A 96,107-nucleotide genomic window follows, 5' to 3' on the forward strand; every position below is an offset into this window, starting at 1 on the left:
ACCGCCCGCATTCCGCACTTGGCGGCAAACCACCCGCTGTGATCTATTGGCAGCGAATGGCAGAACCCAAACCCGATCAGCAGGTGCAAAGAGTAGCTTAATCTACGCCAGATACTGTCCAACAATTGGGGAGTAGCTCAGATCGCTTCGTCTTTCATCATGTCGGTGATGTCCGGGCGGCCCTCGTAGACTTTGTTCACGGTCTGGCAGGGGATGTCGTGCCAGACAGTTGCAAAAGAGCCGATCTGTCTGATGGGAACAAGCTATTCGCCTGGTTTTAATCGCAGCTCAGGGGAATAGAATAGGTTCCGCATTGCACTTATCGCGCAACAGGCCAAGGTCTTCCTTATACATTTTGCCTACTAGATCGCGCAATGCGTTATCATACATCCCGCTATAGCTCGGTGCTTTGCCTTCCAGCATCAAAGTATGAAGATCGCGCAACGGGGCATCGACGTATTGCCCGTCCACTGTGGTCTTGTGTCCTAGATGATGTCGCATCAGGTGACGGGTATCTTCGAAATGGACACCAGTTTCTGCAGCAATCTGATCAGTGGACTGTGACAGCTTTGATAAGCCAATCCAATGGGTGTAGTTTTCATATACCAGAAAATCGATTTGGGGCCGCCAATGAATATCGGAGCGTAAAAGCCCTGGCTGCTCTGACAACCCTTTCACAAATTTCCGAAATGTAAGGTCCGGTAGGTCAATCACGTCGCCCATAGAGCGCCGAAAATCCCACGCGTTGCGATCATAATTGACGAATTTATCCAGAAATGCACTGGCCAATCGCTTAAAGGGGCAACGTAGGATTACTACGGTTACATCCGCACGCACGAGCTCTGACAGGTTAGCCGAGAAAGTCGAGTTATTCTCGTGAATCCAAACGAACTCCTCTGGTCCCCTTATAACGCCATTAGCCCGTGCGAGAGAGTATCTTAGGGTCGTGCAACCATTTTTGGGAATAAAGGTGAATACGGCACCAGTTCGGTATGCAACTAACGCATGCTTGGTCGAAAAATTGTGTTTTGGATTCTGACCCAGGCCTTTGCTGCTGGCACTCGCGTATCGTAGTAAATTCTTCATGTTTAGCCTCAAGACCGATATTCGTTGTTTTCAACGTATAGTTGATAGTGGCTATGATACACAAATCTATTAGACAGGAATAAAGCCAGCCCGCGCCGCAGAGGTCTCTCACCCCTGCAGCGGTTTCACCCCGATATCATCCTCTGCCTGCGCTTTGATCGCCAGTGCGGCGGCGTGGGCGCCTGCGGCGGTCGTATAGTAGGGGATTTTATCGTAGAGCGCGATGGAGCGGATGGATTTGCTGTCCTCGACGGCTTGGGCGCCTTCGGTTGTATTCATCACCAGATGGATCGCTTCGTCTTTCATCATGTCGGTGATGTCCGGGCGGCCCTCGTAGACTTTGTTCACGGTCTGGCAGGGGATGTCGTGTTCGGCCAGCCATGAGGCCGTGCCGCGGGTGGCGACGATGGTGAAGGATTGCTCGATCAGGATGCGCGCGGCGTCGATGACATCGGCGGTTTTATCGGCGTCTTTGATCGACAGGAACGCGTTGCCTGTGCGCGGCAGGATGGTGCCTGCGCCCATTTGCGCCTTGAGGAAGGCGCGCGGGAAATCGCGGTCCCAGCCCATGACTTCGCCGGTGGAGCGCATTTCAGGCCCTAGGATCGTATCCACGCCGGGGAAGCGGGCGAAGGGCAGCACGGCCTCTTTCACCGAGAACCAGGGCATGTTGGGATCGGCCAGTGTCATCGGATCGCCCAGCGGCAGGGTGTCGTTGTATTTCGCGTCTGCGTCATAGGCAGGGCGTTTGGGGAAGTTGCTGAGCGGTTCACCGGCCATGACGCGCGCGGCGATAGAGGCGATGGCGCTATCGGTGGCTTTGGCCACAAAGGGCACGGTGCGCGAGGCGCGCGGGTTGACTTCGATCAGGTAGATTTCGCCGTCTTTGATGGCGAACTGGATGTTCATCAGGCCGACCACATTGAGGGCCTTGGCCAGTGCTTTGGTTTGCACTTCGACCTGTTCGATGATGTCACGGCTAAGCGAGTAGGGCGGCAGCGAGCAGGCGCTATCGCCCGAGTGCACACCGGCCTCTTCAATATGTTGCATGATGCCCGAGACATGCACATCTGTGCCGTCGCTTAGGGCGTCGACGTCGAGCTCGACCGCGCCGGACAGATAGCTGTCGAGCAGCACGGGGCTGTCGCCCGAGACAACCACGGCCTCGGAGATGTAGCGCTCAAGCTGGCTCTGGTCGCGCACGATTTCCATGGCGCGGCCGCCCAGCACGTAGGAGGGGCGGATCACCAGCGGGAAGCCGATGTCGGCGGCGATGGTCAGCGCCTCGGCGTCAGAGTGGGCGATGCCGTTGTTGGGCTGTTTCAGGCCGAGGTTTTGCACCAGATCGGCGAAACGTTCGCGGTCTTCGGCAAGGTCGATCATGTCGGGCGTGGTGCCGAGGATCGGGATGCCTTCGTCGTTCAGGGCTTGGGCGATTTTCAGCGGTGTTTGGCCGCCGAACTGCACGATCACGCCGTGCAGCGTGCCGTTTTCTTGCTCAACCCGCAGGATTTCCATGACGTGCTCAAAGGTCAGCGGCTCGAAATACAGCCGGTCCGAGGTGTCATAGTCGGTCGAGACGGTTTCAGGGTTACAGTTGACCATGATTGTCTCATAGCCCGCGTCGGTTAGCGCGTAACAGGCGTGGCAGCAGCAGTAGTCGAATTCGATCCCTTGGCCGATGCGGTTCGGACCGCCGCCCAAGATGACGACCTTTTTGCGGTCAGACGGGCGTGCTTCGCATTCTGCCTCGCCCATCATGGGGGATTCGTAGGTGGAGTACATATAGGGGGTTTGCGCCTCGAACTCAGCGGCGCAGGTGTCGATGCGTTTGAACACGGCTTTGACGCCGAGGTTCAGGCGCGCGCGGCGCACGTTGTCTTCGTCGCGGCCCGTCAGCTTGCCAAGGCGGGCATCGGTGAAGCCCATCATTTTGATCGCGCGCAGGGCGTCTTCGGTCACGGGCAGGCCGTTTGTGCGGATGTCTTCCTCGGCGTCGATGATTTCGCGGATACGGTCAAGGAACCACGGGTCGAACATGGTGGTGGCGTGGATGTCATCGTTCGACATGCCGTGGCGCATGGCCTGCGCGATGGTGCGCATGCGGTCAGGGGTGGTTTGGCTGATGGCTTTGGTCAGGGCCGCAGGATCGGGGGCACCGGGGATTTCGATCTCGTCAAAGCCGGTGAGGCCCGATTCCATCGAGGCGAGCGCCTTTTGCAAGCTCTCGTGGATGGTGCGGCCGATAGCCATGGTTTCACCCACGGATTTCATCGCGGTGGTCAGGTAGGGTTCAGAGCCGGGGAATTTCTCGAAGGCGAATTTCGGGATTTTGGTGACGACATAGTCGATTGTCGGCTCAAAGGAGGCGGGCGTGACGCCGGTGATGTCATTGTCCAGCTCGTCCAGCGTGAAGCCTACGGCCAGTTTCGCGGCGATCTTGGCGATGGGGAAACCGGTGGCTTTGGAGGCCAGCGCAGAGGAGCGCGAAACGCGGGGGTTCATTTCAATGACGACCATGCGGCCGTCGGCAGGGTTGATGGCCCATTGCACGTTGGAGCCGCCCGTTTCGACGCCGATTTCACGCAGCACCGCGATGGAGTGGTTGCGCATGATCTGGTATTCTTTGTCCGTCAGCGTCAGCGCAGGGGCCACGGTGATGGAATCGCCTGTGTGCACGCCCATCGGGTCGATGTTTTCGATCGAGCAGACGATGATGGCGTTGTCGGCCGTGTCGCGCACGACTTCCATCTCGAATTCTTTCCAGCCCAGCAGAGATTCGTCGATCAGGATCTGGCCCATCGGCGAGGCATCCATACCCGAGCGGCAGTAGAATTCGTAATCTTCGCGGTTATAGGCAACGCCGCCGCCGGTGCCGCCCATGGTAAAGGCAGGGCGGATGATGGCTGGTAGGCCGATTTCCTCAAGCGATTCGAGCGCCAGCGCCACACCTGCGGCGAGGTCTTTTTTGCCGTTTGCGTCTTTGGGTGCGGTGCAGATGGTTGCCTTGGGGTTTTCGATGCCGAGGCGGTCCATGGCTTCGCGGAAGAGTTTGCGGTCTTCGGCCATCTCGATGGCTTCGCGTTTGGCGCCGATCATCTCAACGTTGTATTTGTCCAAGATGCCCATTTCCTCAAGCGCGAGCGAGGTGTTGAGGCCGGTTTGACCGCCCATGGTGGGCAGGAGCGCGTCGGGGCGCTCTTTTTCGATGATCTTGGCGACCATTTCGGGGGTGATTGGCTCGATGTAGGTGGCATCGGCGAGGCCGGGATCGGTCATGATCGTGGCGGGGTTGGAGTTCACGAGGATGACGCGGTAGCCTTCCTCTTTGAGCGCCTTACAGGCCTGTGCGCCTGAATAGTCGAATTCGCAGGCCTGTCCGATGACAATAGGTCCTGCACCAATGATCATGATCGACTTGATGTCGGTTCTCTTTGGCATGGCTTCGGCCCCCTATGATTTCGCAAACTTTTGCGGTTATAGGCCGATGGGCGTGGGGTGCAAGGTGGAATCGGGGTGAATCTTGACTGTCCGGTGCAGGCAAAATCCCGGGGGGATTTCAGGTGCAGGGTTTGAGGTCTGTTCTGTTGCTGCTGCTGCCCGTGCTAACTGTCGAGATACGCGCGTACCGTCGCCTCAAAGGCGCGGGGCCGTTGGGCGTGCAGCCAATGGCCTGCTTGCGGGATTTTCGCAAAGCGCGCGGCGGGGAATAGCTCTTTGATACGGGGGCGATAGGCGGGCAGGACATAGTCGCTGTCTGCGCCAGAGAGAAACAGGGAAGGGCCTTCAAAGGAGCCTGTCACCTCGGGGAAGCCGATGATTTTGTCCATCTCGGCGGCCAACACATCAAGATTGAGCAGCCAGCGTTTGTTTGCCACATCCAGAGATTGTGTGAAAAAGCTCTGCAGGGCGGGGTCCACTCCAAGCGCGTCGAGCTGCTCGACCGCGTCCGAGCGGCGGGTGACGGTGCCGAGGTCCACAGCCTTCATGGCGTCGATGTGTTGGCTTTGGTCGTGGTGGTAGGTCACGGGGGCGATGTCCGCGACGATCAGGCGCTGCACGAGGTCGGGGTGCTCAAGCGCCATAACCATTGCGGCTTTGCCCCCCATGGAGTGGCCGCACAGGTCAACCGGACCGCCGATGTGTTGGATGAGCTCGGCTAGATCGGCCGCCATATCCTCATAGCTGTGACTGCTTGCGCGCGGGCTTTGCCCGTGGTTGCGCAGGTCGGGTGTGATGACGCGGCGGGTATCGGAGAGGCGTTTGGCAATCACGCCCCAATTGCGGCCAGAGCCATAAAGCCCGTGCACGATGAGCAGGGGTGCGGTGGTGTCGGAGGCGGTGCCATATTCGGAATAACTCAGCATGGTTAAGGCCTAGCGCCATTGCGGCGGCAAGGCCAGCAGATTAGGAAGGGCTATGATCACCGATAAGGATATGGCGGAGAAATCGCGCAAGCTGCGCGGTTTGATGCAGGAAAAGCTGGATGTGCGCGGGCGTGATCTGCGCCAGTCCTTGCGCCGTGCAGGTCGCCGTTTGCCGCGCCGTGTTCGCAAGAGCGGTGCGGCGCTCAGGCGCGCGGAGTTGATGGCCCATAACCCCAAAACTGCGCGGCAGGTGGATGCGGTGCAGGTTGATCGGGATTACGCCGTGCTGCGCGATCACCTGTTGCAAATCAACGTAGGAGAACGCCGCAAGGCGCGGTTGCTTGGTCTTGCGGGGGCGGTTGTGGCCAATCTGATTTTGGTGGCGGTGCTGTTTGTTATCTGGCTGTGGTGGCGCGGCTTTGTCTAGGCAGGCGGGGCCGCTGGCGTTGCAGTGGTTTGTTAAATTGCCTAGGCTTTGACCATATCCAAGTTCCTTTGTTGAAAGGTCGGCCCGATGACATCCACCCCGAAAATCACCCTTGAGGAAGCCAAAGAGCGTGCGTCGCACGGCAGGCAGCAGGATGTGGGGGTGCTTGTCATCCGGACGATTGCCATGCCTGCGGATACCAACCCGGCGGGCGATATATTTGGCGGCTGGTTGATGTCACAGATGGATCTGGCAGCGGGCAATATGGCGGGGCGGGTGTCGCAGGGGCGAAGTGCCACGGTCGCGGTTGAGGGCATGCATTTTCTGCGGCCTGTGAAGGTTGGTGATGAGGTGACGCTTTATGCCGAGTTGACCCATGTGGGGCGCACCTCGATGCGGGTGCATGTCGATGTCTGGGCGCGGTCGCGCTATGCCAAAACGGGGGCCAAGGTGACGCAGGCCGAATTTGTGTTCGTCGCATTGGATGATGCAGGCGCACCGCGTCAGATTATTCCTGATTAAGCTTCCGCGATCTGCGGTAGTAATACAAAGGCCCCGAACAGCGTGCTGTCGGGGCCTTTGATCGTTCATATGGGTCGCGTGATCAGAGGTTGGGGTAGATCGGGAAGCGGGCGCAGAGCGCTTCGACTTCGGCTTTTACCTTGGCCTCGACCGCGGCGTTGCCGTCTTCGCCATTGGCGGCGATGCCGTCGACGATCTCGATGATCCAATCGGCGATCTGGCGGAATTCAGCCTCACCAAAGCCGCGTGTCGTGCCCGCAGGCGAGCCGAGGCGGATGCCGGAGGTCACGGTCGGCTTTTCGGGGTCAAAAGGCACACCGTTTTTGTTGCAGGTGATGTGGGCGCGGCCCAGGGCCTTGTCCACGATGTTGCCTGTCACGCCTTTGGGGCGCAGGTCGACCAGTACGACGTGGGTGTCGGTGCCGTGTGTCACTGTGTCCAAACCGCCTTTGATCAGCTGATCAGACAGGGCTTGGGCGTTGGTGATGACCTGTTTGATGTAGGTTTTGAATTCTGGCTGCAGCGCTTCGCCAAAGGCCACGGCCTTGCCGGCGATGACATGCATCAGCGGGCCACCTTGGATGCCGGGGAAGATGGCGGAGTTGAATTTCTTGGCCAGCGCCTCGTCATTGGTGAGGATCATGCCGCCGCGCGGGCCGCGCAGGGTTTTATGGGTGGTGGTGGTTGCCACATGCGCATGCGGGAAGGGGGAGGGGTGTTCACCCGCGGCCACCAGACCGGCAAAGTGGGCCATGTCCACGTGCAGATAGGCGCCAACGCTGTCGGCGATTTCGCGCATACGGGCAAAATCGATCTGGCGCGGAATGGCGGAGCCGCCTGCGATGATCATTTTTGGCTGGTGTTCGGTGGCCAGCGCCTGAACCTGATCATAGTCGAGCAGGTTGTCCTGCTTACGCACGCCGTATTGGATGGCGTTGAACCATTTGCCCGATTGGTTTGGCTTAGCACCGTGGGTCAGGTGGCCGCCTGCGTCCAGCGACATGCCGAGGATGGTGTCACCGGGCTGGAGCAGCGCCTGAAACACACCTTGGTTGGCTTGGGAGCCGGAGTTGGGTTGCACATTGGCAAAGCCGCAGCCGAAGAGTTCGCAGGCACGGTCGATGGCCAGCTGTTCTGCCACGTCAACGTGCTGGCAACCACCATAGTAGCGGCGGCCCGGATAGCCTTCGGCGTATTTATTGGTCATCACGCCGCCTTGCGCTTCCATCACGGCGGCCGAGACGATGTTCTCGGAGGCGATCAGCTCGATCTCGGTGCGCTGGCGGTGCAGCTCTTTGTTGGTGGCTTCGGCGATTGCCGGATCAGTTTCGGCCAATGAGCGGGTGAAGAATGTTTGGGTCGACATGATGTGGCTCCTTGAGCATTTGGTCCCGATGGGGCGTTTCGTATCGGAAACTGCGCCCGAGGTGAAGATCGGAAACGACTGCCCTTCTCATAGGGGCGACATGGGTCAAATGCAGCAGTGAATTTGGCAATCGCGACGATTTGCGCGGGGGTGCTGGCAGTCGGTTGCGTATTGTGGTTGTCTGAGTGGACAGTGGCGCAGATCGGAAACACCATGCCTGAGAATATCGCCTTTTTGGCCAGCCGTGCCCATGTGGCACAGACCGCGCGTGCCGCGTTGATTGGGCGCTATGGCAATGTGCCGGTTGAGGACGCCGAAGTCATTGTTGCGCTGGGCGGGGACGGGTTCATGCTGCAAACGCTGCATGAGACACAGGATTTGGCGGCTCCGGTATACGGGATGAACCGGGGCACCATCGGCTTTTTGATGAACTCCTACACCGAGAGCGGCCTGCCCGAACGGTTGAAGGCGGCTGAACAGGCGGTGATCAATCCGCTGTCCATGCGTGCGACCCATGTGGACGGGCGCGTGTCTGAGGATCTTGCGCTCAATGAGGTGGCGTTGTTGCGGCAGGGGCCGCAGGCGGCGAAATTACGAATTACGGTGGACGGCCGGTTGCGGATGGAAGAGCTGGTTTGTGACGGGGCTCTGCTGGCCACGCCTGCCGGTTCGACCGCCTATAATTATTCTGCCCACGGGCCGATTCTGCCGATCGAGGCCGAGGTGCTGGCGCTCACGGCGGTTGCGGCGTTCCGGCCACGGCGCTGGCGCGGCGCATTGTTGCCCAAGAATGCAAGCGTGCGGTTTGACGTGATGGAGCCGGAGAAGCGGCCCGTGATGGCGGATGCAGATGGCAACAGCCACCGCGATGTGGTCAGCGTCGAAATCCGGTCGGAACCGAGCATTTCGCATAAGATTCTGTTTGATCCCGGTCACGGGCTGGAAGAGCGGCTGATCTCAGAACAGTTCACCTGAAGACCGCAGGCTGCGGGAATTTCTTGCGCGGTGCCGGAACTTTCCGGTCGGGGGCGTGTTGGTTCAGTGAAGATGCTGGAGGCGGGCGCGTACCGCTTCACTCACAGCACAATCCGCGTGAACCGAAAAGGAGACCCGCCATGAATTGGGACACCGTTGAAGGAAACTGGAAGCAATACAAAGGTAAGGCGCAACAGAAATGGGGCGAGCTGACCGACGATGATCTGGACGTTGCCGAAGGCAACCGCGATGAGCTTGAGGGCCGTATTCAAGCAAAATACGGCAAGACCAAAGAGCAAGCGAAAAAAGAGGTGGACGAGTTTATGGCCAGCCTCTGAAGGCTGCCCATAAGGTAACGAGTGTCGGCGATCCCCTTGACGGGGATCGCTTTTTTTTATGCGGTTAGCCGTAATTGTCGACAGGGGTGCCGGCGATGGCTGCCATGTTCAACAGGCCCCGTGCGGTGATCGAGGGCGATACCACATGCGCACGGTTGCCCATGCCCATCAGAATGGGGCCAACCTCAAGACCGCCGCCTTTCATCTTGAGAATGTTGCGCACGCCGGATGCCGCATCCGCATGGGCAAAGACCAGCACATTCGCGGCCCCTTCCATCCGGTTTTCGGGGAACAGGCGCGCGCGCAATTCAGGGTCAAGTGCTGTGTCGATGTTCATTTCGCCTTCATAGGTGAAATCATGGTTGCCCTCATCCAGAATACGGATTGCGCGGCGCAGTCTGGAGCCTGAGCCTTCGCCCTGATTGCCGAATTGCGATTGCGAACACATGGCGACCTTGGGTGTGATGCCAAAGCGGCGCACGTGGCGCGCGGCCCCGATGGCGATTTCGGCCAGTTGTTCGGGGGTGGGGTGTTGGTGGACTTGGGTATCGGCGATGAACAGCGGCCCGTCCTCAAGGATCATCATCGACAGTGCCCCATGCGCGCGTTTGCCATCGCGGCCCAACACCTGTTCAATATAGTTGAGATGCCAGCGGGTTTCGCCAAAGGTGCCGCAGATCAGGCTGTCGGCCTCACCGCGGTGGACCATGACGGCCCCGATCGCGGTGGTGTTGGTGCGCATGATCGCGCGGGCAATATCAGGCGAGACACCGCGACGGGCCAGCAGCTCGTGATAGGTGCCCCAATAATCGCGGTAGCGTGGATCGTTTTCGGGGTTCACAACATCAACGTCTTCACCCAGCTTCAGCGTCAGTCCCGCTTTTTCCATGCGTTTGGCGATGACCTCGGGGCGGCCAATGAGAATGGGGCGTTCGGTGGTTTCCTCCAGCATGGCTTGGGCGCAGCGCAGCACGCGCTCGTCCTCGCCCTCGGCAAAGACAATGCGGCGCGACATGGCGCGCGCGGCATGGAACACAGGGCGCATGAGCAGCGCGGATTTGAAAACCGAGCTGTCGAGATTGGCCTTATAGGCGTCCAGGTCTTCGATGGGGCGTGTGGCCACACCTGTCTCCATCGCGGCCTTGGCCACGGCGGATGAGACAATGCCCACAAGGCGCGGATCAAAGGGTTTGGGGATCAGGTAGTCGGCCCCGAATGTCAGCTGCTCGCCCTGATAGGCGGCGGCGGCTTCGGCGCTGGTGGTTTCGCGGGCAAGTGCTGCAATGCCTTCGATGCAGGCGATCTTCATCTCGTCGTTGATGGTGGTCGCGCCTACATCCAGCGCGCCGCGGAAGATGAAGGGAAAGCACAGCACGTTGTTGACCTGGTTCGGGAAGTCCGAGCGGCCGGTGGCGATGATCGCATCGGGGGTTACTTCGCGCGCGAGGTCCGGCATGATTTCCGGCGTTGGGTTGGCCAGTGCAAAGATGATCGGGCGGTCGGCCATTTTAGCGACCATTTCAGGGCTAAGCACGCCGGGGCCGGAGAGGCCAAGAAACAGATCGGCACCCTCGATCACATCATCCAATGTGCGCAGGTCGGATTTTTGCGCATATTCGGATTTGATCGGGTTCATGTCTTTCTCGCGGCCCTCATAGACGAGGCCTTCGATGTCGCAGAGCCAGACGTTTTCGCGTTTTACACCCAGCTTCAGCAGCATGTTCAGGCAGGCAATGCCCGCCGCCCCGCCACCGGTGCTGACGATTTTGATGTCTTCGAATTTCTTGCCTGCCACATGCAGTGCGTTGGTGGCAGCGGCACCCACAACGATGGCGGTGCCGTGTTGGTCGTCGTGGAAGACGGGGATGTTCATGCGCTCGTTGCAGATGCGCTCAACCGTAAAGCAATCGGGGGCTTTGATGTCTTCGAGGTTGATCGCGCCAAAGGAGGGCTCCATCGCGCAGACGATTTCGGCCAGTTTTTCAGGGTCGGATTGGTCCAGCTCGATGTCAAAACAGTCGATATTGGCGAATTTCTTGAACAGGACGGCCTTGCCTTCCATCACCGGTTTGGAGGCCAGCGCGCCGATATTGCCAAGGCCCAGAACGGCGGTGCCATTGGTGACCACAGCAACCAGATTGGCGCGCGATGTATAAAGCGCGGCGGTGGCGGGGTCTTCCTTGATCTCAAGGCAGGCTTCGGCGACGCCGGGACTATAGGCGCGGGCCAGATCGCGGCCGTTTGCCAGCGGTTTGGTGGCACGGATCTCAAGCTTTCCGGGCTTGGGGAATGCGTGGTAATCAAGGGCAGCTTGGCGGTTTGTGGTGTTTTCTGACATCTGGAGGGTCCCTGATTTGCGATTTAGTTTATCGTTAAACTAGTTTTTGCGCCATTAACACAGGCTTGTGCGCGGCGGGAGCAATCACGCCTGTTGAAGGGTTTTCCTGTCGCGACGTGAGGGGGAATTTGCTGCGGTTTATTCATGGATATTCCGATAGTTGACTGCTAGCTTTGCGGGAATCTCGACGTGAGGAGCAGGCGATGAAGACAGATTTACGGGCAGCAGCATTGGCGGTGCGTGAGAATGCACATGCGCCCTATTCCGGCTTTAAGGTGGGCGCTGCGCTGCGCGCGGCATCAGGGGTGGTTTATACCGGATGTAATGTCGAAAATATCGCCTATCCCGAGGGCACCTGTGCCGAAGCAGGGGCGATTGCGGCCATGGTTGCCGCAGGCGAGACGGTGATCGCGCAGGCCTATGTGGTGGCGGGATCGCCTTTGCCGGTGACACCCTGCGGCGGCTGCCGCCAGAAGCTGGCGGAATTCGGTGCAGGCGATGTACAGGTCACGATGGCCACCGTTGAAGGGGCCGAACAGACCATGAGCGTTGCCGATCTGTTGCCGGGTGCGTTTGACCCTTCATTTTTGGGGCGCTGATATGGATGCGCGCGATATTCTGTCCAAGCTGCGCCATGATGTGGCGCTCACTGCGGATGAGGTGACATGGGTCGCGGGGGCTTTGGCTGATCAAAGCCTGAGCGATGCGCAGGCCGGTGCCTTTGCCATGGGGGTGTGCCGCAACGGGCTGAGCGCGCAGGCGCGGGTTGCGCTGACGCGGGGCATGTGTGCCTCTGGCGATGTATTAAGCTGGGACTTGGATAAACCGGTTCTGGACAAACATTCGACCGGCGGTGTCGGTGATTGTGTGAGCCTTGTTCTTGCGCCTGCTTTGGCGGCATGCGGGGCCTATGTGCCGATGATTTCGGGCCGTGGTCTTGGACATACGGGCGGCACGCTGGACAAGCTTGAAGCGATCCCCGGTGTCGGCGTTATGCTGGATGAAGCGCGGTTGCGCGCCGTTGTCGGGCAGGTGGGCTGTGCGATTGTGGGGGCCACGGGGGCCATCGCACCGGCGGACAAGCGGCTTTATGCGGTGCGGGATGTGACCGCAACGGTCGACAGTCTGGACCTGATCACCGCCTCGATCCTGAGCAAAAAGCTGGCTGCGGGGCTGGACGGTTTGGTGCTGGATGTGAAGGTCGGTTCGGGGGCGTTTATGAAAGATGTAAGCGCCGCGCGGGATTTGGCGCAAGCGCTGGTCGAGACAGCAAATGCGGCCGGATGCCCGACGCGGGCCGTCATCAGCGACATGAGCCAGCCGTTGGTGCCCAGCCTTGGCAATGCGTTGGAAGTGGCTGAGGTCATGCGTGTGCTACGCGGCGATGTTCAGGGTCCTTTGGTCGAGCTGTCGGCCACATTGGGCGGCGTCTTGTTGGCGGGGGCGGGGCTTGCTGCGGACGCGGAGGCGGGTGCCGAGCGGATCAAGAGGGCGATTGCCGATGGCCGCGCGGCCGAGCGGTTTGGCGCGATGATCGCGGCGCTGGGCGGGCCGGTGCGTTTTGTCGAGGATTGGCAGCGGTTTTTGCCAGAGGCGACTGTGGTGCGCGAAGTGACGGCGCAGGAGAGTGGCGTGGTGACCGCGATCAACGGTGAGGCGCTGGGCCTTGCGGTGGTTGGCCTCGGCGGCGGCCGTATGGTGGAGAGTGACAAGATCGACATGGGCGTTGGTCTGTCGGATGTGGTGCGTCTGGGCACCCGCATAAGCAAAGGTCAACCGCTGGCTGTGGTCCATGCGGCGCGGCCAGCGCAAGCGGATCGTGCGGCGGCGGCGGTGCGTGCAGCGATCACGCTGGGTGAGAGCGCGGTGGCAGCACCGTCCCTGATTGTCGAGTATCTGGGCTGATGGCGCGCGCGTTCCTTGTAGTTATGGATTCGGTCGGTATTGGCGGCGCGCCGGATGCGGATACGTTTTTCAACGGCGATATAGCGGACACGGGGGCCAATACGATTGGCCATATCGCACAGGCCTGCGCGGCGGGGCAGGCCGAGGAAGGCCGAACGGGGCCGATACAGCTGCCGGTGATGGCGGGGCTGGGATTAGGCGCGGCCCTTAAGGCGGCCAGCGGTCTGGAGGTCGCGGCCTTTGATGTCCCCGTGCAGGGCACATGGGCGGCAGCGACGGAGGTTTCGCGCGGTAAGGATACGCCTTCGGGGCATTGGGAACTGGCAGGGTTACCCGTGCCGTGGGAATGGTCCTATTTCGAGCGGACCGAAGGTTCGTTTGACGCCGAATTGATCGCCGAAGTGTGCCGGCTTGCGGGCGTGGAGGGCATTTTAGGCGATTGCCACGCGCCCGGCACCGCGATCATCGAGCGGTTTGGCGCAGAGCATATGCGCACGGGCCAGCCCATTTGTTATACATCTGCCGATAGTGTGTTCCAGATCGCAGCCCATGAAGAGACATTCGGGCGCGAACGTCTGATCCGGTTGTGCGCGGATCTTGCGCCTTTCCTTCATGCGCGCCGCGTGGGACGTGTCATTGCGCGTCCGTTTGTCGGCGATGTCGAGGCAGGGTTCAGCCGCACGGCAAACCGGCGCGATTTTGCAATCACGCCGCCGGAGCCGGTGTTGAGCAATTGGGTGCAGGATGCAGGCCACGCGGTTTTTGCGGTCGGAAAGATTGGCGATATCTTTTCTATGCAAGGCTTTGACGAGGTGCGCAAAGGCACTGATGCGGAATTGATGGTCCATCTGGGCGATTTGGTGGGGGATGCGCCGCAGGGCAGTTTGACCTTTGCCAATTTTGTCGAGTTTGACAGCCTGTATGGCCACCGCCGCGATGTATCGGGCTATGCCCGCGCGCTGGAATGGTTCGACCGCGAGATTGGCCGTTTGATCGCGCAGATGCAGCCTGAGGATATCATGGTGCTGACGGCGGATCACGGAAATGACCCTTCATGGATCGGCACGGACCACACCCGCGAGAGAGTGCCTGTTTTAGTTGCAGGTCAGGGGGCTGGAACATTGGGGCAGATCGCTTTCAAGGATGTGGCGGCTTTTGTCGCCCGACATCTCGGGGTAGAGGTGCCACAGATACATAAAGGAGCTTCCAGATGAGCAAACCCCATTTGACCGTCGTGGACCACCCGTTGGTGCAGCACAAGCTGACCATCATGCGCGACCGCGACACGCCGACAGCGGTGTTTCGCCAGTTGCTACGCGAGATCAGCCAGCTGCTGGCCTATGAGGTCACGCGGAGCCTGCCGTTGACAACCAAGCGGATCGATACGCCGGTGCAGCCGATGGATGCACCAACGCTGGACGGCAAAAAGCTGGCCTTGATTTCGATCCTGCGGGCCGGAAACGGGTTGCTGGACGGTGTGCTTGAGCTGATCCCGTCCGCGCGGGTGGGGTTTGTAGGCCTTTACCGTGACGAGGAAACGCTGAAGCCGGTGCAGTATTACTTTAAAGTTCCCGAAGCGATGGAGGACCGTTTGGTTATTGCGGTCGATCCGATGCTGGCCACGGGGAATTCTTCGGTGGCGGCGATTGATCTATTGAAGGAATCGGGGGCCACCAACATCCAGTTTTTGTGCCTGCTTGCCTCGCCTGAAGGGATCGCGCGGATGAAAGAGGCGCATCCGGACGTTCCGATTGTTACCGCCGCTGTGGACGAAAAGCTTAACGAACAGGGCTATATCGTGCCAGGTTTGGGGGACGCAGGGGACCGGATGTTCGGCACCAAGTAGTGATTCGGTCGCGCGATTCGCGAATCAATTCGCTATGATTCGCGAATCGCGCGGCAACTGATCTGATAACTGCCGGAAATTGGCGCCTAATTGCTCAAAATATGGCGAAAACAGCGCGATTGTTCACACGACTGCTTTACGTGCGTTGGTAGCTTTGACATGCTGGACACAATATACTGTGGGGGCGTCAATGAAACTTAACAAGATAGCGACGATTGTATTCATCTTGGGGACGGTCAGTGCCGGTGCATTATCCGCACAGACGCGCCCCGGAAGCCAGCCTGCGGAGTTCCCGCCGGCCTCTTACCAGGGCAAGCAATATGTTGACAGCGCGGGCTGTGTTTTCATCCGCGCCGGCATTGATGGCAATGTCTCATGGGTGCCGCGTGTATCGCGGTCGCGCACAGGGGTCTGCGGTTTTCGCCCGACCTTTGCTAATCAGGTGACCGAGCCGGAGCCGGTTGCTCCTGTCAAGACTGCCGAAGTGATTGAGATCGCGCCCGAGGCTGTTGCCGCTCCGGTGGCGGTGGCGACACCAAAACCCAAGCCAGCGCCCGCCCGTGTTGTGAAAAAGGCCGCGCCAAAACCCGCACCCAAAGTTGTGCGCCAGCAGCCTGCGCCGCCCAAGATTGTTGAAAAAGAAGTGCAGCCTGCCCAGCCCGTAGTCCGTAGGGCAAAGGCACCTGCACCGGCCGAGGCTGCTGCTTGTCGCGGGGCTTCGCCGCTCAGCAGCCAGTATCTGCGCTCGGATAAATTCCCTGTGCGGTGTGGCCCACAAGATGAGGCTATTGTTGGTGCGCGCATTTCAACCGCACCCGCGCCTCGCGCTGCGGCTCCTGTTAAAACCGCAGCTGCCAAAGCGGCACCCCAGCAACAGCCGATCCGCGTGTCGCCCAACCGCCGGATTGTGCCGCGCCATGTGGCAGTCAACCGTGTGAATACGACGAATGTTCAGGTGCCTGCCGGTTATACAACTGTCTGGACGGATGGCCGTTTGAACCCAAAACGGGCGGAGCAAACATTGGCGGGCCACCGCGCGATGAGCTTGATCTGGACCTCGACTGTGCCGCGCCGTTTGATCAATCAAGCGGACGGACATGATGTGACGGCCTCTGTTCCGTTGGTGTATCCTTATACGGATTACGCACGGCAACAGCGCGAGCTGGGTCAGGTGACCATCGTGAAACGCAATGGTCAGACGCTCAAGCGGATCGTGCGCGGCGCAAGCAATGTGGTCCACCCCGAGCCCGGTCAGGCGCGGGTCGATACGGTTGCGCGCCAGCCAGTCTTCTCAAGCCGGTCTGCCGCACCCAAGGCAACGCCCAAGGTTGCACCCAAACGCGCAGCCCAGCCAAAAGGCGAAGTAGCGGCGCGCGGATTTGTGCAAGTTGGCAAATTCAACGACAAAGCCTCGGCCCAGCGGCTGGCCAAGAAAGTGCAGCGCATGGGGCTTCCGGTGCGTGTGGGTGTCCACACCCGCGATGGACAAACCAGCCGTCTTGTCATTGCAGGCCCCTTTGGTGGCGAGCGTGAAGTGAGCAGCGCGATCAAGAAGTTGCGCAGTGCTGGATATAAGGCGTTTGCACGCTAATACTGACGCTGATTTTGAATTGAGGCCCGCCAGAGAATATCTGGCGGGCCTTTTCTTTTGGCGTTGGAAGTGTGACGGGGTGCGGCGTTTTTTGTGCCCTTGCTCAAGCGGGCAAAATTATCCGCCGCAAATGCTTTGCAGGCGCAGCCATGCGCTGTCAGGGAGCAGGGGCTCTGTCTGTTTGTTTTTCATCGGGTCGCCCTCGATCAGGGCAAGAACGCTTTCGCCGGTAATATCGCGGGCACGGGCATAGGGGGTAGCGCGCACATCTGAGGCCTCGAACAAGGCAAGCAGATTTTCTGTGTCCGGCGTTTGGGGGGGGGCGGTCATCAGGTGTTCTGCGTAGGCGTCAAGCGCGGCGCTGGAGACTTCGCCCGTGGTCAGCAAACGGAAATTCTCCCATGGCCCCACCGTATCGAGCAACTCTCCAAGCGGATCATGGTTTAACTGCTGGGCAACCTCGCCCAGAATATAGCCTGCGGCGACATCGGGTTCTTCCCAATCCTCAAACACGCGGCGGTCCAGCACGATCACCCCACCGGGCAGGTGAAGGGCTGCGCGACCAAGGGCCGGCACCACGGCAAGTTTGGTCGTGTCCAAACGGGTGCCAAGGCGGCGCAGCGCGCGCAGGCCCGCGGCATCTGAACACATCAGGCCGGTAACCCGCTGCATCCGCTCCATCAGGGCCACGCCGAGGGCTTCGCGTTTGACCTGTGGAACCACGCGTAGGGTATTGTCGCGCATGGCACCGGGCAGCCAGAAGATGAGTAGAGCTGCGACAGCGCTTAGCGATAGGCCGACACCCAGCCAGCGCAGCCTCCCGGGGCGGGGGCGGCCTTTGGCGATGGTGCTGCACAGGGTCTCGATGGCGTTGATCATTTCTTTTTCGCTGGCAGGCAGTTCCAACGTTTCGCCCGTGTCCCCGTCGGGATGGTAGAGCGCGGGAATAGATTGTGGATTAGCCCTTTCCACGGCGGCCAGTGACCAATGGGTGATGGCCTGATCATTCATATCAGAGATAACAAGCGTGGCGTGCCCGATCGAGACAATGACTTCGCGCCGCTGGCCCTCGGCATCGGGCCGCCACAGACCGATGGCCTCTAGGCGATCATATTTTGAAAGGGCGGTCATGAATATCTGCTCGGGTTTTGTTTCGCGCTACATTACCATTTGGACGGGGTAGGGCAATGGGAAGCAGCATCTATGCTGATCGGCGGGGCAGCCGCTGTGTGGCGGTGGTGGTGGCGCGGATGCTTGCATGACGCGGAGGTGTTGTGCCGTCAAAATCCGGCGGCCTTGAAGCCTGCCAATGTTTCACGGGAAAACGCGATGAGGCTGGCCTTCCTACCGGTTCCGGCGGCTAGGCTCCCGCAGCACTGTATTGCAAGTATCTCTGATCACGATATTGAGGAGGTAGCATTCTGCAATCATCAAGACAGCCGCCGCAAACCAGAAGGAGCCGCGCTATATGATCCTGTCGCGCGGCCGCCGCTATCTGTTTATCCATGCACCCAAGACGGGCGGCACGTCTATGGCGCTGGCGCTTGAGGCGCGTGCGATGAAGGATGACATCATGTTGGGCGACACGCCCAAAGCAAAGCAGCGGCGCAAGCGGGTATCGAATGTGCAGGCGGCGGGGCGGTTATGGAAGCATAGCACATTGGCCGATCTCGACGGGTTGGTGGGGCATGATGAGCTGGCGGATCTGTTCATCTTTACATTGGTGCGTAACCCATGGGACCGCATGGTGAGCTATTATCACTGGCTGCGGGGGCAAAGCTTTGCCCATCCGGTGGTGGGTTTGGCCCGTGATCTGGAGTTCGGCGAATTCGTCCAGCACGCGCTTGTGGCGCAAAGCTTTTCACAGGCATCTGCAGTTTCCTATGTCACGGACATACAGGGGGATATGCGGGCGGATCTGTTTATCCGGTTGGAGCATCTGGCCGATGATATCGCGCCTTTGCACGCGCATTTGGGTTTTGACCTTGATATCCCGCATGTGAACCGCAGTGATCGCCATGAGGATTATCGCAGTCTATATAATGACAGCAGCCGCGCTGCGGTTGCCGAAATCTGTGCCGCAGATATCAGCCGGTTTTCCTATCGTTTTTAATCACAGTGCGGCGCGGCCTGATCATTGAGGCGGAAAAAAGCACGTAATGACGGGGTTTCCCTTATTTGCGCGCAGACTGTTGCTGCTGTTTACCTAATCTTGACCATTCTCCCGAAATTATAGGGTTACGTGATGACAATGCCCCATTTCCGCCCCGATAGGGTCGCTTGGTGGCCCAGCGAATCGGGCCAATTGGGGGCAGAAATAAAAGAACGCGCTGAAATGGTGCACCAAAGGGGACTGAAACAATGTTTGGAATGGGTTTTAAACAAACAAGACCGACCCGCCGCATCGTTGAGATGACGGGCGCTTATGATGGCGGGATTGCGGCGCTGAGCCATGGGTTGATGGCAGGCACGCGGGTGGCAAGCAACCTTGGCTGGCGCGCGATTGATGCGCTAACTGTGGGTGACAAGGTGCTGACCTTTGATCATGGTATGCAGGAAATCACCGAAATTCGCCGCGCACATATGTGGCTGGACGCGCCGGAGACAGCCGAGAATTTGTGGCCTGTTGTGATCCCTGAAGGGGCTTTGGGCAACCGCGAAGAACTGGTTCTGTTGCCAGAGCAGGGTGTGATGGTTGAAAGCGACGCCGCCGTTGATATGCATGGCGATCCTTTTGCCGTGATCACGGCGCACAGCCTTGTTGGCCTGCGCGGTATCCGCCGCCGTCAGCCGATGCAGCGGATTGAGTTGATCGCCGTATATTTTGCCGGTGATGAAGTGATCTATGCCGAAGGCGGCGCGTTGATCCATTGTCCCCGCGATATGTCATCGCTTGATAAATTCCTTCAGGCCGGCGCGCAGACCTATGTTGTTCTGGATGGCGAGGCCGCAGAGGAGCTGGCCGATATGATGTATCTTGAAGAGCATATGCTGGTTCCCCCTGCACATGCGGCGAACTTTTCAGCAATCTGATTGTTTCTAAATAATCCATTCTGTCATTCCCTGTGGCGGGAAGAGGGGGCGCTTTGGCGGCCCCTTTTTCGTATGGAGACCTGCCCGTAGCAGGCCTATAGATGCTCTAACCTTGCGGGAGTTCTCCGATGCTGAATGTTGTGGTTATTGTGGTTATTGTGGTTTGCCTAGGGGCTGCGGGGCTTTTGATGATGCCGCGCCTTGCTGGTGCCCCGCTGTGGCGAGCGTCGATTACCCCGTTGGCGTCTATCATCGGTAGCGGTTTTCTGGTGCTAGGTCCGGCGCTGAATGCCTCATACGGGGTGTTGGCCCCGTTGGTGATGGCAGGACTATGTGCGGTGGCTTATGCCTTTGGCGGGGCGATCCGTTTTAATATGGCCCATGCAGACAGGCAGGCACACAGCCGGCGGCTCGAGACTGTTTCGGCGTGGCTATTGGCCTTCGCCTATATTGTTTCGGTGGCTTACTACCTCAATCTGCTGGGCGCATTTTCGGCGACGCTGGTGCCTCAGGGCGGGGCATATCTGGGCAAGGTCATCACAACGGCGGTGTATCTGGCCATCGCTGCAATCGGCTGGACCAAAGGATTTGCCGCGCTTGAACGCATGGAGCAGGTGTCGGTCGGGATTAAATTATCGGTGATTGCAGGGATGTTGGCCGCGCTGATGTGGTACTTTGGCGGCTTGTCCACCGAAGGCCAGCTGCACCTTGCCGCGCCGCAAACTTCCCCCTTGCACGGGGTAATGCTGGCTTTTGGTTTGCTGGTGACTGTTCAGGGGTTTGAGACATCGCGCTATCTGGGGGATGAATATGGGGTCGGGACGCGGATCCGCTCGATGAAGCTGGCGCAATGGATCTCTACGGTGATTTACCTGCTGTATATCACCCTGTTTTGCTATTCTTTCGCGCCGCAGGATGGTCCGGTGGACGAGACAGCGATCATCGCGATGATGGGGGTTGTCACCCCCGTCCTGCCTGCTCTGTTAATGGTCGCAGCCCTGAGCGCGCAGTTCAGCGCGGCGGTGGCCGATACCAATGGATCGGGCGGGCTACTGTCGGAGCTGACCAAGAGCCGCCTGCCGCCGCGGGCTGGGTATCTGTTGCTGGTAGGCTTCGGGTTGATGCTGACCTGGGCGTTCAGCGTGTTCGAGATCATCAGCTACGCCTCGCGTGCCTTTGCATTATACTATGGCTGTCAGGCGATCATCGCAGCGGGGCAGGCGCGCAAAAACGGGGCAGGGGGCAAAGCCCTGTTGTTTGCTGCTTTGGGTGTTTTGGGTGGGCTGGTTGCGGTATTTGGTGCCGCGGTAGAATAGAGGGGCGCGGGCGGCGCCCCTCTGGTTTGCACTTAGGCTGCGTTTGCAGCCTCGACGCCAAAGCGGCCATAGAAAGTCTGGTTTTTCTCGGCCATCTCGCGCAGCAGGGCGGGGCATTTGAACCGCTCGCCGAATTGCGCCTCTAGCTGGTCACAACGCTCGGCCGCATAGGGTGTACCGATCATGTCAAGCCATGACAGCGGGCCACCGGACCACGGCGCAAAGCCCCAGCCAAGGATCGCGCCCACGTCGCCTTCGCGAATGTCCATCAACACGCCTTCTTCCAACGCGCGCACGGCCTCAAGGACTTGGACGAACATCAGGCGGTCCTGAACATCCTGCAGCTTGGGCTGTTCTGCGGCCAGCGGGTATTTGTCATGGATACCTTTCCAATAGCCAAGGCGTTTGCCTTTTTCGTCATAGTCGAAATAGCCGGCTTTGGATTTACGGCCCAAACGACCCTGTTCCTCGAGCCAGACGATCAGATTGTCGGCCTCGGAGGCGGGATAGGCGTCGCCCATGGCCGCTTTGGTGGCGCGCATGATCTTGGTGGCAAGGTCCACAGAAGTCTCGTCCCCCAATTGCACAGGACCAACAGGGAAGCCGAGCATTTGCGCGGCATGGTCGATGTACCAAGGGGCCACGCCTTCGGTGATCATGCGGTTCGCTTCGCCGCCGTAGGGGATGATGCAGCGGTTGGCATAAAAGAAGCGTGCGTCATTCACCACGATTGGCGTTTTGCGGATCTGGCGCACAAAATCGAGCGCTTTGGCCACGGCACGGTCACCGGTGTTGGCCCCTTTGATGATCTCGACCAGCAGCATCCGCTCAACCGGAGAGAAGAAGTGGATGCCGATGAATTGCTCCTGTCGCGAAGATGCCTTGGCCAGCTCGGTGATCGGCAGGGTCGAGGTGTTGGAGGCAAAGATGCAATCTTCGGGGATCACGGCCTCGACCTTTTTGGTCATCTCGGCTTTGACGGCAGGGTCTTCGAACACTGCTTCGATGATCAGGTCACAGCCTTTGAGCGCATCCAGATCGGGCGTCGCGGTGATGAGGTTCAGCAGGGCCTCTTTCTTTTCTGGTGTGGCTTTGCGGCGGGCGATGCCTTTGTCCATATAGGCCTCAGAGTAGGCTTTGCCCTTGTCAGCGGCGGCTTGATCGCGGTCGATCAGCACGACCTCGATGCCCGCCTGCGCCGAGACAAGCGCGATGCCCGCGCCCATCATGCCAGCGCCCAGCACGCCCAGCTTTTTCACCCGTTGGTCCGATACGCCGTCAGGGCGCACAGCGCCTTTTTCCAGCGCTTCCTTGTTCAGGAACAGTGACCGGATCATCGCCGAGGAAGACGGATTCATCAAAACGGAGGTGAACCAGCGCGCTTCGATCTTCAGCGCGGTATCAAATGGTACAAGCGCGCCTTCATAGACCGCTGAAAGCAGCGCCTTGGCAGCGGGGTAGACGCCTTTTGTCTTGCCGTGGACCATGGCCGAAGCCCCAACGAAGGTCATAAAGCCTGCGGGGTGATAGGGCGCACCGCCGGGCATTTTATAGCCTTTGGCATCCCATGGTTTCAGGATGTCCGCATCCTTGGCCGACAGAACCCATGCGCGCGCGTCCGCCATGGGATCATCGCTGACCTCATGGACGATGCCAGCCTTTTGGGCTGCGTCAGGGGCCAGCATTTTACCCTCAAGCAACAAGGGCGAAGCTGCCATTGCGCCCAGCATACGCACAAGGCGCGTGGTGCCACCGGCACCGGGGAAGATGCCAACCTGAATTTCGGGCAGGCCGATGCGGGCCTTGGGATTGTTGGCCGCAAAGATACGGTGCGTGGCCAGCGGCAGCTCAAGCCCGATGCCTGCGGCGGTGCCGGGCAGGACGGTCGCGATCGGCTTGCCGCCCTTGTTGGTCTTGGGGTCCATGCCGGCACGTTCGATTTTGCGCAGCAATGTATGCATGCGCATGGTGCCCTCGAACAGGCCTTTGGCCGGATCATCGCCCGCATCGGCCTTCATTTTTGCCAGCAGGTTCAGGTCCATCCCGCCCGCGAAAGAGCCCGCCTTACCAGAGGTGATGATGATGCCTTTGACAGCGTCATCAGCCAGCGCCTGTTCGGTCAGCGTGTCGAGGTCTTCCAAGCCCTCTATGGACATGACGTTCATGGATTTGTCGGCGACATCCCATGTGATGGTGGCGATGCCGTCGGCATCAATGTTCATTGTAAAATCGGTCATAGGGTTTCCTGATCTTTACTGTTGTTTTGACTGCGGTGCGTGCCAATCCTTGAGCACGTGTCCGACTGTCGTGTTTGAATCTACGCCGTATTGACTGCTCGCGACCTTCCAGTGTCCGTCGAAACATTCGAGTATCGAGTAACATGGCATCGCAGGGCCAACGCGATCGTTGCCGACCATCAAATGCTGGATATGAGTGGCCTGTATGCGTGTGGGCGACTGAAATTCTGCGACCTCAAGGATGCGGACCAGACTAGTGATCCGCATTACTTCGTAATCCTGACAGACAGCCAGAAAGATGCGGCGCAGATCTTCGCGGGTTTCCAATACTGTTTTATCTTCAGCAGAGCTGATGAAATGGGGAACATGAAAACAGGTTGAAAATGTGTCAAAGTCACACGCAAGCATGGCCTTTGCTGTAATCTCGAGAAGGTTTTCCGAGATTTCTCTTGCTGTTTTGGTTGGTTCCCCAGTCATCAGTTTTACACCCGCTCGATGATCGTCGCTGCTCCCATGCCGGACGCAATGCAAAGCGTGGCAAGGCCGACTTCCTTGTCTGCGCGCTCCAGTTCGTCCAGCAGGGTGCCGATGATCATCGCACCTGTGGCCCCCAAAGGGTGACCCATGGCAATGGAGCCGCCGTTCACGTTGACCTTATCATGGTCCACGTCAAAAGCTTGCATAAAACGCATTACAACCGACGCGAAGGCTTCGTTCACCTCGAACAGGTCGATGTCTTTGATGTCCATGCCGTTATCAGCAAGGATTTTCTGGGTCACGGGCACAGGACCGGTAAGCATAATGGTCGGGTCAGTGCCGATCTTTGCAGTGGCGCGGATGCGCGCGCGGGGTTTGAGGCCGTATTTTTCGCCAAATTCCTTATTGCCGATCAGCACGGCCGCCGCACCGTCGACGATACCCGAAGAGTTGCCGGCGTGGTGGATGTGGTTGATTTTCTCAAGGTGCGGATATTTCAGCAGGGCCACCGCGTCAAAACCGGGCATGACTTCACCCATCTGTTGAAACGCCGGGTTCAGCGCGCCAAGGCTTTGCATGTCGGTTTGGGGGCGCATGTATTCGTCGCGGCTCAGGATTTCGAGGCCGTTCTGGTCACGGATGGTGATGACGGATTTGTCAAAGCGCCCTTCTTCCCACGCTTTTTGGGCGCGCTGTTGGGATGCAACAGCAAGCGCATCGGCATCTGCGCGTGAAAAGCCGTATTCGGTTGCGATGATATCGGCCGAGATGCCTTGGGGGACAAAATACTGATCGATTGCGATGGAGGGGTCGGCGGCAATGGCAGCGCCGTCGCTGCCCATCGCCACGCGGCCCATCATTTCCACGCCACCGGCGATATAGGCCATACCGGCACCGCCCTTGATCTGGTTCGCGGCCAGATTCACGGCTTCCATGCCGGAGGCGCAGAAACGGTTGATGGCAAGGCCGGGAATGTTTTCATCAAGGTCCGAGGCGAGCACGGCGGAACGCGCAAGGCAGCCGCCTTGCTCCATCACCTGGGTCACATTGCCCCAGATCACGTCTTCGACGGCATGGCCTTCGAGGTTGTTACGTTCTTTCACCGCATTGAGCGTCAGCGCAGAGAGCCGCAGGGATGTCAGCTCGTGCAGGGCACCGTCTTTGCGACCTTTACCGCGGGGGGTGCGCAAAGCATCATAAATATAGGCTTCGGTCATGTTATGTCTCCTTAGAGTGGCTCTTTGGGGGCCGGTGTTTGGTCAGGCGCGGTCAGCGGGGCTGCCGGGCATGAGATCATAGGGGGCTTTCCAGCCCGGTGTGTCAGACAGGCGGGTGAGCCATGCGTCAATGTTGGGATAGGCGCTGCGGTCGAACCCGAAGGGTTCGGGGTAATAGAGGTACCCGCAGCAGGTAAGATCGGCGTTTGTAATGCCATCGCCGACGATCCATTCGCGCCCTGCAAGATGGGTGTCCAAAACAGAATAGGCGCTGATCAGACGTTTCTGGTTAAAGCTGATGACCTCTTTGGGTTGTTTGTCTTCGGGCAGGAAATTGATCAAAAAGCGGACCATGCCTGCGGCCGAGCTGAGCTTGTGATTGTCCCACAGCACCCAGCGCAAAACCTCGCGCTGCTCGTCAGCGTCTTTGCCGCCGAATTTGCCGGATTTCTCAGAAACATAGTCCTGAATGACGCCCGATTGGGTCAAACGTACATTGCCGTCGATCATCACGGGGGCTTCGCCCATGACGTTGAGCTCATCGCGGAACTCGGGCGTGCGGCCCTGTCCTCCGAAAAAGTCGATTTTAACCGCTTCCCAGTCCAGACCCGACAGTTCAAGCGCAAGGGCTGCCTTATAGGAATGCCCGGATTCGCCAAAGCAGTGCAGTTTGATCGTCATTGCGTGATTTCCTGTTTTGGCTGCTGTGTCATGAAGATCATTTGTGTCTCCTCTCGAAAGTTGTGCGGCGCCTCCCAGTGCTGCACATATGTGTCTGGATATTGGCCTCCGGTCGGGCCTTGGTCGTCAGGTCGTTATCTTTTGCGCGTGTCCAGTTCGGCATTGAACAGGCGCAGTCGTGCGGTCAGGTTTTCTTCGTTCATCACCGAAGAAAAATTCTCAAAAAGGAATGACAATGCCTCACCTTCGTCCAATCCGGCATCCGCACTGAATTTCTTGAGGCGTCGGTAACCGTCTTCGGTCATGGCGACAGGAAAGCGGCGGGTTAGGCGAAAGCGTTTTGGCAAGGTGTCTCTCCGGCTGTGAAGGGCGGGGGCGCTAATGCCCCCGCCGCGACCTTAGAAATTTTCAGCCTCCAGCGCCATCACAGTATCTGCACCGGATTGGATCCGCGTCAGGTGCAGGGCAGTGGCAGGCAGTTGACGTGCCATATAGTAGCGTCCGGTGGCCAGTTTTGTCTCGTAGAACGTGGCGTCTGATGCACCGTTTGCCAAGGCCTCGAACGAGGCTTTGCCCATCTTGGCCCACATCAGGCCAAGGCAGACATGGCCGAACATGTGCATGAAATCGTTTGAACCGGCGAGCGCATGATTGGGGTTTTTCATGCCGTTTTGCATGAAATACATGCCTGCCGCTTGCAGATCCTTGCTTGCAGCCTTGAGCGGTTCGATGAAGTCCTTGTCAAAGGCCTCGTCCTGACCGGCGTTATCCTTGCAGAAGGATTTGACCATATCGAAGAAGGCCATCACATGTTTGCCGCCGTCTTGGGCCAATTTGCGACCCACCAGATCAAGCGCTTGCACGCCGTTGGCCCCTTCATAGATCATGGCGATACGGGCATCACGGGTGAATTGGGACATGCCCCATTCCTCGATATAGCCGTGGCCGCCATAGACCTGCTGGGCTTTGACGGTCATGTCATAGCCGACATCCGTCAGGAAACCTTTGATCACAGGGGTAAGCAGCGAGACAAGGCCGTCCGCATCCTTGTCCTCTGCGCGGTGGGCGGCATCAATCATCTGTGCGCCCCAAAGCAGGAACGCACGCCCGCCCTCGATAAATGACTTTTGATCCATCAAGGAGCGGCGGATGTCAGGGTGCACGATCAGCGGATCGGCAGGCTTGTCCGGTGCAGCGGCACCGGTCACCGCGCGGCCCTGCAGGCGGTCATTGGCATAGATCACTGCGTTCTGATAGGCGACATCGGCTTGGGCCAACCCTTGCATGCCGACCCCCAGACGGGCCTCGTTCATCATGGTGAACATGGCGCGCATGCCTTTATGCTCGGTGCCCAGCAGGTAGCCGGTGGCATCGTCATAGTTCATCACGCAGGTCGAATTGCCGTGGATGCCCATTTTCTCTTCGATGGAACCGACAGTGGCCCCGTTACGCGCGCCAAGGGAGCCGTCTTCGTTGACGTTGAACTTGGGGACGATGAAGAGCGACACGCCTTTGATGCCTTCAGGGCCGCCTTCGATCTTGGCCAGCACCAGATGGATGATGTTGTCGGCCATGTCGTGCTCACCCGAGGAGATGAAAATCTTCTGGCCGGTGATTTTGTAGGACCCGTCTTCCTGTGGCACAGCCTTGGTGCGCATCAGGCCCAGATCGGTGCCGCAATGCGGCTCGGTCAGGTTCATAGTGCCTGTCCATTCGCAGCTGACCATATTGGGCAGATACATGTCCTTTTGCGCATCGGTGCCATGGGCAAGGATAGCAGAGGCGGCACCGTGGGTCAGACCCTGATACATGGTGAAGGCCTGATTGGAGGCTGAAAACATCTCGCCCACGGCAGAACCGATAACGGCGGGCATGTTCTGGCCGCCGTATTGTTCGGGCATGTCCAGCCCGGGCCAGCCGCCTTCTTTGACCTGATTAAATGCCTCTTTGAACCCTGTGGGCGTGTAGACCATGCCGTTCTCCAGACGGCAGCCTTCCTTGTCGCCAACGGCGTTCAGCGGGGCAAGGACTTCGGACGTCAGCTTGCCTGCTTCTTCAAGGATAGCAGAGGTGAAATCCGGCTCCAGATCGGCATAGCCGGGGATGTCGGATGTGGCCACTTTGAGCAGGTCGTGCAGGACGAACTGCAGGTCTTTGGTCGGTGGGGTATAGCTTGGCATGGTCTTCTCTCCCTAAGACGTCGGTTAATTGGTTGCGCTGGCCCTGCGGGGCTGGCGCATGGTCGAAATTACCTTTTCGGCCCATTTCAACTGATCGCGCAGATCGGTGATCGCGCTGTCGATTTCGCTGCGTTGTCTTTCCAGATCCTCAAGCCGTTTACCGGCAAGGTCGTAGGTCTGCTCAAGCTGGCTAAGCTGGCCATCGCCTTTATAGTAGAGGTCTAGCAACTGCCGGATTTCTTCGAGCGAAAATCCAAAGCGTTTGCCCCGCAGGATAAGTTTGAGCCGTGCACGGTCACGTTTTGTAAACAGCCGTCGTTGGCCCACGCGTTCGGGGAACAACAGCTCTTTCGCCTCGTAAAAACGCAAGGTGCGCGGGGTGACATCGAATGCCTCGCACATCTCGCGGATTGTCATCGTCTCGTTACTCATTACTCGTCTCGCAAGGATTGGGGTCATGTCTACGATTCAGTTAGACAGCAGACATACCGTTAATTCTCTGGGTTACGTAGTTGTACGTTGCGTAAGTTTTTAGGGTTACGCGAAATAACCCAACGTCACCATCTTGGGTCTAACTTGGGCGCTGATCAAGGCGAACAGAGCTGTAGGTGCAAAAAGAGAGCGGATTTCAACCTAGGCGTTATTCTGGCGCTGTGGCAGAATAAATACACTCCCCATATCCAGTGAGTTGCTGGCGGCAACATGCGGAAGTTACAAATTTTTAACTTAACGGCCCCGGCCAGATTTCAGGAGATACGTGGATGACAGTTGGAGTTTTGGAAAACCAGATGCTGCGTATGTCACCATCCGAAGAGATGCATGACTACCTGATGGCCGCCGCAAAAATCGTCGAGACGATTTCGTTCGAGATGGCGCAAAAACACGATGCGCAAGAGGTTTTGATGCTGTTAAGCGCTGCGCGCGACATCGAGATGCGCGCGGAAGAGCTCAAGACACAATTCTAGGCCGGCTTACATGCCTTAATCGTCCAGTTCCTTCAGCGTTTCGTCGCGAAGGCGTGTTAGTTCGGCCTGTGCCTGTTCAAGCTGTATTTGCTTTTCAGCCAGTTCGGAAAGCTGGCCATTGGCCATTTCTACCCATGCCCGCATTTGCGCCTGACTGCCTTCCTTTTCGCGGATCAACAGCCATTGGCGGATATCTTCCAATGCAAAGCCAAAGGTACGTCCGCGTAGGATCAGCTCCATGCGCGCGCGTTCGCGCGGCCCGTAAAACCGTGTGCGGCCTTCGCGGTCAGGGGCGAGCAATTCGATGTATTCATAATACCGCAATGTTCGCGGCGTTACGTCGAATTTGGCGCACATTTCTTTGAACGTCAGGCGGGTATCTTCGTTCATTGCTGGGGGTCCTCCGGATATCCAAGCTAATTCCACAGGGCGCGATGTGCAACGGGAAGTCTTGCTCTTTGTTCGGGGCGCTGGTGTAAAGGTGATACGCAGATCGACCTCGCGCACCCGACAGGAGAGACCATGGCAGACAAGACCACGTTGGCGCGACAGTTCATCGAGGCACTGCCACATGCGGTGCTATTGGGCATGGAACCGCAGGATATGCGCGATGGCGTGGCGGTTATCGGGATGCCCTATAAGGACGAGCTGATCGGCGATCCGGTGACAGGTGTGGTGCATGGCGGCGCGGTCTCGGCGTTGATGGATACCTGTTGCGGAGCCGCCGTGATGAGCCATCCCGAGATATCCGGCGGCACGGCGACAATTGATTTACGTATTGATTATATGCGCGCGGCCACGCCCGGTCAGACGATTACGACGACTGCGACCTGTTACCATGTGACCCGCTCGGTCGCTTTTGTGCGGGCGGTCGCGGTGGATGAAGACGCAGATAACCCTGTGGCCACAGCCACCGGTGCATTCACAGTGGAGGGCCACAGATGAGCGCGCGCAAGCCTCCTGAGCCTGTACAGGTCATAAAACAACGCCGTGACGCCGCTTTGCGTGCCTTGGTAGATGCGGTGCCCTATATCCGCTTTCTGGGGGTCGTGTTCGAGCGCCGCGGGGACGAGCTGACGGCGATATTGCCTTACCGCGACGTGCTGATCGGCAATCCGTTGCTGCCCGCCCTGCACGGCGGGGCGACGGCTGCGTTTCTGGAGATCACGGCCGTGATGACCCTGAACTGGAGCTACCTGTGGGAGGATCTGGAGGCCGGCAGGCTGGACCTTGAGGGGACGGCACCTCAGGATTTGCCGCGCCTGCCCAAGACGATTGATTTCACCGTGGATTACCTACGCACGGGTCTACCGCGCGACGCCTATGCCCGTGCGCGCATCACGCGGGCGGGGCGGCGTTATGCCAGCGTTCAGGTGGAGGGCTGGCAAGACAACCGCGACCGGCCTTACGCACAGGCAACAGGGCATTTCGTGATGCCTGCCTCTCGTGAATAACGCTGCGTCAGAAAAGCTGACTCATGGTCGGGTGCTGCATATCGCGGTGCCGGTTGTGCTGTCGAATGCCACTGTGCCGATTCTGGGCATCGTCGATACGGCCGTCGTCGGGCAGATGGGGCTGGCTGCTCCGATTGGCGCTGTGGGCATTGGCGCGGTGATCCTGTCGGCGATTTATTGGATGTTCGGTTTTTTGCGCATGGGCACTGTCGGCTTGGTCGCACAGGCCGAAGGGCAGGGGGATACGGGCGAGGTCGCAGCGCTGTTGACGCGCGCCTTGCTGATAGGGGCCGGTGCGGGCGTTGCGATTATTGCGCTGCAAAGCCTGCTGTTTTGGGGGGCGTTTATTGTCTCGCCCGCAAGCGCCGAAGTCGAGGGGCTGGCGCGGTCCTATATGGCGTTGCGGGTCTGGTCCGCTCCGGCGGCGATTGCGCTTTATGGTATCACGGGCTGGTTGATTGCACAGGAGCGCACCCGCGCGGTTCTGGTGGTCCAGATTGGCATGAACGGGCTGAATATCGCGCTGGATGTCTGGTTTGTGATGGGTCTTGGCTGGGGCGTGCAGGGGGTGGCAGCAGCCACTGCGATTGCAGAATGGAGCGGTCTGGCGCTGGGCCTGTGGTTTTGTCGCGCAGCCTTTGCGGGCACAGCATGGCGGGTGTGGTCGGTTGTCTTTGATCCTGCGCGCTGGCGCAGGATGATGGGGGTGAATACTGATATTCTCATCCGCTCACTGCTGTTGGAGGGGATCTTTGTCAGCTTTATGTTTTTGGGCGCAGGGCAAGGCGATGTGGTGTTGGCGGCCAATCAGGTGCTGCTGCAGTTCTTTATGATTGCGACCTATACGCTGGACGGGTTTGCCTTTTCAGCTGAGGCGCTGGTGGGCAAGGCTTATGGCGCGCGCGACCCTGCGCGCCTGCGCCGCGCGGCTGTGCTGGCCAGCGGCTGGGGCTTGGCCATGGCCTGTGGCATGGCGGCGGTGTTTGTTCTGTTTGGTACAGAGATCCTTGACGCAATGACCACGGCACCGGATGTGCGGGCGCAGGCGCGGGTCTATCTGGCCTATGTGGTGCTGCTGCCGGTGCTGGGCTGTGCGGCTTTCATGCTCGACGGGATATTTGTCGGTGCCACGCGCAGCCGTGACATGCGCAACATGATGGCGGTGTCCTTTGCGATCTATCTGGCCTTTGTCGCTGTGTTGGTGCCTTTGTTGGGCAATCACGGGCTGTGGATTGCGATGCTGGTCTCATTTATCGCCCGCGCAATTACGCTGGGCCTGCGCTACCCCGCGTTAGAGCGTGGGGCAGCTAGAGCAGCGCTTTGACGGCTTCGGGCGGGCGGCCAATGATGGCGCGGTCGTCCTTGAAGGCGATGGGGCGTTCGATCAGGATCGGGTTGGCAGCCGCAGCGGCCAGCAGGGTGCTTGCATCGTCGCCGCGGGTCAGGCCCAGCTCTTTGAAGCGTTTCTCGGATGGGCGCAGCATTTCGATTGCAGGCAGGTCCAAGGCACGCTGGGCCTGCTCCAACTCTGCCAACGTCGGCGCGTCCTCAAGGTACTTGCGCAGGGTGACGGGGGTGCCTGCCTCCTCGATCAGGGCCAGCGTTTGGCGTGACTTGGAGCAGCGCGGATTATGCCACAGGGTGATCACAGCCATTCCTCGCGCTTGCTGCCAATAGCCTCGGAGACATTCGCAAACCCGTCGCGGGCCAGCAAAGCATCAATGCCGCGCGCAATCTCGGCAACCATCGACAGGCCGCCATAGACCAGCGCGGTATACAGCTGCACAGCGCAGGCCCCCGCGCAGATTTTGGCATAGGCGTGATCGGCGGTGCTGATCCCGCCAACGCCGATGATCGGCACCTGTGTGAGGGTCGATAGACGGGCCAGCACACGCGTGGACTTCTCGAACAAGGGAGCCCCCGACAGGCCGCCCGCCTCGCCTTTATGCGCTGACTTTAGCCCTTCGCGGGACAGGGTCGTATTGGTGGCAATGATGGCGGAGACTCCGGCTTCGGTTGCCACTTGGGCCACGTCGGAGATTTCTTCTTCGGTGAGGTCCGGCGCGATTTTCAGCATCACGGGGGTGGTGCCGCGCACGGCCATCACCCCTTCGAGCAATCCGGCAAGCGCTGCCTTGCCCTGTAGATCGCGCAGGCGTTCGGTATTGGGCGAGGAGACATTGACCGTGGCGAAATCCACGTGATCGCGCGCGGCTTCCATCACGCGGGCAAAATCGGCGGCGCGGTCTGTGCTGGTTTTATTCGCCCCAAGGTTAAGGCCAACGGGGATGGTGCGTTTGGCTGCGGCGAGGCGGGCGCAGATTGCGTCCATGCCTTCGTTGTTGAACCCGAAACGGTTGATTGCAGCACGGTCCTCGGTCAGGCGGAACAGGCGCGGTTTTTCATTGCCCGGTTGGGGCAGCGGCGTGGCAGCACCTACCTCAATAAACCCGAAACCCGCCGCGCTGAGCGGGGCGATCGCGGTGGCGTTCTTGTCAAAACCTGCGGCCAGTCCGACAGGGTTGGCCAGCGTCATGCCCGCCAGCGTCGTGGCAAGGCGTGCAGAGCTCACAGGACCGGGGCACGGTGTCAGCCCAGCACGCAGCGCGCGGATGGCCAACCCGTGGGCCGCTTCGGGATCTATGCGGTGCAGAGCCTTTAGGCCGATTGCTTCGATCAGGCTGTTCACTGCGCGGCCTCTTGTAGCCCCGCGGGGAATTGGTGAACCCCGTCAACCAGCGGCAGCGGCTGTGCCCAGACGACATCCTTGAGCGTGAGGGGCCGGTAGAGATGCGGGAAAAGCGCATCCCCGCGCGAGACTTCCCATTCGAGGGCTTCGCCCAAGGCGTCAGTCTCGGCTGCGATGAGAAACAGGCCTTCGGCACCGGCGAAATGCTTGGCGGCGGTTTCGGCGGCCTGTGTGGCGGTGGAGAAATGGATATAGCCATCAGCTATATCAATCGGAGCACCTGTGGTTTCACCCTGCGTGCGCAGGGTTTGCCATTCGTCAGTGCGGAAAATTTTGAATATCAGCATGGGGTTTGTGATGCCTTTGTGCGGCGCAGGGGTCAAGGGGCGTTGGGGCACCAGAGGGGTAACGCCCGTTTTGGTGGCGGCCCGGTCTGAGGTGACGTAGGGAGATCCCGCGCTGCGTGCATATGGCTTTGACAGCCGCCGCGCTGCTTGCCACGATACGATCAATTCTAATCAAATCTGGGGGACCTCCATGAAACGATTCCTTTTGAGCGCCGCTGCGATCGGTCTGACCGCTGGCATGGCCAGCGCGGATTATTCGCTGACTGTTTTGCACACCAATGACTTTCATGCGCGGTTCGAACCGATCAGCAAATATGATGGCCCCTGCGCTGCCGAGGATAACACTGCCGGTGAATGTTTTGGTGGTACTGCGCGTCTGGTCAACGCAATCGCCGAGGCACGAGGCCGTAGCAACAATGCCATTCTGGTGGATGGCGGAGACCAGTTTCAGGGCACGCTGTTCTACACGCACTACAAAGGTAAAATGGCGGCCGAGTTTATGAATAAGCTGGGCTATGACGCGATGACCGTGGGCAACCACGAATTCGATGATGGCCCCGAAGTGCTTTCGGGTTTTATGGCGGCGGTTGATTTCCCTGTCCTGATGTCCAATGCCGACGTGAGCGCCGAGCCGTTACTGGCAGACAGCCTTGCGAAATCCACTGTCATTGAGCGCGGCGGCGAAAAGATCGGCCTCATCGGCTTGACCCCCGAGGATACAGACGAGCTGGCAGCACCCGGGGACAACATCACTTTCAGCGATCCGGTTGCGGCGGTACAGGAAGAAGTGGACAAGCTGACGGCTCAGGGCGTGAACAAGATTATCGTGCTCAGCCATTCCAGCTATGGGGTAGATCAGCAGGTCGCTGCAGGGACCACGGGTGTCGATATCATCGTGGGCGGGCACTCTAACACATTGCTGAGCAATACCGACGACAAAGCCGAAGGGCCGTATCCGACCATGATCGGCGATACTGCGATTGTGCAGGCCTACGCCTATGGCAAATATCTCGGTGAGTTGAATGTGACCTTTGATGACGCTGGCAATATTACCGAAGCTGCTGGTAACCCGATCCTGATTGATGCCTCTGTCTCTGAGGACGCGGCAACCGTTGCGCGTATTACCGAACTGGCCGCTCCTCTCGAAGAGATCCGCAATCAGGTCGTCGCGCAAACAGATGAGCCGATTGGCGGGGACCGTGAAGTGTGCCGTGCGCAGGAATGCACCATGGGCAACCTGATTGCCGATGCGATGCTGGCCCGTGTGGCCGATCAGGGTATTCAGGTTGCAATCCAGAATGGCGGCGGTATCCGCGCCAGCATTGATGCCGGTGAAGTTACGATGGGTGATGTTCTGACGGTGCTGCCTTTCCAGAACACGCTGTCGACCTTTCAGGTGAGTGGTAAAGTGCTGGTTGAAGCGCTTGAAAACGGCGTAAGCCAGATCGAGGAAGGTGCAGGCCGCTTCCCGCAGGTTGCCGGTATCAGCTTTGCCTTTGACGCAGCTGCCGAACCGTTTGCACGGATTTCCGACGTCAAGATCGCCGGTGCGCCCATTGAAATGGATAAGGTCTACGGTGTTGTTTCGAATAACTACGTGCGCAATGGCGGTGACGGCTATGCGATGTTCAAGACAGCCGAAAACGCCTATGATTTCGGGCCGGACCTGTCGGATGTAACGGCCGAGTTTCTGGCGGCTAACGCGCCTTACACGCCTTATACAGACGGCCGTATCACCGTGAAATAAACCGGTTAGCGGTTGACCCAAAGGCGTACCTCTTGCGGGGTGCGCCTTTTTTATTTGCCTAAGCAGGCTGGGCGTTTTTGCGGCGCATTCACGTTTTATGCGTTTTGCCCTAGGCTGGGGTGATCTGAAAAGGAGACAGGGCAATGTGTGGACGTATGGCGCTGACCCTTCCGCCAGCGGCAATGGCGCAGGTGTTTGACGCCGAGCCCGCGAATACCCTGGCGGAGGGGCTGGATTACAACATATGCCCCACCAACGACGTAGTGGTGATCACGGGTGGGGCAGACCGTCCACGCCGGATGGAAGCGATGCGCTGGGGCTTGATCCCGCCATGGTACAAAAAACCGAACGGCGGCCCGCTATTGATCAATGCGCGTGCCGAGACGGTTCTGGAAAAACCCGCTTTTCGCAGCGCGGTCCATGATCGGCGCGTGCTGGTGGTGGCGAATGGTTTTTATGAATGGACCAAAGACACCGAGGGTGGTCGTGATCCGTGGTACATCACGCGGCGGGATGGCGCACCCTTGGCCTTTGCGGGGCTATGGCAGGGGTGGCGTGATCCTGAAAGTGGCGAAGACCTACGCACGGTGGCAGCCTTAACCATCGCAGCAAACGCACCGATGCAGGCGATCCATCACCGGATGCCAGTCCTTATTGAGGCGGCTGATTATGGCTTGTGGCTGGGGGAGAACGGTAAAGGTGCTGCAACGTTGATGCGCGCGGCCGAGGACGACGTTCTGCAATGGCATCGCGTAGGCCGCGCGGTCAATTCCAATCGCGCGGCCGGTCCGGAGTTGATCGAGCCGTTCTAGTCGAGAATCGGGTTGGCCAAACCGCTAAAGTTCAGCTTGCCGATGACGATTTCATCTTCGTCGCTCACTTCGGTCCCTGCCTCGGAGCTTTCGCTAGAGGCTGCGACGGCAACGGTGGTGTATTCGTTCTTCATGTCGGATGTGATCGGAAGAGTGGCCTCAGCCCCGTCTTCAAGATCTTCGATGATCCATTCCCCGTCCGATCCTTCGATGGTGCGTGTCATGCCGGATGTGTTCACGAATGTGACGGTGTCGCCCGGTGAGACATAGCTGATCTCAGGGAAAAATGCGTAGTCCAGCATGAGGACACGGTAGTTTTCGGCCGAAGCCGAGCCTACGGCACAGGTCATCGCCACTGCGATTGCGCCGGTGCGCAGAATGAATTTGCCAAGCATCACAATGCTCCTAGGTTTCGGCCCCCACCGTTACCAGATTTCGGCTATAGGCGCTAAATGTGGCGGAAGTTGGGCGAGGTCGTCATTTTATTAACCAGAAGTGGCACCGCTTTGATCTTGGGTCTGGGCGCGCAGCCAGTTGCAAAAAGCCTCTAGCGGGGCAGGTGTGGGACGGTCGTCTGGCCAGACAAGATAGTAACGCCCGATGCTTTGCGCAGTTTGGGGCGCGGCGCGGCAAAGCTGTCCGCTGTCGAGGTAGGGCTGTGCGACAAAACCGGGCAAGAGCGCTATGCCAAGCCCGTGCAGGGCAGCTTGGGCCATGGTGGTGAATTGATCGAACATCATGCCATGGGGCGGGGTGCAGGGGTGGCCTGCGGCGTCAGACCAACGCGCCCATGCGCGGGGGCGGGTTTCTAGATGTAATAGGGGCTGGGCCAGCAGATCGGCGGGGTTCTTGAACGGAGAGCCCTCTAGCGCGGGGGCGCAGACGGGGATCACGACTTCGGGCATCAGCTCGAGATAGTGAACACCCGGCCAATCCGGATGCCCAAAGTGGATCGCGGCGTCAAAGGCGCTGGACCCCAGCGCGAATGGCTGCAATCGGGTGGAAAGGTTCACAGTGACCTGATCATGCTTGGCCGAAAAATCCGACAGGCGCGGTGCCAGCCAATGCATCCCGAAGGCGGGCAACACCGCCAGCGTGAGCGTGCCTGACTGCCGTTTGGTTGATGCGTTGACCGATGCCTGTACCAGTTGGCTCAGCACTTCGCGCACTTCATGGGCATATTCTGACCCTGCTTGCGTGACGACCAGGCTGCGTCCCTTGCGGGTCATCAAGGTCACCCCCAACTGCGCTTCAAGTGTCTTGATCTGCCTGCTGATGGCCGATTGGGTGAGCGATAGCTCGGTTGCGGCCTGTGTTGCACTGCCAAGCCGCGCACAGGCCTCAAATGCGAGCAGCGCAGAAACCGAGGGCAGGTAGCGGCGTTGGGCGAACATATATGATAAAAACTCATGGTTTAAGGAATAAGCATCGTTAGAACTTTGGCGTCTGCTATGCAATACAGGCGAAAACCTCATGTGTATATGCTGCGAAAGGTCCTGTTATGACTGCTGAAACGCCGATCCTGAAAGCCAAGGATAAACCTGATCTGGGTGGTTTTGAATGGTCTGACCCGCTGCGTTTGAATGACCAGCTGGGCGAAGACGAGCGGATGATCATGCAAAGTGCGCGCGCCTATGCGCAAGAAAAGCTGCAACCGCGTGTGATTGATGCCTTTGCCAATGAGGAAACCGACGCGGGCATTTTCCGCGAGATGGGCGATATGGGGCTGTTGGGCGTTACGGTGCCTGAAGAATACGGCGGTCTGGGGGGCTCTTATGTTTCATACGGTCTGGTCGCGCGCGAGGTTGAGCGGGTGGACAGCGGCTATCGCTCGATGATGTCGGTGCAGTCGTCTTTGGTGATGTATCCGATCTATGCCTACGGCTCTGAGGAACAGCGCAAGAAATACCTGCCCAAGCTCGCCTCGGGAGAATTCATCGGCTGCTTTGGGCTGACAGAGCCGGATGCGGGATCGGACCCTGCGGGCATGAAAACCCGCGCGGTGAAAACGGCCAACGGCTACAAGCTGACCGGTTCGAAAATGTGGATCTCTAACGCGCCGATTGCGGATGTTTTTGTGGTCTGGGCCAAGTCCGAAGAGCATGGCGGCAAGGTCCGCGGTTTTATCCTTGAGAAGGGGATGAAGGGTCTCAGTGCGCCCAAGATCGGCAATAAGCTGTCGCTGCGCGCCTCGATCACCGGTGAAATTGTGATGGATAATGTCGAGGTAGGCGAGGAGGCGCTGCTGCCGCATGTGCAGGGGCTCAAAGGGCCGTTCGGCTGTTTGAACCGCGCACGCTATGGCATCGCATGGGGCGTGACGGGCGCAGCCGAATTTTGTCTTCACGCGTCACGGCAATACGGGCTGGACCGCCACCAGTTCAACAGGCCGCTGGCACAGACACAATTGTTCCAGAAAAAGCTGGCGGATATGATGACCGAGATCGCGCTGGGCCTGCAGGCCAGCCTACAAGTGGGGCGTTTGATGGATGCGGCTAATGCGGCACCCGAGATGATCAGCATTGTCAAACGCAACAATTGTGGCAAAGCGCTGGAGATCGCGCGCCATGCGCGTGACATGCATGGTGGCAACGGGATTTCAGGTGAGTTTCAGGTGATGCGCCACATGGTGAACCTTGAAACGGTCAACACCTATGAAGGCACCCATGATGTGCATGCGCTGATCCTTGGCCGCGCGATCACCGGGCTTCAGGCATTTTATTGAAGGTATGACACCGCCCGTCATGGGGCGGGCGGTGTCTTTTGTTTAGGCTGGCTCGGCTTCGAGAAACGGGTAATCGGTATATCCTTCCGCGCCGCCGCCATAGAAGCTTTCCTGATCCGCTGCGTTCAAGGAAGCGCCTCTGCGGAAACGCTCGGGGAGGTCTGGGTTCGCGATAAAGGGGCGGCCGTAAGCCACCGCATGGGCATGCCCTTTTTCGATCGCCTCGGCGCCGCTTGCCGCGTCATAGCCGCCGTTGGCCATGTAAAAACCGGTATAATGCGGCCGCAACGCTTTGATCAGCTCGGCGCCCGAACTTTCGCCGGGAAATTTTTCCATGACATGCAAATAGGACAGATTGCGGGCATCGAGCATTTTGTAAATCGCGGCAAAATGCGTTTCGGGGTCGCTGTCTGACATGCCATGAACGCCGCCATTGGGCGCAAGGCGGACGCCGATGGCACCCGGTTCAAAAGTTTCAGCCACTGCATCAAGGACTTCTTCGAGCAGGCGCATGCGGTTTTCGATGCTGCCGCCGTAGTTGTCTGTGCGTGTGTTGACACCGTCTTGGAGGAACTGGTCCAGCAGGTAGCCATTGGCGGCATGTACCTCGGCCCCGTCAAAGCCTGCCGCCCGTGCAAGATTTGCCGCCTGCCGGTAGTCGGCTACGGTTTGCGTGATCCCCTGTGCATCCAGGGCAGTCGGTTTTGAGGTCGGCTCAAACCCGTTTTTGGTAAAAGTTTGCGCATCGGCGGCCTCGTCGGTCGAGGAAACCGGCTGTGCGCCATCGGGCAGAACCGACGTGTGGCTGATCCGGCCGACATGCCAGAGCTGGCAAAAGATGCGCCCGCCTGCGGCATGTACGGCATCCGTAATCTTGCGCCATCCTGCAACGTGGTCATCAGTGTAAATGCCGGGGGTCTGGATGTAACCTTTGCCCATTGCGGAGATCTGCGTGGCCTCCGAAATGATGAGCCCCGCGCTGGCGCGTTGGGTGTAATAGGTCGTTGCCAGATCGGCAGGCACACCGTCGTCGTTTGCGCGGTTGCGGGTCAGTGGTGCCATCAGGACGCGGTTGGGCAGATGAATTGTCCCCATTTCAATAGGAGAGAAAAGCGCAGCATGTTGTGTCATTTGAAAAGCCTTTTGGAACGAGTTCATTGCTTGGTTGCAAGACTAACGGCTTTCGACGGTAGGATGTTCCGTGTCGGGATCAGAGAAATTGCGAGCCCGCGGTCATGAGCAGGGGGTAGGCCGCATTTATGGGAAAGGACAGGCGTCCGTTTCAGCCTACGCCAGACAGGCGTAGACAAAGGAGGCTGCTCTGCAGGTTTTGCTAGATGTGGCCCGCGCTTTTGAAGAATTCGGTCAGAATGGCAGCATATTCTTGTGGCTGTTCGGCACAGGGCAGGTGGCCTGCCTTTCGAATAAGCCGGAATTGTGAGCCGGGAATAAGGTCTAGGGTTTCGCGGACCAGATCAGGCGGTGTCGCGCCGTCCTCAGAGCCGGCGATACCCAATGCGGGCAGGCGCAAGCCGCTGGTCGGGGTGAAGAAATCAGTGCCTGAAATCGCAGCAGAGCAGCCGTTATAGCCGTCAGCCGCCTGCTGGACCAACATGTTCCGCCACAGTTCCATCTCGGGTGTGGCGCGGAAGGACTTCGAGAACCAGCGCTCCATCGTCGCGTCAGCAAGGGCTTCGACGCCGCCTTGTTGTACTGCGCTGATGCGGTCGTCCCACATGGTTTTTGTGCCGATCTTGGCCGCTGTATTGCTAAGGACCACGGCGCGCACCAGATCAAGGCGCTTGACGGCCAGCCCCTGGGCGATCATGCCACCGATGCTGAGTCCGACAAACATACAATCGCGCACGCCCAGATGGTCGAGAAGTTTCTCACAATCGCTCACCAATGCGCCCATAGAGTAGGGGCCGCTTGGTATCGAAGACAGGCCATGGCCGCGTTTGTCATAGCGGATGATACGCAGCCCCTTGGGCAGCAGTGGCAAAACAGGATCCCACAGGCGCATATCGGTGCCTAGCGAGTTGGCAAAGACCACCGGTTGTCCATCATCAGGGCCCTCGACGCGGTAGTGCAGGCGCACATCGCCTGCGTCAAAAATCTTCATTTCGCATCTCCCTTGAGCTGGATATGGGCCATGATCTGCCCGTGGTCGGAGGCGAGTTTGTTGTAGGGGGCCTCGGCGTGGCTGCCATCGGTCAGGTGGTCATTCAGCACGCTGAAATAGTCCATTTCGCCAATGTTGCCGGCCGTTTCGGGCAGGAAGTGACGTGACAGATAGATCTGGTCAATGCTTTCGTACACGCCGCCGAAAGCTGCGGTGAATACCATGTCGCGCAGGGATTTGCGCACGAAAAGTTTTTCGGCGGGGTGCAGGCGCACGGCTTCGATGTCTTGGGTGATCTGCGCGGCATCTTCGGCGGAATAGCGATCGCCGCGATGTTCCGCGTCATGGCGCAGCATCCATTGGTAGTTCTTGAACGGATGTTCGCCCGAGATGATCTCGGAGCTGACCGCATTTTCCGCATCATTGAAATCGCCAAGCACAATCACCGGATTGCCCGCCTGTAGCTCTTGCACGATGGCCCCGCGCAGGACCCAGGCTTCGGCCATGCGGCGCATGGCGGCGCGCGCAGACCCCAGCGCGCGGCCAACGGGGTCGTATTTTGTAAGGTCCGCTTCGGGGGCTGGGCCGCCGTCGTCGGGCCTGATAAATTCGCCCAGCTTGGATTTGAGGTGGCAGTTGAAGACGGTGATGACGTGATCGCCGATTGGCACGCGGACCTTGAGGATCGGGCGGCTCAGACGTCTAATACGGAAAAATCCGCCATCTTCGCCCCCGTCCGAAAACGGGATGTCGAGCGGTCGACCAAGGTCCTGGATGATCTCGGGTGCGCCGACGAAGCCGAACCGCGATAGGATCGCCACCCCCGGACGGCGTGCGCCCGGTTTGCCGTCGTTGAGGTTGGGCGCAAATGCCAGATCGGCCTCACGGTAGCTGCCATAAGCCAGCTTGTCGAAGATCGCGCGCTTGCGATAGCGTTTCGTGCTGTCCGGCAAGGCGAATTCATTGTGCTGTTCGCCGTAAGTATCAGCGAGCGTGATCATATCGCTAAGGGATTCTTCATCGAAAATCTCTTGGAAGCCTATGATATCGGCATCCAGCGTGACCATCTGATCGGCCAGCCAATCGCGCTTCCATGCGTATTCTTCGGGCGTGTAGGATTGGAATTGATAATATTCCTTATCGGCCCCGATAAGGTTTTTGACGTTGAAGCTGGCAATGGTGAAACGGGTCATAGGGTTTCCAATGCGCGTGTGAACATGGCCGGGTCCACATTGCCGCCCGAAATGGTGACAATGACATCGTCGCCAGTGATCTGGTCGCGGCGGTATAATGCTGCGGCAAGCGCGGCAGCGCCGCCCGGTTCGGCCACCAGTTTCAGGCGGGCAAAGGCTTGGGCCATTGCGCCAAGCACCTCGTCTTCGGATACGGCAAGCCCTGCACCGCATAGGCGCTTCATCACTGGAAAGGTCAGCTCGCCGGCGCGCGGGGTGATGATGGCATCGCAAATATTGCCGGATGTGGCGGTATTGCTTTCCAAGGTGCCCGAACGCAGCGAACGTGCCACATCGTCAAAACCTTCAGGCTCGGCAGGGCGGACGCGCAGGCTGGGGGCATCCGCCTCGAGCGCGAGCGCGATGCCCGAAGTCAGCCCGCCACCACCGCAACACACGATGACTTCGGCGTCTTTGATGCCAAGCGCATTTGCGTCTTCGGCAATCTCGAGCCCGCAGGTGCCTTGCCCTGCGACAACCAGCGGATCATCAAAAGGTTTGATCAGTGTAAGGCCGCGTTCGCTGCTGATTTTTGCGCCGATATCATCGCGGGATTCTGTATCGCGGTTATAAAGAACGACTTCGGCACCATACGCCTTCGTATTGTCGATCTTGAGTTGGGGCGCATCAGACGGCATGATGATGACAGCACTAGTGTTATGCATTTTTGCGGCCAAAGCGACGCCTTGCGCGTGGTTGCCGGATGAAAATGCAATGACCCCCTTGGCCCGCACCTCGGGAGGTAAGGCGGAAACTGCGCTATAGCCGCCGCGAAACTTGAAGCTGCCGGTATGTTGCAGGCATTCGGGTTTGACCCAGACACGGCGGCCTGCGATCTCGTCCAGAAAAGGGGAGCGCACCAATTGGGTGCGTACAGCGTGCCCTTGCAGGCGGGTAGCGGCGGCGCGGATCATGTCGATGTTCATTGTAGGGCCTTTGTCCATGTTGTGAGAGCGGTGACGGCGGCGGGTTCGTCGAGGAAGGGAATATGGCCGCGGTCGGGAACCTTGCCAAGGATCATATCGGGGCGGCGCTTTTGCATCTCGGCTACGGTGTCCGCGCCCAGCAGATTCGAATTCAGACCCCAGACCAGTGCCAGCGGGAGGCCGTCCATCGTATCAAAGAAGGGCCAAAGGTCGGGCATCATCTGGTCTCCTGCGGCCAGCACCGCGTCGCGCAGGTGTTTGTCATAGGTGATGTGCAGGCCGTCTGCGTCTTTGGTGTAATGTTTGCGCGCTTCCTCAAGCCAGCGGCTTTCGGGGACACCTTTGAATTCGGGAAAGGCGCGGGCCATGTTGGCGGCGGCTTCGGCGTGGGTTTTGGCTACCGGGTCCCGGCCGATGTAGCCTTTGATGGCCTCGATGCCTGCGGGTTCGATCACAGGGCCGACATCGTTGAGGGCTACGCCCAACAGGCGGTGTTTGGCCCCCATGGCCAGCCCCATGGCGTTCAATCCCCCGCGCGAGGTGCCAAGGATCGCGACCTTTTCCAGCCCCAGATGATCGAGCAGTTCGGTCACATCCCGACATTCGATAGGAAGGGAGTAGTTTTTCCAATCAGGATCAAAATCCGATCGTCCGCGCCCGCGATAGTCCAGTTTGATTAATCGCTGGCCGCTCAGAAACGGCGTGACATAGTCGAAGTCAGCCGTGGTGCGGGTAAGCCCAGCAAGACAAAGGATCGGCAGCCCAGTACCGTGATCGGTATAGTAAAGCTCGAGCCCGTCGGAGGTTGTGAAAAAGGCCATCAGACACCTGCCAGTGCGGGAATGCCTGTGAGGTCAGCAAGCACATGCGCAGGCTGCCATGGCAAACGGTCCATGGGCTCTGCGGTGCGGTTTACCCATGCGGTGGTAAAGCCGTAGCCCGTAGCACCCGCCGCATCCCAGCCGTTGGAAGAGACAAATAACACCTCGTCCTTGGCACAGCCGAATTCCGCTGCCACTAGATCGTAATTTCGAAAGTCGGGTTTGAAGACGCCGACGCTTTCCACTGACAACAACGCATCCAGCGTATCTGCGATGCCCGCGCTCTCTACTGCGCCGCGCAGCATCGCGGGTGAGCCATTGGACATGATCGCAGTATTCAGACCGGCTGCTTTGAGGTTATGCAGCATTGCGGGCACCTCGGGATAAGCGCCCAACTCCCAATATAACTGCAACAGGCGCTCACGCAGCGGGCCGTCGCCATCGTGGCCGGTTTTCTCTAGCGCCCAGTCGAGCCCGTCTTGCGTCACTGTCCAGAAATCGCAATGGGAATCGGTGATGGCGCGCAGCCAGCTGTATTGCAGTTGTTTGAGGCGCCAATATTCGGCCAATTGCGGCCAATCGTCTTGGATCGCGGTGAAGGCCGGTTCGCTTGCGGCTTGCCGTGCGGCGGCGGCAACATCGAACAGGGTGCCGTAGGCATCAAAGACGCAAGTGGTGATTGGCATGTGGACTCCGCTGTTCAGGGAAGGATTTACGCACAGTTGCATGAGACACAAGGTTGGAAAAGGGCGAAATAGGGGTTGTGATTTGGGCGGTAGCTTGAAAAGATATGGCATCTTTCGGAGCACCTGCGCAGATACGCGGCCTCCGCCCCTTACCCCCCTTTCAGATTGGAGACGACCTATGGCCGAAGTCAAGGCAGGCGACACCGTACATTTACACTATACCGGCACATTGCTGGACGGCACAACATTCGACAGTTCCGAAGGCCGCGACCCGCTGTCTTTCGTCGTTGGCTCGGGCCAGATCATTCCGGGGCTTGATGTGGCCATTCCGGGTATGACCGTCGGCGAGAAAAAAGTGGTCAAGATCGGCGCGGATGACGCTTATGGCCAGGTTAACCCTGACATGCGCCAATCGGTGCCGCGTGAAGGTATCCCTGCCGATATCCCGCTCGAGATCGGCACGCAGTTGCAGATGCAAACACCCGATGGACAGGCCCTTCCGGTCACGGTTGTGGAAGCGGATGAGGCAACCGTGACATTGGACGCGAACCACCCGCTGGCAGGCAAAGATTTGCAGTTCGATATCGAGCTGATGAAAATCGACGCGGCCTGAACGGCGCTGCGCCCTTTTGCCCCTTAAAGGGCAGGGGGGCTTGAGCCCGCCATGATGACACAAAAAAGAGGCTCCGGATGGGGTCTCTTTTTTTTATGATGTTTGAATGTTGTGAAGTGCTGAGAGGATCAGGCTTTTTTACGCAAGCGGATGATTACATCGACAGATGCGATTTCGGCCCCGTCGGGCGCGTCGGGTAGCTGCGCAATAACCAGCTGGTCAGAGGGCGCATCGCTAAGGCGGGCATCATCTTCCCAAAAGAAATGCGGGTGATCATGGGTGTTGGTGTCAAAATAGCTGCGCGAGCCATCCACGGTGACCTCTTGCAACAGGCCTGCATCACAAAACGCACGCAACGTGTTATAGACCGTGGCAAGCGATACGCTTTCGCCGCCGCCTTTGGCCGCTTCAAACAAGCTTTCTGCGGTGACATGGCGGTGGTGCCCGTCACCGACAAGTAGCGATGCAAGCGTCAAACGTTGCCGGGTCGGCCTTAGCCCCGCTGTCGCGAGCCATTTTGTACCGATTTCCAGCTGAGTATCAGACATTTTTAGCCTCTCTGCGAACTACGCTTAATATAAGGTATGCAAGGGGTGGTTTTCAATTGCAAATCGGGCATCAATCCACCTAAGCGGGAAATGCGACCTTTTAACCCGCATTCCAGGGGTGCGCGGAGCTCTTGCGGCGTGGCGGCCCAAGATGATAGGTCCAAATGAACGCCCGGAAGTGCAGGAGAAAGATCCATGGCCGACTACCCCACCAGTTTTGATAAAGATGATCTGTTGAAATGTGCGAGGGGCGAATTGTTTGGTCCGGGCAATGCGCAATTGCCGGCCCCGCCGATGTTGATGATGGACCGGATTACCGAAGTGTCCGGTGACGGTGGCGCGCATGGTAAGGGCCATATCGTGGCCGAGTTCGATATCACACCGGATTTGTGGTTCTTTGATTGTCACTTCCCTGGTAACCCGATCATGCCGGGTTGTCTGGGGCTGGACGGTCTGTGGCAGCTGACAGGGTTCAACCTTGGCTGGCGTGGTTGGCAGGGGCGCGGTTATGCGCTGGGTGTTGGCGAAGTAAAGCTTACCGGAATGGTGCGCCCTGATCGCAAAATGCTGACCTACAAGATTGATTTTACCAAAGCAATCCAGACCCGCCGCCTGACGATGGGCGTCGCTAGCGGTACCGTCGAAGCCGATGGCGAGGTTATTTATCAGGTTACAGATATGAAGGTCGCCTTGTCAGAAAGCTGATGAAAAAGACGCGCCGCGTTGATCCGCACGCCAAAACTGGCGGGGATCAACGCGGCGCGGCGCATTATGCTGATTGCATATCCTGCGCTTTGCCATCGTGGGAACCGTTCACGGCAGCATCTGCCAGAACATAGGCCACATCCGCGCGGCTAGCTTTTGCCGTCTTGTCCACTTCTGATCCTAACTTGATAACGTCAGAGCGCCCGTCATTCGTAAGCGCCACATGCCGTAGGATCGAATAGGTCAGCCCCGAGGCTTTGAGGTGTTCATCGGCTTCATGCTTGGCCTGAAGGTAATGGGCAAGATCACCTTCAGGGTTCTCGTTATCCGCTCCGACGGAGCTGAGCATGACAAAGCGTTTGACGCCGGATTTTGCGGCAATATCTGTCAGCCGCATCGCCCCGTCGCGGTCAACCTTATCAGTCATTTCAGCACTGGTGCCACCGCCAGAGCCAGCGGCGAACACGACAACATCCGCGTTTTCACAAACATCGTCTTTAAGGTCGGTCAGATCGGCAACCCGTGTCTCAACCCCATCGGGCAACCCGCTGGTGTCGGAGCTTTCACGGACAAGCGCCACTGGATTGCGCCCCATCTTTTTGATTTCAGCAACAATTTGGCTTCCGGTCGCGCCGGTAGATCCGGCGACAAGTACATTGATAGTCATATCGTAATTCTCCTTATTTGTATCGGGATGCGGAGTTGATTAACCGGGCAGGTAGATAGATTTCGCGTTTGCGAATTCTTTCATGCCAAACCCGCCATGTTCGCGGCCATAGCCCGAATCCTTCACGCCCCCGAACGGCATATTCGGATCGGCGGCACCGAATGAGTTGATGCGGACCATGCCGGTGTCGAAATGTTTGCGGGCAAGCTCTATCGCGCGTTCCTCGTTTTGCGAGAAAATACCGCCGCCCAGCCCATAGCGGCTGTCATTGGCAATGCGCATGGCGTCTTCGTCGTCTTTCGCGCGGATCACTGCTGCGACAGGGCCAAAAATTTCATCATCATAGGCAGGCATACCGGGCGCTACATCGCCGAGAACTGTGGCGGGATAATAGGCTCCCGTCCGGTCTGGTACTTCGCCACCGCACAAAATTTTGGCACCTTTGGCGACACTGCCCTTGACCTGATCGCGCACGGTTTCGAATTGGCCATTGCTTGAAAGCGGCCCCAGCTCGGTGTCTTCGTTCATCGGATCGCCCATTTCGACCTTGGCCATTCGAGCCACATAGGCCTCGACAAAGGCATCGTAGACCTTGTCAGTGACGATGAAACGCTTGGCGCAGACACATGTTTGGCCGTTGTTATAAATACGACCCGTGACCGATAATTCGACCGCTTTTTCGATGTCGGCATCCTCGAGCACCATATATGCGTCGTTTGACCCCAGTTCGAGCACTGATTTCTTGAGTGCTTGTGCCGCTTTTGCGCCGATGTGGCGACCAACACCGTCGGAGCCAGTCATCGTGACACCGCGCACCTTGCGATATTCGATCAGTGTGTCGCTGGTATCGTGATCAATGACGATAACGGTAAAAATGTCTTCGGGCAGACCGGCTTCAATACACAGCTCCCGTAGGCGGATTGCGCTGCCGGTACAGATTTCAGCGTGCTTCAATACTACGCCATTGCCCGCCATCAGGTTCGCCGCCAGCACACGCACGGGCTGGTATAGCGGGAAGTTCCACGGCTGGATTGAATAGATCACGCCGATGGGTTGATAGCTCACGATGCTGCGCTTTTTGCCACCTGAATGGGTGCGTTCTTCGTCCTGAAGCATCTCGGGCCCGTGTTCGGCGGTATATTCAAAGATTTGCGCGCAAAGTTCGACCTCGGTCAGCCCGTCTTTGTATAGTTTGCCGACCTCGCGCGTCATGAGTTTGGCCAGTTCTTCGCTGTGGTTGCGCAATACTGATGCGATCGACTTCAGGTGTTTGCCGCGCTCTTCATGGCTTAGCAGTTTCCAATCTTCAAAGGCTGCATGGCAGGCGTCCACTTCGGCGACGGCGTCCTTGGTGCTGATTGTGGGGTAGGTGTTGATCGGCTCGGCTGTGGCGGGGTTGATTGTGGTGATCTTAGACATTGTGGTCTCCTATTCTTGTTGCTGGACCAACACGGGCAGGCGAAGGGAAGTTCCATACAATCTGAGTGCAGGGGGGACGCTACCCGCTTGCACCTGCGCGCCGCGCTGGCCTAAGAAGGGGCAGGATTATACACAGGAGTGCTGCATATGCGCCGCGTCGTCGTCACAGGCTTGGGGATTGTTTCATCCATCGGGAACAATGCCGCAGAGGTCAAAGCATCGCTGAAAGCGGGCACCAGCGGGATCGTCGCATCCGAACCGATGGCCGAGCACGGGTTTCGCAGCCAGATCGCCGGCACGCTCAAGGTCGACCCTGTCGCGTTGATCGACAAACGGACCTACCGTTTCATGGGGCAGGCGGCGGCTTATGCCTATCTGGCCATGGGTCAGGCGATCGAGGATGCGGGGCTGAATGAAGAGATCATCTCTAACCCGCGCACGGGTCTGGTTGCAGGATCCGGCGGGCCGTCTACATCGTCGATGATGGCCGCACATGATATCGTAAAGTCCACAGGTGCGACCAAGCGGATCGGGCCTTTTGCTGTGCCAAAATGTATGAGCTCGACGGTGAGCGCGAACCTGTCCACCGCCTATAAGATCAAGGGCATCAACTATTCCATCACCTCGGCCTGCTCGACCTCGCTGCACTGCATCGGGAACGCCGCAGAACAGATCATGATGGGCAAGCAGGACGTGATGTTTGCAGGTGGCGGCGAGGAGCTGGACTGGACTTTGTCATGTCTGTTTGACGCCATGGGCGCCATGAGCAGCAAATTCAACGACACGCCAGAGCTGGCGAGCCGCGCCTTTGACCAAGACCGCGACGGGTTTGTGATCTCGGGTGGTGGCGGCATGTTGGTGCTGGAAGATCTCGAGCACGCCCAAGCGCGCGGTGCCAAGATCTACGCAGAAATAACCGGTTTCGCAGCAACATCGGATGGCCATGATATGGTTGCCCCCTCGGGTGAGGGCGGCGAGCGGGCGATGCGTCTGGCGCTGCAAACGCTGCCGGAAGGCCGCAAAGTCAGCTATATCAACGCACATGGCACGTCCACACCTGTGGGCGACGTAGGCGAGATCGAAGCCGTGCGCCGCGTGTTTGGCCAAGGCAGCACACCGCCTGTCAGCTCAACCAAATCCATGACCGGCCACGCGCAGGGCGCGGCGGGTGCGTTGGAGGCGATTTTCTGCCTGCTGATGCTCGAGGATGATTTCATTGCGCCGTCGATCAATGTGCAAACTCTGGACGAGCGTCTTGACCCGTCCGAGATCGCGCTGGAGCGGGTGGATGACGCAGGGCTGGATTCCGTCATGACCAACTCCTTCGGATTTGGCGGCACCAACGGATCAATGATCCTTTCAAAATTTAAGGGGTAAGGGTCATGTCTGATCTTCTCAAAGGAAAACGCGGCCTGATCATGGGCGTGGCAAATGACCGCTCGATTGCATGGGGTATCGCCAAGGCGATGTCGCAGGCGGGCGCAGAGCTGGCATTTACCTATCAGGGCGACGCATTTGGCACGCGGCTGAAACCACTGGCCGAAAGCATCGGGTCGGATTTCATGGTCGATGTGGATGTGACCGACGATGCATCTCTGGATGCTGCGTTTGACCAATTGGCCGCGCGTTGGCCCACCATTGATTTCGTGGTTCACGCGGTTGCCTTTTCAGATAAATCCGAGCTGACGGGTCGTTTCCTGAACACCAGCCGTGCGAATTTCAAACATTCGATGGATATCTCGGCCTACAGCTTTATCGAAGTTGCACGCCGTGCCCACCCCATGATGAATGAGAACGGCGGCACGCTGCTGACCCTGACCTATCAAGGGTCGAATAAGGTTGTGCCGAATTACAATGTGATGGGCGTGGCCAAGGCAGCATTGGAAAGCGCTACGCGTTATCTGGCCAATGATCTGGGGCCGGAAGGCATCCGCGTGAATGCAATCTCGCCCGGTCCAATGAAAACACTGGCCGGTGCTGCCATCGGCGGTGCGCGCAAGACCTACAAACACACGGCCCTGAACGCGCCATTGCGCGAGAATGCAACGCTCGAGGCCGTGGGCGGCACAGCTGTCTATCTGGCCTCTGACATGGGGGCCTGCACCTCGGGTGAGATCATCCACGTCGATGGTGGCTACCACGTATTGGGCATGCCGCAGGCGGACAACCTTTAGGTTTCTTCGCACCATAAATACAAACGGCGCGGCGGAAATGCCGCGTCGATTGCTTGGATCGCAATATATTACCACCACTCCGGGCGTGCAGGCGTTGACCCCAGAACGAAGGTTTTAACGCCTATAGCTGCTCCAAGGCTTCCTGTGTCATAAGCACTGCTGAAAGGCATCTGGCCGTGCAGGTTTCAAACCAAAGCAACAGGGATTTCCGCGATACAATGTCGAGCCGCATCAAGAGGATCTGGAAGCACCACCGACTGGCCTTCATGGCTCTGGTCGGGCTGCTTTGTATTGCGTGCTTTTTTGCATTCAACGCCATTTCTGCCGCGATTTTCTGGAATGATCCGCGCCATCAGGACCAGCCCCTCGCGGGTTGGATGACCCCGCGATATGTGGGGCAATCCTATGATCTGCCGCCCGAGGTTCTGGGGCCTGCATTGTTTCTGGGCCCTACCGAGCCACCGCGCCGGTTAAGGCTGGATAAAATCGCCGCCGACAATAACGTGACCCTCGACAGGTTACAGCAGCGGGTGAGTGCAGCCAAAGCGGCATATAGGGCGCGACAAGATGACTGAAACGATCCTTGATCTGATGACCGGTTACGGGGTGCCTATCCTCTTTTTGGTCACGTTTCTTTCTTGCCTTTGCATCCCGATGCCTTCTTCGTTGATGATGCTGGCCGCGGGCAGTTTCGCGGCTACGGGTGATTTGAACACCGCCTCGACAGCCGCCGCAGCTTATACGGGAGCGGTCGCTGGCGATAATACCGGCTACTTTGTTGCCCGTAAATTTGGCACGCGGATTACGGGATGGATTGATGCAAACCCCAAGCGCGCGGTGCTGCGGGATCGTGCCAGATCCTACATGGAGAGCAAGGGGCCGATAAGCGTCTTTCTCTCTTGCTGGCTGGTTGCCCCGCTTGGCCCTTATGTCAATCTTGTCTGCGGTTTGACCCGATTTGACTGGATGAAATTCGCGATTTGGGGCGCCATGGGAGAGGTGTTCTGGGTCGGGATTTACGTTGGCCTTGGCTACAGCTTTTCCGATCAGATTACGACATTGGCCAACATGCTGGGAAATGCCAGTGGCTTTATCGTCGCTCTGGTGGGGGCTCTGTTTCTGGGCCGATGGCTCTGGTCGGCCAGCGCTTTGCGCGACCACTAGGCTCAACAAGCCCAATGATCACGTGCAGGCGTAGTGCCCATAAAGGCTAGGGGCGAAATGCGTCCCGTCAGGCAATGTCCAGCGGCGGCAAGGACTTCACCACATCATCGACGGCTTTCATCTGCGCAAGGAACGGCTCTAGCTTGTCCAGCGGTAGGGCGCTGGGGCCATCGCATAGGGCCTTGTCAGGGTTGGGGTGCGCTTCGAGGAACAGACCGGCAAGGCCAACACCAAGGCCGGCACGGCCCAGTTCGGCCACTTGCGCGCGGCGACCGCCGGAGGCGGCCCCACCGGGGTCGCGCATTTGCAGGGCGTGGGTGACATCAAAGATGATGGGAGCGTCGTTTGACACATCGCGCATGGTACGCAGGCCCAGCATATCGACGACAAGGTTATCATAGCCAAAGCACGCGCCGCGTTCACACAGCATGATCTGGTCATTGCCGCATTCAACCAGCTTTTCATAGATGTTTTTCATCTGGGGGGGGCTGATGAATTGGGGTTTCTTGACGTTGATCACAGCGCCGGTGGCCGCAACGGCCGCGATCAGATCGGTTTGACGCGCAAGGAATGCGGGTACTTGCAGGATGTCACAGACCTCGGCCACGGGGGCGCATTGGGCTTCGGTGTGGATGTCGGTGATGACAGGTACGCCAAAGGTGTCTTTGATCTCGGCAAAGATCTTGAGGCCTTCCTCCATCCCCGGACCGCGGTAGCTGTGGATCGACGAGCGGTTCGCTTTGTCAAAAGACGCCTTGAAGATGTAGGGGATGCCCAGCTTCTGGGTGACTTCTACATAGCTTTCGGCGACTTGCATTGCCAGATCGCGGCTCTCGAGGACGTTCATGCCGCCGATAAGGGTAAAGGGCAGATCATTGCCCAATGTCAGGCCGGCTACGTTAATATGGGTCATGGCGGTGTCCTTTGTTATCTCAGCGGTGGGGTCTGCCAAAGCCAGACCTTGATGCCGCCATGCGCGATGGCGGGGCCTTGGGGCTTCCACGGCAGGCCGGTTGCTTTGGCCAATGCTGGCTCGGAAGTGACAAGTGCCACGCGCCAGCCTTTAAAGCGGGTGAGTAGTGTTTGCCCCAACGTGCCATAAAGCGGGTAGAGCAGGTTTTTATTACCGATGCGCGCACCGTAAGGCGGGTTCACGATCACAAGGCCGGGCGGGCCTGCGGGGGGTGTCAGCTCTCCGGCGGCGTGATTGGCGAAATGGGTGAGGGGGGCCACATCTGCGCGCAGCGCATTGGCGGTGGCCATGCGGATGGCTCCTGCATCGCGGTCCGAGCCGTAGAATTGCGCGGGCGGATCTGCGCGGGCGGTGCGTTGCTTCATTTTCATAAAGGCTGCAGCATCGTAATTTGCCAGCTGTTGGAAGGCGAAGTCACGGCTGCGGCCCGCGTGCAGGCCTGCGGCAATCTCGGCCGCCTCAATCACAAAAGTACCAGAGCCACACATCGGATCGACGACAGGCTCAGTGCCGGTATAGCCGGCTTGCCGAAGCATGAGTGCCGCGAGGGTTTCGCGCATGGGGGCTTTGCCCACGGCCTCTTTGTGGCCGCGTTTGTGAAGGCTCTCGCCAGAGGTATCGAGGCTGAAGAGCACTTTATTGTCGTCGATGCGTACCTTCAGGACCAATGTGGCCTCTGGGTCAAGGGTAAGCCCATGGGTGTCTTTGAGCGCAGTCTCGACCCGCTGTGTGGCGGCACCGGCGTGATAGATTTTTGAGGCTTTGGTGGTGACCTGTACGCGCAGGGGGACATCTTGGCGTAACAGGGTGCCAAAGGGAAACTTGCGACAGCGTTTATCTAGCTGGGCGAGGTGAAAGGCCATGAACCCGCCGATACGGGCCAGCACGCGGGTGGCCCCGCGCACCTCAAGGTTGGCGCGCCAGACATCGGGCCAGCCACCTTGAAGTGTCACACCGCCCGGTACGGCCACGGCGGTGTCAAACCCGCGCTCAAGGGCCTCGGCGCACAGCATATCTTCCAGTCCGGGAACGGTGGCGAGGAAAATCTCGAAGGGATCGGTGTTGCTCATAAAGCAGGGTCTAGGGGATGGGCGGGCAGGCTGCACGTAGTTTTTGCGTGCTATGCCAAATTATGGCCGCGATTGTCTGTAAGGTGGAGGGATGACGTTTGCACAAACATACCGCGAAGAGCGGCTGATCAGCCGGAGATCAAGGGCCAGAAAGGCACGCATAATGGGGCGTGTGATCGGCTTTGGTTTGACCTTCGGCTTTGTGGTGGCTCTCCGGACAGAGCCGGAATTGCGCACGGCCGTCGAAAACTTGGCAATTGCCGCGATTGCAGCAGGCGATATCGGGTCGCAGGATGCACCGGCGAATGCCCAAGCGCAGGCAATTGACAGTCTGGGCTATGCACCCGACAGCAAAGAGAACGCAACGCTTAACCAATTGGGCATTCCGGGCAGCGATGCCCCTACCGCGCCAAGCAGCAGCCAGTTGCCGGAAAGCCACGTGAAGATCAATCGCGGCATATCGGGCTGAGCAGAGGTGCCGGATCAGGCGGGCGAGTGCTTTAGAACCATTGCCCCGGTTCCATCAGCCCCAAATCCAATAATTGGCGCGAATGCCACTCAAACGGTGCCGAGTTGTGCCATTTGAACGTATCAATGTCGTAGCGGCTGCCGGGGTTGGTTTTTAGCGCCTTGGCCGTGCGGAACGAGCAGATCGTGGCGGTGATATTGTGGTGCCACGGGCAGGCATAGGTGTTATATTCTTCATGCGAAAACGTGTGGTCTTCGCGTAGTTTCAGGCCGGGTGCGGCGCGGAACAGGGCGATCCGGTCAATCTTGCGGCGGGCAGGGGGGACGTGTTCCTCATACCGCCAGCGCAAACCGCCGTAAAAATCAAGCTGGCGCTCTTTGGGGTGACCGTCTTTCGTCTGGTCAGGGCGTGCGAGCGCGTAATACCCCGAGCGGTCCAAATGCGCGCGATCAAGCGATACAGCATCGGGATGCTGCTCCAGATCATCGGAGTATAGATCAATAATATAAGTGAGCATGGCCGCCCGGCGTTCTTCGGTATGAAAGGCCAGCATCTCTGTAACGGCGCGTGTTTCGCAGAACGGATAAAAAAGATATTCGGCGTTGTAACAGTAATAGATCCACTGGTCAGGGGCAGCTGCGATAAGAGCGTTTATGGCATCTTCGGTCGCTGCTTCGCGCGACATGTTATAATCTACGCGATGTACGGTTTCTTGCAAATCGCGGGGCAGCGTAAATTGGGCCGGCATTAAGGCTATTACATGTTTAAAGCCGAGTTGCAGATTATGCCGCAGCGTTGTGTTAATCTCGACGTCATCCTCAACCAGCACGACCGCGATCGGCCCTTTGGCAAGGGCGGCATTCTGGTCGGATATAAACTGCGTGAGCGAAGTATAGTGCATGAATGCCTGCATTATTGGTGTTTGCCGTAGAATCGGTTAAATCGCCGTGCATTGCAAGATGTCGCGCGCGCTGATAGAGCGCGGGCCATTCATTCTCCTCTTTGATCCGCAGGCGCACCTCATGTCCGAGACAAAAAACGACACTCCCAAAAAGCTCTTTATCAAGACTTACGGCTGTCAGATGAACGTCTATGACAGTGAGCGTATGGCCGAAAGCCTTGAGGGCTATGTGCAGACGGATACGGCGGATGATGCGGATATGATCCTGCTCAATACCTGCCACATCCGCGAAAAGGCGGCCGAAAAGGTCTATTCCGAGTTGGGACGCCTGAAACCGCTCAAGGCGCTGAACCCCGATTTGAAAATTGGCGTGACCGGATGTGTGGCGCAGGCCGAAGGGGCCGAGATCATGCGCCGGCAGCCTGCTGTTGATCTGGTGGTCGGGCCGCAGTCCTATCACCGTCTGCCCGAAATGGAGGCCCAAGTGCGCGGTGGCAAATCCGCGCTTGATACGGATTTTCCCGAAGAAGATAAATTTAATCACCTCAAAGGCCGCGGCATCAAGGCCAAGCGCGCACCCGCTGCGTTTTTGACGGTGCAAGAGGGCTGCGACAAATTCTGCGCTTTCTGTGTGGTGCCGTATACGCGCGGGGCCGAAGTGTCGCGGCCTGCGGACAAAGTGATCCGTGAGGCGCAAGAGCTGGTTGAACGCGGCGTGCGCGAGCTCACGCTGTTGGGGCAGAATGTGAATGCCTATCACGGCGGCATGACATTGGCGCAGCTTGTGCGCGCATTGGCAAAGGTCGATGGGCTAGAGCGTATTCGCTATACGACCAGCCATCCCAATGATATGGACGACGATCTGATCGCGGCCCATGCGGATACCGATAAACTGATGCCGTATTTGCACCTGCCTGTGCAATCAGGCTCTGACCGCATCCTCAAGCGGATGAACCGTAGCCATACTGCGGAAAGCTATCTGAAGCTCATCGAGAAAATTCGCAGCGTGCGTCCAGACATCATGATGTCGGGTGATTTTATCGTTGGCTTCCCCGAAGAGACCGAAGCGGATTTTCAGGCCACGATGGATCTGGTCGAAGAGGTGAACTACGGCTACGCCTATAGCTTCAAATACTCGACCCGTCCCGGCACGCCGGCGGCAGAGCGGGCGCAGGTTGATCCTGCCGAAGCAGATGAACGTCTGCAGCGCTTGCAAGCTTTGATCAGCCGCCAGCAATACGCCATTCAGGAAAGCATGGTTGGACGCGACCTATCTGTGTTGGTCGAAAAGGCAGGGCGCAATGCAGGGCAGATGTTGGGCAAGTCGGAATATTTGCACGCGGTTCATATCGATCAGTCAACCGCCAAGATCGGTGATGTCGTGCCCGTCCGTATTACCCGTGCCATGACCAACTCGCTCACGGCGGTTGAGATTTAACGCACGCAGGCTTGGAAAAATGCCCGTGCTACCTTAGGCTTACGGGGCGCGCGGCCCGTGAATGAGCCGAAACGGGATGCTTTTTCGGAGAAAACGCAGAGATCAACTACCATACTATGGCTTTTGAGACGCACAAACACCTTCCTTGGGTGTTTTTGCCCCATTGAATACCATATCTTGCAGATAAATACTTTTCAGAACCCTTAATTGCCCTTAACGTAGCATCATGTGGAGCTTACGCGTCGACGCAGTGCGCCGGAATATGGGCTTCGGGGGAACAAAAAAAGGAAAAGAGCTGTGGTAAACACACTTTTCAAAACAATGCGGCTGGCAGCAGGGACCGCGCTTGTTGCGGCAATGACCTTGCAAGGTGCCGCAGCGGTTGCACAAACGAGATCACAAGGCGGCCGCGATGGCGGTCAGTACATTCCGACAATCTGGGTTGACCCTGACGGGTGTGAGCACTGGGTTATGGATGACGGTGTCGAAGGCTTTATGACGCCGCACACAAACCGGCAGGGTATTCCGGTCTGTCGCCGTGGCAACGTCTGTGGCGTGATGCAAAGCGATCAGTTCTTTGCAACCGACAGCGCACGGATTTCCAAAGGCGGGCAGGCGCGCCTGCAAGAGTTCTTCAAGACGAACAAGGCTGTGAGCTATATCATCACGGGTCACACCGACAGCCGCGCGTCTGATGAATATAACATGCGTCTTTCGCTGAACCGCGCCAATTCGGTTGCACGGGTGGCACAAGCTTCGGGTGCGCGTATTGCGGATGTCCGCGGCTATGGTGAACGTCAACCCGCTGCGTCAAACAAGACGGCTAGCGGCATGGCGAAGAACCGTCGCGTTGAAATTATCTGCATTAACTAAAGGAACAGGCATATGAACGTTGTAAAAATCACTACGCTTGTTGCTTTGGCTGGCCTTGTATCGGCCTGCGAAGATTTTCAGGTAAGAGAGCAAGGCCCCGACAAAACCATCGACCGCGGTATTGATAAAAAACACCTCAGCCAGCTTGAAGCGGGCATCTGGGTTGATCCCAATGGCTGTGATCATTGGATTATCGATGATGGCGTCGAGGGCTATTTGTCGGCCCGTCTGGACAAATTCGGCAAGCCGGTTTGCTCTGGCGTCGCGCCGCCCACCCATACGGTTGGCGACTTCAAGAAAGGTGCCACTGGCATCATCGGCGACCCGATCTGAGTGTCCTTGTATTCTGACGATAAAAAGGGCCGGAGTGTTGCACACTGCGGCCCTTTTTCTATGGTCGCGCTGGAATACAATGTGACCAGGACTTATCTGTTTTCCATAACCCTGTTGAAAGGACCTGCTTTTGTCTCTTCCCGATGCGCCGACGGCTGAAACCGGACCTCCGGGCCCTGTGCTGGAGTTTTCTGACAACCGTTTGTTGATCGATCTGTGCGGCCCGTATGACCAGCACCTCGCGTCGATTGAAAAAACCTTGGATATCCAGATTGTGCGGCGCGGCAATTTCCTGACCCTGCTGGGGGAGGCACCTGCCACAGAGCGTGCAGCACAGGTGCTGCAAGAGCTATATACCCGTCTGGAAGGTGGTCGCAGTGTCGAGCCTGCCGATGTGGACATGGTGTTGCGTATGGGGGCTTCGACCCATGAAACCGGTGTGCAGGATGGTGATCAGATCGAGATGCCTATTGCCCACGGGATTGAAATTCAGACCCGTAAAAAGCGCGTAGAGCCGCGCACACCAGCGCAAAAAGCATATGTTGAATCGCTATTCGCGAACGAGCTTGCCTTTGGCATTGGTCCTGCGGGCACGGGCAAGACCTATCTTGCTGTGGCTGTGGGTGTGTCGATGTTTCTGTCCGGCAAAGTCGACAAGATTATTCTAAGCCGCCCAGCCGTTGAGGCCGGAGAAAAGCTGGGCTTTTTACCGGGCACACAGGATGAAAAAGTCGACCCTTACATGCAGCCGCTTTACGACGCGTTGAATGATTTCTTACCCGGCAAGCAATTGGCCAAGCTACGTGAGGAAAAGACAATCGAGATCGCGCCGCTGGCCTTTATGCGGGGGCGTACGTTGAGCAATGCGTTTGTCGTGCTGGATGAGGCGCAGAATGCGACCACGATGCAGATGAAGATGTTTCTGACCCGGCTGGGGCAGGGATCGCGCATGGTGATTACGGGCGACCGGACACAGATTGACCTGCCGCGTGGTCAGGCGTCGGGGCTGGCTGATGCGGAGCGTTTGCTGAAAACCATCCCCAAGATCAGCTTTAACTACTTCACCTCCAAGGACGTTGTGCGGCACCCGCTGGTTGCGGCGATTATCGAAGCCTACGAGGCCGAAGCCGAACGCGCGTTGAACCGTGACGTCTGAGCTCGAGATGGAAGCGCTGGAGGTTGTGATCGAGTCTGCCCTGTGGGAGGAGGCCGCGTTGTTGCCTTTGGTCCGGCGCGCTGTGGTGGCCACGCTCGAACATATTCAACTTGACGCGGAAACCTGCGAAGTCGTGGTGCTGGCCTGTGATGATGCCCGCATTGCCGAGCTCAACACCGAGTTTCGCGGCAAACCTACGCCCACAAATGTGCTGAGCTGGCCTGCTCAACCCCTCGCGCCGGCCAGTGAAGGGCAGGCACCACCGGCCGCGCAGGCGGGTTTTGACGGTATGGTGGAATTGGGTGATATCGCATTGAGCCACGAGACCTGCGCGACCGAAGCGCATGATTCGGGGAAACCGTTTGACCACCATCTAACCCACTTGATTGTGCATGGTGTGCTTCATTTATTAGGCTATGATCATGTGCAAGACGGCGATGCCGTGCTCATGGAGCGTCTTGAGGTCGAAATTCTTGGTGATTTGGACATAGATGACCCATATAATATGCACGAAACACTGACCGACCCCGCAATGGGGTCCCTTCCAAAGACAGGACCCAATGGGCGACACTGACGGATCTTCTATCGCGGCGCTTAGCGCGCAGGATCAACTCTCCCCCGACGACAGCAGCCCACCGGGCGATACGGACACCGCCAAAAGCGGATTTTTCAGCCGCGTGATCGAAGCGCTGAGCCCGTCCGAGAGCGATGAAAGCAGTGCGCCTGCTTTGCAAAACAAAGAGCACAACAGCACAGGCATGGGCAATTTACGCCGTATGCGGGTGGATGATGTGATGGTGCCCAAGGCAGATATCGTTGCCATCAGCGCGACCGCCTCGCTTGAGGAGCTGGTCGCGGTGTTCAAGGAAAGCGGGTTGACCCGTTTGCCGGTTTATGACGGCACGCTTGATACGCCGTTGGGTATGGCCCACCTCAAGGACGTGGCGCTGGAGTACGGTTTTACCTCCAAGACCAAAACCTTCAATATGGATGAGATCGTGCGCCCGTTGGTCTATGTGCCGCCGTCCATGACGATCGGTGTATTGCTCACCAAGATGCAGGCCGAGCGGCGGCATATGGCATTGGTGATTGATGAATATGGTGGGGTCGACGGTCTGGTGACCATTGAGGATCTGATTGAACAGGTGATCGGCCAGATCGAGGACGAACATGACGTCGACGAAGGCGTTTACTGGACCGAAGAAAAACCGGGGCAATATATGGCACTTGCCAAGACGCCTCTCGAAGATTTCGAGGTCTTGGTGGGCCGCTCGCTCACCGATCATGAGGACGTAGACGAGGAAGAAATCGACACGTTGGGCGGTCTGGTCTTTATGTTGTCGGGTAGGGTCCCTGCGCGTGGCGAGGTTGTCGTACATCCCGATGGTCCAGAGTTCGAAGTGATGGATGCTGATCCGCGCCGGATCAAACGGCTTCGGGTGCGCATGACGGGCACGCCTGCGGAATGAGCTCACGGTGCCTGCGCGCAGCTGTGCCTGTTGCTTTTGGTGCTGTTGCCGCGTTGGGGCAGGCGCCATTTGAATGGCCAGTGTTATTCTTGCTGGCTTTGGCTGGGATGTTCGTCTGGCTAAGGCGCTCGGCGCTTACCGCTGCTGAGGTTGCGCGCCGCGGCTGGGCGTTCGGCTTTGGCTATTTTGCGATCTCGCTGCATTGGATCGTTTCCCCCTTTCTGGTTGATGCCGCGCGCCACGGGTGGATGGCACCTTTTGCGGTTGTCTTGATGGCGGCCGGAGGGGCGTTGTTCTGGATGGCGGGGTTCTGGCTTGCCCGCAGGATGGGCCCGCGCCTTGGTTGGTTGGTGGTGACCTTGCCCGGGATAGAGCTTTTGCGCAGCTATATCTTTACGGGATTTCCTTGGGCATCGCCGGCGCAGACAACCGTGAACACGCTCTTGGGACAGGGGTTGTCGCTTGTCGGGCCGCAAGGGGTCAATCTGGTGCTGATTGCCTTGGCTGTGACGATCGCGGTGCTGCTGATGCGCAGGGTTTGGTGGAGCAGAGCACTGGCCGCTGTATTGGTTTTGCCTGTGCTGCTGCCATCCTTTGCAAGCCCTGCAACACGGACGGGGCAGGTGATCCGCCTTGTGCAACCTAATGCGCCGCAACACCAGAAATGGGATCCCGAGATGATCCCGATTTTCTATGCCCGCCAGCTTGAGTTTACAGCCGCGCCGCCAAGCGCGGGTTGGGACGCGCCTGCGTTGATTGTCTGGCCCGAGACCGCGATCCCCTGGACCCTGAGCTATGCGGGGGATGTTCTGCCGCAGATCAGCGCGGCAGCGGGCGGCACACCTGTTGTCCTTGGTGTGCAGCGCAACGAGGGTGAGCGGTTCTACAACAGTCTTGTGACTTTGGGGCCGCAAGGCACCGTGGAGCAGATGTACGACAAGCATCATCTGGTGCCCTTTGGAGAATATGTGCCGCTGGGGGATTTCATGGCGCGTTTCGGCATCTATGGATTGGCGCCTCAATATGGATCGGGTTTTAGCGCGGGACCGGGCGCTCAGTTGATGGATTTCGGCGCGCTGGGCCGCGCGTTGCCATTGATCTGTTATGAGGCGGTGTTTGCCCATGACGTGAACGCAGCGCCTGCGCGACCGGATTTTATCATTCACGCGACCAATGACGCGTGGTTCGGCAAAGACGCAGGTCCGCAACAGCATCTAGCACAGGCCCGCATGCGCGCGATCGAGCAGGGCTTGCCGGTCGCACGGGCTGCGAATACCGGTATCAGTGCGATGATCGACCCGCACGGGCGCGTGCTGGATCATCTTGGCTTGGGACAGGCGGGATATGTTGACGCAGTTTTGCCCGCGCCGCTGGCACCCACGCTTTATAGCCGCACGGGGGACTGGCCGGTCACGGTATTGTTATTGCTTGCATTGGCTGTGGGCCTGTTGCGCAGTGTGATGAGACATCGCACGCCGACCGAATAGCATTGACCCGCAGGTCAGGGAGGCTTACCTCGGTCTAAGCGCACCACAACGGCTTCCTGACGTGGTGCTGGATCATTTTTTTGGAGCACGTTCATGTCCCGTAAGTCTTATATTTTCACCTCGGAATCCGTTTCCGAGGGCCACCCCGATAAAGTTTGCGATCGGATCAGCGACGCGGTGCTGGACGCGTTTCTCGCCGAGGAGCCCGAGGCGCGGGTCGCAGCAGAGACCTTTGCCACCACGAACCGTGTCGTCATCGGCGGTGAGGTCGGCCTGTCGGATAAGGACAAGCTGCACAGCTATATGGATAGCATTCAGGACATCGCGCGCGCCTGTATCAAAGACATCGGCTATGAGCAGGACAAGTTCCACCACGAAACAGTCGAAATCACCAATCTGCTGCATGAACAGTCCGCGCATATTGCGCAGGGCGTCGATTCCGCAACTGACAAGGATGAAGGTGCTGGCGATCAGGGCATCATGTTCGGCTATGCCACCGATGAAACCGATGTGCTGATGCCGGCACCGATCCATTATGCCCACGCGATCCTGCAACGTCTGGCCGAAGTGCGTAAGGACGGGACCGAGCCTACGCTGCGTCCGGATGCAAAATCACAGCTGTCGGTTCGCTATGAAGACGGGAAGCCTGTGGGCGTGACGTCTATCGTCCTAAGCACGCAGCACGCTGAAGAAAGCCAGACCAGCGTGGATATTCGCGCTATCGTCGAACCCTACATTCGCGAAGTGCTGCCCGAGGGCTGGATTTCGGACGAGACCGAATGGTGGGTAAACCCGACGGGAACATTTGTCATCGGCGGCCCTGACGGAGATGCGGGCCTGACAGGGCGCAAGATCATCGTTGACACTTACGGCGGCGCGGCTCCGCACGGCGGCGGCGCGTTCTCTGGCAAAGACCCGACAAAAGTTGACCGCTCGGCGGCTTATGCGGCGCGCTATCTGGCCAAAAACGTCGTTGCGGCGGGCATGGCGTCCAAATGTACAATCCAGCTGAGCTATGCGATCGGCGTCAGCAAGCCGCTGTCGATTTATTGCGATACCTTCGGCACGGGTGAGGTCGATCCCGAGGCGATCGAGCGCGCAATTTCTCAGGTTATGGACCTTACGCCGCGCGGTATCCGCCAGCATCTGGAGCTGAACAAGCCAATCTATCAACGCACAGCTGCCTACGGCCACTTTGGCCGCACGCCTGATGCCGACGGCGGGTTCAGCTGGGAACGCACAGATCTGGCCGATGCTCTGGCGGCGCAAATCTAGATTATGCGGCGTTCCGGCTTTTGTTAGTCGGGACGCCTGCGAAAAACGGATGGCGTTTTCAGGGGCTTCTTGCTGAGCTTTTGGGGCGCAATGGACGGGACGCGCAATTGAACGCGTGCCGCCCGCGCATCCATTTCGCTGCGCAGATGGGAAATTGTAGGAGCCTCTGTTGCGGGGGCGTTAGCGCCTAGCTCATCTAGGTCTTCCAAAAATGCCCAAAGCCTGCGCATGGACCCTTCGACCCGCTCCACCCGCAATGTGGCCTCTTCGGGGGGGAGTTCGTCGATCTCGCGCAATTCCCGCATTTGCCGCATCATTCGGCTGACGATGGGTTTGATATCACGCGCACATTCGCGCGAAAAGCTGCGTAGTTCGTCCCGACCGCTTGAACGATGTGACGATTGAGGGGCATTTTCGATGTAATCAGGCGTTTTCTTTAACGCGCCGAGTGTGGCCTGACGCAATTTTTCCAATGTAAGCTCCTCTTTGCTAAGATAGTGGTGGATGCCGAGTTTACGGGCGCGAACGGCGACGTCGGCGTGGTCGGTCCCGGTCACCATGACGGTTGCGGCACCGCGATTGACCGTGTCGGCACGGATGATATCCACCCCTTCAAGGCCGGTGCCATCAGTCAGATGGTGATCGAGCAAAATCAGATCAAAGCGGTCCTTCCTAAGACGATCGCGCAACCCGTCCAAAGATTCGGCTTCGTCTATATGTGTGGTAAAGCCCAGATTGCCGCACATCCTGCGCAGGCGGCTTCGGTCAAACCGTTGATCATCGACAATCAGGATGCTGGCGATCTGTGGTGATACACCGACCTGTATGATGTCGGACGATATGCTCATGAAGGCTCCTGCCTGTAGATGTGGTTGATTTTGTATACCACCCGGAATGTTAACGGGCGGTATCTGCCACGGGGATTGAAGTGCTGCGCCTTCCCCGATAAACGCCCGTGCATGAGCACACCTGTTAAACCACGCCGCAATTTTTATGGTCGCCTCAAGGGGCACAATCTCAAGGAGTCCCAGAAGACCTATCTGGACGAAGACCTTGCCGCCCTGTCTCCTGGTGCTGTGGATTGGGATGCCAATCCCGAACGCCATATGTTGGATGTGGACGCGATGTTTGGCGGTAAACCTGCATGGCTCGAAGTGGGCTTTGGCGGGGGGGAGCACATGGTGCATCAAGCCCAGAGCAACTCTGATGTCGGCATCATCGGTTGTGAGCCTTATATCAACGGTGTTGCAATGTTGCTGGGCAAGCTGCGGCGCGCAGGTGTGGACAATGTCAAAGTTCACCCCGGCGATGTGCGCGACATCTTTGATATTCTGCCCGAAGCAAGTATTTCAAAGGCGTTTCTGCTCTATCCTGATCCTTGGCCCAAAGCGCGCCACCATCGCCGGCGCTTTGTCACCGAAGAGCACCTTGTGCCTTTGAACCACGTGTTGAAACCTGGAGCCATCTTTCGCGTGGCGACCGATATCGAAGACTACGTGCGCCAGACCCTCGAAGAGGTGCCGCGCTATGGGTTCGAGTGGTTGGCCGAGCATCCGACCGATTGGCGCGCGCCGTGGGATGATTGGTTGTCGACGCGGTACGAACAAAAAGCCCTGCGGGAAGGGCGGACGCCGCATTATCTGACTTTCCGCAAAACCTAAAACATGGACGGGCTTTGGCCTGCCAGTTAAAACAGCACAAACCAATAGTGAGGGCACAATATGTCGGGCCACGGTGATCCAATTCCAATGACGTCAACCGCCTGCGGGCCTTTGAACGGAACTGCTGATGTTCCGGGTGATAAATCCATTTCACACCGGTCGTTGATCCTGGGCGCGATGTGCGTGGGGGAAACCACAATCACGGGGCTGCTCGAAGGGCAGGACGTGTTGGATACGGCAAAAGCCATGCGCGCCTTCGGGGCCGAGGTCGTGGATCATGGTGGCGGCAAATGGTCGGTTAAGGGTGTGGGTGTGGGCGGTTTTGCCGAGCCGGATCAGGTGATTGATTGCGGCAATTCCGGTACGGGCGTGCGCCTAATTATGGGAGCAATGGCAACCCAGCCGATTACGGCGACATTTTCTGGCGATGCCAGCCTCAATGGCCGCCCTATGGCGCGGGTGACGGACCCGCTGGCGCTGTTTGGCTGCCAGACGGTTGGCCGCACGGGCGGGCGGTTGCCCATGACGCTTGTGGGCGCGGCAGAGCCTGTGCCCGTTCGCTATGTGGTGCCTGTGCCATCGGCGCAGGTGAAATCCGCGGTGCTGCTTGCGGGGCTCAACGCGCCGGGGCAAACGGTTGTCATCGAAAAGGAAGCCACCCGCGATCATACCGAGCGTATGCTGGAAGGCTTTGGTGCGCAGATTTCTGTGGTTGAGACAGAAGAGGGGCGTGAGATCACGCTCACCGGCCAGCCGGAGCTTGAGCCACAGCATATCGAAGTGCCCCGTGATCCCAGCTCGGCTGCCTTTCCTGTCTGTGCGGCGCTGATTGTGCCCGGCTCTGATGTTTTGGTGCCGGGGATCGGGCTCAACCCCACGCGTGCCGGTTTGTTTACCACTCTGCGCGAGATGGGCGCGGATCTGACCTATGAAAACGAACGGGTCGAGGGCGGAGAGCCTGTGGCCGATCTGCGGGCGCGGTTCTCGCCGGATATGAAGGGCATCGAGGTGCCACCGGCCCGCGCGGCCAGCATGATTGATGAATATCCCGTTCTCAGCGTTGTTGCGGCTTATGCCGAAGGTCAGACAATGATGCGCGGCGTGCGTGAGCTGCGGGTGAAGGAAAGCGACCGTATTGACGCGATGGCCAAGGGCCTGCGCGCTAACGGGATCGAAGTGGATGAGGGCGAGGATTGGTGGGCCGTTACTGGCGCGGGCCACGGCCAAGTAGCGGGTGGCGCGGTTTGTGCCAGTCAGCTCGATCACCGGATTGCAATGTCCTTTTTGATCCTTGGAATGGCCTCCAATACGCCGGTCAAGGTGGATGACGGTGGTCCTATTGCCACGTCTTTCCCGATTTTTGAGCCGCTGATGGGCGCGTTGGGCGCGCAAGTGACGCGGGATGTCTGAAGGGTTTACCATCGCTATTGATGGCCCTGCTGCTGCGGGCAAAGGCACGGTCTCCAAGGCGGTCGCCGCGCATTTCGGCTTTGCGCATCTGGACACGGGGCTTTTATACCGCGCGGTAGGGGCCAAAGTGCTGGCCGGTATCGATGCCACCGACGCCGCGCGCGGACTGGTGGCAGAAGACCTTGAAGATGACAGCCTGCGCACGCCGGCAGTTGCACAAGCCGCGAGTAAGGCTGCGGTAATCGCGGATGTGCGCGCGGCGCTTTTGGATTTTCAACGCAGTTTTGCTGCACGCTCTGGCGGTGCCGTGCTGGACGGGCGGGACATCGGGACGGTGATCTGCCCCGAAGCGCCGGTGAAACTGTTTATCACCGCGAGCGCGGAAGTACGGGCAAAGCGTCGTTTTGCCGAGCTGGCGGGGCGCGGCATAGAGGATAGCTTCGAAGCGGTGCTGGCTGATGTGAAAGCCCGCGATGCACGGGATATGGAGCGCGTGGAGGCACCGTTGAAACCTGCTGCCGATGCGGTGGTGATAGACACCTCTGATCTGACGATCGAGCAAGCTGTAGCAGCGGCGGTTGAGGTCGTCTTGAAGGCAAGCCAGCGCTAGAAGCGGCGTAACACGCCTCACCAAAGGGTGTATCGCCTTATTGCGAGGCCTCGCTAAGATCATAGGGAAACAAGGAGATGTTCCCATGATCCGCGCCTTTCTTTTCGCCGCCCTTCTGACGCCTGCGATGGCCTTTGCTCAGCAAGCCACGCCCGAGGCAGCACCTGACGCGCCTAGGCCGGAATTGGCACCCGAGGCATCGCCGGAGGGGCCTGCGGTTCAAGTGCCCGGGACTATCCCCGACGAGGGGCCAATGACCCTTGGGCGTCTGGCGCAGATCATTCAGGCGATTGATCCCGAGGTCGTCCCGCAAGGGCAGTCGTTGCAATTTACCATCGAGGATATTCCCGTCCTTATCATAGCCGATGCAAGGGCAGACCGGATGCGGGCAATGGTGCCCATCGCGAGCGCTGACGGGCTGACACCCGAGGATTTGCTGCGCATGATGCAGGCAAACTTCGATGCAGCACTTGATGCGCGCTATGCTGTGGCGAATGGGCGGCTTTGGGGCGTTTATATCCACCCTCTGTCGCCGTTGAAACGCGATCAACTGATCTCGGCGCTGGTGCAAACGGTCAATGTTGCCCGCAGCTATGGCCAGACCTATTCAGGCGGTGCCCAAGTTTTTGGCGGGGGAGATTCCAACGGTATCTATCAAAAGCTTTTTGAAGAGCTGCAAAAGAAGGGTGAGGCGCTGTGAGTAAGGGTGCCGCGCCGCGCGATTTTGCGCTAGGTCTCATACATAGAATTTAATCATCAGGAGATGATCACCATGAAAGCTGCAAAAGACTACATGGAAGCTGCCAATGCCGTTGTCCCGAAAATGGAGGCAAAGGATGCGATCGCGAAACATGCCGCTGGTACAGGGGTGTTTATTGACGTGCGCGACAGTGGCGATATCGCCAAAAGCGGGACAATCGCAGGAGCATATCGGGTGCCGCGTGGCATGATCGAGTTCCGCGCTGATCCGGCGATGGAGGCGATGTATAACCCGATCTTTCAAAAAGATGCGGAAATTTATCTGGTGTGCGGTGCAGGCGGGCAGGCGGCGCTGGCAGGTAAAACGCTTAAGGACATGGGGTTTTCCAATGTGACGAACATTGGCGGCTTTCCGGCATGGAAAGAGGCCGGCGGGCCAACCGAAGCCTGATAGTTCACAGTCTGCCGGTGGCTGAAGATAGAGGCCGGGAGGGGAATGTTCACGATTTTGTTAGGTTGCCGAATTGTGGTCGCATGCTATTTGAAGTTGTACCGTTCACACATGAGGTTATCCGATGAAACTTACCCGCCGTCAGGCCCTTATCACCGGGGCAGCGCTGCCTTTGGCCGCTGCCACACCTTCACTGACATTTGCCGCGGGCCATGCCGCAGCATCTATGCCGACGCACCGTGATTTCACACTTGGTGATTTTCGCGTGACCACCCTTCTGGTCGGCAATCGCAGCGTCGAAAACCCCCATCAGATTTTTGGTATGAATGTTGATGACTCGACATTCGAAGAGGTAAGCACGGCAAACTTCCTGACGACAGATGCGGCTGAATTCTTCTTTACGCCGACGGTTGTGAACACGGGCAGCGAAGTAATCCTGTTCGATACGGGCTTGAATGCGGCAGGCACGACAACTGCGCTTGCTGCGGCAGGATATGCGCCCACAGACGTCACGCATGTTGTGCTGACGCACATGCACGGCGATCACATTGGCGGTTTGACCGACGATGAAAACAACGAAACTTTCTCCAACGCGGCCTATGTCACCGGGCAGGTTGAATATGACGCATGGGCCAAACAGGACAACGAAGGCTTTGAGGCCAAGGTGCGTCCGTTGGCGGAGAAAATGACTTTCCTCAATGCAGGGCAGGACGTGCGCGGCGGCATCACCTCGGTCGAGGCCTTTGGCCACACGCCGGGCCACATGGGCTATATGCTGGAAAGTGGCGGCAAGCAGTTGTTGCTGATGGCGGACACGGCCAACCACTATGTCTGGTCGCTGGGCTACCCTGAGTGGGAGGTCAAGTTCGACATGGACAAGGCAGCGGCAGCAGCCACACGCAAGAGGGTTTTTGACATGGTCAGCACAGATCGCTGCCCGCTTATCGGCTACCACATGCCATTCCCCGGTATGGGCTATGTCGAAACGCGTGGCGAAGGCGGCTACCGCTATGTGCCGCACAGCTATCAATTGATCGGCTAAGGGCGTGCAAAGCCGCGGGTGACCGCCGGCTTTTCAAGATAGAATGCAAAAGGCCAGACACGTTGTCTGGCCTTTTGTCGTTGATCAGCTGCCGCGTTTGCCGCCGGGACCGTTTTTACCCAGCACCTCGTTCACTTCCGCAGTGGTGATCGCGTGATTGTCCGCTTTCAGACAGCTTGCCACTTTTGCCGCATCCGGTCGTTCAGGGCGCTGGCCTTCGGTGGGGCGGGGCAGGCAGGACTTCAGGGTGTCTTCGCTTACACCCAGATCCGCCGCCATCTTGCCCATGTCGGGGCGCGGGGGCTGTTGCTGTTGCTGTTGCGCGGAGGCGGCGATGGGCGAGAGAAGTGCCAAAGCTGTGGCAAAGGCAGTGATCTTTGATGTCAGTGTCATATTCGTATCCTTGTTGATCCTGTCGCGTGCAGGACCTTTTTGATACGAACGAGGGGCGTAGATTCTGTCGCGATTTTGTGAAAAAAATTTACTACAGGGCAGGCCGCCGGCCAATTCTGGCCGAGCAACAGGGCATTCGGCTGTGCACTTGCACGGCGGGATAGAATCTCGTATACGCGCGGTTGTCCAAGGGGCGGATACAAGCTTCGGGCGCGATATATTGGGCAGGGTCGGGGAAATTCCGGCCCTCTTTCTTTATCCCGACCCGATCTACGTGCCAAAGACAGCATTCACCGTCACACCAAAGGTGGGCATCAATCTAAAGACCGGCGGAGACAACCGCGCGGCCAGAAAACACTTATAAGGATACGATACGCTACATGGCGAATATGATGGACGAGTTTGAAGCACTCTTGAACGAAAGCTTCGAAATGGACACACCCGAAGAGGGTTCTGTTGTCAAAGGTAAGGTGATCGCGATTGAAGCGGGCCAAGCCATTATCGACGTAGGCTACAAGATGGAAGGCCGCGTTGAGCTTAAAGAATTCGCTGAACCAGGCGAAGCTCCCAAAGTTGAAGTCGGCGATGAAGTCGAAGTGTTCCTGCGTCAGGTAGAGAACTCTCGCGGCGAAGCGGTTATCTCCCGTGAGATGGCGCGCCGTGAAGAAGCATGGGACCGTCTGGAAAAAGCCTACGCAGCAGAAGAGCGCGTCGAAGGCGCAATTTTTGGCCGCGTCAAGGGCGGCTTCACTGTGGACCTTGGCGGCGCTGTTGCGTTCTTGCCCGGCTCGCAGGTTGATGTGCGCCCCGTGCGCGATGCAGGCCCATTGATGGGTCTCAAGCAGCCATTCCAGGTTCTGAAAATGGACCGTCGTCGTGGCAACATCGTTGTATCGCGCCGTGCGATCCTCGAAGAATCCCGTGCCGAACAGCGTGCCGAAGTTATTGGCAACCTCACCGAGGGCCAAGAAGTCGACGGTGTGGTCAAGAACATCACCGAATACGGTGCGTTTGTGGACCTTGGCGGCGTAGACGGCCTGCTGCACGTGACAGACATGGCATGGCGTCGTGTGAACCACCCATCCGAGATCCTGACAATTGGCGAGACCATCAAGGTTCAAGTCATCAAGATCAACAAAGAGACACACCGCATCTCCTTGGGCATGAAGCAATTGCAAGAAGATCCATGGGATCTGGTTGCTGCGAAATACCCTCTGGAATCCTCGCACACTGGCCGCGTGACCAACATCACCGATTACGGCGCCTTTGTTGAGCTGGAGCCTGGTGTTGAAGGTCTCGTTCACGTGTCCGAAATGTCCTGGACCAAAAAGAACGTACACCCCGGCAAAATCGTGTCTACTTCGCAAGAAGTCGAAGTCATGGTTCTGGAAATCGATGGTGCCAAGCGCCGCGTTTCCCTTGGTCTCAAGCAGACCATGCGCAACCCATGGGAAGTGTTCGCTGAAACACACCCTGAAGGCACCGAAGTTGAAGGCGAAGTCAAAAACATCACCGAATTCGGTCTGTTTGTTGGCCTGCCAGGCGACATCGACGGCATGGTTCACCTCTCCGACCTTAGCTGGGACCAGCGCGGCGAAGAAGCGATCCAGGACTACCGCAAAGGCGACATGGTTCAGGCCGTTGTCTCCGAAGTGGACGTCGAGAAAGAGCGCATTTCGCTCTCCATCAAAGGTGTGGGCGGCGACAAGTTCGCAGAAGCAGTGGGCGGCGTGAAGCGCGGTTCTGTTGTGACTGTGGCTGTGACTTCCATCGAAGACGGTGGCATCGAAGTGGAATACGAAGGTATGAAAGCCTTCATCCGCCGCTCCGACCTATCCCGCGACCGTGCAGAGCAGCGCCCAGAGCGCTTCTCCGTTGGCGACAAGGTGGATGTACGCATCACCAACGTCGACGCAAAAGCACACCGTCTGGGCGTCTCGATCAAAGCGCGTGAAATCGCTGAAGAGAAAGAAGCCGTGGAACAGTATGGCTCGTCCGACTCCGGCGCGTCTTTGGGCGACATCCTTGGTGCCGCACTCAAGACCACCGACGACTAATTCGAACCATCGAATTGGTAAGTAAACAGAGCCCCGCGCAGCAATGCGCGGGGTTTTTTCTGGCCGAATCAGTTTTCATCGGATTATTGCTAATTTAGCGCTTGTTTCTGATTTTCCGGTCTTACTACCATTGATTGCTGCATTTTTCCCTTATTCCCCTATAGGGGGTGGGGAAAACCGGTAATTGGTACTAACAGTCACTTTTCGTGAGACCGGTTCTTTCCTATAGTAACGATTAATTGACGCACCAATACGCGGGAGAAACGTATGATACGGTCCGAATTGATCCAGAAGATCGCAGACGACAATCCTCACCTCTACCAACGGGACGTTGAGCGGATCGTAAATACTATATTTGACGAGATAACGAACGCGATGTCGAATGGGGATCGCGTCGAGTTGCGCGGCTTTGGTGCGTTCTCGGTCAAAAAGCGGGATGCGCGTGTAGGACGCAATCCACGTACCGGTGAGACTGTTCATGTCGTAGAGAAACATGTACCGTTCTTCAAAACGGGGAAATTGCTCCGTGATCGGTTAAACGGGAAAAGTTAATGCGCTACGTCCGCTATCTATGTATCGCCATCTTCGCGGTGGCTTTGATTTCTGTCGCACTGGCCAATCGTGCCAATGTGGCGTTGCAGGTTTTGCCTACTGAATTGTCGGGCATGTTTGCAGTGAACCCCTCTATCGAATTGCCGCTGTTCGTTATCATTCTGGGGAGCATTCTTGCAGGTCTGCTCATCGGTTTTGTCTGGGAGTGGGTCCGTGAATTCGGTGATCGCGCCGAAGCGGCAAAACAGGCACGCGAAATGCGCCGCCTGCAGCGTGAGGTCGAAAAGCTGAAAGCTGAGAAGCACGAAGGCAAGGATGAGGTCCTGGCCCTTCTGGATAAAGCCAGCTAAGCGCGGATGTCTCAAAATACATCGGTGAAAATATGCGGCCTGCGCGATCGCGCAGGCGTGCAGGCGGCTGCTACGGCAGGGGCGCGTTACGTCGGTTTTGTCTTCTTTCCGAAATCACCTCGTCACCTCGAGATCGAAGCCGCAGCGGCATTGGCCGCGCAAGTGCCTGTGGGCATTTGCAAGGTGGCGCTGACCGTGAATGCGGATGATGCCGCATTGGATGCGCTCACGGCTGCGGTTCCGCTGGATATGCTGCAGCTCCACGGGAGCGAGAGCGTCGCGCGTGTGGCCGAGGTGAAGGCGCGCTATGGCCTGCCGGTCATGAAAGCGATTGGTGTGGCCGAAGCTTCGGACCTTGCCCAGATTGATGCCTATGCAGGAACCGCGGATCAGCTGTTGATTGATGCCAAGCCGCCCAAAAATGCGGCACTGCCCGGGGGCAACGGTTTGGCGTTTGACTGGCGGTTGCTGGCCGGGCGTGTATGGCGCTGCCCGTGGATGCTGGCCGGTGGTCTGACTGCTGATAACGTGGCTCAGGCAATCAGCCTCACAGGGGCGCAGCAGGTTGATGTATCCTCCGGTGTAGAAAGCAGCCCCGGTGTAAAAGACGCCGGTATGATCGCCGATTTGATCGCCGCAGCGCGCCAAGGCTGACAGCGCCGAAACCTGACTGCATGGGCCAAGGACATAACGTTGGTGGAAAGCCTGCGATTGCGGCTTGATGCCTGCTTTACCATTGCGCGCATGGGCGATACTGCTGTTGCCAACTGAGTTTCCGAAAGGCACCCGCGCAATGGCAAACGATCTTTTCAACAGCTTCATGACCGGCCCCGATGAAAATGGCCGCTTTGGTGATTTTGGGGGCCGTTTTGTCTCCGAGACATTGATGCCGCTCATTCTTGAACTGCAAGACGAGTATGAAAAAGCAAAGACCGACGCGACCTTCTGGGCCGAAATGGACGACCTGTGGGAGCATTACGTAGGCCGCCCCAGCCCGCTGTATCATGCGGAACGCCTGACCGAGGAACTGGGCGGCGCAAAAATCTACATGAAGCGGGACGAGCTGAACCACACAGGCGCGCATAAGATCAACAACGTGCTGGGCCAGATCATCCTTGCCCGCCGCATGGGCAAAAAGCGCATCATCGCCGAAACCGGCGCGGGCCAGCACGGCGTGGCGACTGCAACTGTCTGTGCGAAATTCGGCCTGAAATGCGTGGTCTACATGGGTGCCCATGATGTTGAGCGTCAGGCACCAAACGTCTTCCGCATGCGCCTGCTTGGTGCTGAAATCGTTCCCGTTACCTCTGGCCGTGGCACGCTCAAGGACGCGATGAACGACGCGCTGCGCGATTGGGTGACAAACGTGCGCGACACATTCTATTGCATCGGCACAGTGGCCGGCCCGCACCCGTACCCCGCCATGGTTCGCGATTTTCAAAGCATCATCGGCAAAGAAGTCCGCACGCAAATGGAAAAGGCCGAGGGCCGTCTGCCTGACACGCTCATCGCTGCAATCGGTGGCGGCTCCAACGCGATGGGCCTGTTCTATCCCTTCCTAGACGATAAATCCGTCAATATCATAGGTGTCGAGGCGGGTGGTAAAGGCGTGAACGCCAAAATGGAACATTGCGCCTCGCTCACGGGCGGGCGTCCGGGCGTGTTGCACGGCAACCGCACATATCTGCTGCAAGATGATGACGGGCAAATCCTTGAAGGGTTTTCGATTTCCGCGGGCCTGGATTATCCGGGCATCGGGCCCGAGCACGCATGGTTGCATGAAATTGGGCGTGCGCAATATGTCTCGATCACGGATAAGGAGGCGCTGGCCGCGTTCCAGAAATGTTGTGAACTGGAAGGGATCATTCCTGCGCTTGAGCCGAGCCATGCGTTGGCCCATGTGATGAAAATTGCGCCGACCTTGCCCAAGGATCATCTGCTTGTGATGAACATGTGTGGGCGCGGCGACAAGGATATCTTTACCGTCGCACGCGCGCTTGGGTTTGAAATGGGCGAATTTGCCTAAGGATTGTTGGCAAAGGCTGGCTACCTAACGGGTCAGTTCCAGAATATCGAAATCACTTTCATTGACGGGCGCGGGGAACATTAACCGCGCCCGTTTTGCCGAGATGCGCTCAAAAATTGCGACGTCGGGGGTAATGGTGCCTGTCCCCTCGAAATCGGCTGCAAGATCCGCATAGCTTTGCGGGGTCTCGCTGGAAACATAGCCAACGCCAAGATAGACCGCGCGCCCGTCGCGCATCTCGATCCGGCCAGATGTGCGCTGTGAGCCGGACAGCTTTTCAAACGTGACCCCTGTATTGTCCAAAGACATGCGGCATTTGAAGCTGCTATAGACCGTCAGTCGGGGCGCGCCGCCCAATTTCATGGTGCGGCAGTGCCATTCCCCCTGCAATGATGGGTCAAAGGCAATGTCCGGCACGCCAGACAGCGCCGTGCTGAGTGCTGCGACATCTTCGGGGGCACCGCCTGATAGGGCCTCTAGCAGGGCCGTGCCTGCGATCCGCTCAAAACGGTTGAGCCGCGCCTGTTCTTGGGGGCGGATGTCTTGTGCTGTTGCTGTGCACGCAAGCAGGGCCAACAACGTGGTAAGGGTTGTAAGCTTCATGCGTCATCCTCCACAGCATGGGCGCGCAACACCTCAAGAGGCACAATTTCCAGCGCGCGCATATGGGTGGCGGCAAGGTGGACTTGGGGGCCGCAGCCTTCTTCAGCGGCCTGCATGAAACGTCCCGCACATAGGCACCATGCATCGCCGGGTTTTAGACCCGCAAACCCGAAAGCGGGGTTTGGCGTCGAAAGGTCATTGCCCACGTATTTGGAATAAGCGAGAAATTCGGCCGTCATAATGGCACAGACCGTGTGGCTGCCCTGATCGGCTGCACAGGTGTTGCAATGACCGTCACGGAAGAACCCTGTTACCGGATCGCTGCCGCACAAGGCCAGCGGACCGTTTAATACGTTTATGCTTTTGTCCGGTTCCATCAGGCTCTCCTTAAATGCTGTTTGCGATGCTGCGGAACATAGCGATGTTCTGATCGCTTACGCCAGCTTCGCGGAATTTTCGGTCGGCGGCATTGGTTGCGATGACCACGCCCCTTGCGCGGTTGATATAGATGTATTGGCCATAGATGCCACGTGCCATGAATTCGCCCTCGGGGGCACCTTGGGGCACCCACCATTGATAGCCATATCCGATTGCATCTTGGGCTGTCGGAGCGGAGGAGACGGTTGAGGCAGCCACCCAGTTTGCGGGCACAATCTGTTGCCCGTTGTAGTATCCGTTTTGCAAATACATCTGCCCCATACGGGCATAGTCGCGCGTTGTCAGGTTTAAACCACCCAGCGCAAATGCCACGCCAAAACCGTCTGTCAGATAATAGGGGGCATATTCCAACCCCATCGGGGTGATGATCTTTTCGCTTAGCAGTTTAGCCAACGGCTCACCTGTGGCTGCACGGATCACCATGGACAGCACATGGGTGTCGATGGACGTATATTGCCAAACGGTGCCGGGGGCGGCGAAGGTCCCGCTTCGTGCTGCGGCAAACCCGTCCATGCTCCCCCCAAGGGCCAGCACGCGGCCCATTTTGTTGATGTCGGATTGCGGGTCAAGGTAGTCTTCGTCAAATACCACACCGCTGGCCATATTGAGCACATTGCGGATGCTCGCGCCATCATAAGCTCCGTCAGCAAGCCCAGGCACGTATTGCGTCACCGGAGCATCCAGCGAAGGTATGACGCCTTCGTCTACAAGAACGCCCATAAGGGCTGATAGATAGCTTTTGGCGACCGACCATGAAATCCGCCTATCATCCTGTCCAGTACCCAGGTGATAGCTTTCATGTGCGATATTCCCGTCTTTAAGGATCACCAGTGAAGTGACGCTACGCTCGACGATCCACTGGTCGACCTGTGCGGGTAGGGTGGCCTGTGCACCATAGCCAAGTTCGGTTGTGGCACCAATGCCGCGCGGAACAGGCACCGTCAAAAAAGCCTCGTCCATATGCGAGAAATTATGCACGATTCTATCTTCGGCAAACAACGAATTGACCGCCAGCAGGCGCGTAATTTGTTCGCGCTGCCAAAAGCCGACAATCGCCGTTGCAAGCACAAGCACGAGCAAAATGCGGGCGCTCCATCTGAGGGTGTTTCGCATGGTGTCTCCTGTGATTGCTTGTCCGGCTTAGTCAAACACGGCAGAGCGGTGCGGGCCAGCCTCGGATCATGTGCAGGCCGTACCGTCATAGGCCCAATTGACCCACCGACCGTGGAAATCGGCACGCCCTAGCGCAATCGTGATATCGCCAGGCCACAAACGCAGGGTGATCGCGGCCCCCTGCTTGCCTGTCACATCACCATCGCTTTCCATTGAAAGCCATGCCAATGGCCTATCTGCTGTGGCCCGCGCGCCTGCGGCTTCGATCAGGGCGGTGCCATGAGCGCGGGCATCAGCGGGAAAATATTGCCACGCGACCGAATGCTGGATCAGGTGCAGGTGGCCTTGCGGAGCAGAGGACAGCCTGCGGCCCAGCCACTCGATCGCGTCACCTTTTTCAATCGGCGCGGTCATTACAGAAGCGGCAGCGCGGGTGAGGCTAAGCCGGTGGGGTTGATCCGCCCACAGATAGGCTGTCAGGCGCAGCAGGTGATTGCCATCTTGCGGATTTAGCGGGTTCAGGTCCACGCCTGCGCGTTGAGCAACCCGTGGCGTATGCTTTGACGGCGGCGGGCCGGTCCAGTCGGGTGTGAGGCAGATCACCGGCATGTCAGGGCCGTAGCGGGTGCCGCCCAGCTCCAGCGCATAGTGATCCCACATCAGGTTGAGCCCGCCGCTGGCACCCAGCTCGCTCAGATGGAGGGGGAGGTCGAAATGCGCCGCAGCCACCCGCGCGCCAGCGATTAACACCGCCGAGCGGCGCACTTCATTGGTTTGCGGAGGGCTTTCGGTCCAGTCGAGCAGGAAGTCCGCATGGGTCTCAAAAGCAGCCAGCACGGCATCGCGCAATTGCGCATCTGTCGCGTTGTGTGGCGGGTATAGCGCGGCCAGCGCTGCGTCACGGCGGCTGAGCACCAGCGCATGCAGACCACCGGCGATTCGCAAGGGCAGGGAATGGCCCGCGGGGCCAATATCGCCGCTGAAGCCTGCAAATTTGCGGGCGATGGCCGTGTCTTCGGGCCAATGCGCGGCCAGCATGTTCAGCAGTTGCGCCATGAAAGGGCTGCCGAGAGCGGCACAGGACGCCGCCTGCTGTCGCAGCGCCTCGGGCAGGCTCATTTAAAGCGGTCCATAAGCCTTTGCAGGGGGCTGAGGGCGGCTGTGTCCTCGGCGGGTGGTTCTGCTTTGGGGGTGCTTGCGGGAGAGGGGGCTTTTTTCGGTCCTTTGGTGCCGGTGGAGGGGCGCGGCGGGGCGGTGCGTAGGCTAACAGCGTTCATAAACTTGGCATTGTCGCCTTCGGCCAGATAGGGCGCACCATCACTCAGCCCGCGCATAACATCATCCAGCCAATCGGCTTCGGCTTTGGCAAAATCATTGAGGACATAACCGGCCACGCGGTCTTTGTGGCCGGGATGGCCGATGCCAAGGCGCACGCGGCCATAGTCGGGGCCAAGGTGGCTGTGGATAGACCGCAGGCCGTTGTGACCCGCATGCCCGCCGCCCATTTTGTATTTCACCTTGCCGGGGGCGAGATCGAGTTCATCATGCAGAACAACCACGTCTTCAGGCTCAAGCTTGTAGAACCGCATGGCCGCAGCCACGCTATCACCGGATTTGTTCATAAAGGTCTCAGGGCGCAGCAGCACGGCGCGGGTGCTGCCAAAACGGCCTTCGCTGATGCTGCCTTGGTGTTTGGATTTCCACGGGCCAAAGCCGTGATCGGCTGCCATCTGTTCCACCGCCATAAAGCCGATGTTATGCCGGTTGCGGGCGTATTTCGCCCCCGGATTGCCAAGACCTACGATCAGTTTCATCTATTTCTCCACTGCTTGCGCTTAGCATAAAGGGGCAGGGCAGCAGGGTCCAGCAAGCCAGCGACCCCAACAGCACAACGAAAAACGGGGCCGCCCAAAGGCGGCCCCGTTAAAATCATATCTCGCAATGCGTAGCGCAGATTATTCTTCTGCTGCTTCGCCTTCACCTTCGGCCGCTTCTTCTTCGCCATCGGACGAGGAAGCCAGACCGGATGGTGCGGAAACCTGAGCGATCACAAAGTCACGGTCGATGACCGGCTTGCAGCCTTCTGGCAGCTTGACGTTCGAGATGGTTGCGTTGTCGCCAATTTCCAGCTCGGAGATGTCTACTGTGATGCTTTCGGGGATATCCGATGCTGTCACCAGCAGTTCAACTTCGGAGCGTACCAGGTTCAGCGTGCCGCCTTTTTTCAGGCCTGGGCACTCTTCTTCACCGGATACTTCAACGTTGATGTAGAGGTTGATCTTGGTTGTACGCTTCAGGCGCATGAAATCGACGTGCGTTGGCAGGTCTTTTACAACGTGGCGCTGAACGTCGCGGCAGATAACGCGGACGTCATCGTGGCCTTCAACTTTGAGGTTGAACAAAGTCGCTTTAAAGCGGCCTTTGCGCAGCATGGTCAGCAGTTTGTTGAAATCCATCTGGATTGGCAGCGGGTCAACGTCACCACCAAAAACAATACCAGGGACCAAGCCATCGCGGCGTGCCTGACGAGCGGCGCCCTTGCCTGTCCCCGTGCGTTCCTGAACTTCAAGATCTGGGATCTCTCCGGCCATAATAATTCTCCAATGTGTTAAGGGCGGGAATCCTCCAAGGCTGTATCCCCGCGTGAAGTCGCGCGTATAGACCGGTTTTTCCTTTGTGGAAAGAGAAAATATCAGCCGTGTTGTTGACGGCTTATGTCTTTGTGACCAGATGGCCGCCTTGTGCCTTGACGCGGGCGTGCAGCGCGATCTCGTTGGCGTAATGCGCTTCAAATGCGGCCTGTGTCGGTTTTGTGATTGGCGTCGGCACCGAAGGCGAGACATTTCGCACCTTGTAAACGATCTCGGCCTGCATTCGGTCATCAAGCCAACTGCGTAGAATAGGCTGCGATTCATATGCAAACAGATGTGTCACGCCAAGCTGCCCGTCAGCATCAGTCAGGAAATTCCACTGGGAGCCAATGCGTGCCCAATCAGGAGGGTCAGCTGCAATGACAGCACGCACGAAGGCGTCAAAATCAACGTCCAAAGTTGCTGCGCGGTAGCGATACCAGCTTCGCAGATGGTCCAGGGGCGCGCGGATGACAGCCATCGTTTCAGGCTCCAGCCCGAAAGCGGTGTGCAGGAAGGGGGCGATCTTGCGCCGGTAGCGATTAACCGGAGAGTGTTTGCGGTGCTTGTTGAATGTGATGTCGGCCCAGGGTTTCAGGGCCGACTCCATCGCTGTTGTTCCGGTTTTGGGAACCGAAAACATCACAAGGTTTTGGTCGGAGAAAACCAGCATCAGTCCTGCCAGTCACCTTCGAAATCTTTGGGAACCAGTAGGTTGTGACGTCCCAGATTACCGATCTGCGTCTCGCCGCATAGGGCCATGGTTGTGTCCAGCTCCTTGTGGATGACCTCAAGCGCGCGGGTAACACCGGCCTGACCCATCGCGCCCAGCCCATAGATGAACGCGCGCCCGATATACGTGCCTGACGCGCCCATGGCCATCGCCTTGAGCACATCCTGACCCGAGCGGATCCCGCTATCAAGATGAACCTCAATCTGGTCGCCCACAGCATCAAGGATCGAGGGCAGCATACGGATCGAGCTGAGCGCACCGTCCAGTTGCCGTCCGCCGTGGTTGCTCACGATGATCGCGTCCGCGCCCACTTGCAGCGCCATTTTCGCATCCTCGGCATCCAGAATGCCTTTGAGGATAACCTTGCCGCCCCATTTTTCCTTGATCTTGGCGATTTTGCCCCAATCAAGGGAGGGGTCGAACTGCTCGGCGGTCCAGGCGCTCAGGTCGCCCGTGTCGGAGATGTTTTCAACATGGCCGACAATATTGCCAAAGCTGCGGTTTTTGGTTTGCAGCATCTCTATGCCCCAACGCCATTTTGTCATCAGGTTTGCAATGGAGGAAGGTGTCAGTTTTGGCGGGGCGGAGAGGCCGTTTTTGATATCCTTGTGACGTTGGCCAAGAATTTGCAGATCAAGCGTGATCACAAGGGCCGAGCATTTGGCCGCGCGTGCGCGCTCGATCAGGCGATTTACATAATCCTCGTCGCGCATGGTATAAAGCTGGAACCAAAAGGGTTTATTGGTGGCTTGTGCGACATCCTCGATCGAGTTGATGGACATGGTCGAAAGCGTGAAGGGGACGCCAAAGGCTTCGGCCGCGCGGGCGGCTTTGATTTCGCCATCGGCGTGTTGCATGCCTGTGAGGCCCACAGGCGCAAGCGCCACAGGCATCGTGACCTTATGACCGATCATTTCGCTCTGGGTGCTACGGCCTGACATATCAACGGCTACGCGCTGACGCAGGCGGATTTTATCAAAATCCGACGTATTCTCGCGGAAGGTCTGCTCTGTCCAGCTGCCGCTTTCGGCATAGTCATAGAACATCTTGGGCACGCGGCGGCGGTGTATGCGTTTTAGGTCGTCGATATTGGTAATCGTGGGCATGAGGGGTGTCCGATCTTAATTGGTAATTTTTTCTTACCAATTGACGGTGGGCAAATCAACGGCGGAATTCCACGGCGTTGGACGGCCAAAATCCCGCGATGGCATTCAGCCACGCGGAATTGCAAACCGGGGTGTGGTTTGGGCGGGCATTCATGCCCGATATGCTAGGAAGTGGTAGATATTGCGCGCGGATCTGCGCGGCGGGCTGCCAGCTCAGGCGGAATGGGCACCGTCAGCAAGCGTTTTGACAAACGCCAGAATATCTTCGGTGCTTTTACCCTTGGCGATCTGGCTCACGATGGCCGAGCCTACAACCACACCGTCCGCGACTTTTGCGATGGCATTGGATTTCTCGGGCGTGTTGACACCAAAGCCCACGATGACCGGCAGGCCGGTCGCCTTGCTGATACGCGCCACAGCCGGAGAAACATCGCCTGCGTCCGCCTCGGCGGCACCTGTGATTCCGGTGATCGAGACATAATAAACAAAGCCAGAGGTGTTTTGGGCCACACGCTCAAGACGGTGATCGTCGGTTGTAGGGGTCGCGAGGCGGATAAAGTTGAGGCCGGCCGCCTGTGCGGGCAGGCACAGCTCACTGTCCTCTTCGGGGGGCAGATCCACAACGATCAGCCCGTCGATTCCGGCTGTTTTGGCAGCTTTTAGAAAGGCGTCCACACCCATGGAATAGATCGGGTTATAATAGCCCATCAGCACGATGGGTGTTGTGTCATCTTCTTTGCGGAACTCGGTCGCCAGTTCCAGCGTGCGGTTGAGTGTCATGCCGCCGTCCAGAGCCCGTTGTCCGGCAAGCTGGATTGTTTCGCCGTCTGCCATCGGGTCGGTAAAGGGCAGGCCCAGTTCGATGATGTCGACACCCGCGCCGGGTAGGCCTCGCACGACTTCCAATGACCGGTCAAAATCCGGATCACCGGCCATCACATATGAGACAAAGGCCTTTTTGCCTTTGGCTTGGAGGTCAGCGAATTTGGCGTCAATGCGGGTCATAACAGCGGCCTTTTTAAAGTGTTCAGATTCCAATGCCGAATCTGCGCAGGGAAATCAATGCGCAAGGTGCGTCAGGCGGTAGGGAATTGCTGATATTGGTGCTGGTGAATTCGAATTGCCTATATGGCAGCTCATTGCTTGCGCCCTTGCACAGCGCGCTAGGACGCCCTAACACAGCCCAAACGCTGCAAAGGGATGCTGTTATGGGTTTTAAAATGGGTATCGTCGGTCTGCCGAACGTAGGCAAGTCAACGCTTTTTAACGCGCTCACCCGCACGGCGGCGGCGCAGGCTGCCAATTTCCCTTTCTGTACGATCGAACCCAATGTGGGCGAAGTCGCGGTGCCGGATGCGCGGCTTGATAAGCTGGCCGAGATCGCCAGCTCAAAATCCATCATCCCTACGCGTATGACTTTTGTCGACATCGCGGGTTTGGTCAAAGGCGCATCCAAAGGCGAAGGTCTGGGCAACCAGTTCCTTGCCAACATCCGGGAAACGGATGCAATCGCCCACGTGCTGCGCTGTTTTGACGATGATGACGTGACTCATGTCGAGGACCGTGTTGATCCTGTGGCCGATGCCGAAACCATCGACACCGAGTTGATGCTCGCCGATCTGGAAAGCATCGAAAAACGCCGCGCGGGTCTCGTGCGCAAGATCAAAGGCAACGACAAAGACGCGGTGCAGCAAGACCGCCTGCTGGCCGCAGCACAGGCTGCCATCGAAGACGGCAAACCTGCGCGTACGGTCGAAGTAGATGAAGATGACGCCAAGGCATGGCGCATGTTGCAGCTGCTCACGACCAAACCGGTTCTTTATGTCTGCAATGTCGGCGAATCCGAATCTTCTGAAGGCAATGAACACTCTGCCAAGGTTGCCGCCATGGCCGCGGCGCAAGGCAACTCGGCTGTTATTATCTCGGCCCAGATCGAAGAAGAGATCAGCCAGCTCGAGCCGGAAGAAGCAGAAATGTTTCTGGAAGAGATGGGGCTGCAGGAAGCCGGTCTGGACCGCCTGATCCGCGCGGGTTACGAGCTTTTGCACCTCGAGACATATTTCACTGTCGGCCCGAAAGAGGCGCGTGCATGGACCATCAAACAGGGCACTTCGGCACCCAAGGCCGCTGGCGTCATCCACGGTGACTTTGAAAAAGGTTTCATCCGCGCCGAGACGATTGCCTATGATGATTTCGTAAGCCTTGGTGGCGAAGGGCCGGCCAAGGAAGCGGGCAAAATGCGCGCAGAGGGTAAAGGCTATACCGTCAAGGACGGGGATGTTCTGCACTTCTTGTTCAACACCTGATCACCAATTTCGCCCCGCCTGCGTTGGCACGTACTGCGCGGGTGGGGTTATTGTCTAAGCCTCCGGGGCTTCAAAGTAGTTTTCGTTGGTCTCGGTGATCTGTTCGATCGTTTCATCCAGACGGGACAGATGGAATACACCGACTTCCACGGCCTTTTCCGCATCATGGGCCTTGATGGCTTCTGCGATTTTTTTGTGGTCGGTGACAAGGTCGGGCAGGCGGCGTTCCTTGGATAGGGCCAGACGGCAGAGGCGATCGACTTTTGCTTTTTCGGTCATGATGACATCAAAGGCAAAATCGGCCTGCGCGATTTCGCAGATGGTTTTGTGAAATTCGTAATCCAAAGTGCCGAACCGGTCGACATCGCGCTTTTCCAGTGCCTCGTTCTGCTCCAGAATTGCAGCATCCAGTTTGGCTGCCCCTTCAGGGCTGCAAAGCGCAGAGGCACGGCGCAATATTTCTTTTTCGACAGCGGCCCGAACAAAGCGTGACTTTTCTATTTCGCGCATTGAAAACCGTCTGACTTCGGTTGCGCGCTGTGGGCGGATTAGCAGCAGGTCAAGATTAGCCAATCGGCTGAAGGCATCGCGCACAGGTTGTCGCGAGATACCGAAGCGGGCGGCAATATCGGCCTCGGATATCTTGTCGCCGGGCAGTAGTTCCAGCGAGGTGATTTGATCATGGAGATAGTCGAATACTTCATCGACGCTGGTCCGTCTTTCAGTGAGTCGGGCCGCAATTTCCATATCGTCATCCCCTTGTTAAATGGTCGCAAGAATAATGTGCAACCTTCAGAGGTGCCAAAGCACTTCATTAAGATATTATCGCACGCCTGCATACCGGAGCGGCACTGTGAAAGACAGGCCTGCCGACCTGCTTATAACCAAGTTTGGACTAGTATTCCAGAATTTTAACTAGTATTCTAGTTATGTAGTTATTGCTGCCGCAGGCCTTATTCATAACGGAGAGGAAATATGCCTGGTGCCAGACCTAGGGGTCTTATCCGGGCCTATAGTGTCGTGTGAATGGTGCAGGGGGCAGGCCGGAAAATCCAGATAGCAACAGATCGGCGTGTGGTGGTTTGTTGTGGGGTCACCGATGGGTGTGCGGGTGCCTGAGGGTAGCGCGCGAACCTACAGTAGCTTCCGGTTAAGGCCGAACAGGAAACAACGAGGAGAACGACAATGAAACTTAAGGGTAAGACAGCTATCATCACCGGCGGTGGCCGCGACATCGGTAGCGCAATCGCAGTCAAGTTGGCTGAAGAAGGTGCAAATGTTGCGATCAACTATTTCGCCAGCTCCGCAGGTGCTGATGCGACCGTGGCAAAAATCGAAGCTGCGGGCGGTAAAGCTATTGCCGTTCAGGGTGATCTGAACAATCAGGCCGACGTCGATGGTTTGGTGGCAAAAACAATGGAAGCCTTCGGTGGCATTGATGTTTTGGTCAACAACGCAGGCGGGTTGATCGCGCGCAAGACAATTGCCGAGATGGAGCTGGAGCACTGGAATGCAGTGATGACGCTAAACCTGACCAGCACATTTATGATGACCAAGGCATGCCTTGCGCATATGAAATCCGGTGCAATTGTGAACCTCGCAAGTCAGGCCGGCCGTGACGGTGGTGGGCCGGGTGCTGTGGCTTATGCGACGTCCAAAGGTGCGGTGATGACTATGACACGTGGTTTGGCAAAAGAGCTGGGTCCAGATATCCGCGTCAACGCCCTGTGCCCGGGCATGATTGATACGGACTTCCACAACATCCACACACCCGATGCGGGCCGTCGCGGTTTTGAAGCCAATGCGCCGCTCAAGCGTCAGGGTGATGTTGTCGATGCTGCGAATCTGGTTCTGTTTCTGGCCTGTGACGACAGCGCGTTCATCACCGGCACCAACATCGACCTGAACGGCGGTATGCTGTTTAGCTAAATATGCAGGGGGCAGGAGGCGACGTTGTCGCTTCCTGCCCCGATGCAACCTGTTTGGGGTGCTTGTTAAAGGGACTCAAGCGCCTGCACGCCCGCCTCTGCGACCGCTAGATCCTGCGCGGGTGTGCCAGAGCTGACACCGATTGCCCCGATAACGACACCATCTGCAAAGACGGGTACGCCACCGGCAATCACAACCATCCGGCCACCGACAGTTGACGTCAGCCCGTAAACCGGATTGCCCGGCATGCTTGGTTCGGCCAGCTCGTGGGTGCATTTGCGTGTGCCTGCAGCGGTATAGGCTTTGTCGATTGCGATGGTGCTGCTGGGGACCTTGCCCCCGTCCATGCGTAGAAATGCCATCAGATTCGAACTTTCATCGGTAATGGCGATGCACATGGGTACACCTATTTCTTCGGCTTTGGCGCGTGCCCCATTGATCATGCGGGCAGCATCTGCATTGTCTAATCTGCGCAAGGTGAGCATCGGTTTTTCCTGTCATCAATTAGGTAGGTAAAGCGTTGGCGCTAACACGGCGCGCTCTTGCAATTCATACTGGATATGTATCTGGTATGCTAGTAGCGTAGCTTTGGGCTACGTAATATATGTTTCGCATCCAACTGTACTGGAGACCTAAATGCCAACACCTAAACCAATTCCTGGAAGTATCCTGAGCCCGATGACCTTTCCGAATGTCAAAGGCGGAGAGATCACCGTCGGGGGGCCAAAGGATAATTGGACATTGCTGGTAGTCTACCGTGGCAAGCATTGCCCGCGGTGTAAGAAATATCTCAACATCCTGAACGATATGCGCGGCGATTGGGCCGAGGCAGGTTTTGATGTTGTCGTTGTATCTGCTGATTCGCGTGAAAAGGCGCAGGCAGATGTGGATGAGTTCGGTTGGGGCTTCGATCTGGGCTATGGCCTGACCGAAGATCAAATGGCAACGCTGGGCGTTTATGTGACCGAACCGCTGTCCCCTGATGAAGCGGATGGCAATTTTGCCGAGCCGGGCACATTCGTTATGCGCTCGGATGGCAGCCAGATCATCGTTGCAATCTCGAACGGCCCGGCTGTGCGTCCGGAATTGGGCGAGTTGCTGGATGGCATGATCTTTAACAAAACAAAGGACAGACCGCACCGCGGCACTGTTTGATCGACATGCCCGCTACAAACGGGCGTGAAACCATCGACAGTTTGATTGACTTTAAGCGTCGGTGTTAATACTAGTATACCTGTTGAGGGGCGGTTCAAGCCGAAGAGCCAAAATCGCCCCCTGACCACAAATAGCATCTGGGAGGATCTAATGACTAAATCATTCACACTTCGCGCGGCCCTGATGGGCAGCTGTATGGCTCTTGCGGCCACATCTGTTTCCGCAAAGGAATTGCGCGGCTGGAACATCCACGTCGAGGACTATCCTGTGTCCATCGCGATGGAAGCTTTTGCTGCAGAAGTAGCAGAGCGCACAGGCGGTGAATTGACCGCAAAAACATTCCACAATGGCGTTCTGGGCAGCCAGCCTGACGCGATTGAGCAGCTGCGCCTTGGCGTTCTGGACTTTGGTGAATTCAGCCTTGGGCCATTCGGTACGTCCGTACCCGAAGCCAACGTTGTTTCCTTGCCCTTCATCTTTAAATCCATCCCCGACATGTACAAGCTGATGGATGGCGACGTGGGTGAAGCGATCTCTGTCGGTATGCGCGAGCGTGGCGTTGAGCCGCTGGGTTGGTATGACGCCGGCGCGCGTTCTTTCTACAACTCGGTGCGCCCGATCAACACGCCTGCCGATGTTGAAGGTCTGAAAATCCGTGTGATGAACAATGATCTGTTCGTGCAGATGGTTGCATCCATGGATGGCAACGCGACGCCGATGGCATTCGCCGAAGTTTACCAGTCTATCCAGACGGGTGTTGTGGACGGTGCGGAAAACAACCCGCCATCATACGAATCCACCAACCACTTCGAGGTTGCCAAATACTACTCCTTGACCGAGCACCTGATCATTCCTGAGTGCCTTTGCATGTCGAAAAAGACTTTTGACAGCCTGTCCGAAGAAGAGCAGAAAATCGTCAAGGAAGCTGGTCACGCAAGCGCCGTTTTGCAGCGTGAGCTGTGGCAGAAGCGCGAAGCAGCTTCGATGGAAACTGTGAAAGCCGGTGGTACCACTGTGAACACAGTTGCCGACAAAGCACCGTTCCAAGCAGCGATGACACCTGTCTACGAGAACTTCCTCGCGGCAAACCCTGACCTGACGGAATTGGTCGATATGATCCGCAACGCGGAATAAGTCGCCAAACCAAACGGAGGCCCCTGTCTCAACATTGGGGCAGGGGCCTCCCTACGACATTTCCTGCAAAAGGCGTGGCAAAAATGAGCAGACAAAAAGCCCTGCTGGACCGGTGCGAGACTGTACTCGCCGGTGTTCAATGGCTCAGTATATTTACAGCATCTATCGCTTTGGTCGTGCTGATCATTACATTCGGATGGCTTGTTTTTGGCCGCTATGTTTTGAACGTGACGCCGACGTGGGTCGAGCAACTGGCCCTCATGCTTATTTGCTATATTGCGTTTCTGGGGGCGGGGGCGGGCGTGCGCTCAAACACCCACCTTGGTGTATCGCTCTTTCGTGACATGATGCCTTTTGCGGTGCAAAAAGTTCTGATCGTGTTTATTGATTTTGTCCTCGCCGCCTTTGGTGCGGTGATGTTTCTCGCGGGGACCGAGCTTATGAAATTCGGCTGGGATTCACTGCTGCCGATGCTCGGCGTACCTGAAAGCTTCCGCACCTTGGCGATCACCCTATGTGGTGCGCTTATTGTGCTGCACGCCGGCACGCGGGGCGTGATCCGTATTCTGACCTATCGGTCATGGACACCTACTTCTATAGCGCTGGAGACCTGAACCCATGGGCCTGTTAATTTTGTTGGTCGTCTTTGGCGGCGGCATCGTCATTGGTATCCCTGTCGCTTTTGCCATGGGCATCGCTGCGGCCTCTGCTTTCTGGTATGAAGGCTTCCCGATGCTGATTACCTTCCAGCGGGCGACAGCCGGTGTGTCGGTTTTCTCCCTGCTCGCTATTCCGTTCTTTGTCCTCGCCGGTGAGATCATGCTGCATGGCGGGATCGCCAAACGGCTGGTGAAGTTGGCGACCGCGCTGGTCGGCCACTTCAAAGGTGGTTTGGCGATGGTGAACATCTTTTCAAGCATGTTGTTCGGCGGGATCTCTGGTTCTGCTGTGGCCGATATCTCGGCGCTGGGCTCTATCCTGGTGCCAGTGATGAAGGAACGCGGCTACCGGCCTGATTTTGCGGTGAACGTCACAGTGACCTCTTCCATCGCAGGCGTGGTCATTCCGCCCAGCCACAACATGATTATCTTTGCCGTTGCCGCAGGCGGGGGGATTTCGGTTTCGAACCTGTTTCTGGCGGGTGTGGTACCGGGCATTCTGATGTGCGTCAGCCTTGCGATTGCGGCCTACATTATGTCGGTCAAACACAACTATCCGTCAGAGCCGTTCCCCGGCTGGGGTGCAGTCGCCCGCGCTGCTGCTGATGCGATTCCGGGTTTTCTGACGGCGGTGATCATTGTGGGCGGCACATTGTCCGGTCTATTCACGGTCACGGAATCCGGTGCTTTTGGCGCGATCTATGCTATCTTGCTGACGACGTTCTATTACCGCAGCCTCACGTGGAAAGCGTTCATTGTCTCGATCACGGGCACTGTGCGGACGACGTCGATGGTGATGATCCTGATCGCTTTTGCTAGTTCGTTTGCCTATCTGTTGGCGCTGTACCAAGTGCCGGAGAGGTTGAGCAACGCATTGGTGCTGATTTCCGATAACCCGATCATCATCTTGCTGATGATCAACGTTATCCTGCTAATCCTTGGTATGATCATGGACATGGCCGCGTTGATTTTGATCTGTACGCCGATCTTCCTGCCGATCGCCAAAGGCCTTGGCATGGACCCGACACAGTTCGGGATCATGATGCTGATGAACCTTGGCCTTGGTCTGTGTACGCCGCCTGTGGGAACCTGCCTGTTTGTGGGTTGCGCGGTCGGTCGGATCAAGATCGAAGAAGCTTTGAAGTCGATCTGGCCTTTCTATCTGGCCATTCTGGGGGCGCTCATACTGGTGACTTACGTACCGGCTGTGTCTCTTTGGTTGCCGTCCCTGTTCTAAGGGCAAAGTAACAAAGGCGCGGTGTCTTTGAGAGGATGTGAGGCTCGCATCCCCTCAAGCGCCGCGCCTTACTATTTTGGCGGCCCGAGCCAATACAAAAAAACATCATCAACAGTTGAGTGACTGAGCCTCAAAACCCAGGCGGTGCCGCGGGTTTCGGGCGCTGCCCAATCGCGGCGGGGGATGTACCTGTTGCGGCCATGACACAATCTGGAATATGAAATTAGCCGCACTGGATTATTCTTATTAAATTAGTCAGGTACGGCTCAAATATTCACTGCCCTAGCCAACGAGAACTAGCCAAGGCATAGCCGGAGGCTTCCATGTCTGTTTCTCGTCTTGCCCTGCTCGCAGGGCTTTCTGCCATTTCCACACCCCTGCAAGCACAAGCACAAGATGCTACCGGTGCCGATCTGGGTACTATTTTTCTAGAAGCCGAAAGCGATGATACGCTGCTGCAAAACGGGTACGTCGCCGAAAGCGGTCGGCAAGCCACCCGTGTGGACACGGCGATCCGTGATATTCCCCAGTCAATCAGCACAGTTACCCAAGACCAGATCGAAGATCAGGAACCACGGACGCTGTTGGATGCACTTGGCTATACTGCCGGTGCCAATGTGACCAACTTCGGTTTCGATAGCCGTTATGATGCGATCTATCTGCGGGGGTTCTCGGCCTATTACAACGGGCTGTTCCGCGACGGGCTGCGTCAGGTTAACGGCCCTTCGGCATGGTACCAGAACCACCCCTATAGCTTCGAAGCGGTTTCAGTGCTCAAGGGGCCGTCCTCGTCGCTCTACGGGGTGAGCGGCTCCGGCGGGATCGTCAATGTGGTGTCCAAACGCCCTAAGGACGATCCGTATAATGAAATCCAGCTCACTTTGGGAACCGATGACCATAAAGAGCTGGCTGTGGATTTCAGCGGCCCTGTTGGCGACGGGCGTCTAAGTTACCGTCTGACGGGCGTGAAGCGCGATGCGGATACGCCTTTGGACGGGTACAGCGACGATCTGGACCTGATCGCGCCTTCCTTGACCTATCAGTTGACGGATCGCACGACGATTACCCTGTTGGGCGAATATGCCAAATCCACCCGCGGGGGCACAGCGTCCTACTACAACCCTTCATACGGTGAAGCGTCTGACATTTATATCGGTGATCCGGAGTATAATGATTTCGTCAATGAACAATGGCGGATCGGCTATGAGGTTGAGCACGAGCTGACCGATGCCGTGATTTTGCGCCAGAAATTCCGGTATTCCGAGGTCGATGCCGATCTGGAGTTCAGCGGGATCTATGATGCAGGTGGTGGCGAATTTGGCCGGTATTGGGGGCACTACCTCGAGAATTCCGAAAACCTGAGCGTCGACACCAATATCGAGGCCGCGCTGGAAACAGGGGCAATTGACCATACTCTGGTCGCGGGTTTCGACTATAGCTACTCCTCTTACGAGGCTTATTACGGGGGTGTTGGCTATGTCTCTGCCGCCCAGACCGATGCCCTGTCTCAGCCCTTTTCGTCAGGGCAGGAAACGGATCAATACGGCATCTACTTGCATGACCAGATGCAAAGCGGGCCTTGGACAGTCTTCGTGAGTGGGCGCTACGACTGGGTCGAAACCACGACGTTTGACGCGTCGCGCAATGGCTCTGACTCCTCTGCCGAAGGGTTCTCGGGGCGTATCGGCACAAGTTATGCTGTGAACAATGACCTGTCGGTGTTTGCGAACCTCTCCAGCAGCTTTGTGCCTACTACCGGGCTTGTCTATGACAGCAATACCGATCCCGATAGCGGTCGCTCGGGCGATCCGACACGCGGGTTGCAAAAGGAGATCGGCCTAAAGTACCAATTGCCCGGCACCGAAAGCCTTATCACGGCGTCGATTTTCGACATCGAACAAGAAGACGGCGTTGTCTTCCAAACCGTTGATGCAACTGTGTTCAACGGCCTGAACCAAATTCAGGTGCCCTATGATCTGCGGTCGCGCGGTTTCGAGGTCGAAGGGCAGTTCAACCTTGGCAATGATGTGCGTCTGCTTGCTGCCTACACGTATCTCGATATGGAGATCGAACGCGGCGCGACGGGAACAGAGGGTAACCAGCTTTCTGCAACGCCGCAGCACACGGCATCGATCTGGGCGTTCTATGAACCAACTGCCGGCGCGCTCAAGGGCTGGGGCCTTGGTGCTGGTTTGCGCTTTGTGGGCGAAAGCTATGGCGATGATGAAAATACCTTCAAGAACGATTCACAAATTTATGGCGATCTTTCATTGGCCTATGATTTTGGTGAAATCGGTTTTGATAACCTCGGGCTTCAGGTGAACGTCAAAAACGTCTTTGATAACACCGACCAAACCTGCAGCGCCGGCTATTGCTACCGTACCGAAGGTCGGACAGGCACAGCCAGCATCTCTTACCGGTTCTGATGGCGGGCGTTCGAACATCATGGAACGTCATCGGTGCGATCGGTGGCGTTTACATGGCACAAAGTGTGATCGGCGGTGTGACATGGACAGGGCTGCCGGGAGTTCTGCGCGCTCAGGAGCTGCCGCTGGACCGTATCGGGTTGGTCTCTCTTCTGGTGTTGCCCTGGGCGTTAAAGTTTCTCTGGGCACCCAGAGTCGAGCAGTTCCGTCTGCCTGACGGCGGGCGGGATCGTTCTGTGCCCATTGTTCTGCTCGGCGTTGCGGTGGTTGTTGCAGCGCTTGTATCGGTGGGGCTGATAGGGCCCTTTCCTGTCTTGCCTGTTCTATGCGTGCTTATGATCGCATCCTTTGCGACTGCTACGGTTGATATAGCCTGTGACGGTTACGCCGTCGCCGCGTTGGAAGGAACACACTATGGGTTGGGCAATGCCGCGCAGGTGGGTGGTGCCTATCTTGGAGCGGCCATTGGCGGGGGTGTCTTTCTGGTCATCGTGGATAGGGCAGGCTGGAGCATCGGAGTCTGGAGCATGGCTCTGGCCATCGCAGTTCTTTGCATTCCTTTTGCCTGGGTCGCACGGGCAAGGCAGGCTGTACCACGTCCGCATCATCCCAGCCTCAAGGCCGCCTTCAAACGGCCCGAAGTGCGCAAAGGCCTGTTGATCGCCGCGCTGTATGTGGTGGCCCAAAAGACCGCTATGGGTATGTTTGGCCCCTATTTTCTGGATGCGGGCTATGACCTTGCGCAATTGGGGATCCTTGGCGGGGCAGGCGGGCTGACGCTTGGGTTTCTGGGGGCTGTATCTGGCGGCTTCGCTGTGCGCCGATTTGGAACGCGCGCAGTTCTGATCGGGGCCGTCATATTGCAATCCGGCCTGCTTGCGCTTGTGGCTTTATCAGCAGGTGACGCAGTCCTGCCCGCGGCTGCTGTCGCGCCCCTAGCAATGGTAGCCAGCGCTGCGGTCATGGCGTTTGGTTTTGTCGCGCTCTATGGCCAGTTCATGCGCTGGTCTGACCCGCGTCAAGGCGGCGTAGACTTCACCCTTTTCCAATGTGCGGATGCAGCTGTCAGCATGGTGTCAGGCGTGGCAGCCGGCTTTATCGCCGAGCATTTCGGCTATGGCATCTTCTTTGCACTGGCCTGCACGGTTTCGCTGGCTGCTGTGCCCTTCATCGCACGGATCGCCGCACAAAAAGGACCTTCTCATGTCTGAAACTCATGCCTCTACTGATCTGCCTCAACTGGCCTTTGCATCGCTCCGCCCGATGATAAGGGCGCACGCCGAAGAACATGAGCTGACCATCCTGCGCGACAGCTCTTCGGGTCTGCATATTGATACCTATTACGGAAGCGTGGAGTTTATGCTGTCGGGGGCGGGCGCACGGGTCGAAATTCGCGCGCCACATGCGGATTATGTCCAGATTCTCAAGGATTCACTTGTGGATCAGATCAACGCGGATTTTCCCTTGGTGGCACAGGACATCAGGTGGAATGATGCCGCACAAGTGGCGAAGTTGCCGGCGAATATCTGGGCGATGAAATTCGCATCGGTCGAGGTGATGGATAGCGGGTTTCTGCGTGTGGTCCTGCGCGGCGATGTTTCGCGGTTTTCAGATGATGCTATTCACTTCCGCCTCGGCATTGCGCCGCAAGGGCGGCCCATGCCGTGGCCACAGGTCGGTGACAACGGCAGCACCCTATGGCCCGAAGGGGAGGATCGGTTGCATTTGCCCGTTTATACTGCCCGCCATGTGGACCAAACAAACGGGACGCTTTCATTCGATCTTTTCGCTCACGCGGGCGGGCGGGCCACGCAATGGGCGCAAAGGGCTACAGCGGGCGTTGACGTCCTCATCACAAGCCCGGGTGGCGGCGGTTGCAAGATCCCCGAGACGATCAACGGCTTTGCCGACGAGACCGGATTTCCAGCCGTGGCGCGTATTCTAAAGGCCAATCCCGACCTGACCGGCCGATTTATACTATATGGCGATAAACCCTGCGCACAGCGGTATCCGTTGCCCAAGCACTCAGGCGTCGAGGTCAGCTTTGCCCCGCCCGATCGCAAGCCTCTGATGGCGGAGGATGCTATAAAAAGTATAGACGAGACAAGCCCACCTTTCCTGTGGTTCGCTGGCAACCGTGCGCAGGCATCTGCAGTCCGCACCACATGGCGCAAACGCGACCATGATCGTGAAGGTGCCTATATATCGGGGTTCTGGGGGGAACGGGCCCAAACACAATGAAGGACGGCGCTTATGTCATAACCCTCATGGGCAGCGGTTGCCCAAACAGATAGGCACCTGTAGAGGGCACTTCACGCCCTTTGCAGGTGTCTAATGTTTTACACTGAGACGGTCTCCGAAGACCTGATCGTAACTGTCCAGCTTCTCGGAAATGGCCTTGATGCGCATCTTAGGTAAATTTTCTGGGGCGTGTTATTGTGGTCCATCATATACCGCAGAGCAAGGTGTGCCACAGGGTGAACAACCTTATAAACAACGCCTTAGGTGAAATGGCGGAGACGAAGGAAGCCTTATTGGCAATTCAAGTATTTGAATTTAATACTGAAAATATAAATCACTCACAAAAAAACCACACTTCATACCACACTACGGAGATATGGTGTGCTTCAAAATCTGTTCACTTATCATGGTTGGTCCAAAATGGATGTAGGCTTACTATGAGAGTGATGATGGATAAGTCTTCTCTATAGCTCGAGCCAATGATGCCAATTGTTCGTTGAGATCGGCCCAATCATTGGGAGAAGTACTTTTCTTTGCTTCCACAAGGAATAGGTCTGACTGACACGATGCCCTGTGAGAAAGGCCCGCCAAAATAGATTGCAGGCGATGCTGTATCTCGGTCAAATTTGGTCTCAGCGCGGGGTCAATTTGAAGACAGTCGGATACCACTTTCGCCAGATTTGGGTTCTGGAGAGGGCAAGCCACCGAGCATGATAGGCTCAGCCATTTCCGCCAGTAGGTATCTTTTTGCAACCGATTGAACATCGGCTTTTCACCGCGATGCCAAGCGCCAAAATGAGTACCCTCAGGGTGCCTTCCACGCGACATCAACTCGTGCAATATTATGCCAACGACAAAGGAGCTTGTCTTTTCATCTAAGGGCTCTTTGTTCCACTGCTCGGGGGCCATGTAAGGCCGGCTTCCACGGTACTCATTGATTTCTGAAGCAAGGTTCACGCTGCCAAAATCTGCAACCATTGGTCGGAACCAATAATCGGCAGCTGGAAGATCTCTAATGCTCTTGCTTAAGTCCCGTACAAAAATGTTTTCTGGCTTCAAGTCTTGATGGATCAATCCTCTTGCATGACAATGTAATAGACCTGAAACTAACTGTATCATCAACACTAAACGGCCTGTATCTCCAAGCGAAACGCCTTCAATGTATGATGAAAGGTCACCTTCCCAGCGGCGAAAATAGGCGACAGGAACACCCAAAATCATACAGACTTTGAAAGGCCAGTGAACATTCTGATGATAATGGGACTTTGCTTGCATCTCTAACTCGCGAAGAAACCGTAGAGCCCTTTCTTTTGCGTCGAGTCCCACCTTATTTTTGGGATATTTTGCCGCAATACTGCGAGGGCTTACATTCTCGCCGTTGCCCAAAAATACGACTCCCCCGGAGAAACCTTCACCGGTGCCGGTCACTTTCTGAGCCTTGCCATGGAAGGCTATCAATTCATTTCTGTCTTCTTCGGAGAGAGTATCGAACGGCACTTCGGTCATATTCAGCAGTTCCCTTTGGAAAATCATGTTTATGCTGAAACTAATCAGCATAAACATGGCGATCTTTACTCGCGTCGCGTGATCGGTTTGGCCGAACAAATTATCGCCCTTTGTTGACTTAGTTCCGGCATCATATCTTTGGATTAACTTTGCATTCTTAACGAAATAGCATCCAGAACCGCCCGTTCTTGGAGCTCTCTGGACCATCCAGCAGCAAACGAAATATCATTTGAGTCTGGCAGTTTGTGCTTGGGAAGTGTTCGAATTTTAACGCGCGCAGGCAATGCTGCTGCTTCCCCAACGAAAAGCGCCTCTTGCCTCGGCAGCGAAGACAATACTGAGCTACTCCCCAATTGTTGGACAGTATCTGGCGTAGATTAAGCTACTCTTTGCACCTGCTGATCGGGTTTGGGTTCTGCCATTCGCTGCCAATAGATCACAGCGGGTGGTTTGCCGCCAAGTGCGGAATGCGGGCGGT

Annotated in this window: 99 protein-coding genes and 1 riboswitch; of the genes, 54 read left to right on the plus strand and 45 right to left on the minus strand. The window is 57.7% G+C overall.

Annotation, left to right across the window (positions count from 1 at the left end):
• Positions 1-288 precede the first annotated feature (288 nt).
• The 3 genes from ABJM03_RS00005 to ABJM03_RS00015 all read right to left on the minus strand — a co-directional run bounded on the left by ABJM03_RS00005 (position 289) and on the right by ABJM03_RS00015 (position 5,453).
• Positions 289-1,086 carry a sulfotransferase family 2 domain-containing protein gene (locus ABJM03_RS00005; protein WP_348414751.1) on the minus strand — a complete coding sequence of 266 codons (798 nt, stop codon included), beginning with the start codon at positions 1,084-1,086 and terminating at the stop codon, positions 289-291.
• A 108-nt stretch (positions 1,087-1,194) separates the two neighbouring features.
• Positions 1,195-4,527 (minus strand): carbamoyl-phosphate synthase large subunit, encoded by a 3,333-nt coding sequence (gene carB, locus ABJM03_RS00010; protein ID WP_348414752.1) that lies wholly within the window; start codon positions 4,525-4,527, stop codon positions 1,195-1,197.
• A 164-nt stretch (positions 4,528-4,691) separates the two neighbouring features.
• Positions 4,692-5,453, minus strand: coding sequence for an alpha/beta fold hydrolase (locus ABJM03_RS00015; protein WP_348414753.1), 762 nt, complete (start codon positions 5,451-5,453; stop codon positions 4,692-4,694).
• Positions 5,454-5,505: 52 nt separating this feature from the next.
• Here ABJM03_RS00015 and ABJM03_RS00020 point away from each other — a divergent pair, with 52 nt between their 5' ends.
• Entirely contained in the window at positions 5,506-5,880 is a 375-nt protein-coding gene (locus tag ABJM03_RS00020) for a hypothetical protein (protein WP_348414754.1), read from the plus strand.
• 87 nt (positions 5,881-5,967) lie between these two features.
• Positions 5,968-6,402 carry an acyl-CoA thioesterase gene (locus tag ABJM03_RS00025; protein WP_348414755.1) on the plus strand — a complete coding sequence of 145 codons (435 nt, stop codon included), beginning with the start codon at positions 5,968-5,970 and terminating at the stop codon, positions 6,400-6,402.
• Positions 6,403-6,484: 82 nt separating this feature from the next.
• On the opposite strand, the gene glyA is transcribed toward ABJM03_RS00025, so the two are convergent.
• Entirely contained in the window at positions 6,485-7,768 is a 1,284-nt protein-coding gene (glyA, locus tag ABJM03_RS00030; protein WP_348414756.1) for a serine hydroxymethyltransferase, read from the minus strand.
• 213 nt (positions 7,769-7,981) lie between these two features.
• On the opposite strand from glyA, the gene ABJM03_RS00035 reads away from it, so the two are divergent.
• Positions 7,982-8,743: an NAD kinase gene (locus ABJM03_RS00035; RefSeq protein WP_348414757.1), complete on the plus strand. Its 762-nt coding sequence runs from the start codon at positions 7,982-7,984 to the stop codon at positions 8,741-8,743.
• Between the two features lie 140 nt (positions 8,744-8,883).
• On the plus strand, positions 8,884-9,081 hold the full coding sequence (locus tag ABJM03_RS00040) for a CsbD family protein (protein WP_348414758.1): 198 nt from the start codon (positions 8,884-8,886) through the stop codon (positions 9,079-9,081).
• Positions 9,082-9,145: 64 nt separating this feature from the next.
• Here the strand turns inward: ABJM03_RS00040 and ABJM03_RS00045 are convergent, their stop codons facing one another.
• On the minus strand, positions 9,146-11,419 hold the full coding sequence (locus tag ABJM03_RS00045) for an NADP-dependent malic enzyme (RefSeq protein ID WP_348414760.1): 2,274 nt from the start codon (positions 11,417-11,419) through the stop codon (positions 9,146-9,148).
• Positions 11,420-11,622: 203 nt separating this feature from the next.
• Between ABJM03_RS00045 and ABJM03_RS00050 the strand changes: the two genes are divergently transcribed.
• The 5 genes from ABJM03_RS00050 to ABJM03_RS00070 all read left to right on the plus strand — a co-directional run bounded on the left by ABJM03_RS00050 (position 11,623) and on the right by ABJM03_RS00070 (position 16,761).
• Complete coding sequence (locus ABJM03_RS00050) at positions 11,623-12,018, plus strand: cytidine deaminase (protein ID WP_348414762.1); 396 nt, start codon at positions 11,623-11,625, stop codon at positions 12,016-12,018.
• A gap of 1 nt (position 12,019) precedes the next feature.
• Entirely contained in the window at positions 12,020-13,324 is a 1,305-nt protein-coding gene (locus ABJM03_RS00055) for a thymidine phosphorylase (protein WP_348414764.1), read from the plus strand.
• Positions 13,324-14,538 (plus strand): phosphopentomutase, encoded by a 1,215-nt coding sequence (locus ABJM03_RS00060; protein ID WP_348414765.1) that lies wholly within the window; start codon positions 13,324-13,326, stop codon positions 14,536-14,538. The genes ABJM03_RS00055 and ABJM03_RS00060 overlap by 1 nt, the downstream gene beginning before the upstream one ends.
• Entirely contained in the window at positions 14,535-15,170 is a 636-nt protein-coding gene (upp, locus tag ABJM03_RS00065) for a uracil phosphoribosyltransferase (protein ID WP_348414766.1), read from the plus strand. Before ABJM03_RS00060 ends, upp begins: the two co-directional genes overlap by 4 nt.
• A gap of 190 nt (positions 15,171-15,360) precedes the next feature.
• Entirely contained in the window at positions 15,361-16,761 is a 1,401-nt protein-coding gene (locus ABJM03_RS00070) for an SPOR domain-containing protein (RefSeq protein WP_348414768.1), read from the plus strand.
• A gap of 117 nt (positions 16,762-16,878) precedes the next feature.
• On the opposite strand, the gene ABJM03_RS00075 is transcribed toward ABJM03_RS00070, so the two are convergent.
• Positions 16,879-17,892, minus strand: a complete 1,014-nt coding sequence (locus ABJM03_RS00075; RefSeq protein WP_348414770.1) for a hypothetical protein — start codon at positions 17,890-17,892, stop codon at positions 16,879-16,881.
• Between the two features lie 337 nt (positions 17,893-18,229).
• Here ABJM03_RS00075 and ABJM03_RS00080 point away from each other — a divergent pair, with 337 nt between their 5' ends.
• From ABJM03_RS00080 to ABJM03_RS00090, 3 genes are all read left to right on the plus strand, one after another.
• Positions 18,230-18,874: a sulfotransferase family 2 domain-containing protein gene (locus ABJM03_RS00080; protein WP_348414771.1), complete on the plus strand. Its 645-nt coding sequence runs from the start codon at positions 18,230-18,232 to the stop codon at positions 18,872-18,874.
• A 257-nt stretch (positions 18,875-19,131) separates the two neighbouring features.
• Complete coding sequence (locus ABJM03_RS00085) at positions 19,132-19,794, plus strand: Hint domain-containing protein (protein ID WP_348414772.1); 663 nt, start codon at positions 19,132-19,134, stop codon at positions 19,792-19,794.
• A gap of 128 nt (positions 19,795-19,922) precedes the next feature.
• Positions 19,923-21,110, plus strand: coding sequence for a hypothetical protein (locus tag ABJM03_RS00090; RefSeq protein ID WP_348414773.1), 1,188 nt, complete (start codon positions 19,923-19,925; stop codon positions 21,108-21,110).
• Positions 21,111-21,142: 32 nt separating this feature from the next.
• Here ABJM03_RS00090 and ABJM03_RS00095 read toward each other — a convergent pair whose 3' ends face one another.
• From ABJM03_RS00095 to ABJM03_RS00125, 7 genes are all read right to left on the minus strand, one after another.
• On the minus strand, positions 21,143-23,347 hold the full coding sequence (locus ABJM03_RS00095; protein ID WP_348414775.1) for a 3-hydroxyacyl-CoA dehydrogenase NAD-binding domain-containing protein: 2,205 nt from the start codon (positions 23,345-23,347) through the stop codon (positions 21,143-21,145).
• A 15-nt stretch (positions 23,348-23,362) separates the two neighbouring features.
• Positions 23,363-23,824 (minus strand): hypothetical protein, encoded by a 462-nt coding sequence (locus tag ABJM03_RS00100; protein WP_348414776.1) that lies wholly within the window; start codon positions 23,822-23,824, stop codon positions 23,363-23,365.
• 5 nt (positions 23,825-23,829) lie between these two features.
• A complete protein-coding gene (locus ABJM03_RS00105) occupies positions 23,830-25,041 on the minus strand; it encodes an acetyl-CoA C-acetyltransferase (protein WP_348414777.1) in 1,212 nt (403 codons plus the stop codon).
• A gap of 42 nt (positions 25,042-25,083) precedes the next feature.
• Positions 25,084-25,722 (minus strand): glutathione S-transferase family protein, encoded by a 639-nt coding sequence (locus tag ABJM03_RS00110; protein WP_348414778.1) that lies wholly within the window; start codon positions 25,720-25,722, stop codon positions 25,084-25,086.
• A gap of 134 nt (positions 25,723-25,856) precedes the next feature.
• Positions 25,857-26,069, minus strand: coding sequence for a hypothetical protein (locus tag ABJM03_RS00115; RefSeq protein WP_348414779.1), 213 nt, complete (start codon positions 26,067-26,069; stop codon positions 25,857-25,859).
• Between the two features lie 51 nt (positions 26,070-26,120).
• Positions 26,121-27,902, minus strand: a complete 1,782-nt coding sequence (locus ABJM03_RS00120; RefSeq protein WP_348414780.1) for an acyl-CoA dehydrogenase C-terminal domain-containing protein — start codon at positions 27,900-27,902, stop codon at positions 26,121-26,123.
• A gap of 24 nt (positions 27,903-27,926) precedes the next feature.
• Complete coding sequence (locus ABJM03_RS00125; protein ID WP_348414781.1) at positions 27,927-28,334, minus strand: MerR family DNA-binding transcriptional regulator; 408 nt, start codon at positions 28,332-28,334, stop codon at positions 27,927-27,929.
• A 329-nt stretch (positions 28,335-28,663) separates the two neighbouring features.
• On the opposite strand from ABJM03_RS00125, the gene ABJM03_RS00130 reads away from it, so the two are divergent.
• A complete protein-coding gene (locus tag ABJM03_RS00130; protein ID WP_348414783.1) occupies positions 28,664-28,867 on the plus strand; it encodes a hypothetical protein in 204 nt (67 codons plus the stop codon).
• Positions 28,868-28,882: 15 nt separating this feature from the next.
• On the opposite strand, the gene ABJM03_RS00135 is transcribed toward ABJM03_RS00130, so the two are convergent.
• A complete protein-coding gene (locus tag ABJM03_RS00135) occupies positions 28,883-29,257 on the minus strand; it encodes a MerR family DNA-binding transcriptional regulator (protein WP_348414785.1) in 375 nt (124 codons plus the stop codon).
• A 132-nt stretch (positions 29,258-29,389) separates the two neighbouring features.
• Between ABJM03_RS00135 and ABJM03_RS00140 the strand changes: the two genes are divergently transcribed.
• From ABJM03_RS00140 to ABJM03_RS00150, 3 genes are read left to right on the plus strand one after another with little or no spacing between them, the layout of a single operon-like run.
• A complete protein-coding gene (locus ABJM03_RS00140; protein WP_348414786.1) occupies positions 29,390-29,812 on the plus strand; it encodes a PaaI family thioesterase in 423 nt (140 codons plus the stop codon).
• Positions 29,809-30,321: a PaaI family thioesterase gene (locus ABJM03_RS00145; protein WP_348414787.1), complete on the plus strand. Its 513-nt coding sequence runs from the start codon at positions 29,809-29,811 to the stop codon at positions 30,319-30,321. The genes ABJM03_RS00140 and ABJM03_RS00145 overlap by 4 nt, the downstream gene beginning before the upstream one ends.
• Positions 30,314-31,645, plus strand: coding sequence for an MATE family efflux transporter (locus ABJM03_RS00150; protein ID WP_348414788.1), 1,332 nt, complete (start codon positions 30,314-30,316; stop codon positions 31,643-31,645). Before ABJM03_RS00145 ends, ABJM03_RS00150 begins: the two co-directional genes overlap by 8 nt.
• On the opposite strand, the gene arsC is transcribed toward ABJM03_RS00150, so the two are convergent.
• Genes arsC through ABJM03_RS00165 form a run of 3 tightly spaced genes read right to left on the minus strand, consistent with a single transcriptional unit; the run spans position 31,629 to position 33,357 of the window.
• The gene (gene arsC / locus ABJM03_RS00155; RefSeq protein ID WP_348414870.1) at positions 31,629-31,970 is read right to left on the minus strand and encodes an arsenate reductase (glutaredoxin); all 342 of its coding nucleotides are present in this window, start codon (positions 31,968-31,970) and stop codon (positions 31,629-31,631) included. The two genes, ABJM03_RS00150 and arsC, sit on opposite strands and share 17 nt — an antisense overlap.
• The gene (locus ABJM03_RS00160; RefSeq protein ID WP_348414872.1) at positions 31,967-33,001 is read right to left on the minus strand and encodes a quinone-dependent dihydroorotate dehydrogenase; all 1,035 of its coding nucleotides are present in this window, start codon (positions 32,999-33,001) and stop codon (positions 31,967-31,969) included. Before ABJM03_RS00160 ends, arsC begins: the two co-directional genes overlap by 4 nt.
• A gap of 5 nt (positions 33,002-33,006) precedes the next feature.
• The gene (locus ABJM03_RS00165) at positions 33,007-33,357 is read right to left on the minus strand and encodes a DUF952 domain-containing protein (RefSeq protein ID WP_348414789.1); all 351 of its coding nucleotides are present in this window, start codon (positions 33,355-33,357) and stop codon (positions 33,007-33,009) included.
• Positions 33,358-33,547: 190 nt separating this feature from the next.
• On the opposite strand from ABJM03_RS00165, the gene ABJM03_RS00170 reads away from it, so the two are divergent.
• On the plus strand, positions 33,548-35,104 hold the full coding sequence (locus tag ABJM03_RS00170; RefSeq protein ID WP_348414790.1) for a bifunctional metallophosphatase/5'-nucleotidase: 1,557 nt from the start codon (positions 33,548-33,550) through the stop codon (positions 35,102-35,104).
• 143 nt (positions 35,105-35,247) lie between these two features.
• Positions 35,248-35,916, plus strand: coding sequence for an SOS response-associated peptidase (locus ABJM03_RS00175; protein ID WP_348414791.1), 669 nt, complete (start codon positions 35,248-35,250; stop codon positions 35,914-35,916).
• Here ABJM03_RS00175 and ABJM03_RS00180 read toward each other — a convergent pair.
• Together ABJM03_RS00180 and ABJM03_RS00185 are read right to left on the minus strand one after the other, a co-directional pair.
• Complete coding sequence (locus tag ABJM03_RS00180; RefSeq protein WP_348414792.1) at positions 35,913-36,311, minus strand: hypothetical protein; 399 nt, start codon at positions 36,309-36,311, stop codon at positions 35,913-35,915. The two genes, ABJM03_RS00175 and ABJM03_RS00180, sit on opposite strands and share 4 nt — an antisense overlap.
• A 90-nt stretch (positions 36,312-36,401) precedes the next feature.
• Complete coding sequence (locus ABJM03_RS00185; RefSeq protein ID WP_348414793.1) at positions 36,402-37,310, minus strand: LysR substrate-binding domain-containing protein; 909 nt, start codon at positions 37,308-37,310, stop codon at positions 36,402-36,404.
• A gap of 107 nt (positions 37,311-37,417) precedes the next feature.
• Here ABJM03_RS00185 and ABJM03_RS00190 point away from each other — a divergent pair, with 107 nt between their 5' ends.
• Complete coding sequence (locus ABJM03_RS00190; RefSeq protein WP_348414794.1) at positions 37,418-38,641, plus strand: acyl-CoA dehydrogenase; 1,224 nt, start codon at positions 37,418-37,420, stop codon at positions 38,639-38,641.
• Positions 38,642-38,683: 42 nt separating this feature from the next.
• On the opposite strand, the gene ABJM03_RS00195 is transcribed toward ABJM03_RS00190, so the two are convergent.
• From ABJM03_RS00195 to ABJM03_RS00220, 6 genes are all read right to left on the minus strand, one after another.
• Complete coding sequence (locus ABJM03_RS00195; RefSeq protein ID WP_348414795.1) at positions 38,684-39,772, minus strand: alkene reductase; 1,089 nt, start codon at positions 39,770-39,772, stop codon at positions 38,684-38,686.
• A 202-nt stretch (positions 39,773-39,974) separates the two neighbouring features.
• Complete coding sequence (gene pcaD, locus ABJM03_RS00200) at positions 39,975-40,763, minus strand: 3-oxoadipate enol-lactonase (protein ID WP_348414797.1); 789 nt, start codon at positions 40,761-40,763, stop codon at positions 39,975-39,977.
• Positions 40,760-41,956: an endonuclease/exonuclease/phosphatase family protein gene (locus ABJM03_RS00205; RefSeq protein WP_348414798.1), complete on the minus strand. Its 1,197-nt coding sequence runs from the start codon at positions 41,954-41,956 to the stop codon at positions 40,760-40,762. The genes pcaD and ABJM03_RS00205 overlap by 4 nt, the downstream gene beginning before the upstream one ends.
• A complete protein-coding gene (locus ABJM03_RS00210) occupies positions 41,953-42,921 on the minus strand; it encodes a threonine/serine dehydratase (RefSeq protein WP_348414800.1) in 969 nt (322 codons plus the stop codon). Before ABJM03_RS00210 ends, ABJM03_RS00205 begins: the two co-directional genes overlap by 4 nt.
• Positions 42,918-43,742 carry an alpha/beta hydrolase gene (locus ABJM03_RS00215; RefSeq protein ID WP_348414801.1) on the minus strand — a complete coding sequence of 275 codons (825 nt, stop codon included), beginning with the start codon at positions 43,740-43,742 and terminating at the stop codon, positions 42,918-42,920. The genes ABJM03_RS00210 and ABJM03_RS00215 overlap by 4 nt, the downstream gene beginning before the upstream one ends.
• Positions 43,742-44,428 (minus strand): haloacid dehalogenase type II, encoded by a 687-nt coding sequence (locus ABJM03_RS00220; RefSeq protein ID WP_348414802.1) that lies wholly within the window; start codon positions 44,426-44,428, stop codon positions 43,742-43,744. Before ABJM03_RS00220 ends, ABJM03_RS00215 begins: the two co-directional genes overlap by 1 nt.
• Before the next feature lie 178 nt (positions 44,429-44,606).
• Here ABJM03_RS00220 and ABJM03_RS00225 point away from each other — a divergent pair, with 178 nt between their 5' ends.
• Positions 44,607-45,041: a peptidylprolyl isomerase gene (locus ABJM03_RS00225; RefSeq protein ID WP_348414803.1), complete on the plus strand. Its 435-nt coding sequence runs from the start codon at positions 44,607-44,609 to the stop codon at positions 45,039-45,041.
• Positions 45,042-45,169: 128 nt separating this feature from the next.
• Here ABJM03_RS00225 and irrA read toward each other — a convergent pair whose 3' ends face one another.
• Positions 45,170-45,589: an iron response transcriptional regulator IrrA gene (irrA, locus tag ABJM03_RS00230; RefSeq protein WP_348414804.1), complete on the minus strand. Its 420-nt coding sequence runs from the start codon at positions 45,587-45,589 to the stop codon at positions 45,170-45,172.
• A 195-nt stretch (positions 45,590-45,784) separates the two neighbouring features.
• On the opposite strand from irrA, the gene fabA reads away from it, so the two are divergent.
• Positions 45,785-46,294, plus strand: a complete 510-nt coding sequence (fabA, locus tag ABJM03_RS00235; protein WP_348414805.1) for a bifunctional 3-hydroxydecanoyl-ACP dehydratase/trans-2-decenoyl-ACP isomerase — start codon at positions 45,785-45,787, stop codon at positions 46,292-46,294.
• Between the two features lie 64 nt (positions 46,295-46,358).
• Here the strand turns inward: fabA and ABJM03_RS00240 are convergent, their stop codons facing one another.
• Together ABJM03_RS00240 and ABJM03_RS00245 are read right to left on the minus strand one after the other, a co-directional pair.
• Positions 46,359-46,961 (minus strand): SDR family oxidoreductase, encoded by a 603-nt coding sequence (locus ABJM03_RS00240; RefSeq protein WP_348414807.1) that lies wholly within the window; start codon positions 46,959-46,961, stop codon positions 46,359-46,361.
• 39 nt (positions 46,962-47,000) lie between these two features.
• A complete protein-coding gene (locus ABJM03_RS00245; RefSeq protein ID WP_348414809.1) occupies positions 47,001-48,380 on the minus strand; it encodes an NAD-dependent succinate-semialdehyde dehydrogenase in 1,380 nt (459 codons plus the stop codon).
• A 147-nt stretch (positions 48,381-48,527) separates the two neighbouring features.
• Between ABJM03_RS00245 and fabB the strand changes: the two genes are divergently transcribed.
• The 4 genes from fabB to ABJM03_RS00265 all read left to right on the plus strand — a co-directional run bounded on the left by fabB (position 48,528) and on the right by ABJM03_RS00265 (position 51,718).
• Complete coding sequence (gene fabB, locus ABJM03_RS00250; RefSeq protein WP_348414810.1) at positions 48,528-49,757, plus strand: beta-ketoacyl-ACP synthase I; 1,230 nt, start codon at positions 48,528-48,530, stop codon at positions 49,755-49,757.
• Positions 49,758-49,762: 5 nt separating this feature from the next.
• Positions 49,763-50,554 (plus strand): enoyl-ACP reductase, encoded by a 792-nt coding sequence (locus ABJM03_RS00255; protein ID WP_348414812.1) that lies wholly within the window; start codon positions 49,763-49,765, stop codon positions 50,552-50,554.
• 176 nt (positions 50,555-50,730) lie between these two features.
• Positions 50,731-51,129 (plus strand): hypothetical protein, encoded by a 399-nt coding sequence (locus ABJM03_RS00260; RefSeq protein ID WP_348414813.1) that lies wholly within the window; start codon positions 50,731-50,733, stop codon positions 51,127-51,129.
• Complete coding sequence (locus ABJM03_RS00265; protein WP_348414814.1) at positions 51,122-51,718, plus strand: DedA family protein; 597 nt, start codon at positions 51,122-51,124, stop codon at positions 51,716-51,718. Before ABJM03_RS00260 ends, ABJM03_RS00265 begins: the two co-directional genes overlap by 8 nt.
• A 67-nt stretch (positions 51,719-51,785) precedes the next feature.
• Here the strand turns inward: ABJM03_RS00265 and kdsA are convergent, their stop codons facing one another.
• Both kdsA and ABJM03_RS00275 read right to left on the minus strand, forming a co-directional pair.
• Positions 51,786-52,631, minus strand: a complete 846-nt coding sequence (gene kdsA / locus ABJM03_RS00270) for a 3-deoxy-8-phosphooctulonate synthase (RefSeq protein ID WP_348414815.1) — start codon at positions 52,629-52,631, stop codon at positions 51,786-51,788.
• Positions 52,632-52,645: 14 nt separating this feature from the next.
• Complete coding sequence (locus ABJM03_RS00275; protein ID WP_348414816.1) at positions 52,646-53,761, minus strand: class I SAM-dependent RNA methyltransferase; 1,116 nt, start codon at positions 53,759-53,761, stop codon at positions 52,646-52,648.
• 91 nt (positions 53,762-53,852) lie between these two features.
• Here ABJM03_RS00275 and ABJM03_RS00280 point away from each other — a divergent pair, with 91 nt between their 5' ends.
• Positions 53,853-54,230: a hypothetical protein gene (locus ABJM03_RS00280; protein ID WP_348414818.1), complete on the plus strand. Its 378-nt coding sequence runs from the start codon at positions 53,853-53,855 to the stop codon at positions 54,228-54,230.
• A gap of 31 nt (positions 54,231-54,261) precedes the next feature.
• Here ABJM03_RS00280 and ABJM03_RS00285 read toward each other — a convergent pair whose 3' ends face one another.
• Complete coding sequence (locus tag ABJM03_RS00285) at positions 54,262-55,131, minus strand: glycosyltransferase family 2 protein (protein WP_348414819.1); 870 nt, start codon at positions 55,129-55,131, stop codon at positions 54,262-54,264.
• 121 nt (positions 55,132-55,252) lie between these two features.
• On the opposite strand from ABJM03_RS00285, the gene miaB reads away from it, so the two are divergent.
• The 8 genes from miaB (at position 55,253) to metK (ending at position 63,162) form a co-directional block, all read left to right on the plus strand.
• Complete coding sequence (gene miaB, locus ABJM03_RS00290) at positions 55,253-56,569, plus strand: tRNA (N6-isopentenyl adenosine(37)-C2)-methylthiotransferase MiaB (RefSeq protein WP_348414820.1); 1,317 nt, start codon at positions 55,253-55,255, stop codon at positions 56,567-56,569.
• 297 nt (positions 56,570-56,866) lie between these two features.
• Positions 56,867-57,442, plus strand: a complete 576-nt coding sequence (locus tag ABJM03_RS00295; RefSeq protein WP_348414821.1) for an OmpA family protein — start codon at positions 56,867-56,869, stop codon at positions 57,440-57,442.
• Positions 57,443-57,454: 12 nt separating this feature from the next.
• On the plus strand, positions 57,455-57,775 hold the full coding sequence (locus tag ABJM03_RS00300; RefSeq protein ID WP_348414822.1) for a hypothetical protein: 321 nt from the start codon (positions 57,455-57,457) through the stop codon (positions 57,773-57,775).
• Between the two features lie 130 nt (positions 57,776-57,905).
• A complete protein-coding gene (locus ABJM03_RS00305; protein ID WP_348414823.1) occupies positions 57,906-58,931 on the plus strand; it encodes a PhoH family protein in 1,026 nt (341 codons plus the stop codon).
• Positions 58,932-58,938: 7 nt separating this feature from the next.
• A complete protein-coding gene (gene ybeY / locus ABJM03_RS00310) occupies positions 58,939-59,505 on the plus strand; it encodes an rRNA maturation RNase YbeY (RefSeq protein WP_348414874.1) in 567 nt (188 codons plus the stop codon).
• The gene (locus ABJM03_RS00315) at positions 59,492-60,400 is read left to right on the plus strand and encodes a hemolysin family protein (RefSeq protein ID WP_348414824.1); all 909 of its coding nucleotides are present in this window, start codon (positions 59,492-59,494) and stop codon (positions 60,398-60,400) included. Before ybeY ends, ABJM03_RS00315 begins: the two co-directional genes overlap by 14 nt.
• Complete coding sequence (lnt, locus tag ABJM03_RS00320) at positions 60,397-61,887, plus strand: apolipoprotein N-acyltransferase (protein WP_348414825.1); 1,491 nt, start codon at positions 60,397-60,399, stop codon at positions 61,885-61,887. The genes ABJM03_RS00315 and lnt overlap by 4 nt, the downstream gene beginning before the upstream one ends.
• Positions 61,888-61,924: 37 nt before the next feature.
• Positions 61,925-61,975, plus strand: a riboswitch (SAM-SAH riboswitch).
• A gap of 5 nt (positions 61,976-61,980) precedes the next feature.
• The gene (gene metK, locus ABJM03_RS00325) at positions 61,981-63,162 is read left to right on the plus strand and encodes a methionine adenosyltransferase (protein ID WP_348414826.1); all 1,182 of its coding nucleotides are present in this window, start codon (positions 61,981-61,983) and stop codon (positions 63,160-63,162) included.
• Between the two features lie 23 nt (positions 63,163-63,185).
• Here the strand turns inward: metK and ABJM03_RS00330 are convergent, their stop codons facing one another.
• On the minus strand, positions 63,186-64,010 hold the full coding sequence (locus ABJM03_RS00330) for a response regulator (protein WP_348414827.1): 825 nt from the start codon (positions 64,008-64,010) through the stop codon (positions 63,186-63,188).
• 111 nt (positions 64,011-64,121) lie between these two features.
• On the opposite strand from ABJM03_RS00330, the gene ABJM03_RS00335 reads away from it, so the two are divergent.
• From ABJM03_RS00335 to ABJM03_RS00360, 6 genes are all read left to right on the plus strand, one after another.
• On the plus strand, positions 64,122-64,823 hold the full coding sequence (locus tag ABJM03_RS00335; protein ID WP_348414828.1) for a tRNA (guanine(46)-N(7))-methyltransferase TrmB: 702 nt from the start codon (positions 64,122-64,124) through the stop codon (positions 64,821-64,823).
• Between the two features lie 60 nt (positions 64,824-64,883).
• On the plus strand, positions 64,884-66,233 hold the full coding sequence (gene aroA / locus ABJM03_RS00340; RefSeq protein WP_348414829.1) for a 3-phosphoshikimate 1-carboxyvinyltransferase: 1,350 nt from the start codon (positions 64,884-64,886) through the stop codon (positions 66,231-66,233).
• Positions 66,226-66,843: a d(CMP) kinase gene (locus ABJM03_RS00345; protein ID WP_348414830.1), complete on the plus strand. Its 618-nt coding sequence runs from the start codon at positions 66,226-66,228 to the stop codon at positions 66,841-66,843. The genes aroA and ABJM03_RS00345 overlap by 8 nt, the downstream gene beginning before the upstream one ends.
• An 85-nt stretch (positions 66,844-66,928) precedes the next feature.
• Positions 66,929-67,543: a hypothetical protein gene (locus ABJM03_RS00350; RefSeq protein WP_348414831.1), complete on the plus strand. Its 615-nt coding sequence runs from the start codon at positions 66,929-66,931 to the stop codon at positions 67,541-67,543.
• A gap of 72 nt (positions 67,544-67,615) precedes the next feature.
• Positions 67,616-67,993 carry a rhodanese-like domain-containing protein gene (locus tag ABJM03_RS00355; RefSeq protein ID WP_348414832.1) on the plus strand — a complete coding sequence of 126 codons (378 nt, stop codon included), beginning with the start codon at positions 67,616-67,618 and terminating at the stop codon, positions 67,991-67,993.
• Between the two features lie 124 nt (positions 67,994-68,117).
• Entirely contained in the window at positions 68,118-69,035 is a 918-nt protein-coding gene (locus ABJM03_RS00360; RefSeq protein WP_348414833.1) for an MBL fold metallo-hydrolase, read from the plus strand.
• Positions 69,036-69,119: 84 nt separating this feature from the next.
• On the opposite strand, the gene ABJM03_RS00365 is transcribed toward ABJM03_RS00360, so the two are convergent.
• Positions 69,120-69,428 carry a hypothetical protein gene (locus tag ABJM03_RS00365; protein ID WP_348414834.1) on the minus strand — a complete coding sequence of 103 codons (309 nt, stop codon included), beginning with the start codon at positions 69,426-69,428 and terminating at the stop codon, positions 69,120-69,122.
• A 380-nt stretch (positions 69,429-69,808) separates the two neighbouring features.
• Between ABJM03_RS00365 and rpsA the strand changes: the two genes are divergently transcribed.
• The 5 genes from rpsA (at position 69,809) to trpB (ending at position 74,413) form a co-directional block, all read left to right on the plus strand.
• A complete protein-coding gene (gene rpsA, locus ABJM03_RS00370) occupies positions 69,809-71,485 on the plus strand; it encodes a 30S ribosomal protein S1 (RefSeq protein ID WP_348414835.1) in 1,677 nt (558 codons plus the stop codon).
• 267 nt (positions 71,486-71,752) lie between these two features.
• Positions 71,753-72,037 carry an integration host factor subunit beta gene (ihfB, locus tag ABJM03_RS00375; protein ID WP_348414836.1) on the plus strand — a complete coding sequence of 95 codons (285 nt, stop codon included), beginning with the start codon at positions 71,753-71,755 and terminating at the stop codon, positions 72,035-72,037.
• A complete protein-coding gene (locus ABJM03_RS00380) occupies positions 72,037-72,387 on the plus strand; it encodes a LapA family protein (RefSeq protein WP_348414837.1) in 351 nt (116 codons plus the stop codon). The genes ihfB and ABJM03_RS00380 overlap by 1 nt, the downstream gene beginning before the upstream one ends.
• Before the next feature lie 6 nt (positions 72,388-72,393).
• Positions 72,394-73,041, plus strand: coding sequence for a phosphoribosylanthranilate isomerase (locus ABJM03_RS00385; RefSeq protein WP_348414838.1), 648 nt, complete (start codon positions 72,394-72,396; stop codon positions 73,039-73,041).
• A 139-nt stretch (positions 73,042-73,180) separates the two neighbouring features.
• Entirely contained in the window at positions 73,181-74,413 is a 1,233-nt protein-coding gene (gene trpB / locus ABJM03_RS00390; protein WP_348414839.1) for a tryptophan synthase subunit beta, read from the plus strand.
• A 24-nt stretch (positions 74,414-74,437) separates the two neighbouring features.
• On the opposite strand, the gene ABJM03_RS00395 is transcribed toward trpB, so the two are convergent.
• The 9 genes from ABJM03_RS00395 to trpA form a co-directional block, all read right to left on the minus strand.
• Positions 74,438-75,016 carry a DUF4893 domain-containing protein gene (locus tag ABJM03_RS00395; RefSeq protein WP_348414840.1) on the minus strand — a complete coding sequence of 193 codons (579 nt, stop codon included), beginning with the start codon at positions 75,014-75,016 and terminating at the stop codon, positions 74,438-74,440.
• Complete coding sequence (locus tag ABJM03_RS00400; RefSeq protein WP_348414842.1) at positions 75,013-75,393, minus strand: DUF2237 domain-containing protein; 381 nt, start codon at positions 75,391-75,393, stop codon at positions 75,013-75,015. The genes ABJM03_RS00395 and ABJM03_RS00400 overlap by 4 nt, the downstream gene beginning before the upstream one ends.
• Positions 75,394-75,403: 10 nt before the next feature.
• On the minus strand, positions 75,404-76,567 hold the full coding sequence (locus ABJM03_RS00405; protein ID WP_348414844.1) for a serine hydrolase: 1,164 nt from the start codon (positions 76,565-76,567) through the stop codon (positions 75,404-75,406).
• Positions 76,568-76,633: 66 nt separating this feature from the next.
• Positions 76,634-77,686, minus strand: coding sequence for a DUF2332 family protein (locus ABJM03_RS00410; RefSeq protein ID WP_348414845.1), 1,053 nt, complete (start codon positions 77,684-77,686; stop codon positions 76,634-76,636).
• The gene (gene pth, locus ABJM03_RS00415; protein ID WP_348414847.1) at positions 77,683-78,381 is read right to left on the minus strand and encodes an aminoacyl-tRNA hydrolase; all 699 of its coding nucleotides are present in this window, start codon (positions 78,379-78,381) and stop codon (positions 77,683-77,685) included. The genes ABJM03_RS00410 and pth overlap by 4 nt, the downstream gene beginning before the upstream one ends.
• Before the next feature lie 141 nt (positions 78,382-78,522).
• Entirely contained in the window at positions 78,523-79,158 is a 636-nt protein-coding gene (locus ABJM03_RS00420; protein WP_348414848.1) for a 50S ribosomal protein L25/general stress protein Ctc, read from the minus strand.
• Positions 79,159-79,279: 121 nt separating this feature from the next.
• Positions 79,280-79,870, minus strand: coding sequence for a hypothetical protein (locus tag ABJM03_RS00425; protein ID WP_348414849.1), 591 nt, complete (start codon positions 79,868-79,870; stop codon positions 79,280-79,282).
• Positions 79,870-81,036: an alpha-hydroxy acid oxidase gene (locus ABJM03_RS00430; protein WP_348414851.1), complete on the minus strand. Its 1,167-nt coding sequence runs from the start codon at positions 81,034-81,036 to the stop codon at positions 79,870-79,872. The genes ABJM03_RS00425 and ABJM03_RS00430 overlap by 1 nt, the downstream gene beginning before the upstream one ends.
• A gap of 213 nt (positions 81,037-81,249) precedes the next feature.
• A complete protein-coding gene (gene trpA, locus ABJM03_RS00435; protein WP_348414853.1) occupies positions 81,250-82,041 on the minus strand; it encodes a tryptophan synthase subunit alpha in 792 nt (263 codons plus the stop codon).
• Positions 82,042-82,244: 203 nt separating this feature from the next.
• Between trpA and ychF the strand changes: the two genes are divergently transcribed.
• Complete coding sequence (ychF, locus tag ABJM03_RS00440; RefSeq protein ID WP_348414854.1) at positions 82,245-83,342, plus strand: redox-regulated ATPase YchF; 1,098 nt, start codon at positions 82,245-82,247, stop codon at positions 83,340-83,342.
• A gap of 54 nt (positions 83,343-83,396) precedes the next feature.
• Here the strand turns inward: ychF and ABJM03_RS00445 are convergent, their stop codons facing one another.
• Entirely contained in the window at positions 83,397-84,089 is a 693-nt protein-coding gene (locus ABJM03_RS00445; protein WP_348414855.1) for a GntR family transcriptional regulator, read from the minus strand.
• Positions 84,090-84,527: 438 nt separating this feature from the next.
• Here ABJM03_RS00445 and ABJM03_RS00450 point away from each other — a divergent pair, with 438 nt between their 5' ends.
• Entirely contained in the window at positions 84,528-85,271 is a 744-nt protein-coding gene (locus ABJM03_RS00450; RefSeq protein WP_348414856.1) for a glucose 1-dehydrogenase, read from the plus strand.
• Between the two features lie 65 nt (positions 85,272-85,336).
• Here ABJM03_RS00450 and ABJM03_RS00455 read toward each other — a convergent pair whose 3' ends face one another.
• Positions 85,337-85,756, minus strand: coding sequence for a heme-binding protein (locus ABJM03_RS00455; protein WP_348414857.1), 420 nt, complete (start codon positions 85,754-85,756; stop codon positions 85,337-85,339).
• A 151-nt stretch (positions 85,757-85,907) separates the two neighbouring features.
• On the opposite strand from ABJM03_RS00455, the gene ABJM03_RS00460 reads away from it, so the two are divergent.
• The 7 genes from ABJM03_RS00460 to ABJM03_RS00490 all read left to right on the plus strand — a co-directional run bounded on the left by ABJM03_RS00460 (position 85,908) and on the right by ABJM03_RS00490 (position 94,123).
• Positions 85,908-86,426 (plus strand): redoxin domain-containing protein, encoded by a 519-nt coding sequence (locus tag ABJM03_RS00460; RefSeq protein ID WP_348414859.1) that lies wholly within the window; start codon positions 85,908-85,910, stop codon positions 86,424-86,426.
• A gap of 150 nt (positions 86,427-86,576) precedes the next feature.
• The gene (locus ABJM03_RS00465; protein WP_348414860.1) at positions 86,577-87,560 is read left to right on the plus strand and encodes a TRAP transporter substrate-binding protein; all 984 of its coding nucleotides are present in this window, start codon (positions 86,577-86,579) and stop codon (positions 87,558-87,560) included.
• A gap of 83 nt (positions 87,561-87,643) precedes the next feature.
• Positions 87,644-88,174 (plus strand): TRAP transporter small permease, encoded by a 531-nt coding sequence (locus ABJM03_RS00470; RefSeq protein ID WP_348414862.1) that lies wholly within the window; start codon positions 87,644-87,646, stop codon positions 88,172-88,174.
• 4 nt (positions 88,175-88,178) lie between these two features.
• Complete coding sequence (locus ABJM03_RS00475; RefSeq protein WP_348414863.1) at positions 88,179-89,456, plus strand: TRAP transporter large permease; 1,278 nt, start codon at positions 88,179-88,181, stop codon at positions 89,454-89,456.
• A gap of 323 nt (positions 89,457-89,779) precedes the next feature.
• Positions 89,780-91,882 (plus strand): TonB-dependent siderophore receptor, encoded by a 2,103-nt coding sequence (locus ABJM03_RS00480; RefSeq protein WP_348414864.1) that lies wholly within the window; start codon positions 89,780-89,782, stop codon positions 91,880-91,882.
• Positions 91,883-91,935: 53 nt separating this feature from the next.
• The gene (locus ABJM03_RS00485) at positions 91,936-93,093 is read left to right on the plus strand and encodes an MFS transporter (RefSeq protein ID WP_348414865.1); all 1,158 of its coding nucleotides are present in this window, start codon (positions 91,936-91,938) and stop codon (positions 93,091-93,093) included.
• Positions 93,086-94,123: a siderophore-interacting protein gene (locus ABJM03_RS00490; protein ID WP_348414867.1), complete on the plus strand. Its 1,038-nt coding sequence runs from the start codon at positions 93,086-93,088 to the stop codon at positions 94,121-94,123. The genes ABJM03_RS00485 and ABJM03_RS00490 overlap by 8 nt, the downstream gene beginning before the upstream one ends.
• 435 nt (positions 94,124-94,558) lie before the next feature.
• On the opposite strand, the gene ABJM03_RS00495 is transcribed toward ABJM03_RS00490, so the two are convergent.
• Entirely contained in the window at positions 94,559-95,728 is a 1,170-nt protein-coding gene (locus ABJM03_RS00495; RefSeq protein WP_348414868.1) for a protein kinase, read from the minus strand.
• Between the last annotated feature and the right edge of the window lie 379 nt (positions 95,729-96,107).

It is taken from the genome of Sulfitobacter sp., from assembly GCF_039977885.1.
Classification (GTDB): domain Bacteria; phylum Pseudomonadota; class Alphaproteobacteria; order Rhodobacterales; family Rhodobacteraceae; genus Sulfitobacter.

Excerpts from the sequence above, each read along its gene's own strand:
- ABJM03_RS00005 (WP_348414751.1), bottom strand. The coding sequence starts at position 1,086 with ATGAAGAATTTACTACGATACGCGAGTGCCAGCAGCAAAGGCCTGGGT.
- carB (WP_348414752.1), bottom strand. The coding sequence starts at position 4,527 with ATGCCAAAGAGAACCGACATCAAGTCGATCATGATCATTGGTGCAGGA.
- ABJM03_RS00015 (WP_348414753.1), bottom strand. The coding sequence starts at position 5,453 with ATGCTGAGTTATTCCGAATATGGCACCGCCTCCGACACCACCGCACCC.
- ABJM03_RS00020 (WP_348414754.1), top strand. The coding sequence starts at position 5,506 with ATGATCACCGATAAGGATATGGCGGAGAAATCGCGCAAGCTGCGCGGT.
- ABJM03_RS00025 (WP_348414755.1), top strand. The coding sequence starts at position 5,968 with ATGACATCCACCCCGAAAATCACCCTTGAGGAAGCCAAAGAGCGTGCG.
- glyA (WP_348414756.1), bottom strand. The coding sequence starts at position 7,768 with ATGTCGACCCAAACATTCTTCACCCGCTCATTGGCCGAAACTGATCCG.
- ABJM03_RS00035 (WP_348414757.1), top strand. The coding sequence starts at position 7,982 with ATGCCTGAGAATATCGCCTTTTTGGCCAGCCGTGCCCATGTGGCACAG.
- ABJM03_RS00040 (WP_348414758.1), top strand. The coding sequence starts at position 8,884 with ATGAATTGGGACACCGTTGAAGGAAACTGGAAGCAATACAAAGGTAAG.
- ABJM03_RS00045 (WP_348414760.1), bottom strand. The coding sequence starts at position 11,419 with ATGTCAGAAAACACCACAAACCGCCAAGCTGCCCTTGATTACCACGCA.
- ABJM03_RS00050 (WP_348414762.1), top strand. The coding sequence starts at position 11,623 with ATGAAGACAGATTTACGGGCAGCAGCATTGGCGGTGCGTGAGAATGCA.
- ABJM03_RS00055 (WP_348414764.1), top strand. The coding sequence starts at position 12,020 with ATGGATGCGCGCGATATTCTGTCCAAGCTGCGCCATGATGTGGCGCTC.
- ABJM03_RS00060 (WP_348414765.1), top strand. The coding sequence starts at position 13,324 with ATGGCGCGCGCGTTCCTTGTAGTTATGGATTCGGTCGGTATTGGCGGC.
- upp (WP_348414766.1), top strand. The coding sequence starts at position 14,535 with ATGAGCAAACCCCATTTGACCGTCGTGGACCACCCGTTGGTGCAGCAC.
- ABJM03_RS00070 (WP_348414768.1), top strand. The coding sequence starts at position 15,361 with ATGAAACTTAACAAGATAGCGACGATTGTATTCATCTTGGGGACGGTC.
- ABJM03_RS00075 (WP_348414770.1), bottom strand. The coding sequence starts at position 17,892 with ATGACCGCCCTTTCAAAATATGATCGCCTAGAGGCCATCGGTCTGTGG.
- ABJM03_RS00080 (WP_348414771.1), top strand. The coding sequence starts at position 18,230 with ATGATCCTGTCGCGCGGCCGCCGCTATCTGTTTATCCATGCACCCAAG.
- ABJM03_RS00085 (WP_348414772.1), top strand. The coding sequence starts at position 19,132 with ATGGGTTTTAAACAAACAAGACCGACCCGCCGCATCGTTGAGATGACG.
- ABJM03_RS00090 (WP_348414773.1), top strand. The coding sequence starts at position 19,923 with ATGCTGAATGTTGTGGTTATTGTGGTTATTGTGGTTTGCCTAGGGGCT.
- ABJM03_RS00095 (WP_348414775.1), bottom strand. The coding sequence starts at position 23,347 with ATGACCGATTTTACAATGAACATTGATGCCGACGGCATCGCCACCATC.
- ABJM03_RS00100 (WP_348414776.1), bottom strand. The coding sequence starts at position 23,824 with ATGACTGGGGAACCAACCAAAACAGCAAGAGAAATCTCGGAAAACCTT.
- ABJM03_RS00105 (WP_348414777.1), bottom strand. The coding sequence starts at position 25,041 with ATGACCGAAGCCTATATTTATGATGCTTTGCGCACCCCCCGCGGTAAA.
- ABJM03_RS00110 (WP_348414778.1), bottom strand. The coding sequence starts at position 25,722 with ATGACGATCAAACTGCACTGCTTTGGCGAATCCGGGCATTCCTATAAG.
- ABJM03_RS00120 (WP_348414780.1), bottom strand. The coding sequence starts at position 27,902 with ATGCCAAGCTATACCCCACCGACCAAAGACCTGCAGTTCGTCCTGCAC.
- ABJM03_RS00125 (WP_348414781.1), bottom strand. The coding sequence starts at position 28,334 with ATGAGTAACGAGACGATGACAATCCGCGAGATGTGCGAGGCATTCGAT.
- ABJM03_RS00130 (WP_348414783.1), top strand. The coding sequence starts at position 28,664 with ATGACAGTTGGAGTTTTGGAAAACCAGATGCTGCGTATGTCACCATCC.
- ABJM03_RS00135 (WP_348414785.1), bottom strand. The coding sequence starts at position 29,257 with ATGAACGAAGATACCCGCCTGACGTTCAAAGAAATGTGCGCCAAATTC.
- ABJM03_RS00140 (WP_348414786.1), top strand. The coding sequence starts at position 29,390 with ATGGCAGACAAGACCACGTTGGCGCGACAGTTCATCGAGGCACTGCCA.
- ABJM03_RS00145 (WP_348414787.1), top strand. The coding sequence starts at position 29,809 with ATGAGCGCGCGCAAGCCTCCTGAGCCTGTACAGGTCATAAAACAACGC.
- ABJM03_RS00165 (WP_348414789.1), bottom strand. The coding sequence starts at position 33,357 with ATGCTGATATTCAAAATTTTCCGCACTGACGAATGGCAAACCCTGCGC.
- ABJM03_RS00170 (WP_348414790.1), top strand. The coding sequence starts at position 33,548 with ATGAAACGATTCCTTTTGAGCGCCGCTGCGATCGGTCTGACCGCTGGC.
- ABJM03_RS00175 (WP_348414791.1), top strand. The coding sequence starts at position 35,248 with ATGTGTGGACGTATGGCGCTGACCCTTCCGCCAGCGGCAATGGCGCAG.
- ABJM03_RS00180 (WP_348414792.1), bottom strand. The coding sequence starts at position 36,311 with ATGCTTGGCAAATTCATTCTGCGCACCGGCGCAATCGCAGTGGCGATG.
- ABJM03_RS00185 (WP_348414793.1), bottom strand. The coding sequence starts at position 37,310 with ATGTTCGCCCAACGCCGCTACCTGCCCTCGGTTTCTGCGCTGCTCGCA.
- ABJM03_RS00190 (WP_348414794.1), top strand. The coding sequence starts at position 37,418 with ATGACTGCTGAAACGCCGATCCTGAAAGCCAAGGATAAACCTGATCTG.
- ABJM03_RS00195 (WP_348414795.1), bottom strand. The coding sequence starts at position 39,772 with ATGACACAACATGCTGCGCTTTTCTCTCCTATTGAAATGGGGACAATT.
- pcaD (WP_348414797.1), bottom strand. The coding sequence starts at position 40,763 with ATGAAGATTTTTGACGCAGGCGATGTGCGCCTGCACTACCGCGTCGAG.
- ABJM03_RS00205 (WP_348414798.1), bottom strand. The coding sequence starts at position 41,956 with ATGACCCGTTTCACCATTGCCAGCTTCAACGTCAAAAACCTTATCGGG.
- ABJM03_RS00210 (WP_348414800.1), bottom strand. The coding sequence starts at position 42,921 with ATGAACATCGACATGATCCGCGCCGCCGCTACCCGCCTGCAAGGGCAC.
- ABJM03_RS00215 (WP_348414801.1), bottom strand. The coding sequence starts at position 43,742 with ATGGCCTTTTTCACAACCTCCGACGGGCTCGAGCTTTACTATACCGAT.
- ABJM03_RS00220 (WP_348414802.1), bottom strand. The coding sequence starts at position 44,428 with ATGCCAATCACCACTTGCGTCTTTGATGCCTACGGCACCCTGTTCGAT.
- ABJM03_RS00225 (WP_348414803.1), top strand. The coding sequence starts at position 44,607 with ATGGCCGAAGTCAAGGCAGGCGACACCGTACATTTACACTATACCGGC.
- irrA (WP_348414804.1), bottom strand. The coding sequence starts at position 45,589 with ATGTCTGATACTCAGCTGGAAATCGGTACAAAATGGCTCGCGACAGCG.
- fabA (WP_348414805.1), top strand. The coding sequence starts at position 45,785 with ATGGCCGACTACCCCACCAGTTTTGATAAAGATGATCTGTTGAAATGT.
- ABJM03_RS00240 (WP_348414807.1), bottom strand. The coding sequence starts at position 46,961 with ATGACTATCAATGTACTTGTCGCCGGATCTACCGGCGCGACCGGAAGC.
- ABJM03_RS00245 (WP_348414809.1), bottom strand. The coding sequence starts at position 48,380 with ATGTCTAAGATCACCACAATCAACCCCGCCACAGCCGAGCCGATCAAC.
- fabB (WP_348414810.1), top strand. The coding sequence starts at position 48,528 with ATGCGCCGCGTCGTCGTCACAGGCTTGGGGATTGTTTCATCCATCGGG.
- ABJM03_RS00255 (WP_348414812.1), top strand. The coding sequence starts at position 49,763 with ATGTCTGATCTTCTCAAAGGAAAACGCGGCCTGATCATGGGCGTGGCA.
- ABJM03_RS00265 (WP_348414814.1), top strand. The coding sequence starts at position 51,122 with ATGACTGAAACGATCCTTGATCTGATGACCGGTTACGGGGTGCCTATC.
- kdsA (WP_348414815.1), bottom strand. The coding sequence starts at position 52,631 with ATGACCCATATTAACGTAGCCGGCCTGACATTGGGCAATGATCTGCCC.
- ABJM03_RS00275 (WP_348414816.1), bottom strand. The coding sequence starts at position 53,761 with ATGAGCAACACCGATCCCTTCGAGATTTTCCTCGCCACCGTTCCCGGA.
- ABJM03_RS00280 (WP_348414818.1), top strand. The coding sequence starts at position 53,853 with ATGACGTTTGCACAAACATACCGCGAAGAGCGGCTGATCAGCCGGAGA.
- ABJM03_RS00285 (WP_348414819.1), bottom strand. The coding sequence starts at position 55,131 with ATGCACTATACTTCGCTCACGCAGTTTATATCCGACCAGAATGCCGCC.
- miaB (WP_348414820.1), top strand. The coding sequence starts at position 55,253 with ATGTCCGAGACAAAAAACGACACTCCCAAAAAGCTCTTTATCAAGACT.
- ABJM03_RS00300 (WP_348414822.1), top strand. The coding sequence starts at position 57,455 with ATGAACGTTGTAAAAATCACTACGCTTGTTGCTTTGGCTGGCCTTGTA.
- ybeY (WP_348414874.1), top strand. The coding sequence starts at position 58,939 with ATGGAAGCGCTGGAGGTTGTGATCGAGTCTGCCCTGTGGGAGGAGGCC.
- ABJM03_RS00315 (WP_348414824.1), top strand. The coding sequence starts at position 59,492 with ATGGGCGACACTGACGGATCTTCTATCGCGGCGCTTAGCGCGCAGGAT.
- lnt (WP_348414825.1), top strand. The coding sequence starts at position 60,397 with ATGAGCTCACGGTGCCTGCGCGCAGCTGTGCCTGTTGCTTTTGGTGCT.
- metK (WP_348414826.1), top strand. The coding sequence starts at position 61,981 with ATGTCCCGTAAGTCTTATATTTTCACCTCGGAATCCGTTTCCGAGGGC.
- ABJM03_RS00330 (WP_348414827.1), bottom strand. The coding sequence starts at position 64,010 with ATGAGCATATCGTCCGACATCATACAGGTCGGTGTATCACCACAGATC.
- ABJM03_RS00335 (WP_348414828.1), top strand. The coding sequence starts at position 64,122 with ATGAGCACACCTGTTAAACCACGCCGCAATTTTTATGGTCGCCTCAAG.
- aroA (WP_348414829.1), top strand. The coding sequence starts at position 64,884 with ATGTCGGGCCACGGTGATCCAATTCCAATGACGTCAACCGCCTGCGGG.
- ABJM03_RS00345 (WP_348414830.1), top strand. The coding sequence starts at position 66,226 with ATGTCTGAAGGGTTTACCATCGCTATTGATGGCCCTGCTGCTGCGGGC.
- ABJM03_RS00350 (WP_348414831.1), top strand. The coding sequence starts at position 66,929 with ATGATCCGCGCCTTTCTTTTCGCCGCCCTTCTGACGCCTGCGATGGCC.
- ABJM03_RS00355 (WP_348414832.1), top strand. The coding sequence starts at position 67,616 with ATGAAAGCTGCAAAAGACTACATGGAAGCTGCCAATGCCGTTGTCCCG.
- ABJM03_RS00360 (WP_348414833.1), top strand. The coding sequence starts at position 68,118 with ATGAAACTTACCCGCCGTCAGGCCCTTATCACCGGGGCAGCGCTGCCT.
- ABJM03_RS00365 (WP_348414834.1), bottom strand. The coding sequence starts at position 69,428 with ATGACACTGACATCAAAGATCACTGCCTTTGCCACAGCTTTGGCACTT.
- rpsA (WP_348414835.1), top strand. The coding sequence starts at position 69,809 with ATGGCGAATATGATGGACGAGTTTGAAGCACTCTTGAACGAAAGCTTC.
- ihfB (WP_348414836.1), top strand. The coding sequence starts at position 71,753 with ATGATACGGTCCGAATTGATCCAGAAGATCGCAGACGACAATCCTCAC.
- ABJM03_RS00380 (WP_348414837.1), top strand. The coding sequence starts at position 72,037 with ATGCGCTACGTCCGCTATCTATGTATCGCCATCTTCGCGGTGGCTTTG.
- ABJM03_RS00385 (WP_348414838.1), top strand. The coding sequence starts at position 72,394 with ATGTCTCAAAATACATCGGTGAAAATATGCGGCCTGCGCGATCGCGCA.
- trpB (WP_348414839.1), top strand. The coding sequence starts at position 73,181 with ATGGCAAACGATCTTTTCAACAGCTTCATGACCGGCCCCGATGAAAAT.
- ABJM03_RS00395 (WP_348414840.1), bottom strand. The coding sequence starts at position 75,016 with ATGAAGCTTACAACCCTTACCACGTTGTTGGCCCTGCTTGCGTGCACA.
- ABJM03_RS00400 (WP_348414842.1), bottom strand. The coding sequence starts at position 75,393 with ATGGAACCGGACAAAAGCATAAACGTATTAAACGGTCCGCTGGCCTTG.
- ABJM03_RS00405 (WP_348414844.1), bottom strand. The coding sequence starts at position 76,567 with ATGCGAAACACCCTCAGATGGAGCGCCCGCATTTTGCTCGTGCTTGTG.
- ABJM03_RS00410 (WP_348414845.1), bottom strand. The coding sequence starts at position 77,686 with ATGAGCCTGCCCGAGGCGCTGCGACAGCAGGCGGCGTCCTGTGCCGCT.
- pth (WP_348414847.1), bottom strand. The coding sequence starts at position 78,381 with ATGAAACTGATCGTAGGTCTTGGCAATCCGGGGGCGAAATACGCCCGC.
- ABJM03_RS00420 (WP_348414848.1), bottom strand. The coding sequence starts at position 79,158 with ATGGCCGGAGAGATCCCAGATCTTGAAGTTCAGGAACGCACGGGGACA.
- ABJM03_RS00425 (WP_348414849.1), bottom strand. The coding sequence starts at position 79,870 with ATGCTGGTTTTCTCCGACCAAAACCTTGTGATGTTTTCGGTTCCCAAA.
- ABJM03_RS00430 (WP_348414851.1), bottom strand. The coding sequence starts at position 81,036 with ATGCCCACGATTACCAATATCGACGACCTAAAACGCATACACCGCCGC.
- trpA (WP_348414853.1), bottom strand. The coding sequence starts at position 82,041 with ATGACCCGCATTGACGCCAAATTCGCTGACCTCCAAGCCAAAGGCAAA.
- ychF (WP_348414854.1), top strand. The coding sequence starts at position 82,245 with ATGGGTTTTAAAATGGGTATCGTCGGTCTGCCGAACGTAGGCAAGTCA.
- ABJM03_RS00445 (WP_348414855.1), bottom strand. The coding sequence starts at position 84,089 with ATGGAAATTGCGGCCCGACTCACTGAAAGACGGACCAGCGTCGATGAA.
- ABJM03_RS00450 (WP_348414856.1), top strand. The coding sequence starts at position 84,528 with ATGAAACTTAAGGGTAAGACAGCTATCATCACCGGCGGTGGCCGCGAC.
- ABJM03_RS00455 (WP_348414857.1), bottom strand. The coding sequence starts at position 85,756 with ATGCTCACCTTGCGCAGATTAGACAATGCAGATGCTGCCCGCATGATC.
- ABJM03_RS00460 (WP_348414859.1), top strand. The coding sequence starts at position 85,908 with ATGCCAACACCTAAACCAATTCCTGGAAGTATCCTGAGCCCGATGACC.
- ABJM03_RS00465 (WP_348414860.1), top strand. The coding sequence starts at position 86,577 with ATGACTAAATCATTCACACTTCGCGCGGCCCTGATGGGCAGCTGTATG.
- ABJM03_RS00470 (WP_348414862.1), top strand. The coding sequence starts at position 87,644 with ATGAGCAGACAAAAAGCCCTGCTGGACCGGTGCGAGACTGTACTCGCC.
- ABJM03_RS00475 (WP_348414863.1), top strand. The coding sequence starts at position 88,179 with ATGGGCCTGTTAATTTTGTTGGTCGTCTTTGGCGGCGGCATCGTCATT.
- ABJM03_RS00480 (WP_348414864.1), top strand. The coding sequence starts at position 89,780 with ATGTCTGTTTCTCGTCTTGCCCTGCTCGCAGGGCTTTCTGCCATTTCC.
- ABJM03_RS00485 (WP_348414865.1), top strand. The coding sequence starts at position 91,936 with ATGGCACAAAGTGTGATCGGCGGTGTGACATGGACAGGGCTGCCGGGA.
- ABJM03_RS00490 (WP_348414867.1), top strand. The coding sequence starts at position 93,086 with ATGTCTGAAACTCATGCCTCTACTGATCTGCCTCAACTGGCCTTTGCA.